This is a genomic window from Citrifermentans bremense (genome assembly GCF_014218275.1).
In the GTDB taxonomy this organism is placed as follows: Bacteria; Desulfobacterota; Desulfuromonadia; order Geobacterales; family Geobacteraceae; genus Geomonas; species Geomonas pelophila.
In genome coordinates this window covers 3030620-3145962 of record NZ_AP023213.1, presented here as the reverse complement: position 1 = coordinate 3145962, position 115343 = coordinate 3030620, and the positions used below count along the sequence as shown (strand labels likewise).

The following is a 115343-nucleotide window of genomic DNA, read 5'->3' as shown; positions in this document are numbered from 1 at the left end:
GCAGGCCAGGTTCTGCCAGTCCCTCCAGCAGGGTGCGGACTAACATGGTTTTTCCGGCCGAAAATTCTCCTACGATGCGGATCGATGCTACAGCATCCCCATAGGTCCGCGCTTCCTGCATCTTGAGACAGAACTCGGCGATGGTTCGGGAAAGTATGGGGCTAGTACTCGCTGGCATTCTTAATCCCTCGAGAGACACTGCAATTGGTTAATGATTTGCTGCCCCTCGTAAAGGCAGCGATCGGCAAAGAGACTCCAACCATTTTCAGCCAGGGAGGGGAGCCCGGGGCCGGACAGGAACCAAGAGAGCCAATCCAGAACAAGGGGTGCTACTTCCCTGATCCGCACTTGCTGCAGTTCCTCCCGCGCCTGTAAAACCCAGATCCCATGGGATAATGCCGTCTTGCAGGCTTGGTACTCTGGGCTGTTTTCTCTGAGAAGCAAGGGGATCAGCAACAGGTGGTGGTTTTTTCGTCCCCAAGATCTCACGTCGGTGTACTGGTTGTCTGCATGGACCCCAGCTACGGTTTCGTCAATTAGATGGGTCGCCTCGGGCCAAAGTTTCGCGTGGTATGCCGCGAGCCCGCCAATTGCACGCCATAGCATAGGCTGGGCGCGTAGCAGGTTGCCGCGGTGCACCGGCATGTTTTCGTCAAGGGCATCATCGAGGATCCTTGCGTAAAGATGGATGGTTGCGCAATCCCGGAGGATAGTCCAAGAGCCCTCACCCACGAGGAAGTCGCCGGCAAGGAGGATGAGCACAGCCGGTGCCGACTCAGCTAGGTCATCTAGGCGCTGTCGGGCCTTCACCTCGCTTGCAAGCCTGGGGGCGTCATCCGGCACAATCCGGTCAATCTCCTCTTTGAGTGTGATGCGCAAGCGGGAGGGCAAATCTGGCTCACTGCTCCTATTACGGATCATAAAGGCCCGCCGGTCCTCACTTGCGATCTCCAGTTCACCAGTCACGGCGATCTCCCTCTTAGCTACCAAAAAGGTTAGGCCGTCGCGTCCGAGACTGGTGACTCTCGTCGGAGGAGTTGGGAGGGGCGTGGTCCATCGCGAGGGCGGTGGCAGTCTTGATAATGAGCTGGGTTAATTCGTCCACACGCCCATCGAGCAGGGAGATCTCTTTGCGGATAGAATCTGAAATTTGCTGCATTTCGCTGGAGAGCCTCTCTAATTCTCTAGACAGCCTTACGTTTTCATCTTGGAGTGCGGCGTTCCTTGCCTCTGACCGGACCGCCGATTCGGCCACCTGCTTCAGATAACCGTCGATAACCTCCGATACCAGGAATCCGTTGAAATCAGCCCCGATCACGGTCGCGCGTACAGCCGACAGCTCTTCATCTGTTTGCATAACTCCCCCACAGCTGTCCAGGCCGTCATGCGGCCAGTATCCCAAGTACCTGACGCAGGTCGTTCGCCTCAGCGTCGAGTAGTGCCAGCTCAGCTTCCTGCCCTGCGGGGCTTTTTCCAAGTCGCGCGGTCAGCGACTCGATTTCTGCCGTCCGCTCCGAGATAGTCTGTTCCACTTCGTCCTGCCAGTACTGCTTGCAGCGTAGCAGCAGCAGTTCGAACATGGGCCGGGTTTGTTGCTCGAAAGCACGCAATAGCAGACGGATGGCCTTTTCGGTCTCCTGCTGCCTGAGCGCCTCGTGCCGGCGCGCAGCCTCCTCCTTGGCCGCTTGCGCATTCGCCTCAGCCCGCTCCTTCAGTGCGGCGATTCGCTGAGCGATCACGGCCTGCTCCCGTCGGCTTTGTTCAAGGGCTAGGCCGGAGAGTTCCCGCTCAGATTCAATGTCCATAAGGCGGTTTTGCTGCCGGATGAACTCAGCCATACGCTCTTGTATCTCATTGAGCGCAGCCTGCTGACAGGCTAGGGCCTCGGGGTCGATGTATTCTAAAGCTTGGTTTTGGGTATCGAACATTCCGCCGATCTTCTCCCCCCAGTATCCAAGCGATAGCATCTCGAGCACCCCGAATTTCTCTGCCAATGGGCGAACCTTGTTGCCATACTGCAAAGCCTTCGCAGTTTTGACACCCTTACTGACGGTTTTGGCCACCTTGCCTGCATCGACAGCAATGTTTACCACTTTGGCCCCCTTGCCGACAATGGATGCGGTCTTGGAGGCTACGGTGGTGGGGTTAACAAAAAGGAGGGCTATGTCGGCAATTTCCCCAACCGTGCGCCCGACTGTGCTTCCGATGCCGCTGCTGGTGATTTCCTCGATCACGTGGGGCAGCGGTGTCGACTGTAGTTTTAAGTACTGCTTTCGGAGCTCTTCCAGCTCCAGCTCTCGCTCGGTCGCCTGCGCCAGCGGCACTGGGAGGGAGTCGCACTTCTGCTGTTCTCTTTTCTGCATGTCCTGCAGTTCAGTGAGCGCCGTCTCCAGCCTCTTAAGCTGCGCTAGATCAAGGAAATCGGAAGCTTCCACCTGTTCAGGCACAGGGAAATGCAGGTTGAGCGCCTGCATCTCACTGGCGAGAAGGTTTATTTTTCCGTAGCTGGCTGAATGCGAGCTGAGGGCGTCGGCGGCCTCAGCCACCGCCCCCCTCGAGTGGTGCTGCGCCTGCTTCAGGAAGGCGTCCCATTGTTCCGTTGAGAAGCGTGCCTCGAGCGGTGCGCGTAGCGCCTCGAGTTTGTCACTTAGCCCCTGACGTATCCGTTCCAGAGCCAGGGATGCCTCCTGTTCGAGCCGATTCTGGTCCTGGTGCTGCTGCTCATAGAGAGAGGTCTTTAACTCGATGAGTTCACGTTTAGAAGCAAGAAGCCGTTCGTGGAGCGCCTGTATGGCCTCCTCACCCTGAACGGAGCAGCACTCCTGCTCTTCCAGATTAGAATCGAGGGCGTTGCGCACTAACGGCTCCAGTTCTGCTTTAAAACGACGCTCTCTGATAAGGCTGGCATCGTCAAGAGCACGTGCCAGGAACTCCAGCACAGCTTCCTTCCCGTGCCCGAACCTGCTTACCCCCTCGAGGCGAACCGTCTTCAGGCCGGCCCCCTGCTGGATGTGTTCCGCCCACCGTGAGAGGTCCGGCACTTGCTGACCTGCGGCCGCGGCGGCCTCAACCTCATCCCAGTGGGAGACCACTATTTTGATCCTTTTACCGTAGCTTCCTATCTCCGCAAGGGTTTCCAGGTCCTCGCTTGCTGGTCCCCTTGCAGGGATCATGTAGACCAGCACATCGGCAAGTCTGATTTGTGCCAGAGTGTAACTGCGGGCCTCCTCCGAACTTCCCCCTAGGCCAGGAAGATCTATGAGTAGTAGCCCCTGCAACCAGGGTTGTGGCAGCTTTAGTAGGGTAAAGGCCGCTCCCTCCGGTGCAGCGATAGTGTACTGTTGGAACTCCACTACGGTGAGGGGAGTGGTCTCCATTGACTGGTTCACCAACTGCATGGCCAGTTCCTCTCCGTACTCGATAAAAGTCGGTAGCGCTGTAGTCTCTTCCAGAGCGGTGGGTAGTATGTTCTCCCCAATAAGTGTGTTGATAAGGCTGCTCTTGCCTGAAGAAAAAGCCCCGACGAGACAGACCTTGAGGGCTTCTCCCGAGTGCAAGGTTCTCGCGCAAAGCGCATCCGCCGACTCCCGCAGCTTCTCCGGCACTAGTTCCATAACCTTATCGAGATCCATCAGTTCCTCCTCGTCTTATTGATCAAGAGCCGCACGCGTCTGTGCTGCGACATTCTCTAATCGACCGCAGGCCTCATGAAGCAGGCAAAGGCGGCGTGCTACCTCTTCTTCTCCTTTGCCGATACTTTCCAGCGATTGCTCGCGCTGCCCCGCTTTGGCGCGTAGAGGTTCCACAAACTGCTCCTCTACGCAGCCAATGAGCAAATCGAGTTGGTCGCTAAATACTTTTTCAACCGCAGAGGCGACATGCTTTTCTAAGAAGGCTATTCGCAGCGTTAGGTCACCGGCGGTCCGTCTTGATAGGGTCTGGTATATCTGCTCAGCGATCTGGACTTTGTCTGCCTCGACTTTTTGCTGGTACTCCTTCTCCTGCCTCTCAAGTCGCCGTAATTCCGCCTCCACCTTCTGCTGCGCCGCCTTCAGCGAGATCCGTTTCTGGGACCGCTTGAATTCTTCCTCTATCACCAATTCCAACCCCTTCTCCCTTTGGGCAAGCACTTCCTTGAGTTCTTCCCTCTCCTTCTGGTAAGCGCGGAGGTTGGAGTCATCAGCATAGGGGACATTGGCGTACTGAGCCGACCTGTACAGGCCGCCGCTGGATACCTTTTCTCTCCGGTTTCCTTGGAGTGGGGATGGCTGAGGGCCAAGGTTGCGGATGTTCCGCTCTGCCCGCTCAAGGGCTTGGCGAGCCAACTCTAACCTCGAGTGGTTCTCCCCATGTTGCATAAGATCCGCATCCAGATCGGCAATGTCTCTCTCACAGTTTTCTTTCATCGCCTGCAGTTCCATGGCCTTTTGTTGGTATTCGACCACTTTTACGAGGTCAATCTCGAAGCTGATGTCAAGGTTCGGGAGGCTGATGTTTATATTGTCCAGAGAGTTGTGGACCTCGCTGACCCTCCTAGTCATCTCATCCTGATAATTGGTCCGAAGGTCCCGCAGGGCAGACTGCAGTTCACTTTTCTGAAGTTCCCAGCGAGCATCGACTTCTTTGGTCACCCGCTCAAACTCCTCCTGGACGGATTCCGGTAGGCCGATCGCACAGGTTCCCCCCCGGGCTGAGCTACTTTCAATCTGCCTCCTTACGTACTGGGGCGTCAGGTACTGCTCCACCCGGTCCCTTAACTCCTTTAGGGGCTCAACCAGCGTCTCGCGGACCTTTCTCGCGTGGTGCATGGCCGCATTGTGGTGCTCACTTCGTGTTTCGTTCTCCGCATTTTTTAGCTCGAGGTTGAGGTTCCTGATTTCCTGCTCAAGCAGTTCCAACTCTCGCCTGTGCTCCTTCAAGTCCTGCGGAGACTCCAACAGGCGTATTTCATCCTGAACCGTGGCTAAAAGAGTGGTCTGGATGTCACCCAAAGTGGCTAACGGCCTCCGTAGGATTTCCTGCTGGGCCTCCTCGCCTGTACAAATCTCGGCGATACGCTCGGCCAATTCATCGATGCGGGATAATCGTCTTTTATCTGGGTCCGGATCACGCCCCCACAGGGCACTTACTCCCATGAGGTTTCGCCTGCTGGTCAGCACCGCTAGTTCCTCCGGAGTTGCGTCCAGTTGGGTCCTAAAGTTGTGCCGAACCACTTCCATTTTGCGGGTATCCAACTCTTCACGCGAAACATTTTTATCCTGTGCGTCTTGGGCCTCCAATACCTTGTCCCACATATTGACCACAGTAATGAACTTGTTGAAATTCCTGCGTACCGTTTCGCGCAGGAAACGCCATTCCGTTTCTGCACCGCCCAACTGGGTGGTGCTTTGCACCCAGACGGCGATGTGGGCCCGGTCGATTGCTTCCATGGTAATGTCATGGTGATGTTTCAACACCCCTTGGAGTCCGGGGGTATCCACGAGGATGAGCCCCTTGTCAAGCAGGGGGTGCCGGGTGAATGCCTCGATGCGGTCTACCTCCAGACGGGCGTCCCGGTGCTCGGTTACTAGCTCAGTTCCCCATTTCTTTAGTACCTGATCGTCGTTCCAGGGTAGGCGTAGTGGAGGCCGGTCCAACTCCTCCTTGAAATGTATGATCACGAAGGGAGTGTCCTCCTGTGGTGGGAGGGCATGGATGAAGGTGTTGATTGCGGTCGTCTGCTCCAGGGCCTCCTGGAGCAACTGCACTCCTAGGAGCGAATTGACCAAGGAAGATTTGCCGCGGGAGAATTCTCCAATGAACGCCAGCCGGACCTGGCTCGATTCGAGCCCTTTAAGGAGGTTGTCGAAGCGGCTGTAGAGTGTTTTCAGTTCCGGATTGCCGCACAGGTCGAAAAGATCCTTTGTTTGGTTGACCAAGGACGTGGCCTGCTGGATGCGCTCGTTTCTCAGTTCAAGGGTGCTGGCAAGTATCTGGTTGACAACGCGTGTAGTCATGCACGCATCCTCCTTTGGGAAATCCTATAGCTTCGGCATTCAGCTAGTGTGTCGCGCTGCCTGCCGGGTCACTGAGCTTGGACGCTCTGCACGAATTTGATTTCCACCCGACGGTTGCGGGCACTGGTCATGTCCTCCGGGTCCAGGGGGCGATCAGGACCGTAGCCTACTACGGAAATCCTCGCGCTTATGTCCTTCTTGTGGAACCCCTCGATTAGTGCCTTTCTGGCTTCCCTGGCACGCCCGGCGGAAAGGGTGTGGTTATCGTCGAAGACTGCGCAGTACAGTTTTGGATCCGTGGCGATGTGGTTCACCGGGTTGGAGTCGCTGTGCCCTTCGATCTGGATGGACAGGCTGCTGTCGCTAAGAAGGGCCTCCTCTGCAATGGAGGCCATCTTCTGGCTTAGCAATGCGCCGGCGTCTGCATCCAGACAGGCGCTGCCGCTGGCAAAAGAACTGTCCTGTAGACGCAGGGTTCCGCGGTCCGGTAATAGTTCAATCCCGTCCATATGTTCCTTGGCAAGCACGGTTTTCAGCGATTTCATTACTTTGGTGATGCCGACTTTTTTCCTCTGCTCGGCCTCGGCACGTGCTGCCACCGATATGAGCACTGCCATAATGAAAAAGAGGATCAGCACGCCGACAATGCCAGCCATGAAGTCGCCTATGGAAATCCATTCACCTTGGGTGTCGTGGCTCATGCTGATGCCGTCCTTTGCATGTTCTCGTGGATCTTCAGCAAGCTCTGCAGGGCGTCGAGCGAAACAGCCTTTATGCCGTGTGAGGCGTCAAGAAGCCCTTCCAGTTTTTGCACAATGGCCTGGTTGGTAACAGGCATGGTCGTTCTAACGCCGTCAATGGCTGCGGTTATCTGCTGCAACTGGTTCATGTCGCCCTGGTGCTCTCGGACCAGTTGGTCCAGCTTGATTGCGATTTCCCCGCCGGCTCCAAAGGTTACTGCGAGATTCTCTGACATGTCGGCGATCTCCGTACTGTAACGTGCACTGTTGCTCGTCATTTCTATAATCTGGTCCATCATACGATCATTGGACTTCTCATAACTTTTGAAGACCAAAGCCATCTGCTCGTAATGTTTTTCCATTTCGATCGTGACCTTGTTGGTTGTCTCAAGAGCATCAAAGACCTTCTTCAGTGCAAGGCCGAGTTGATCGGAAAGCAGATTGACCTGCTTCTCAATGCTGCGGCTGGATTCAGAAATTTTTTCGCCTGCAGCATCAAGTGTCTCCGTTACTTTGTCGTTAAAGCTTAAAATGGTCTTAGTCATTGAATCCTTCATTTCAACGACTGTTCCATTCAACCTTTCGGTTGAGCTATTCATGTTGATTTTCAGGTTGTCGATGGTATCGCTCATATTTTTACTAAAGGATTTGAGCACTGCGTCGATCCTGGTACTCATGGCGTTTACCGTGGTATCGACCCCCTGAATGGAAGATTTAAGACTTTCGTCCATGTCTTCCAAGACCTGACGGGTTTCCTCCTTGAATTCCGTGATCTTATCGGCAAAGATGTTTACCGAACCACCCAGCTTATCCACCTGTTTACCGAAATTCTTGATTACCTTAAGACTCTCCTCAGTATTCCTGCTGCATTCCAGCAGATCAACGAGATTCTCCCCCAGTGTTCTGAGCTCCAGCAGTGTCTCCTGGTGCGATCGCATCGCAACTTCTTCGGCTCCCTCACGAAGGTTCGTTATGGCCGTAATGATGTTGCGGTTCTGGATGCTGCTCTGCTCTTCGTTCCTTTGGGCCGCAACGACCAGGCTCTTCAGCAACTGATTCGTTATTGCCGTCTCCCGGAACTGACGTTCCCGAGCTTCCTGTTCCAACTGCATGACGGTCCGAGCGTCTTCCTTATTCCTGTTGGCGTCATCCTGCAATTCCTTCAGCACCGCCTCAGCCCGTTTCCTGTCGATCTCAAAATACCTTGGGATGAGGACCCTTAGGGCGATGTGAGTCATGATGCCCCAGGCACTGCTTTTGAACTTTAGTCCGATCTCCATGAGCATGGGCTTTAGGTTAGCAATGCTCTTTGTTATATCTGCAGCTTCGGTTCCTGCTTGGCTCAGTTGACCGAGGATCTGGCCTGCATGATTGATCGCAAGTCCGATACCTAGGAAGGTGCCAAGAAGGCCGAGGACGAGTGCAAACCCCGGAGCGTTGTCCACCACGTTGTCCCATCGAGGGACTCGCGCAGCCAGCATGAGATCATGGGCATTCCCGGTATCGATATGCTTGAAGAGCGGGGAACTTTCGATTAGGGCTGGGAAACGCTTCACCACCTGATTAGCTGCATACAGGCTGTACCCCATCCAGCCTAAAAGGATGATGAAGAACAAGAAGTCAAGAGGGCTTCTCGGCAGCAAGAATGCGAGCAGTTGTTGCAGTTCCCCGCTCATGCCGTTACCTCCGCGACTATGTATTCGTTGGTGTTATCTTTCTGTCGTTTGATCGCCCCAGGCATATATAAGTCTGCAAACTGTGTTAGGGTCATGCGGTCCGGTTCACTCAGCACCAGCTTTCGGGTTTTGCGCACCGTCTCCATATCGCGAACCATATTTTCCAAGATCGCCCCTGCGCGATCCATGCGCGCGCGCTCCGCAGCCCGCACGGCTTCCCCGCGGTCGTCGCACTCCGCCTGGTGCAGGAGACCCTCTGATGCTCCCGTTACGATCCTCAGATCCTTGTAGTAGGCAGAGTCATTTTTCTGATGTCCATTGATGGTGTCATGCTCATGACGCATCTTCTCAAGCTGTTCTGTCTGGTTAGGATCCAGTGTCTTCCCGTATTTTTTATAATTCTCAAGGGCTCCTATGCGGACTTCTAGGAGTGCGAGCTGCTTATTGTTATTCTCGATGCACCTGGACATGGCCCTCTCCTCGCCGGTCCAGATCCCGAACAAACGCTCTGAGCCCATGAGTAGTAGGCTTTTTTTGTAGCGCTGTTTCACCATGCTGTCGAACTCCTGGAGTTCCGCCTCGCTCATGTCCTGGTCCATGATGAGCTTGCTCACCAGAGCGATCAGGCGCCGGTCTCCAGGAGATACTTCAGCGATTGAATCGATCTCGCTGAGTCTTTCGGCGATATCGGCAATGAAGGCCATCGATATGTCTACCCTAAGGTATTCCGAAAAATTCGATACAAGCTCGGTGTTTGCCATTTTGAATTTTGTCGAAAGCGTAGGTAGGAACTCGTTCACTGCCGTTGCTAGTGCCATGAGCTCCTTATCGTGGGAAATGTCGATGGGAGGCTCCTGGCGGTGTTCCTCCTCCCGCGCCTTTCTGCGCTGGTACTGGCGATAGGCCTCCTCTTCTGCCTCCTCGCTCTTCTGGCGCAGGTATTCCGTCTTGGCGGCCTCCCACCCCCCTTTGCAGGCCCCCTTTATAGCGCCCCAAAGGCCACCCTCGTGGAAGCCTTCCACTCCACCCTTGATGGCGCCTTTGACCCCTTCGAAAAGTATGCCAAACCAGTTTCTACTCTTTTCGCCCAGGACATTCCTGGTCACGTTGACGATCGCAGCTCCTGCCTGCTTTACTGCCTCAAGGCCGGCCGAAAAAACACCGCGCACACCCGAGGCTACCGCCGAGATCCCGCTAGAGATTGCACTCCCGACACTAGAGATAGCACCTCCAACCGCGCTGCAAACCCTGCTTAACAGGCCCATAACCCCTCCCTAATCGATAATATGCCTGCGTGTTCCTATTTATCTGCTTCAGGCGACGTTTTACGTATCCCGTACATTTCTCGCGTCTTCTGGAGTCTCTCTTGTACATCGGTGCCGACCTCCCGCATGCCGCGGCGCACCAGGTCGAGTGCCTTTAACAGGTGCTCCCGAGTCAAAAAGCTTGAGGCCGGGGCGGCGGTGTTCACCGCCATCGGTAAAGCTAATCTTAGGCATTGCAGTATGTAGCCTCCTGATAGCCCCTCAGATCTCTCTGCCAACTCGCGGATCAAAATTTCCCGCTCATCCCGAAGGGGGATTCCCTCAACTAGGTGATAGGCCCACAACCTTTCGCGGGCGGGTGGGTCCGGGAGGTCGAATCGGATGTGGTGGGAGATACGTCGGCGGAAGGCTGCGTCATAGTTTTCAGGGAAATTGCTGGCGAATGCCAGAATGCCGTGAAAATCATCCATCTCCATCAACATCGTTGAGCGGGTAAGATTTATCTCGGCGTCTACCCCCTGGGTAACGGAAGAAAGGCGTTTGCCCAGCACCGTGTCCGCCTCATCGAAAAACAAGAGTGCCCCCTCGTGGGATGCTTGACGGAATGCCTCACGCAGGTTCTTCGCGGTGTCGCCCATGAATTTACTTTCGAGTTCCGCGAGATCCACCTTGAGAAAGGGCATGGCGAACTCGCCTGCAAGCGCCTCGGCGGCCCGGGACTTACCGGTCCCTGGCGGACCGTAGAAGTTGAGCACACACCCCTTGCCAACCGGATCGACAGATCCGAACCCCCATTGCTCATAGATCATGGAGTGGTAGCGGACTTTGGTAATTGCCTCTCGAATCTCGTTGGTAGTCGAGGCAGGAAGGATCAGGTCTTTATCTAGAAGAAATCTTGGGACTTTTGAAGTGAACTTGACGGGTGGAGGATCCGCTTTATCCCGTTCTGCGACGTGCTCAGGGGGGTACTTTCTCACCAAATTCTGGGCGTCAGGCAACAGCCCGAGATCTTCTGTTTCAGTATTCTCCAGATCTTCTGCCACCCGTTCCTGCTTTGTCATGTGTTCTCCTGTACCCAGCTTTTGTCATCCTCTTGTGGGTGCCGCTCCAACTTGGGCCCTAAAGTGACATGCTGACCGGCTTAGCCCCCTGGACGTTTTTGGGTTGGATTACAAGGGAAACCGCCTTCCTTAGCGAGAGTTCCTTGTCATCGAGGTCAGTCGCTAAGGCGTAATCGAGATCAAATCGCGCGATAGCCTGACGAAAGCGTTGGAATAACAGGTCCCGGTCGCCTAATTGCCTTTTGGTGGCTCCGAGCATCCCTCTCATCACCGCAAGATCGATGAGCGTTGAGGTAAACCAATCCACATAACCGGCATATCCCATCGCCCAGACCAGGCTAGTTCCAGTGATCGCTTCTTTGAGAAGGTCGACCTGCATCCCCGCAAGGCAAGACCCAATGATTAGCCCCTCGATGTTGGAGCAACTGGCGCATGACTTGATCGCATCGATGACAGCTGTCAGGGGGACCTTTCCGATCATTCGGGTGTTACCATGAGAGGCAATGTAGAGAAAAAGGCGATTGAACCTACTAGTGTTACTGAGGTCTTCTAGCGCGAGTCTGAAGCTTTTTCCTTCATAGAAGGTGGTGTGGTAGACCTTTACATTGTCATCGAGGCGCTCCAAGCCGTGGAAGAACGGGAAGACGGACGCTCTCCCTGGGTTCTCATCGATCTCCCACCATGGGCTTTCCAAAATCATTAGAGCAGTTTTGGCCATACTGTTCCTCCTCAAGGGGCACTTTGTTGTGCGTATCCGCCTCTCAGAGAATATTTTTCGGCCCAACCACTAGAAAATTGATGTTTTTATATGGGGACAATTGTCCACAGAGGCTATGGCCGATAGAGGTGACCCCACTTTTGAGGCGACCCGGATGTCTCTGGCGCGCATACTTTTGTTAGACTAATCTCTCACCATGTTAGGCGGCGACATCGCACTGGGCTGTCTTCGATGGGAAAAATATCGGGATCAAAGGGGCTATCTCGCTGAGGTATGTACTAGTGTGACTTTTTCTGTCGCACTGATGTGTTAGATTTTAGAGAAAAGTATAAAGGAGGTGTGCGTGGTAAAAACGAGCGACTCCCACCCGATTCAGATAGGAACAATCACCCTTCCAATTGTTGGTACGAAGATAGGAATGACATTCTGCCCTGGGAAAAAAGGGCCTGGGTTATATTCAGGGCATTGGAACCGAGATCTTGAAAAGGATTTATCGGCAATCATCGATTGGGGAGCAGTCGCACTCGTAACGTTGGTTGAAGAGCATGAGTTTGCGGAGCTTCATGTCCCAGATTTCCGGCAAACCGTCATAGATTCTGGCCTTGAGTGGTTCCACTTGCCCATAGTTGACGGCAGCATTCCAGATGACAGGTTCGACCGCGCCCTGCAAGGGTGCCGTGGCCGTATTACCGAATTACTTTGCAAAGGCAAGGGTATCGTAATCCATTGTCGAGGAGGGTTGGGGAGGACTGGGCTGTTCGCAGCCATGTTACTGAGCGATTTTGGGATGGAGCCGGAGGAGGCAATATCCCTCATAAGAGGTGCTCGTCCTGGCGCGATTGAAACGTTGGAACAGGAAAATTACATACACACCTACTTCAGAAACAATCAACGCAGAAATCTGGAGCATTTTCTAGGCTGCATGCTCGGAGGTGCAATAGGCGATGCGCTTGGGGCGCCTATCGAATTCTCTACTCTCGCCCAAATCAGAGAGAAGTACGGTAAGGGCGGCCTTCGAACTTACGATAAGGCTTATGGCAGGGCAGGTGCCATCACGGACGACACCCAGATGGCACTTTTTACCGCGGAAGGTTTGCTTCGGGCATGCTGTAAGGCAAATGAGAAGGGTATCGGTCCTACGTTTCCCTCTATGATCCACCACGCCTATCAGCGTTGGCTAATAACACAGGAGAAGCAATTTGGGGAAGTAGGGGGCAGCGGATGGCTCATTAACTGCCGTGAGCTGTTCAGTCGTCGGGCTCCAGGCACGACCTGCATTTCAGCCTTGCAGGACGGTCGAGTCCGGCTCCTTACAGATTGCACTTGGCACAACACCAGTAAAGGCTGCGGAGCTGTAATGAGGGTCGCGCCAATTGGTCTCTTCGTCCAGTCCCCTTACGTCTATCGCATGTGGAGTGCTGAACAGCGCGATAAAGAAGCTTTCGAAATAGGGCAGGCTTCCGGTTACTTGACGCATGGGCACCCAAGCGGGTATTTACCCGCGGGCTTTCTGTCAATGCTCATCGGTCGGATCATAGCGGCGGGTGTCAAGGTAGTTGTCGCCTCTGCTGAATTTAAGCGGCGGCGAGCAGGATGGCTTCCGCCGGTGGTTCAGGATTAAGAAAAACGGCCTCCACCGGGTCCCAATTCCGGATGCCCTTCGACCACCGGTCAGGGTTTTGCTGACGGGCCTTCTCGTAGAGTTCCTTTCGGCGGGTGAGAATAGCGTTCTCCCGGCCGAAGTGACGGTCGTCGGGGGTGACGAAGCGGATGCCGCTGTGCAGATGCTCGGTGTTGTACCAGCCGACAAAACCATCTACCCAAGCTTGGGCGGCGTCCAGGCTCGAAAATGGTTGGCTCGGGTAACCAGGTCTGTACTTCATGGTTCGGAACAGCGATTCCGAGTAAGGGTTGTCGTCACTGACCTGTGGCCTGCTGAACGAAGGTACCACCCCAAGTCGCTGCAGGGTTGCCAGCATGGTCGCCCCCTTCATCGGGCCGCCATTATCTGAGTGAAGGACCAGCCCTGCGGGATCAATTCCGAGCCTGTAACAGGTTTGCAAGAACAGCTTTGCACTGTAGTCATTGCACTCTTTTGAAAAAACAGTGGCAGCCACGATCTTGCGACTCCAGACATCCATGATCAGGTAGAGGTAGAAGAACTGCCCAACAATAGGGCTTTTTAGATAGGTGATATCCCAGGACCAGACCTGGCAGGGGCCGGTCGCCACATGTTCTTTGGTCTTATGTTTTGTGGCCGGGCGAGACGGTTCCCGGTGCTTTATTTCTCCCTCTTCTCGAAGCACACGGTAGAAGCTTGATTCCGACGCCACGTAGACACCTTGGTCGGCCAGTTGCGGCACGATCTGCTTCGGCGAAAGGTCCCTAAACGCCGGAGAGTTCGCGATCGCGATGATCTTCTGCCGCTCCAACGGAGCAAGCTTGTTGGCCGGACTGGAACTTGGTCCACGCCGTCGGTCTGCCCCGTCTGCTTGCAGACCCCAGCGCTGAAAGGTGCGGATGCTCATCCCGATGGCAGCAACGGCCGGTTCGAGCCTCGCTCCGGAATTGGCTGCTTCTTCAACAAGTTGCACGATCATCTGCCGCTCTTCTTGTCCGTGGGCTCGTCCTCGCCCCCCCAGATGGACTGGACTTTTTTTTTGAGGATAATGATCGCGGCCGCCTCTGCCAAAGCCTTCTCTTTGCGCTGAAGCTCTTTCTCAAGCTGGTGAATTTTGCGGGTTTCCTCGGTGTTTTTGGAGGAAGTTCGAGGCGGCTTTTGAAGCCCTGACAACATCATGCTGCGCCACTCACGCAGTTGTGCCTCATGAATGCCATTGCGGCGCAAAAAGGCGCCCAGTTGTTCTTCGGGAACGATCTCAGCTTCGAGAACGATCTTGAGCTTTTCTTCGGCTGATCTGTCTTGGGGACGCTTTGGGGGCATGTGACTCTCAGGGGCTATAGACGAGTTGTCGGTTTGATTTACAGCGCTCGCCTCTCTAAGCCAGCGCGACAGTGACTGTTGGGGAACTCCCACTTCTCGTGCTAGAGCGGTAGCCGAGATTCCATTAGGGCAGGCCATCCTGCGGACCATGTTGGCCCTGAATCCTTCAGTGTACGTCATCATAGATCCTTGCTGCCCCCAAGATGTTGAAAAAAAGCGGGCGCCGGCTGATGAATTCGAGATTTCTGATTGGCGCCGGCGAGCTCGCTGCGCTCACCGCCTAATCTGACCAGAAAACCGGAACCCAAACGGCCCCTCAGAGGCGACAACTATCCTGACACAGGGGGATAGACGGAGACGATCTGAAAACAGCCTTGGATAAATCTTGCAACACATTAATCGCAAATCCACACGCAGGTGAGACCCTTGAAGCAATTCGTAAAGCTACCCAGTTGGCTTCTGACCCTAATATTTCGGCATGTCCAGAAACGGTTGAAAAGCTTGGTGGCGGCTGGGTAGGTGAAGAAGCTCTGGCTATCTCCATATACTGTTCTCTGGTCGCAAAAGAGGACTTTGCCCGTGGGGTTCTGCTGGCAGTTAATCACAGTGGAGACAGTGATAGCACAGGTGCCATCACAGGGAACATTCTAGGGGCTCTGCTTGGATCACAGCAGCTTCCGCTCAAGTGGTTGAATCAGCTGGAACTGAGAGATGTAATAGAACGAGTGGCTACGGATCTTTTCATCGGGTTCAGCCCTCAAAGACAATGGACTGATTCGTACCCCGGGTACTAAACACCCTCATCGTGGATGATGAGGTGAAATATCTGGCTCTTTTGGGGGAGACCTTGAGTGACGGGTGCTGGGGTAATTATTGACGCATCAAATTTGGAGAGGCAATGGCAATCGTTGTAGGTGACATACACGGCAATGTTGAAAAGGTTCAAGCGTTCCTAGAGTATCGGCCCGACCAAGAGCATATCGCGTTGGGCGACTATCTGGATTCTCCTTATGAGTCACTGCAGTGTCAACTGAGGGCGCTGCAGTTGCTGCTGGAAAGCCCAACGGTACTCCTGTGGGGAAACCATGATTTGCACTATTTAGTCCCGCCGCCGTTCCGCTGTAGTGGGTTTCAGTATCGGGAAACGGTGCTACAGGAGGTCATTGAGAAAAACCATAGGCGATTCGTGGCGGCCCACGTTGCAGATGGCTGGCTCTGCACCCACGCTGGGTGCAGCACAAAACTGACTCAAGGGCAACCAGCCGAACTGATTGCCGCAAGGATCAACGAAGCAATGAACGCCTGGCTCTACCGCGGGGAAAGGCACTGCATTTTTGATATAGGGATTGCCAGGGATGGGGCAGCGGCTCTGGGCGGATGCTTCTGGTTTGACCTGAGACAGGAAAAACTCTGGCTGTGCACGGAGATTCATCAGGTTTTCGGGCACACCTCATTTGAAAAACCGGAGGTGGCTGAGAAATACGTAGCGCTGAACACGGAGAGTAACAAGGAAACAGTCTTTTTGTTCGATACCCAGACGGGCCAAGTCGTCGCACTACCGTTACCGGAACGGCGGAGACGGTGCACTAGGTGCTTAATGCTGGTTGACTATGTTAACGAAGACGGAACCTGTACAGACTGCGGACGAGATGGAAGATGATTTAGCGGATCTGACCTCCATGGCTAGCATTTAACTCCCATGGAATCTGCCTGGATCTAGCACCGAAAAGATGATGCTCTTTATGGGAAGCTCTCTATGAAAGCCCAAGCACCTGATTCATAGTTGCATCTGCGACCCGGTAGCCGGAACCTGCGTGTTAATAGACTATCCTCTCTCCCGATTCGAAAACGATGTCAGGCGGCCACAGTGCGGTTGCCTTGCCTTCCGCAATCCGGACGGTGGAATCAACAATGCTCCCGAAGTCGTAGATGGCGATGCAGCTCAATAAAAGGTTTCTCTTCTCTTCGCTACCCTTATCCCTGAGGGGCGGTCTATCTTCCCTTTAAAATACTCCGGCAGGAACTGGCTACGCCAAAGATGGCGAAGACCTTGCTGTTGTTTTTCATAAATTGGCTCTTCTCGGGCAAGGTTTTTTGTGAGTTCTTTTTGGGTTTCTGTATGACACTGCATGCACCAGTAATCGTATAGTTTTACATCAATTCGATGGGCATTGTATTATAAAGTCTACAAATTGTCATACGGGCTTAACGTGTTGAAATCGGCAGGGGAACCTCCGCTTTGGTGTGGGGGGGGGAGACAGGCCATACCGCGCAGCGGTAGCATGATGTCTGATGTAGATTCGAGGCTTTTGGGTGTTGGTTTTCGGTTTTATGTTTTTGCCTCTCATGACTCTAACTCACGAACAACGAAGTTGTGAGGGAGCATAGCTTTTTTGCCTTAGATTTTCGCCTTTCCTGCCTTTCTCTGTTTTCACCTTCTCCACCGTCTTTTTTGCCTCTCTCATCCTGTCTCTCATCACCACCTCCCTCCCTCAACCAAGACCAACTCGCCCCACCTCTATTCCCATGAACGAGATGATTAATCGATTCCTCGATAATTGCCGACATCCAACCGCTGAGAGTGATCAGCCACTCGCGGATACTCGTTCAGCAACGAGGTGTCAATTTTGTCTGCCGGCCTAGGCATCCTCAATCATCAACCAGGATGACCTGGGACCCTACCGAAAAAGGAGCAACAAGAGAAATGAAAAGCAAACTTCAAAAGCTATTCCGTGAGGTCATCATCGGTATCATCAAAAACCACCTGATCCCTCTCTGCGATCCCGTCCATCTGGCCATGCTATGGCACTGGTTACAGGCCTGGTTTCAGACCTGGATGTAGCCCGCCTCCCGATCCGGCCGAAGGACTCACAGACCCGGGGAGCCACAGGAGCAACGCCCCCGGGATCAACGAGGGGAGACAAGAAGAGAGGAATCGGAGAACGGAAAAAGGGAAAGGACACAGGAAGAGGGAGCGCGGAAAAATTTCGGCCGCGGCCGTATGGTTCGTAGGGGGTCCGACAGGACCACCGGAGAACCATAGCTCTGAGGTTTTGGGGCGCGAGCGGAAGGGCGAACGCTACCGAGCCGTAGGCCGGCCCGCAGGCCGAGCGGAGGTGAGATGAGTGTGGAGCTCGAGGAGGACGGATCCGGAGCGCCGGGAGCGCGACGGGGAGGGAAAGGAAAGGAGGAGGTACGGAAGCGCCGGGGGGGATGGACGGCAGGAACGGCCACCGAGGAGGAAGAGGAGGAAGAGGAGGAAGAGGAGGAAGAGGAGGGACAGCGAGCTCGCAGTGAGCTGGGGGAAGCAGGGAAGGATGCGTGGATCTGTGGGAGGCTGGTGAAGGAGACCTGGTGCACCAGGTGAGGCTCAAAGAGCAGAACCAGAGGGCGAGGCCTTGGGCGGTGGTGCGACCAAGGCAGAGGACCTAGCCGGTGAGACGTCGGCAGCACCCGTGCGGCGGTCCCGGCGGAGATCACACCGGCGGAGACTGGGAGAAGCGAACCGACGACCGCTGAGGCGGCCGGAGCAGTGCCTTACGGCCGGATTTCGAGGCCAAGCCAGCACCTGGACCTCCCGAGCGCAAAAAAAGTCTGCGGCGCCTTCTAGTGCCTTACGAACACACCACAGGACAAGCCATGGCCGGTTCCTTGCGAACACAGAAAAGCGAGTGGGTGTAAGTCGGGAGAAGCGGGGGCTGGCACCTTACGATCGTACCCGTGGCGAGGCCAGCGGTGGCCAGCGGTGCCGGTGGCTACGTGAGGATCCGCGACATGCTCCGTGTGATGGCTGTGCTTTCGAAAAGGTCGGTGGACGTCGCGTCAACCGGCTCGTCGCCGAGTAATGTCCTGGTCTCGCTCTTTTTTGTAAAGCTGAATCAGCCACTCAACATTGCCGCCTCTGCTTCCAAAATGTTAGCCTCTGCCGGGTAAGCAAGGTAGTCGCTTATTCGCTCTTGGAGACTGAGCGCCCCCGCTGCGACAGCCTGCAAAAGATTTTTCCGCACACTCACCATCGGCGTGAACTTGCCGTGGAAATCACACCACACTCCATAGTCAGGCCTGCACCAACACTCTTTTTCAGTCGGGTACTTTTCAACGATCTCGGTATGCAGTCGCACCATCTCACTGCTTGGCTTCACCATCATTACCTCCGTTCGTCCTAGTTGCCGGGTTGTATCATGTTGGCCAGGGGTAAAGCCAGCATTCCTTCCTTCGAAAAGACCTGTGGGGGGTGGAGGATGCTCGGGAAGGAGGGTGGTGGCTGGCGGTCGAGAGAGGTGGCCCTGCGCGGGCAAGGCAAAATAGTGGGGTACAGGAGCCAGCCCGCCTATTTCAAATGCCTCAAAGGAAACCCCTTCGAATAGGGTACAAAGCTCAGATGATATAAATGCCTTAGTAGTCCTTGAAAAGCGCTTGGGGTACAAAGCTCAAACACCTTGGGGTACAAAGCTGAAATGCTGTAGGGTACAAAGCTCGAAAGAAGGGCACGATGCCTTTTGGTTAAAGACTTACCCCCTAAAAGAGACCGGAGTGGCCCAGCGTCTGGTTTTTGTGACGGTTGAGGGAATGAGCTAGGGGCATCAGAGAGAACTTCACATTCGTACACATTCGTTCACATCTGTACACATTCGTTCACATCCGTTCACATCTCCCCCCCCAATGACGCATTTGAACGCATTTGAACGCATTTGAGCGCATTTGAGCGCATTTGAGCGCATTTGAGCGCTTTCGCATACGCTGTCCAAAGGGAACATTTGCGCAAGTATTTATGCGCAAAAACTTTGGTCCTGATCCGGCACCGCAAAGGGCAGATTTGCTCTAGTGGTAGATTAAAGCCGTGGGTACCCTTCAAAAACAAAAGCCAAATCTGCTCTGGTGGTTAAGTGGTGAAAGCACCTTACTCCCGCGCCTGTCACTCCCCAAAAGCCAAATCCGCTCTAGTGGTAGATTAAAGCCGTGGGAACCCTCCGAAACCAAAAGGCAGATTAGCTCGGTTGTTTAAGTCTGCAGATACAAAAGGGTAGAAAAGCTCAGTAGGTAACGCCCCCTCTCCCATAGCCTGATCTTGCGTACGGTTGTGAACACTTGTGTAGACCGTTCACAAGTGGCCCTGCGCGGCCTCAGCCAAATAAACCGCCAAAGTGGGTGCGGTTGCAAGGGCAAGGGCTCTCGCGTTTACGCCTGCCCTACCTCCGTTGCCGGCTGAAAAAGCGTCCTGCAAGAAGGGGCCGAAGTGTACCGTGATATTAAAAACAAGCGGCAGCGTGAAGACCAGGCACTTCTACCAGCTATCAAAAAAGCCTTTCATGACAGCGACAAGACGTACGGTGCAGTACGAGTAGTCAAAGAGCTGCAAAAGCAACAACAGTACGTCGGAAAGAACCGCGTCTGGCGCCTGATGCGTGAAAATGATCTGCGAGTGAAGACTAAGCGGCGATTCAAAGTCACCACCAACTCAGATCACAAACGGCCTGTCGCGCCAAACCTTTTACAGCGGAACTTCTCTGCTCCAGCCCCTAATCAGGTTTGGACTGGTGACATCACGTATATCGAGACTGCTCAGGGCTGGTTGTACCTGGCAGTCGTGCTGGATCTCTTCTCCCGCCGGATCGTTGGCTGGAGCATGAGCGACCGAATGACAGACGACCTGGTTGTAACGGCTTTTGCCAATGCAGCGGTGAAGCGTCGGCCAGGAGCTGGCTTCATCTTCCACAGCGATCGCGGTTCGCAGTACTGCAGTAAGCGCTTCGGTGCCACGATTAGCAAAGCTGGCGGCATGCAAAGCATGAGCGGCACCGGATGCTGCTACGACAATGCTGTGACGGAGACATTCTTCTCGACGCTGAAGAGAGAGTTGGTTTACCACTGCTCCTTCAAAACCCGGCAGGAGGCGCAAAGTCGGATCTTTTGCTACATCGAAGGTTTTTACAATCGCAAGAGGCTACACTCTGCCATCGGCTATTGCTCCCCGGAAGAGTTCGAGCAGCAGGAGTTGAAGATGGCAGCATAAGGGTTTCTAACGTGTCCTCTATTGCGAAGATAGGCCAGACCTTCCATACGGCATCGAGACTCACCCCAAAGTAAGGATCTGACACCCGCGGATTACATGAACCGCTACACCGGAAACTCTATTTATGAAAGGGTTACTTGACGTGGAAGCTTACGCTCTTAGGGTGCAGTCTGTAGGAACTCTTTTAGACGACAAAAGCTCTTTTTGTTCGGCTTTGTCCTCCCCGTAAGCCATGCTTGGAGCTGCTCATAGTGGATGCCGACTTTGGCCCCTAGTTCCTTGTAGCTTAAGCCGCTGATTAGCTTATAGTAGGCCAGTTTGCCAAGGATATCGTCCTGGCAGCCAAAGGGGACGTAGCCGAGGAAGTCGATGATCTTCGGCATAAACCGCAACTCAGGCTGAACACCCCTCTCCCAGTTATATATGCTATCTTTTTGGACCCCAATCTTGTTTGCCGCCTCGCGCTGGAGGAGGCCAAGATCCATTCGCCTTTTTCTGATGTGTTCCCCTATTGTGTGCGGATTTTCAGGATAGCCAGCACGGAGTATACTTGTTCGCGGTACCGACAATTCCAGGGCAGGGAAAGGTTGGTATGAAAAGGTTGCCACACCCATGACGGTGCGGATACTTATTTTTCATGTCAGTTCCTCCTTGCAAAACTCTAAAAGAGATGTGCCTGAGGCGCGCTGACGGGGGTGGTGGCCAGAACTGTGACTTTGATATTCCCTCCCATCGACTCATCCATGATGATACTGCAAATCACGTTTGAGTCTTCCGGGATGGTTTCATGTATTACTCTGGCTGCGTCATCAAAATCATCCATCGTCATCATGTCGGAACCTCGGACACAGGCAAGGAATCCGGATTCAGCGCTACTTTTGAATCCTTGGGCCGACAAGCGGTCAAAAGCCCTCATGGCGGCGATCTGCGCCATTTTGACCGGAGCTACGCCTACACCCATGCATCCTAGCGTACCGGCCGTGAGTATGCTTTTGACATCGGCAAAATCGATGCAGATAAGCGAGGGGATTAGAATGATCTCCACGATGGTAGCAACCATGTGCCGCGTCGCGTACCAATCCCAGCCGCTCAGGTCGACCGCTATGTTTTCAGCCAGCTGTGGGAATGGGGGGAGCGCGAGGCGAGTAACGGGCCAGAGTGAAGAGAGCATTTTCATGTCCTGCAGCGGTGCACCGTAGGGGCTTACGCCGACTGTGAGCAAATTGGATTCTCGCGCTGCGGCACCGAGTGCCTCGAAAATAGGTCTGCAGGCGGGGTCGTCGAAGGCGCTGAGCAGAAACAACAGATGGCTGGTTCGCACCTGGGTCAACAGATCACCCAGATCCGTCCCTTTTCCGCTAGGATCGAAAATAACCTGATGGCAGGAGGTGTGCGGGGCGCCCTGGGAAATAATGGCGATAGAGGGCGCTACCGCTTTGCCTATGCCAACCACCAGGATTTTGCAGCATTCCTCACTGTCGAAGTCAAAAGGTACGGTGACCCTGCCCACCGGCTGAATAAGTATCCGTCCCATCACCCCGGGCATGATTACCGTAGACAGCAACCCGGTCCCCAGCACCTGCATAAACTCTCGACGTTTCATAATCCCTTCCTCCTGCCTTGATTAAAGCAGAAGGAAACGACACTCCTTGTCGCTAAGAGTCACGGGTACTTTACGGCCATCGCTTTGATTGTGCGGGCCAGCTCAGCTCGCAGCGTCTTGGGCCTGAGCACTTCTACCTGATCCCCGAAACCTAGAAGCCACCAGCGCAGTTGCGAGGTGTCATGCACCGTCGCGCTCACCTCGACTTCGTGGTCTGGGAGCTTTCGGATACTCTGATCTTCGGCGAGCGGGGTCTCCTCAAGGTGGTGGGCCGCATTTGCGGAGAAGCGGGCGACCACTTTTAGCTTTTCGTTCCCCTCAGGATAATCGAACTCCTTTTGTTCCTTCACATACACGGCAAGGTTGAAACCCTCTATCGGCCTAACCGGTTGGTCAAGCAGGGTTGCTGTCTCGATCCGATGCAGGGCCAGTTGCTTTACCTCATCATAATCCCAAAGCGTACAGACGAGGTAAGGGGTCTTGTTGACATAGACAAGTCCGAGCGGGTTCACCGTACAGTCGGTGAGAGGCGGGCCGCTACGCCGCTTGTAGTTCGCGCAAAAGCGGCGGTCGTAAAAGAGCGCCTCATGCACAGTTTCAAGGACATCCAGACTCACGACTGGCGGAATGAGAGGCTGTCCCCTCGATATGACCTGGACCTTATCCAGCCACGCCCGGTGCTTCACGGAGCCTTCCTTACGGAGGACTTTTCCGGCTTCCGTGAAATGGCGCTCGGCGGCGGCAAGACATGCTTGAGGGATAAGCGGTTGCATGAACTCTTGCATCAGTCGGAAGGCGAGAGCGGTGTGCAAATCTATGCCTGGAAGTAGCCTTACGGCGTTGTTCGCCCAACACCAACCCCTTGGCTTTTTTAAGTCGCCATCTATGGGGAAGTGTGCGCTTAATTTTTCCAAGTCACGTTGGATGGTTCTGAGCACCCGTGGATCGACACCTTGCTCGCCAAGCGCGCCCTGGATATCTACGGACGTCATTCTGCGCGGGTACGGTTTGAGCAGTGACAGTATCAGGAAATAGCGGACGAAAGTATCCATTGGACACCCCCCTTGCAGACAGTATCGGCTATGACGTAGCACTCTTTAACTATCTCTAAACAGTTGCGACGGTTGAGCCTCTTCTCATAACACATTTAAGCGACACAAACTGACGCTAGTCGGCAATATCGGCAATATCGGCAATACCGGCAATACCGGCAATACCGGCAATACCGGCAATACCGGCAATACCGGCAATACCGGCAATACCGGCAATACCGGCAATACCGGCAATACCGGCAATACCGGCGCAGGCAAAAGACTTTGTCCCTGTCTGAACTCGATCACCAAGCTCTCTTGTGTCTTTGGAGAAAGTTAGGACCCGAATGAGAAGTCTTGGTAAGGAATGGGGTGGGCATAAGGGTGGACAACATTCAGATATCCACCTTTAAGAATTTCTGCTGCTTTGCCGGCGATCTAAGGGGAGAGTGGTCTTCGAATGGTAATAATCTGGAACTGCTGACCTAATCCTCATTTTAATCTACTGACGTCTTACAAAATAGTCGTACCATCTCAAGAATTCTGTCTTGCTCTTTTGCGCTTAAGCTAAGAAATAAACGCACTAGCTCAGCTACCTTGGGGTGTTGTAAAAGCTCTTCGCTTTTACTCTCGTCGCTGACTCCAAGTAAGAAGTCTGTCGACGCACCTAACGCTTGAGCTAACTTTACAACAGCATCTGCGCTAGGCTTGCGTTCTCCAGCAAAAAAAAGAGTCATCGCTGATCTGGCGAGATCAGCCCTATCCGCCAATTCTGAAGACGTAAGACCTTTCCCCTCCATAAGCAGTTTAACCCGGTCCACAAAGACCTTGGCATCAACGACCTGTGAGCGCCGAGGTTTTTTCTTTTGTCCCTGATTCATACTTCACGGATATAGCAGGTGTAGGTGGATCCTTCCATCAAAAAAACTGCAGATCTCATTTTTATAGTTGAAATTTTAAATTATCAACTGTAGAATTTATATTTGTAAACTAAGCTGAAGCCACTGTATTGGAGGTAACTATGGAGAATGAGGTGCTTGCGTTGACTTATTGGGTGCAGGAGAACCTGTATGTGACGACAGAGTCATTCTCGAAGCGGATGGCGCTAAGGTGGTTCCGGCTTTTCCTCAGCAACCGGGAAGAGTTCTACCGGTTGGCACTCTATGGTTTCGTTTTGAGAAAGCAGCGGGATCTGGGCGCTGACCTGTTCCCAGAGGACGAATTTCACGATTTCTGTGAGGACTTCTTGCATAAACTGTCGCTTGCTCAACGTGGATTGGGGGAATTATATCCGGCTCCGATGTTTGCTAAATCTGAAAAAACAGAACAACCCCGGGCACTGCGTCGGAGGTTGCAGCTGTAACGAAGTACCAATATGCAGCGAGTGCAAGCAGAATCAGAGGCCGCGACACAAGGGAGGAGCTACATGGAGGGGCATGGCGGAAAATACTCGGTATCAACTAGCATCGACAGCATGGACCCGAAGTGGGACGCTGCAAGGCGTTACATGACTAGTAGCGGGTATTGGAGTCTGCATCTTTATTTATCTGAGAAAAGAATCACTGTGTGTAAGCAAGAACATATTCTGGTTTGGGAGAGATGGCATCGGAAGGAGGTTCCCAGGGGGTGGGTGATCCACCACATCAACGAGAATCCTAGCGATAATGACCCGTTGAATCTGATAGCGCTCCCGAAACGTCTGCATCGCGAACTGCACGTCCAGTTGAAACATCTTAAATCGCAGTGTTGCGGGTTCGACTATGCAATTCGCAGGCGGGACGTGACTAACGAATTTCTTTTACGTTCAACGCGGTTGGACGACCTCCGTCGTCAATGGCGCCTCGAGGAGAATTGATGAAAGGAGGATATGTGAAGGGGATAGAACCTTTAGATATCAGGTCGATTCGACAATCTCTGGATCTGACCATGAGCCAGATGGGGTATTTTATCGCGATTTATTCAAACGGTTTAGGCTGTGCTCCAATACCTTGCACGCGTATAAACGAGTGGGAGAGCGGAGTCCGGTCGATCCCAGATCATGTTTTTACATCTTCAGCAAAGCTGCTGGTCGATACATGGTCGGATGATCGGCACAGGGCGCCTGAGGATACAAAAGGAGAAGTCGATGCATATTACGGTAGCCTGCTGTCTCCGACACTTGGAGAGATATTCAGGCTCGAGATGCAGGTGCGGCGGCTCGATCATCTCGATCCTCAAGAAATCGCCCATCGGCTTGCAAACGTACGAAAGGCACAGCTTGAGCAGATAGAAAAACAGCTCAAGATAAAAACTGCTTATGTCTTTGCTTCGGAGCCTGGCCCTGACTGACGGCGCTGGCTAGTGGCACAGGGTAAAGCACCTATAAGGAGGCGAATGAGATGGCAGAGAGTGATAATGGAGTGCTACAAAACTTGATTGCCGGCAGAGTCTGGAAGACGCCGCCGACCTCAGAACAACCGAAGATAAACTTAGGCCGGTGGTCAGTACAAGAGACAGAAACAGGAGAACGATTCTTCGTAGGATACAACATCGACGATCGAGAAGGTCGGGTGAGTACCCCTATCAAAAGTTTCGACCCGATCACCTCGGACGGGATAACGAGGTCTGGTCGAGTTTATCATCTGGTTGGGCCTCCAGGATATGACGAGGATGGTGCCTGGGTATGGGCTTGTGTCTGTTCCGTCAGGGGCCTTACAGGTAAAGACGTATCAGATGAGTACTTAGCCCCCATAGCAGGATGTACAATGGAAGAAGATAAAGGCTGTGGTAGCCTCCATCGTAGCCCCACAAATGACCGTTAAACCATGGAGAATAGATGAAACTGATATTTTGTCCTTACTGCCGGGATGTCGTAAAACTGAGGCTTGATGGTTATCGCACTTGCTGCTGTGGCCGGTCTGGGGGGATGTACGTTGACCAGCTGAATGCAGTTATACGCGGTGATTCAATCCCCCTAGGATTCAGGAATGATGAATTTTTTTCAGCATTGAGGAATCGACCTGAAGAGGGACTTGGTAAAGAGTTTTCGGCTTTTGTTATTCCGGTAAAGTGCCCGACTGTTGAGGTGGCTCGCGAACCGGCAGTGGATACCACTGATAACCCATAAAATGAATCCTGGCGGTCTTCACGGAGTCAAGGCAGCGCATCATATCTCTGCGGTTACCTTTTGGCCTTAGAGACAAAGTGATATGTGATGGGACTCGAAAGTCCATTATGTGGCAGCCGTCTTGGTAGGTGGCAGCGGAGGGGCAATTGAAAGCAAGAGTTTATCTAAGTAGACGTAATCTTCTCACGCTGTTATCCAAGCTAGATCGTAAACTTGCTGGGCACAAAACAGAATGCACGTTGATCAAGAAAGACTATTCTCACCCGATGTACCCTCAGACCATGAAGTCTATTGAGGTCGTTGCGGTCGAGGATGAAGAGTATTACAGCATAAGGCCCCCAGGCGTAGTACATGGCGCAGACACGCCAAATCGTAGACTCGCATTAGCCATCCTGAAGCTTCATGGGCGGGAATACCTTAATCAACAAGAACTAGCAGTGGTCGAGGGGTTCCTTTCCAAGTATGGCCTTAAATGAAGTGAGGGCGGATGGGCAAATAGTACTAGATAGAGAAAAGCCCTGGCGATGAGCCGGGGCTTCGTTGCTAGGTGCGACCGTATCCTGACAACTTACCGGCGATCAAGAGATTCGCCCATGAAGTGCAAAAGCTCCTATTCAAGTGGCTTAATCGTCGTGGTAAACGTGGATGTCTCAATTGGGGGAGTTCTCTTGGATGTTGGCACGACAGATTTTCACACAAGATGCAGCTAAATTCAGCCCCCTTTTATGGGTAGCAGCCTCTGGGTAACCACCGCTCTGGCGGCTTTTCCTTCGTAAATCGCTTCGGTGCACCACGGTAACAGACGTTATTGCCTTCACCCGCTTCTTTTTTCACGGCGACGACGGCAGAGAACGCTCGTTGTGAAATTTCAGTCTATTGCGACAGTATTTGTCGCATAAGCGTGGTACTAGTTTTCCCATATGAAGATTCTTTCGAAAGATCACACAGAAGGAAAGAGCAACCTCATGGTGCCCAAGGGATACCGGTGCCCGCTATGCCCGGACCACCAGGACGATGAGGATGAGTTTGTCTGGAGCAAGCTACTGCAGGTTCCGATCTGCCATGCGTGTTCCTATGACATTGTTAACGGCTTTGAGGGGTGGAGAGATGCCCCTACACCTGAGCAATATAACCACGCAGACACCATTGACCGGATTCTCCAACTGACTGGATTCACCTTTCAGCAGGCGAAGTTCAAGTTCATGCTGCGACAACTCGAAGAGTGGTCGGGGGCAGTGCCTCAGGACATGACGGGGGTTGACCCCCGCAAGAAGACCGACTTGGAGCTGAAGGAATGGAATGCCATTTTGGACTTCCAGATGGCCCTGTTGCGGCAAAATACCTCACCGGCAGGAAACTGCCATGGGGTTCTGGACTGGCTAGACGTCACCATGGCTATGGCTGCTGTATTAAAGGACTGGGGCGCGCCTGATGGGCAGGAATGGCTGAAGGGCGCTTGGGAGAAAATCGTCGCTGCGGGCCAGGCCGATTATGGCGACGAACTGGAATACACCGCGGTAGCACTGAGACTGATAGCGATGTTTGACTTTTACCGCGAGTTCTGCGATTTTTTCGCCGACGGATATGGGATCCCCAGCGAGGAGAACGTAGCGCGGGCTTTGAAGGTCGAAAAGCAGAATGTCATGCTGCTTATCGGGATACACGGCAGCTACGACGAATTTTTTCGGAATCGTTTTTGGGAGCAGCTCTTTTTTGACGGAGCAGTTTCCTACCTTTGCGAGGAGAGTTTCTCGGGAGAAGTACAGACCACTCTTCTGAGGGGAGGCAGTTCAGCCAAGTGGCTTTTTGCCACTCTCTTAAGCAGCGTCGAGGCTCCAACCCCTGTATGGTGGCGGGAAGACTCTTTCGATCCCGCAGATGAAACCCGATTTGGTGATGACTGTTATGCCGAGCAAGTCTGCTGGTACCGGAGACTTTACAGCAGATGGCAGTCGGTATGCAAAGAGTATCACGATTCTAGCCACGCGACCGCCGAAACTGTCGAGGCCGCCGGTGAACAGTCGCTTCGTTCCGAGGTGCGGCGAGATGATGACACGAAAACAGGGGAGGCGCAGTGAGCGTACCGGTAGTGAAAGAGACTTGTCCCCAGGTGGGTGTCTTCTTCGTGGTGCAGGGCCGGGTCATCCTCGACACGGTTTCAGTGGCGCAGGGAGAACCCTATGGGGAAGCCATCGAACACGGCGGTCACCATGATTTCCACGAACAACTCACACCATCCACACCCAACGAGCGGATCTTCAAAGTCAGGCCTTACGACTATTTCCCGCGCGGCCGTGTGGTCTATTTCCCGGTGCCCAACACGTTCCGGCTTTATGCCGACCGGTGCCTTGGCCCTGACACCCTGCGACAGGTAGCAGAGCTATTCCATCTGGCTGGCCAAAACGTCGAACACGCATTCGACGAACACTATCAATGTGCACGTTGCAACCGCAATTATCTGCTGTAGTGCGACCGTCAATATATGAATGTGAGCAGCAGCGCATGCCACAAGACAACTTCAACAGGATAGACGCCATCGTCTCCTTGTCAGGAGCCGATATGGGCGAGGTGATGGAACAGGTGCTGGATGCCCTCTGGGACAGGGACCCCGAGGTGAGGCGCGCTGCCGTTTCCGTTCTTGCGTGCTCGTTCGATGACGCGCACGGCCACCTGCTGCTCTCGATGCTCGACGATGAGGATTTGGACCTAGTCAGGACCGCCGCCTACTTTCTTCTAAACGTCGAGGACGAAGACCTGCGTCTGAAGGCAATCAGGCTGCTCAGGTGGAGAAGGGAAGGCCTGCTGGTGCCGGTTTTCCTCAAGGCGCTCCGGAACGAATTGGCTTTTATCGGGAGAGAGGCGGCAGGAGCTCTGGTTGACCTGCAGGACCCGCAGGTAATCCTGCCGTTGCTAGAGCTGTTGGCCGAGCCGGAACCGGGGTGCAACGCCTTGGAAAACGCCGAACTGGTGTTGTCAAGTCTCCAGGCACCACTGTTGGTAGAAGCTTTGAACTCTCTGCTTGGTGACACGGTGGCGGGGGGGCGAGCTGCCCGCATTCTCGGTAAGCGGTCCGACCTTCAGTCGCGCGATGCGCTTCTTGATACACTCAATAATGGCGGCGGACAGGCCCGGATTCACGCAATGAGGGGGATCTCCATCAACCGGGACCACAGGGCGCTTAAACCGTTGTTCAGTTTCCTGCAGGGTGAAGATCCTTCGCTGCGGGCCGGAGCTATTTTTGCTGCAGAAAGCATCCTCCATTGTGGCACATTCCGTTTCAGAGGGGGGCGTCTGGGGACAGAAGAGGTTAGTGCGTTGATGCAAACGGCTCATGATGAGGACCTGCACGTAAGATCCTCCGCGTTAGCTGTTCTCGGACTCCTTCACGCAGGCGAGGCTGTTCCGATCCTTCTTAAGGCACTAACAGATCCTTCCTCGTATGTTGTGGTAGTTGCGGCCCAGGCTCTCGCCGGCATGGGGTGCATCAAAGCAGTCGTACCGCTGCTCAACCTGCTGGACTCGCACCACGGACAGATGACGGTATCCTTTATTCAATGCTTGGGTAATCTAGGTGATGCAGCTGCGGAAGAAAAGCTTCGGCTGTATCTGGATGACGAAGATTGGGATGTGCGGGTGGAGGCAGCGCGGTCGCTTTATAGGCTGGGAGCCGTGGATGTCTGGAACCGATTGGTGCAGGCTCTGGGCGAAGCGGAGCAAGACCAGTTTTATACCAGGGTGGAGGTAGCCGAGACGATCGCCGACTCCAACGATCCCCGTGCTGTAGAGGTACTTCTGGATACGCTCAAAATGCTGACATTGGAACACCCCTCCGATAACAGACTGCTGGTTTCTCTTATCTCCCTCCTGGGCAAAATGGGAGATCCCCGTGCCTTGGAACCGATAGGTAAATGGTGGAATTACCATTACGATGAAAGTGACGATTGGGATCGCGTGACGCTCAGCGGCCTGAAGCGGACTATAGTAAAGGCACTTCAGCGCCTAAAGAGAGCGTCTTGCAAAAAATAGCTGCATCTCCAACCAACGATAGTGCAAAAATTACCGGGCGTGCGGGGCTCCTGCTGCGACCCCATTCCATCCAGCTTCCATTTCAATCGTCCCGTCTTCCCCAAAGAAGAACCATAGTGACTGCCGCCTTATGGAGCCAAACCTTTTCTGCTGCTCTTCAGTGGTCACGACGTCTTTCCCCTTACAGAAAAAGAGCGCCAGGTCGTGCCGGTCGGGAAACCTTGTATAGGGCAGTCCGTTGTGTAGGCACGGGATGAAGGCCTGGGCATCGGCGTATTCGGGTTTAAGCTGCAGCCCCAGGCTGCCCTCCCATTTTTTCTGCGCGATGGCCTGGTGCACATTAGACGGCCCGGGGGCAACGAGACTGGCGGTATCAGCTCCAAAAAACATGAGGTAGCGCAGGTGATTGTAGTGTGCCTGCCGGAAAACGAAAGCATCAATCGTGGAGAGAATGGTTGAAATTTCCTCGATGCGGTCGTGAAGCGCCACGTGGACATAAATACAGACCGCCTTGAAACCGCGTATCTCGTCGTCGCCTAAAAATCCCTCAATTTTGCGGGAGGGGCGACACCCATCGATGTCGAAGGTTTTCATCTGCTTACGGACTTGCGCCGATACTGCCTTCAGGAATTTATTGTCCATGTGAGGCTCCCTGTTGTCCATTTTCCAGTCCACTACGGTAATACTTGATCCTGCATTCCAAGTCAATATGCCCACAGGTAAGCACAGCCAACTCCAGGGGCGCTGAATGCAAGATCCGTTACGAAACAACGATACCGCGGCTAAGCGACAGATAGTGACGTGTAATGCTGGTATCTTGAAAAAAAGGCGACGCGCTGAAGCGCTGGATAGTCCGTGACAAGATGACTATGAGTATGATAGGAAACTTCCCATGTGATTATTCCAGTAAAGGGGTGGAGGGAATATGACTGACCACAACCAGGACTTCCGTATGTTCGATGTCTACCTGGGTGTCCTGCGCAGAAAAGAGGACTTCTTTACCTATTTTCTGGCATCTTGCCTCGATTACTGTTACCGCACCCATCGCCCCGTGTTTCGCGACATCCTCACCATGACCTTCGGGGTAGAGGGGGTGACAGACGATTTCTGCCTCCTGTCTCCAAAGGAAGCCTCCCCTTATTTCGCGGCCGAACTGCGCCTGCACGAGCAGTACGCCGACTCGCCCATCATGCGCGAGTTCCCGCTTCCCGCTAAGGAGGGGCGCACCTACTACCTGGACCTGGCGTTCTTGGTCCAGACTTCTGCCGGTTCCCTGCCATTGTTTGTCGGCATCGAGGGGAAGGTCTTCGATACCAGCGTAAAGCCGGGGCAGATGGCGCGCTACTGGAACTCGCTCAACACGATAATCCGCCAGCCACAGTCCCCGGCTAGGAGGTTTCTCCTCCTTTCCACCCTGGGCGTCGGGAGCCTTGCAGAGGCTGAGGTTGTGGAGACCCGAAAGAGCTTTCCCGACACCGGCCTCATCGTGTGGGAAGAATTCGCTCCTCATTTTGAAAAGATCCAGGACGACTACTTCCAGCGCGCCTGGCGCGACGCCTACCATCAGCTGCAGCAAAATGCCGAATCGGACCGGTGCCAAGAAATGAAGGAGCCTGTGCCGATGTACGGTCTGGCCAAGTATCTGAACGACGAGGAGCATTTCGACGTGCTCAGCCGCCTGAGCTGTGATGCCAGCGACCCGGAGGCGGTGCGGAATAGGAGAGGGGAGGAGGTGGACCTTTTCCTGTCCAGGTTTAGTGAACAGGAACTGGAGGATCTGTGCGACTGGTTCATTGCGCTCTTTGGGCGTGCCAAGAACATGACGCCGCGGCTGTCTGGAGACGATGGCCTCGACCTCAAGCCTCTGCTTCGCGCCAAGCTCGAGGCAGAAGAGAGTGAAGACCGGTGTGGCGCGCTGGCAGAGGAGCTGTTCCAGATCGCCGAGCGTGACGGACTTCCGGGCTTCATCACCGGGCAGCTCTCCCAGGTTGCGGCGCTGGCCCGGCAGCATCAGCATGCGTCGTTGAGGGGAAAGGTCATCGAGCGATTCGTGGCATCTGCCAAGGAGGGAACGCGTAGTTTTTACCGGCGTCTACTCTCCGCCCCCCAGTTGCTCGACGTCGTTAAGCTGAAGAGCGATGCCACTTCCGAGCTCAACGATTTGGGGCTCAGGGTGCGACTGAAGGAAAAGGTCGGGGAGAAGCCACTGGATATCTCAGTGGCTACGCTGTGCAAGGACAGAATCATTCTACGCATGTTGAAGTAAAGGTCCAAGGAGACCCAAGATGTCCACGCCTCTCAACATCGACGCGACACTACACTTTTTCCTCTTCCCTGACAGGACCTCCGCCCGCGCGGCACGGCGAGCAGTTGCTGAGCGCGGCGGCGCTGCGGGGCTCGTCGTGGGCACTTGGCAGGAGCTCCTGGAGCGCGCCCGAGAGGCGTACTTGCTGCCGGAACCAAGATCGTCATGGCAGGATGCGCTGGAACGCGCCGCAGGCGAGCTCTCCAGCTCATTCTGGAGCGAGAGCCTCGCAGTGGCTCCTGACGAGACGATAGCGACCGTCGCCTCGACCCTTGCCTTTCTCCTGGAGGGTGCGGGCCCCTCCGGCCGACTCACCATTCCTGCTGATGGCATCCTTCCATCCCGTGCTCACCGGCACCTTCGCGATCTCGGTCGGCTCCACGAACGGATGGGCTTCCTACTCCCACCCCACCTTGAGGTCATCTCCTCGATTCTAGGGGGAGGGCCGGAACAGACGATCCGTTCCTTACGGGTCTACCGTGATCCGGTGCGCCTGAAACTCAACCCTTGGCAGGAGGCGCTCCTCGGGAAGCTCTCACGTGATTGTTCTGCGGACGGAGGGCGCTTTGCTGCGCTCCATACCGCTCTGACGGCTTGCGTTCCTGCCGCCAAACCGGAAACTTCACTCGGTGCTCTTCAGCGCAACATTTTCGGAGCAGGTGCGGCAACCGTGTCGCTCGATCCTTCTGTGCAGTGCCTGGCAGTGAGGGATTTTCTGGAGGAGGTTGAGGTGGCGGTGGGGATGGCCCAGCAGGCGCTGTCCGGTGACCCCGCACTTGAACCGTCCGACCTCGGTTTCCTGGTCCCGGACGAGCGGTGCTATCTTGACGCTCTTGATCTCCTGTGTCGCCGCGCGGGACTGCCGCTGTCCGGCCTTCCCGTGGAGAAGCCGGTGCGCGACTTGGGGAAGGAGGCGGTATTCTCGTTTCTTGCTACCCGCCGACAACCGCCCCCCGCGCTGGCCCTGGCCGCGCTTCTTTCTTCTCCGCTCATGCCCTGGAGCCGGGAGACCGGTAACGATCTCGCTCAGGAGGCAGTGGGCGAGGGTGCACCTGATCTGCGGGCGCCTCAGGGCATGGCGGAAAAAGGGAAGCGGATGCTGCGCCTTCTGGCCAAGCGTATCGATGATGCGGCCGCTTTGGCCAAAGCGCTGCTGCGATTCGCTGCGCTCCTGCGTGGTGTTGAGGGGATGGAAGTGCATGTGGCGCGCGCCCTAGCGACGATAAAACGGTGCCGGGCGGAGCTCACGGAGGAAGGGGCGGTGCCTTGGGGGGACCTCATGCGGATCGCCGCGCCGGAAACGGTGACTGGTCCCGCGGCCGGGGTCCTGGTGCGGGAGGGAGCAGCGGTCTTTCTTGACTACGAACTCCCATGGCGCCAAGTGCGACACCTCTTCGTGCTCGGTTTCGTTGACGGCCGCTATCCGCGGGAGCCCTCGGTGTCGTCCGTCTTTTCCGACGCAGATCTCGAAGCTCTTGCGGCAGCTGGCTACGCCGTCGAGCCCCCCAGCGCAGGGGCAATGCGGCGCCGTTCCGAACTGCGTGAGCAGATCGGGTGCGCGTCGCAGCGACTCAACCTGTTCATGCCCCGCCGTGATCCCTTTGGGAAACCGCTGCGCCCCTCCCAGACCCTCACCTACCTCGCCAAGGTCTTCGGAGCGGACGAGCCCGACGAACTGGTACTGGAACTGGACCGGGAAGAGGAACGAATGAAGGTGGCTTCTCTGCCGACCGCCCCGCCGTCTAATCCGCTGCCTCAGCGCGAACTGAAAAAGGACGACCTCTTCCTCAAGCGGGATCTCTTGGCAATCCATTGTTACGAGGACGGCTCGCCTAAGCCGCAATCCCCTAGCAGTCTCGACACCCTCATGGTCTCGCCCTTGGCATGGCTCCTTAGCCGAGCCGGCCTACAGCCGCGGGAGTGGAGCCCGGAGTCGCTGGATGTCGCTTCCAAGGGAACCCTCGCCCACCACGTCTTCGAACACCTCTTCAGGCCCGGCCAGCCGCTTCCGAGCCCCGCGGAGGTGAAAGCGCGGGTGCCCATCCTGCTCGACCAGGCGATCGAACGGAAGAAGCCGCTTCTCTTGGAGCCGGAGTGGCACGTGGAACGTCGTCATCTCGCAAAGGAGGTCGAGGTGGCGGCACTGCACTGGAGAGGGCTGTTAGAGCAGATCGGGGCGGAGGTCCTGGGGAATGAAGTCTGGCTCAAGGGGGTGCTCGACACCCTGCCCATCCACGGCAGTGCCGATCTGTTGCTAAGGCTCCCGGGAGGGCAACTCTACGTAGTCGATTACAAGAAGGCCGGGAGCGGACAGCGGCGCGAGCGCATGAAAAAGGGGTACGACAGTCAGGCATCCCTGTATCGTCTCATGATCCAGACCGGCGGCAGCAAGTCTGCTGAGGGTGCCCTCAAGGAGGCGCTGGAGCAAGCTGGCGAGATTGGGGTGGTGTACTACCTGATGAATGATCAGACCGCCCTTGCCGACAGCAGTGGCTGGATCGACGGGAAAGTGGCGGGAATGGAGGAGCTGGGCTCCGGAATCTCCGTTAACGCCATAGAGCTGATCAGGGAGAGGATCGCCGAACTGCGCCTGGGGAAGGTGACTCTAAATCACGAGGGCGATCCGGACTGGTTCAAGTCCAACGCCGGCATCACCATGTACGCCGTGGACGACACTCCGCTCATACCACTATTCATGAAGGACGACCCCGGCGACGAAGGTGAGGATACCAACGACCAAGTCCGGCAAAGGGGGAACAACTGATGGCCATACCGCCGCTTACTATCATCCCGGCGGGAGCCGGATCGGGGAAGACCTATACGCTACAGAAAACCTTGGCGGAGTGGGTGGGCAAGGGATGGGTAGAACCGGATCGCATTGTGGCAGTAACGTTTACTGAAGCCGCAGCCGGGGAGCTGAAGGACCGCATTCGCGAGGAACTGGTCTCGCGGGGGCGGCTTGATGACGCTCTCAAGCTAGAGCGCTCCTATATCTCCACCATCCATGGCTTCGGTCTTAGGGTGCTCAGTGAATTCGCCTTCGATGCCGGGCTCTCTCCGGCGCCGCGTCTCTTGAATGAGGACGAGGAGGCGGTTCTGATACGCACGGCTCTTGCGGCAGCCGACCGAGCGGAGGATGTGCTGGGGAACCTTGCCGCCTACGGCTACCGTTACAACTTCAACACCGGTACCGGTGCTGAGGATCAGTTCAAAGAGCGGGTGCTGCAACTGATAGCGAAGCTTCGCTCCATAGGGCGTTTGGAGGAGGATCCCCGGATCACGCCGCATGCGCTGAAGATGGTCGAGAGGGTATACGGGCAGACGGCGCAGGCCAAGCCTCTCAAGGAGGCGCTGCAACGGGCGGTGACGGCCCTCCTGCAAGCCTTTCCCAAGAGCCTCGTTCCTCTTTTTACCGGGAACAAGACAGCTGAAAAGGAGTTTCGGGAGGACTTCCTGGCTCTGGCCCGCGCCTCCAATCCCGAGAACCTGGATCAGGACTGGCAAACTTGGCAGCGTCTGCGGCAGCTCAGACTCTCCAAACGGGGTGCCCAAACCCCGAGCGGCTACGATGCGTTGGCGGAGGCGGTGATGGCGGCCGCCGAGGCGCTTCCCACTCACCCGGGCCCCCGGGAACAGGCGATGAAGCACGTCGAGGGGCTGCTGGAAGTGAGCCAGGAATGCCTGAATCGCTATGCCGCGGGGAAGAGGGTGAAGGGACTCGTGGACTACAGCGATATGCTGGCGATCAGCCAGCGCCTCCTCGCCCAGCGGCCGGACGTCCTCGAGGAGCTGAAAACGCGGGTGGACTGCTTGGTCATCGACGAATTCCAGGACACGAACCCCCTGCAGTTCGCCTTGGTGTGGGCACTTTTCTCAAGCGGTGTCCCTGCGGTGATTGTCGGCGACCTCAAGCAGGCAATCATGGGCTTTCAAAATGCGGATCCGCGTCTTCTGGAAAACCTGGCAGCACGTAATGACACAAAGCCTTTGACCGGTAACTGGCGCTCAACTCCGAAGGTCATGAAGTGGGTGAACCAGGTGGGGAAGGGGCTGTTCGGCGATGCCTATACCGAGCTCGCGCCCATGGCGGATTATCCGAGCCACCAGACGGCGTTGGAGGTGATGGACTTCGAGGAGGGACCGTACCGGGGCAGCACGCGGATACCCGCTCAGTACATGGCGCTCAGAATCCGCGATCTTTTAGCGGATGATAAGCAGAAGATCTACGACAAGCGCCTCAAGAAGGAGAGGAGGATCCGCGGCGGAGATGTAGCGGTTCTCTGTCCCATCAAGGAGCGGCTTGAGCGGTACGCCGAGGCCCTACGGCAATTGGGCATCAAGACACGCATGGACGAGGACGGTTGGTTTGATTCCCGCCCCGTGCAGATCGCCTTTCATGCCCTCAGCTACCTTGCCGACCCTTCGGATCGTCATGCAGCCCTTTATCTGGCGGTGACAGAGTTGGGGGTGCATGATCTCCAGAGCGCCGTAGCGGAGCTCTTAGACGGCCGGAAACTCGACGACCCGGTGCTGGCGAGACTGGATGCACTGGTCCCATCTTCCGTCGAGGCCACGGTGACAGAACTGGTGGCCTCGGCGCTGGAGGCACTGGACCTCTATGGTGTCTGCAGCAGTTGGCCCGATGCCGCCTCGGCGCGCGCCAACCTGCTCCGGCTGCAGGGTGAAGCTGCGGAATTCCAGGGCGCGAACGTCGAAGCCCTGGTCAGCGGCAGATACTATGGCAGCGGTTTGAAAACTTTTCTTGCCTGGCTGCGTGGCAAGGTGGAGCGGGATAACAAGCAGCCGGCACCACGGGTACTGGACGAGGACGCCGTTGTGCTCACCACCTGGCACAGCTCCAAAGGAAGAGAATGGCCGGTTGTCGCTGTCTGCGCCACCGACACGGAGGTTTATTCGCGTTTTCCCGAAATGTCCGTTGTGTACGATGATTTTGACAACTTGGCTGCAGTTCTCGATAAAGCGCGTATGGAGATTAGCCCCGCTTTTGTGGCTCCTGAGACGCAGGAGCGCTTTGCCGAGCCGCTGATGCCGGAACTTCGAGAATCCGCAGTTCGCCTTATTTATGTCGCCATCACGAGGGCGCGCGAGAAGGTGATCTTGGAGTGCCGCCGGTACCAGGAGCCTGAAAAGTGCTCGTACTGGACGATTCTCCAGCAAGCGGGACGGGTCGAGATTGACGGTAACAAGATGATCGTGCTTGGAGAGAAGTTCGACTGTCGCGTGGTGCAGTGTGGAAAGCATGCCCCCGAGGGTTTTGAAGACGAGACATCTCAGGGGGCAAAGGAACTTCCATCCTTCGGCAGGCGGGCGATCCGGCCGGGCGCGGTGTACTGTAAGCTGACACCGGAAGTCGTTACACCCTCCTCGCAGCATGGAGCAGAAGCGGGGAGGATAATCACCATAGCTTATGGGGAACCGCTCCGTGTGGATCTGGAGATCAAGGGATTTGACCGCGGGACCTTCCTGCACCGGTGTTTTGAAGCCTCCGTGGATACTCCTGATCGCCTGCAACTTGTGGCGGATTCTCTTGGGGTAATGCTAAGCGAGGCGGGAAGAGTTGCTATCGGTGTGGGGATAGAAGCCTTCCGCACCTGGCTCAAAGATTCCTTGGTGGCGGAAAGGGGCCATGTGGAAGTGCCGATCCTGGCCCAGAATAAGGAGGGCAGCGTGGTGGCCGGTTCCATCGACCTGCTGGTAGAGACCCCTGCCGGTCTGTGGATAGTGGATCATAAGAGTGACCAATCGGAGGAATTTGACCGTCTTTTTGCTTTTTATCGGCCACAACTGGAGGTTTATCGTGAAGCAGTGTACTCCCTGTGGCCAGATAAGAAGGTTTTAGGTCTTGTCATCAACTGGGTGAGCCATGGGAAGGTAAGCATGTCCGAGTTGTAGGGGGCTAAAAGCCTGCGTATCGCTAAATGTGGGACGAGGATGGACGGCTTCGGGTCGCTTATCACCAACGACAAGGCCGTCGGTGGCCTTCCACCTCCGCAGTGTCCGCAACTCGATCCCCCAGAGGTGGCCGGTGTGGACCGGCTTCGAATTTTAACCCAGTATCGGCGTCCAACGGTGCCCCCCCAGAAAATATTGAGGAGTGTTACTGATTGCAGGTTGGGTCTCAAGATGCCGATGGTGGGTTGAAATTGGAGTGCGGCCGGGCAAGGTCGCGTAATCTAGCGGGTGAGAATCCCGCCCCAGAAGGTTGGCCAACCAGGGTAGCAAGTCCTTGGAAGCATGATGGTAACATCATGCTTTAAGCGTAGGACAGCAAGCAGGCAGGCCGTAAGCCGAAAGGGTGAAGGGAATGAGCCTCGAAAATGAAGCAATGGGAGGGGCGACACTGTTCCAATAGTGGAAGCCAACTCAGGCATCGCCAATAGATAAGCCTTTCCAGAGCTTATGTACCTGTCATGGGTAAACATGAGCTCTAAGATCCCAGGAAAAGGCCCAGTAGCAGTTCAAGACTTTATTTCCCGATGACACTCCTATTCTTCCTCCAACAAGTATCTGAATTCATCCCCGTTGTCCCTGCACATATCTTCGTGGCCTTGTCCGTTATGATGCCGCAGTAGAGCCCGCGGCGGTCGAACGTTGATGTGTTGGTTCGGGACTTCACTCCCACGGATTAAATAAACTCTCCGTGCATCGTCCCATGTCTTTGACGTTCCGCGTCACAACAACCAGCCCCCAATTGATAGCCGTAGCGGCGATTAAGGAGTCCATTACCGGAAGCGTTTCGCCTCTGCTCGCTGAAGATCCCAAAAGTCTACCCCACGCCATGGCTGCATCCCTATCCACATCCAAGATCCTTCCCTTAAATCGCTCTGTCAGGTCGTCTTCGAGCCACCTCTGAAGAGTTTCCTTGCGCTCACCATCCGGTAACTTGCTGATACCCTTTTGGATCTCTCCTATGGTCAATACGCTTAAAAACAGGTTCTCTTCGTCACAGCCATCCAGCCAAACCACTACCTTTGCGTCTGGCTCTTTTTTGACCAATTCTGAAACCAGGCAGGTATCCAGCAGATACTTCACATTCACAGATCCACCTCCCGAGGCAGATCGGTGCTGCGCGTGAGATCGAGTTCGACATTATAAAGTGGAGACTGAGCAAAAAAGGCGGATAGAGATGTTTTAGGCTTCCCAACCATCTTCCGGTACTCCTCGATGGAGATGACCACCGCTGCCGGTTCACCGCGAAGAGTGATGGTCTGAGGGCCTACGGATCGGGCCGAGTTCACCACCTGGCTCAGACGGTTCTTTGCATCCTGGAGTTGCCAGGATCCGACGTGTGGGGAATGTTTTTTATTATTTTTCATAGGGTTCTCCTCAATCTAGCCAGTCTAGCTAGATGCTATCATGTTTTCGTTCAAATCCAAACAAAAACTGTTGGCAAACGCTTCTGGTGCATCGGTCAGTGTGTTGCATCCTCCGTGGCCAGGTCCACGGACGCTTGAGCCAAGTGCATAACCAGAATAAAAATTTTTCTTTTCCTGGAATCGCACGGGTGAGATCCCGTAGTTCGACTCTTGGTTCATACCAATGTTAAACGCATACTTGACACTGGTTGTATATATTATTTGTTTGATTTAACATTAAAGAGGATGTTCCCCAATTGACGTCCAACACCTTTGAGAGTATGTTTTTGTAGTTTCTAATTTGTTTATGCTATTTTACCCCTCTGTTGTGTGCCCGCAAATAAATAAAGTCAACGCTTATGGCAATAATGATCCCCGACGAGATAGAGGAGTTTACCACCTGCGGGGAGGAGGCATTCTACCGCTTCCTCCGCTTAGCAGCAAAGCCCGACGAACGTTTCTGTGTCTGGTACTCACCTGATATCTTCGGCCGAGAACCGGACTTCGTGCTGTTCTGCCCGGAGGTTGGGCTCATCGTATTTGAGGTGGACGAGGGACAGGACGTCTACAACTTATTGACAAGAATAAGAGAGGAGACAAATGATGCCTAAGTATGGACGCGGGTTGAATCGAGAACTTGTTGCAATGGTCAATGCAGGGCGTATTAGGGAGCCTTTTGGAGTCAGAGAGGTGCGCCAGTTGATAGAGATTAAAGGTTGGACCCCATCCCCCACAGAAAACTACATTAACTGCTGTCTAGCCGACGGCGCGAGCGAGAGCCATAGCAGTAATTACAAGAAGTATTTCGAGTCAGTAGCAGATGGAAGATACCGGCTGCGCCAGGAGTTTCGAAACGGGGATTGGCTATGATTTCAATGGAAGAGTTGAAGCCTATTGCAGCAGCTCATAATGGGAAAATACTTGAGACACTGCATCAAGGAAAGCGGTTTCAGGTGGATGTCACAGCTAAAGGTCTCCAATATACCCCAGAAAGCACAGGGACGCCTCGCCTTCACCGGTGGCTCTATGTTGAAAGGGTTTTAAACAGGTTCAATGACACAAACTCTTTCTCTCCCAGCGATTATCATGATATCTCGGCCAATGCTACCTACCTTCTTGCCTTGATCAAAGCACACAGGGCATGAGGAAAACAGAGCAAGTCTGCGACGGAGCAGTAATGAAAGTAGGTAATTGAGGATCTATTCGTTTTTTTTTCTCTTTCCTCAGACGTTTCGGTCAAGCCACGCCTCCAGCGGACCATCTAGCCGTAGACCTGGGTAGTGTGCTTTCAGCCACTCCGCCGAAATGTCGAAGATCAAAAGGATTCGCACCGGTTGGTGATCGAGCGACCGCGCCAGCAGAAACCGTTTCGTCCTCTCGATGGTCTGAAGCTTATAGACCTTGTCCCGTACTCCCTCCGGGTAATTGGCATGGTAGAAGTGGAGGTTGAAGGTCCTGGTGCCGCAGCCCAAAGCCTCAGTTTCTCCACCCTGATGGGGGAGTAATGACGGATATCCCCGAATTCACTGCCTAAAAATTCGTAGGCATACCAGCGTTCCGGTTCGATCATGAATCTCATACCTTCCCCTTAAGGGCCGCGACAGCGGCGTCAAATGCCTTGCAGACCTCGGCGACCTGGATCATCAAAGCCGCTTCGTCGACAGGTTCCTGCAGATGGGAGTGTTCCTTAACCCATGCCTCGATCCTTTCTGTCCGCTCCAGTCGCTGTGCCGGATCACTGACCTTCCGCTCAATAAAGCTCCTCCAATCCGCTTCTCGCTTTTCATCACCGTTGCAGCGCGGGCAGGAAAGCACCCGGTTGGAAATATGGTTGGTCCCACCGCATTGAACCGGGACCAGGTGGTCCATATGTCCTTCGCGCGCCATTCGGGCCAACTCACCCCCGCAGTAAGCGCAGCGTGAGGAAAAATAGGTCCAGATCGCCGCCTTCTCAGGATAGGTGAGTTCCCGGTCCACGATCGCGCGAAGCGACCTCTTGATTGTGTTCTTGGCCATCGCCGGAGTGATCTTGGCCATTATGCCTCCTAGAGATGGGGTCAGTTTAATGGCACAAGGCCTTTGCTTGAAGGGTGCGCCCCAGGCCGATGATCGGGCCCGAAGCAATTGGCTATCGACCTCGGCGTAAACACCAGGCCACCTCAAGTACAGGAGTTCATTTCATACCAATCTCCCCCTCAGATACAGCACATATATTAAAAAACTGACGCAGGACAAGTTGAAAGTGGCACCTAAATGCCAATCCCTCTTGTAGCATCTGACAGCTAAAAGCAAGTGAAGCACAATGATTGAACAATAGACAATATCGGATCTCAGCACTTTGTCTTTCTCCTTCGTATAGCGTGACTGCGAACTCACCTTGACAATTAGGCTATGTTTATAATAAAAACATTAAAAACGCAATGAGACAAACATTTTTGTCCTGGTACACCGAACTGTTGAGCGGTTTGACTGTTGATCTGCTTTCGATGAAGGTCTGGTAGTTTCCTTGTCTTCGCGACATCTTTCGTCGCTTTGGTGGATATAATGCCAGAAGGGCACCCTCCTGAATAGTACCTCCCCCAACTTATTCCTCGAGGACTTGGGCCACTACGACCCATGGGAAATGGCCTGTGTCTTTTGATCTGGACCTCAACGAAATGTTTCTCCGATATTGGCCAAGAGACGTGGTGAAAGGAGGCGGTCGTGCCTAACGGCGGCAGTGATAATTGCGGTAATTGCGTCTGGAACAAGACCGAAGGAGATCGGACCCGACCCTGTAGTTGTGAACTGCGGGGGGCTCGGGTTACCAACCCCTTCTGGACCTACTGTGACAACTTCGAGGAAGATCGACTCGGCACAGGTAAGTACCGACCATTCGTCCGCGGTCCTATTTACTCGTCCGGCATATTTCAAGGATGGTACACTCGCATACCCTGGCTTGGTAACAATGAGCCGCAGACTCACACCTCTGGCATCTGCCGTGTTACCGGTGTTAAGTTTTCCAAGGGGATAACACTTGCCATTCAGGAGACTGGAGAGGTCCTCGGCTTCGCGAGCAATGATATCTATTGCCATTGGCTGGAGGCGCGTTTGGGTGCCAGTGGTGACTCTCAGCCTGTCATCAGGCAGAGCAGCGGTGACAAGGCGCTGCACGGCGCCTATTCCGATTTGTTCCACCAGGGGTACCTTTGCTGCGACTACATGCACCTTGGTATGGACAAGCATTTCGACTTCGACCTTCCCAGTGCGGCCAACGACGGTGACTTCTGGAAATTAAGGGATAAGATCCGCGGCGCAATCATTTGCGGTGCTATAGGAGACGCAATGGGGCGTCAGGTCGAGTCGCAGGATCCTAATGGTCGTCTGCCAGTTTCCTGGTATGCCCCATGGCGCGGTTGGACGTCAGGACCAACTGGCACCATCACGGATGACACTCAGCTAACTTGGTGGCTTGCCGACTCCCTTCTTGCAAAAGGGGGGCTCGATCCCGATGATTTGGCGCGGCGGTTCACTGCAGAGCGAATCCGGGGCATAGGTCAGGCCACGCGCGAATTTGTCAGGAACTACAAAGACAAGCGACTCCCTTGGTACCAAAGCGGTATCCAGTCCTCAGGCAACGGTGCGTCGATGCGCGCTGCGCCGGTGGGGATATTCTTCAGAAATGATTTCGACGAACTGAAATTGGCTGCTGGCATGCAAGCGATGGTGACGCATAGCGACTCGATGGCTATTGCCAGCAGCATTGTCATGGCTTACGCAACGGCCAAACTGCTCAGGATGGACCTGCACCAGATCGATGATTTGGGGACCATGACACTCTTCTGCAGAGACTTGGCTGAATCGATAGCGGGTATCGAAGACGGGAGCGGATACGAAACCCGGAATGGCGGGAAGCCTGCCACATTGGCCCAGCGGATAGGACAGGAAATACCCAATTATTTGGAAGTGAAAGCAACGCCGGCTGAAGTCCAGAAGGCTTTCTGGAGTGGTGCCTACGTACTAGAGAGTCTGCCCTTTGCCCTCTATTGTTTCCTGTACTCACCCGGCCACTTCGACCGCGTTTTGAGCCATGCTGTCAACGAGAGTAGGGACGCCGATACCGTGGCCGCCATGGCCGGCACCCTATGCGGGGCGCTCAATGGGCTTACCTGTAACGCGGACCGAAGGTACTGGCTTAAACGAAAGTGCTACTGTGACCAAGACCTATGGCCTGCGACGCCACTTGACGATAGCAAAGACTATTTGGAGGAGCTGGAATTCAGAGAGGAATTGCTGTGTTTAGCAGACAGACTTGCTGTCAGAGCATGGTCCGAGGGGGAACCATCCTGAATGTGGGGTCCACCAGCGGCCGTCAAATTGTCAAAGACTTGCGATGTTCGAGAAATAGAAGATGGCATTCTAATAATTTTTAGGAGGCGAGATGTCTTTTGAGTTCAGGGAAAATCTGAGACGGTTCAACAGGAAGGAGCGCTTCTATGTGGTTCAGGAAGCCACGCGTGGCGGTTTCGAGCTCGATGATACCTTCAGGCAGAGGCTAGAAGCAAAATTAAGAATAGCCATTCCTGCCCAGTCCGTTTTCATGGCTATGGATTATCATTTTGACTGGATTTACGCTAGCTTGTTCCTCTGTGGGCACGATCGCGACATCGAACGCGATGTGTTTAAGCGAGACAGGGATTTGATAAAGGCCTCGCAGGAGGACGTTGACCTGCTTATTGCAGCTCCTGACGCTTCCAACTCTGCATTGACAAATTTGATCATGATAGAGGCAAAGGGCGATACCTCGTGGACAAACGCGCAAGCTGAATCGAAGGCCGCTCGTTTGCAGAGTATGTTTAAACCGGGAACTTTTGAACACATTTTGAGGCCTTACTACCTTATCTGGTCGCCAAACCCTTCCAAGAATCTACGGTTCGACTGTTTCCCTCAGTGGGCGTTGCATGGTGGAGAGGTCCCGCACCTCAAACTCACGATGAGTGAAGAACTGAGGAAGGTCACGTGCTGTAATCAAGATGGGAAAAACCTGCTTGATGGCGACTACTGGAAGGTTGATAACGCAGGACGGTAGCCCATGATTTCAGTCCCTAGGGGGTACCAATGCCCACTCTGTCCAGACCACAAGGACGATGAGGACGAATACGTATGGAGCGACCTGCTTCAGGCCCCGGTCTGTGGGGCGTGTGTCTACGACATAGTTAACGGCTTTGAGGGGGGGAACGACGCTCCCGCGACTGACCAGTATAACCACGCAGAGACCATTGCTCGGATCCTACAGTTGACTGGGCTCACTTTCCAGTAGGCGAAGTTCAAATTCCTGCGGCGACACGTGGAAGAGTGGTCTGGAAAGGTGTCGGAAGAAATGAAAAAGGCCGCCCCCCATCAGAAGAGTGACCAGGAATTGAAGGAGTGGAATGCTGCATTGGACCGTGAGATGGTCCAACTGCGACTGTTACGACGATCAGCATACCCAGCAGGAAACTTTACCACGCTTCTTGTCTGGCAGGAGGTCGTCCTGGAGATGGGTGCGGCATTCAAGGAGTGGGACGCACCTGATGCGCAGGAATGGCTGAAAGGCGCTTGGGAAAAAGTCGCTGCCGCAGGTCAGGCAACTTATCAGGATGACCTAGAATACACAGAAGTGGTACTGAGGTTGATTGCCCTGTTTGACTTCTACAGGGAGTTCAGCGATTTATTCGCTGATGGCTGTGGGATCCCCAAGGAAGAGACCGTGGCACATGCTTTGAAACTGGAGAAGCAGAATGTGATGTTGCTGATTGGGAAGCACGGCGCCTACGACGCCTTTTTCCGTGAGGGGTTTGCCGAGGACCCTTTTTCGACGGCGCCATTTCGTACCTATGCGAGAGTCATTTTTCAGAAGAGGTACAAGGGATTCTCTTGAGAGGATGTAGCCCAGCTGAATGGATTTTCGCCACCTATTGGATGGACGGCGACCTTTAAATGGAAATAGATGATGGAAAGGAAACAGGAGGGCGAAAGGGAAAAAGCTTACCTTCAGTCTCCAGCAACCCGCGAGCGGCGCCGCGGCCGGGAAGGGTGCCGCCGCGGACCACTGGGTGGCTGAGCGTCCGGGGCCATCCCCCTGTCTCCCTGCCAAAGTGAACCCATCGGCGATGGAGTTCCCCGACGGTTCGCTGTCACCGTCGGCAAGCCGGTCATCACCGGCAGGCAACTGCCGTTGGCCGGAGCGCCTACCTACGACCAACTGGGTACCGCATTGCACGCGTTCCTTGCGGCTGACCTCGCGGCGCGGCAGGCCCGCCCGGAAGGGTCTCTCTGCTGGAGGGGATCCTGAAGAGGCACGGAGTGTGGGGCGTCCTCAGCGCGGAAGGTTTCCTCGACAACTGCGACGGCTTTTACCGGTTCCTGGACGGGATGAAGCCGGGTCGGCTGCTGACCGAGTGGCCGGTGCAGATGTGGCTGGGGTCCCAGCTGATGGTTGGAACGGCCGACCTGCTGTTCGAGACCGCCAAGGGATGGGTTGTCATCGACCACAAGAGTTTCCCCGGGCCGCCGTCTCTGTGGGGCAAAGAAGCCGAAGCCTATGCGGGACAGCTCAAGGCGTATGCCGACTCCTTAAAGCTTGCGACTGGCAACCTGTTGCCGGAACCTATCTTAACTTCGTGCTGGCAGGCGGCGTGATGGAGGTAGTGGTGGAATAGCTTGCCGGGCGTCACTGCCGTCGCACCATAATCCTCCATTTAATACGGAGAGTGCCGATACGCCAGTAATGGGCAGGGAGTCGAATCGAGACAGTAAAGGGGTGGATATGCCGGTATCGTCCATTTATTGGCGGCCAGATTCACTGGATGGGGATTCAATTGATTTCGAGCCGGGAACGGTGCTGTTCGAACGATTCCGTCTGGAGCGCCATCTCGGAACCGGCGGGTTTGGCTGTGTGTGGGAGGTTCACGACAAGTGGCTGAACAAGCAGGTGGCCTTGAAACTGAGTCACCACGACCTTGTCAAAGAGACTCTCGTCTTGCGTAACCTCCCGAAGGACAAGTTCATTTCCATCTTCGACTATGCGATAACCCCTGATAAGGCCTTGTCGGCTTACTCCATGGAAATGCTCGCCAAGCCATGGATGACTCTGGACAAGTATTATTTTGAACATGTCTCCAAGAAGAGAAACAACTCAGGACACGTTATTCCGTCGGTCCGTACGGCCGTGTCCATTGCCGTAGACATCTTGCAAAACCTGATCGTCCTTCACGGTAAAAAATACGCCAAAAATTACAGCTGGTGTCACGGGGATATCAAGCCGAATAATATCTATGTGCACATCGGTGAAATGAAAAAGGTTCAAAAAATCAGGTGGGGGGCGCCGACTCCTGCGTTCATAAAAATTGGCGATCTGGGCCTTGCCTGCGAAAAAGGGGCTTTACTCGAAGCCGGTACCTATGGATTCATGGCGCCCGAGCAGGACGGCAGCCGTTGCGTAGGTCCCAATACCGACGTGTATGCCGTAGGCCAGACACTGATGTTTCTGTTAACCGGAGAGTCGTTGACCAGCAACGATATCTCACACGTCTCGAGGTTGAGGGCGAAGCTGACTCGGCACGTGCCGAGCACTTTCCTAGTCAACAAACTGGCTCCCATACTGAGAAAGATGACCTTGAAAACACCTTCCCAGCGCCTGTCCGCTGAGGCCTCGATTGAAAAGCTGAAACAAGTGGTGGTCACGGAGGAGGATTGGTGTATCCTCTCCAAGTTTGCCGGGGAACTCGGAGGGGGGGGCAAGCTGGATGACGCTGCCGACGCTCTTTATCCCGATTTCAGCCGTCTCAATGGCTGGAAAAAGAAGACGACCCAGCGTCTGGATGAAATCAAGGAGTTAGTGCGCTCCGCATACAAACGAAACATTCTGCGACGGCAGGGACATTCCTATTTCCTCTATTGAACCCGGATTGAAGACTGTCCCTGAGGCACGCACCGAAACCGCAAAAATGCATCCATTAGGCGGAGCCGTGATTTCCTTTTGGATAAGGCGGCAATTTCCCCGTCAGCGCTTCCCGCCTGAACCAGACCCTGACTTCTCGTCCTCCACCAGCGGTAGGGTAATCTGCTTTATCGGTTTATACCCCCTGCTTCTAGGCGACTGTCCGTGGGCAACTGCATGTTGAGGAGGTAAGCGTGGCGTTTAGGTCGATCAGGGAGCTTAGGGGCCAGGCGAAGAGCCCGCTGGAAATGATAAAGCAGGTTTTCAAAAGGCCGGACCTTGCAGGCCTGACGGGAATAACCATCGTATCGGCCTACACGGATCCTTGGCTTTTGGGGCGTCTGGTCCGCGAGATAAAGAAATTGCCCGGTATCGGGTTCACATTGAGAGTCCTGTTGGATGAATCTGCCAGCGGCTACCACCGTGACGACGAGGTGACAGAAGCATTAGACGAGCTGGCACAAAGTCTGACCGCTGGTCGAAAATTCAACCGACAAAGCGGTATTCACCTCGTAAACTTAGGACGCCTCCTGCATTCCAAGGTCATCGCCCTGCACGAGCCGGACACGAACCACGTTGCCCTAGGCTCACTCAATTTCACCACTCGGGGCTTTTTCATCAATGAGGAGATAGTGGCACACCTTGAGCGGCGCAGGGATGCCGATGAAGCTCTGAATTATGTGCAGGCGCTCTTCGCAGGGCAACAGTGCCGACAGGTACCCTTCAACCGAACCTCCCGGCCAGCAGGCGGGGCATCGGCCCGGGAATGGCTGCTGCAGGGCCGGATGTTTTTTGACGACAAGGCTACTAAGCCTTTCAATTTTCGGCTAGGCCTGCCGGAACAGCTCCTGAGGCAACCCAATTTCATCGTGCCAGGGGCAGAAATGCAGATGCCGGATAACATATCCATCCTTAATCTGCTCCAGCTGCCAAGAGCCAAGGAGGTGGCTAAATGGAAACGCTTCTGCATTGCCACCTGCTATGGGTACTGGTGCCCGGCGCAGTTTATCGACGTAGTCCGTGAAAACATCGATGCAGTCAACGCCTCCCGCCGCGACATGGTGGTGGAGCAAGTTCTTACCAAGGCCGACGAGCTCAGATTCAGATTTCTGACGACGTTCGAGGTGATCGAGGACAATATCCGGGAGTTCAACCGAGAACACCAGACCAGGTACCGGTGGGACCGGAAGGCCGCCAGCAACCGTCTTGACAACTGGATCCCCAGGGTGATCAACAAGCTTAAGGATAAGAAAAACCTCCAAAGGCTCCTGGCCGGGGTTGATGATGCGGTGGTGCCGGATCTTTGGACCGGCGATGAAATCGCACTCAGGGAGTTCGAGGAGTCCTTCTGCTCCCACCTTGTCTTGGAAGTCTCAAAATCCAAAATAACCAACATGGTAGCGCTTTGGTTGAGTGACTGGTACGCCTTTTCTGAAGGACTGGATCTGTCCGAGGATTGGGACGAGGCGAGAAACGACGAGGACGCTTGGCATGCTTGGCTGCAGACCTGTCTGAATGACCCTTTTCAAGGTTTACCGGCCGACGGCAAGGTCCGGAGGCGCAAGGGAGGGGGCGCAAACTAGCGGTGAACCCGCCGCGGTGTTGAGAGTGTCTTACGATTTGCAATGAGAGGAGCTATTATGAACCAATGTTCGCAACCCCACCAGCACGACGGTTGTAGGGTAGCAAACCGATCACCATTTTTGGTCACATGCCAGCCGACACATTCGGCATTCCAGTGTTCAACGGCGGTAAACAGCCCGCACCAGCCCTCTTCCGAGGTGAATACCTTGGTGCCGTCGGTAACCCCACATGACATTGGGAGCCGTCGTGATGATCTTGCCATCGTGTTTCTTGGGCTGTCCCTGGACTGGCGCTCCAACGTTTAATTTCCGATGCAGCGGAAGTATCGCTACGCTCTCCTTCCGCTGCACCGGCACGATTACCATTCTTTTCCATTGACGACCTCCTTGAATACGTAAATTTACCTCATTTTCGTGTCCAAGAAAACCGGGGCCGCCATAGTACTTTACTATACATAATTAGTGTTATGTATAGTAATAGCTCCCGTTAGAAAGCTACGAGTGCTGCCACTCTTTGAGGGCAGATCTGTGCGAGCCATAGCCGCTTTGCTTCGCTTGCTCAGGGGAGAACGTGGCGTCCTTTTCTATTCCCTATTTGACGTCCTAGATTTTTGCGTGTATATTTGGCGCGTTTTAATTTTAATGAGGTAATGGGGGCGAGGTGGGCGAACAACTGTTCTTGGAGCGGTTCATCTGGTTTGACAACGAGGCCAGACGCGATCGTTACCCCAACGCATTCAAGCTTGCAGCCCAATTCGAAATTAGCACCAAGACTGCCCAACGCTCAATCGATTATTTCCGTGACCGTCTGCAGGCCCCACTTGAATACCTGCTTTCCCACAAGGGGTACCGATACACCGACTCCAGTTTCCAACTGCCGGTGACCCGCATCTCGGAAGCGGAGCTCCTAGCCCTGCTCATTTCCCGCAAATTGATAACAGAGGCATCGGCCGGCTCTTTAGCTGAGGACCTCGAGAAAGTCTCTCGCCGTCTCGGATCACTCCTGGCCGCCAACCTTCCGGGGCGTGCCAAGCCAGAGGATGCCTTTTCCTTCCGCTGGAAGGGGATTAGCCCCACAGATCCGCTCACCTTCAAGGTAGTAACCTCCGCCATTCTGCAGGGAAAGCTCCTCTCGTTCTGCTACTATTCCCCGACCGCCAGCAACTGCACAATGCGCACCGTAGAGCCGCACCACATGGTGAACTATATGGGGAACTGGCACCTCATTGCATTCTGCCGTTTGCGCAGCGACTGGCGGGACTTCGTGCTGGGGCGGATGACGTTCCCGCGGGTTGAGGAGGATTTATTCAAGTTCCGTGCAAACGAGGAGTGGCGGCCTTTTCTTTCTAATACCTTCGGCATCTTCCAGAACCGAAAGAGTTTTGACGTGGTACTTCGATTCACCCCGGACCGTGCCCGATGGGTCAGGGGTGAACTATGGCACGAGGGGCAGAAAGAGGTGATTGAGGCAGATGGTTCGTTGCTGCTAACCATATCCGCCTCGCATGAAGCGGAAATAGTTATGGAAATACTGAAACACGGCTCGCAAGTTGTGGTTGTCGAGCCAGAGTGGCTTCGCCAAAAGGTTGCGCTGGAAATAGAACAGATGTCATCCCGCTATCTCCACCATTAATGCAAATATGGGACGCTAGATGGGGGGGTGCCTCGTGTACGCTGTGAGCGCCGAATGCAAATCGTGGCCGAAACACCACAGATAAATGCAATGATCGGTTGAGGTGCCTAAGGATGAATGTTTTTGACTGTCAGAACCTTTTGACTGTCAGAGCCAGGATCATTGTGAATCCGTTGCCGAGTTCCTGAATTTGACATACTTTCAACTCAGCGATCCCAGTCGTTTTGGTACTCCAGGAAATTGCGGCAATGAGTTCAAGAAGGCGGCCGTAATTTGACCCCGAATGGAGAGCGATAACGGAGAAAAATATTAGGATGTGAGGCTGGTGAGTGAAGGCTTCTTTCCACACCCGTCATACTGCCCAGTGCTGGCACTCAGGTGAGTACAAATTTATGCCCATATTGATACCTGATGATGTCGAACAGTTCACCACTACCGGGGAGGAGGCTTTCTACCGTTTCCTGAAGGTAGCCGCCAAACCCGACGACCGGTTCATAGTCTGGTACTCCCCGGACATCGGCGACTCAGAACCGGACTTCATCCTCTACTCCCCGGACATAGGTCTAATCGTTTTCGAGGTCAAGGACTGGTGCATTGACCAGATCTGCGAGGCGAATCCGAAGACGTTCAAGATCAGGTCTGGGTTCAAGGAAGAATCTCGTACCAATCCCCACGAGCAGGCCCGGGCCTACGTCCGTAACCTGCTCGACTGCATCCGCAACGACGGCAGACTGGTGAACCGAGACGGATTCGCACAGGGAAAGCCGAAAATTCCCATTTCCCACGGCGTTGTTTTCACCAACATCGACTCCTTTGCCTACAGGGAGCGTTTTCCCAACGACGGCATCATTCCCATTTCCAAAATCTTCTTCTGGGACGATCTTGACCACAACCTGTGCGATCCGACCGGTAAAGCCTTTCACGATGCCATCCGTGAGCGCTTCGAGCCGGTATTCCCCTGCCACATCTCGTCTCACGAACTGAACCACCTGCGTCAGCTGCTGTACCCGACAATAAGGATCAATACGATTGATCGTGGTATGCAGGATGAATTAAAGAATCATGACCACAACGTTAGGTTGCTGGACTTGCACCAAGAGGCGGTCGCCAGGAGGTTCAACGGAGGCCATCGACTGGTTTCCGGACCGTCAGGTTGCGGCAAGACCCTGGTGCTTGTGCACCAGGCTGTGTATCTCAAGAAGTACAATCCGGCGGTGAAGCGCATCCTGCTCCTATGCTACAACGTGACTCTGGTGAACTATCTGCGCCGTCTGCTGGCGGCGCAGGGGGCGCCACTCGGACCGGACGGTGTGGAAGTGCTGCACTTCTATGAATTGTGCGAGCGCCTCACTGGTGAGAAGGTCCAGCACGAAAAACAGGACATGGACTATTACGACATCGTAATGGAGGACGCGCTCTCCAAGGACCTGCCGGATGCCATGATGTACGACGCCATCCTGGTTGACGAAGGGCAGGACTTCTCGGACCGGATGCTGCAGGTGGTTATGAAATGCATGAACCGGAAGACCGACTACCTCACGGTCGCCCTGGACGAGGGACAGGACCTGTACGGTCAGAAGCGGAACTGGAAAAGTGTTGGCATCAACGTCAAAGGGCGCGTTCGTCAGCTAAACATCATCTACCGCAACACCAAAGAGATCACCGGCTTCGCCAACCGTTTTCGCTTCGGCGCTTCGTCGCAGGGAGGCGGGGAGGGAGAGCACCCGCAGCACGCCCTGTTTCCCGACACGCGCATCTCCAGTGGTCCGTGTCCGACCGTAAAACAATTCGCCAGCATCGAGAAGGTCATAGATCACGTTGCCAAGGAGATCAGAACCCTCTTGGATGCCGGCAGTTTCCATCTATCCGAAATCGCGGTCATGTACACGATGAAGCGGACGGAACCGGTCGACTCCCCCAGCGTCCCGGACCAGATCGCAGCAGCGCTTGACAGTCGCGGCATCCTCAACAAGTGGCTCTCGGAGGATTACCGCGCCAAGCGCTCTCACGACATCACCTCAAGCAGCGTGACAATTACCACGATTCACAGCGCCAAGGGCCTGGATTTCGCCTGCGTATTCATAGTCGGGCTCGACGCCCTGGAACCGGGCGAGCGTTGGACGCAGGAGCAGATCGATAGTCTAGCCTATGTCGGGGTCACTCGTGCTCGTTACCAATTAGAGATAACCTTTGTCAGAAAGACGAACCTGATGGAGCGCCTTATTGCAGAGGCGAAGTCATGTTAGTCCTAGCGAAAAAAAGCGGCGCCAGATAATAAAACGAGGGAGCCTCAGTTGAGCAAGGCAACGCAAACTAAAGAAGAACAGATTCAGGAGCTGATCCAATGGTATCAGAACTCTCTTACTCTCAAGGTGGGCGAGGCCTGCCAGGATGGTTGCCTGGAGCTTATCTTCCCACGTCTGGAGCGCGCCGCGATGAACCAGGCAAATGGCGGTGACGCCACGGTGTCTCGTTACGCCATCTGGGCGAATACCTTGCGTGATTGCATCATCGCATGTATCCGCGATCTGGGAGGTGATGCCGAAAACCGAGAGGTAATCAAAAAGCTGGTTCTGGTCGCCAACGCTCTCTCCGCCTTTTCAGACATTCAGGCTCTTTATGACCCGATGAAGATCGGCTCCCTGCCACCGCGCAAGGCATAAGCGCCACCTCAACCACGCTGGTAAGTGGTGCCACCTTGGGCAGACTCTGTAGTAAGGGTGAGTAATATGAAGAAGGAAAAAATTCTCGAAGTGGTTGGTGATGGCGGCGGGATAAGCCTGTATGGTTGGAAAACTCGCCAGGGGAAGTGGCGCTTTCAGCTCAGCACCGATGAGAGCACCATCAAATCGATGCTCTCGCAGGAGGATGCTGCAGGGGTGCAGCACACCTCATCCTCTCCCGCGGTAAGTGGCTGGCAAGGCGCTCTGCGGCTGCTTTCACGCTATCCCTGGCGGCAATTGTACCCCCTGTACGTGCATCCCGGGTTTGCCGATGTGGTCTGGAATGAGGTGGAAGCCGATAATGAGGTGTCATGGAACCGTGAGGATTGGTTGGGACTTTGCCTGAAAAGGAATGATGATCGCTCCCACACCGTCTGCTTCTCGCACGGGAAGGAATCCGGACCATGGGGAACAAAGATTTCGGCGATGGCCAAGGTTGCCGCAGGCATAGGCTTTCATGTCGTCAGCATCGATTACTGTAACGAGTTCGATCCGATGGAACGGGTTAAACGCCACCTTTGTGAATTCAAGCCCAGTAACGGTTTGAATGTATTGGTTGGTTCAAGTATGGGCGGTTATGTGGCGACCGTCTCATCTAGCCATTACAAGGTAGACGGTCTCTTCCTCATGGCGCCGGCTTTTTGGATTCCCGGGTACCCGGAACAATTTCCCTCCCCACATGCCAGGAGGACCTCCATTGTCCATGGTCTTCACGATGAAATCGTCCCCTGTCGCAATTCGGTGGAATTTGCCCTGAAGCATCAGGCCGAATTGCACCTTCTGGAGGACGACCATCAGTTGAGCAAGAGCATCCCTATTATCTGCGAGCTTTTCAGAGCTTTTCTGGAATCCCTCCATTGAAAGAGGAAGGTTGTTACGCAGCGCTGCAACAAAAGTCAATTTTCAGGTGCGGAAGGTTCTCAAGAGGCCAAAAACAAAAAATTATAGATTGGATAAGGTGGACGCCGATATACAGGTATCTCTGGATCATTCGTGGGATGCCGTCTTGCTAAAAGGTCATTGTCGGCCAGAACAAGGGAAGCCTCGAGACGCATCATCTGATATAGCGAGGTTCACTTCCGAGGTAGAGTGAGACCTGTTAACATGGGTATGTGTTTGATAAAAAATAATATACTGTGGGGGGAATGTCATGGAAGTAGGCTGCTCTGTAGTTTTGCCTAATACACCTGAACTCGGTATAGGAAAGGTAGTTAAGCAATCTCGACAATATATAACAGTTTATTTCTCTGATGTTGACGAAAACCGTGAGTTTCTTGCAAGCAAGAATGCTTTAGTCAGGTCGGAGCAGATTTCAAAACCTTCGGGGAAGGTGGGTAAGAGGCTGCTCTCTGAGGATGTGCACGGTAGCAAAACAAATCTGGGTGAAAGGGTGGAGCGCGACCAGGAAAATGCCGTCTTTGTGTCCGAGGCTGCAATGGAAGCAGCCCAACAATTCAAGTCGTATTCCGAAGCGCCGACAATTCTTGGGTCGTCTGAAAGTGCTAAGGAACGAGAGTTGGAAGCCAGGAGGCGACATACTGATTTGATGGCCATACGAAATGTCCCTTTTCATGTTATGGCTGAAATTAAGGCCGAAACTCTGCAAAATGAAAAAAAAGAGACTTTCAGTCAGCTGCTTTACGCTCACGAGGACACTCGTACTAACAACCCGCTGGTGCGCCACGGGAAACGTATCAACGTCATGTCATGGACTCATCCTGCCATCCAGATCGCTATGACAGGGGACCTAAGAGAAACGGTCGATATTAAAGCTCATGGCTACACCCTTCGTTCTGTGACACCAGTAGCACGTGCGAAATTTTCTGAGGTTCTTCCCGCCTTAACCGGTTTGTATGAACCAGGCGGAATGGTCGGGACCAGGAAGGCCGAGACACAAGTTACAGGCCTTAAAGCCGTAAAACTGCAAATGACTAGGAATCAGGTTGAAGCATTTTTGAGCAAAATGAATGGTATGATGCTGGTGACTGGTGCACCTGGGAGCGGCAAGACAACCGTTGCGATGCAGCGTATTCGATTTCTTTATGATCAACAGGATGAACGTCTCAGCACTGGTCAAAATGTTAGATACGCAGATAATTTAACCAAGATTTTTTTAGCGAATGAAAATTTGGTTGCATACTCAAAGGATTTACTCGAAAAAGGCCTACAGATACCTTCTTCAATCGTCGAGCCTGTTGATGGTTTCATAAGCGGCTACCTTAATGACGTGTGGAGTTACAAGCATGGCGCCGCCCCTCGGCGAAAAAAGCTATTCTACTTGGAAGAACGCGCCCGCATGGCTTTCTACGGGTTGTGTTCCGATCGGGTTTTGAGGGAATTATGGCAATCGTATGAAGGTCAGATAGCCACAAGACTTGCTGAGGCAGAGGGAGCTCGATGGCTGGATACACCGGAGGCCGCGCAAACGTCTGCCATCGCTGAGCGGCTGGCCCAATCTCTTAGGGCACAGGGTACGAGGACACCAGGGAAAGACCCTTTAGGGTCACGATATTCTATGGATGCCTTATATAGGGAGGTACGAAAAGAATACGAAGAAGCTCGTGTTGCCATGCAAGGCATCGGTGTGCTGAGTACTTTTGATTCGGAGTTTCATAAGTGGCTTTTTTGGGTTTACGACCCTCTCGACTGCTTATTTGCATATTTTGGCGAGCAGGTGTACGACGGGAAGGTGAGAATCAAGAAAGGCATGGCTGCCAAAATAGATGAAGAGAGAGTTGTTGAAGGAATCCGAGAAGACTGGGAAAATCGATCGTTTGGAAGAGAAGAAATCCCCTGGCTCGCATTCCTTTTGCGCTTTGCACTTCCATCCGAAACAGACCAACGCGCAAGGTTCAGAGAGATGCCGAATCCTCTAGCTGTAACCGGCCTGTTGGATGGCATGCGCTGGACGCACGTCATGGTTGACGAGGCTCAGGACCTGTGTGTTGCCCAAGCTGCTCTCCTAGGGTCCTTAGTGCACCCGGATGGAGCCTTTACCGTTTCGGCCGACTTCCATCAGATTGTTTCCCCTGTGTGGGGCATGGAAACACCAGAAGCGTTCAAGGTCGGGATTTCACTACGGGACAAGGGGGTTTATCAGTCCTTTCCATTTGCAAAGAACATGAGGCAGAGCAGACAGGTTGGCCTGTTTTTGCAATCGTTCTATCAGAGTGTCTTTGGAGAAATCGCCCCGTTCGAGGTCAATGATCAAGTGGAGGGCTCCAAACCACTCCTTATTTTGAGCAAGTTCAGTGACTTTGCTGTAAGAATCCATCAGCGTTTGAACGTGTTGCGCAGAAGTTCGTCAATTCGATCCATTGCGCTCCTGCAGGTCAACGAAGACGAAACGGCAATGGAACAGATTCGTGCAAGTTTGGAATCGCGCGGCGTCGTTTTGGCACCGTTATGGGCAGCATCAGATCCCTCAGGGCGTTTGATTACAACAAGTGTTGAGCGTATCAAAGGGTTGGAATACGATGCATGCTTTGTAATAGGTCTTGACGACGATGAAAATCGAAACCTAAATTTTGCAAAAAATAGAGCCTATGTGGCTCTTTCCAGACCAGCACTGCAGTTGGTAATGTTTTGTGAGGAGCTTCCAAGGGCACTGCAGAAAGTGAACCCGGGATTGATGGACATAATTAGAAATCAATGATTTAGGAGATACGCATGGCGGACTCGTTATTCCCAGCCGTTGAGAAATATATCGAGAATGAGGGATTGCTCAACAAGATGAAAGGATATCAGGCTCAATTGTACCGCATAATGGGGCAAGGGAGCACTAGAGCCAAAGGACTGGATCTTCCTCCGGCAAGCATAGAGAGAAGAATTGAGCTGGTTTCCTTCAAACCCCTTCAGGACGCCTCTGCCCCCAAGGCTATCATTGCGGAAATCGACCAAATCCGTAGAGAGCTTGAACGTGAGCTTTCTTTTCTCAAAAAGACCGATGAGCAAAAAAAGCTAGCCAACCAGGTTCTTAGAGGGTTAGGAGTGAGCCAAAGCGGTATAAAGGACAACCGTTTTTATGTGGGTCGGTTAATCCTAAGCTGTGAAAATAGTGGTAGAGCGTGGACGTGGTCCTTGACGCCTCACTATCCCATCATCGAGAATATTCCTCCTGACCTGAATTACATCCAGAAGGCATATTTCAGGGCCGAGGAATTGTTTAAAGAGATTCTTCTTGCTCCTGACATCTTCGAGGAAAAACTCAATTTGTCGTGGCTTATTGCGCGGCATTTCTCAACCGGCGAGAAGGTACTGATAATTGATGTAGCTAGGATGTTCAAGGTTGCCGGGCAATCAGAAAAGTTCTGGAGCACACCTAAAAAAGCCACTTTCGTGGATTTAGTTGATGCTGCATTTATCGCCAATCTCATTAATTGGATGAAGCAATCGGGGGAGCGCTCGTTCTCATTTTCGCAGGCGACACTGCATCAAGCTCACGGGAAACACGCAAAGGCCTTTTACCTTCCCGTGAATACGGAAGGTACCCAGACCAGACCGGTCATCTACATCGACAAGAAATAATCTTTCCATCGAGGAGACAATTATGGCAGTCGAAATCAGCAGAGCAAACGCCAGACAGATTCGTGCAAAATTGATGAGTGCACCGGTCGCTCCTGGCTCGTATGCTCCCTTCATCAATGCCGGTACGGAAAAGATACTTTCCGTACTAGAGCAGAATTACTTCTGCGAAGATCTTGCTGAAGGAGTGTCGTGTTTTAAGTACCTCGAAGGGGATTACGGTAGCGGAAAAACACAGTTTATCCAAAGTCTGGCCGAAAGGGCTGATCACAACCAACTAGTATCCGCTATAGTGAACATTGGAGTGGAGTGTCCGTTTAATTCCCCACTTGCCATTTTCAAATCCATCATGGCTTCCTTCGTCCCACCTAGAAAACACTACCTCGAAAATCTTGATGACAAAGGCATTGAAGTCCTTCTCAGAGCATGGGTCGTCGGCAGGCTTTGCGAACTTGGCTGGAACGTCGGAGAGGAAGTGCCTGATATGGCACGCCGCCAAGTGGAGCAAAACTTCACCAGAACTTGGCACGGGCCGCCGGATCAGCAGATGGCTTATGCTCTGATGGCCTTGGGTAAAAGGACCCTTGACTGGGAGTGCGGTGCGGATGAATCTTCGACGGATCGAGACTTGAGATCCTGGGTTCGCGGAGAAAACGTCCGATCAAAAGCGCTTAAGGAAATTTATGGATTACACGAGCCTGCTCGTGACGAAACGGCCTTCAGACGACTCAAGACTGTCGTAAAGTTTTTGCGGACCCGACTCGGCTTCAAGGGGTTTTTCATCGCCTTTGACGAAGGGACGAGGACCTCAGTCTTCCGGCGCGGAAGCGTGAAACAAAAACAGGCCATTGAAAACATGCTCAGCATGATCAATGAGAACGCCGAAGGAGAATTCGGCGGCGTCATGTTCATGTATGCAGCAACACCTGACTTTAGGAGCGACGTAATCCAAAATTATCAGGCCCTCAACGATAGGATCGGGTCCGTAGCATTTGTTCCAGGGCGGCCGATGACCCCCTTAATCGAACTGCAAGGGCTAAACTCAGACGCGATGATCCGCGAAATCGGCATAAAACTGTATGGAGTTTTTGCCAAGGCAGATGGAATTGAGTTGGATGACGAAGTACAGTTAAACAATATCGATGTGCTGGTGGAGGCGCTAAAAAACCTGAAATATTATGAAAAAGTGCCTCCACGTGATTTCGTCTACAATTACTGTCGCCTTTTGGACCATCAAAAACTTGGCGAGGCATCCCTAAGCCCTCAAGATGCAGAGCAGTTCGTTAAATCCCATGAAATTCCGGAAACGGAGGATGAGGAATGAGCTTGTCTCAAGGCACTCTCGTCGACCACCTGGATTTTGGCCCGGGAAAAGTCGTCCAATCGTTGGGGCAGAAGGTGATTGTTGATTTTTTTGGGGACGAGATAGACTGCGATATCAGCGAACTCATCGTTTTGGGCAACCAAGGGCCGAAAGTTCAACTGGTCGGTCTTGCGGGGGATCGTAACAGGATTTCCTTTCGCCGGGCATTCGAGGCCGTAAACCTCGGGGTTGTTCCTCCCGACAATTCTTCTCTGATTGAGATGAGTATTGGTGGGGAGGCAATAGAGAGGGAAGTGCACGACTCTCTCGTTTGCGCGCAAAAGGATGGGGCATGCAGGGTGGTTTTCGGCGACTATGGAACCGGGAAATCCCATTATCTCCACATTGTCAGTACCGTTGCACGTCGCAGCGGTTGGGTGGTCTCCTATTTGGAGTTCGATCCAAAGGCGGTCGATCCGGCGAAACCTCATCTCGTGTATCGGGAGATTATGTCTAAGTTGCAAATTCCCAAGCGAGACGATGGTACCGGCGCCGATGGCTTTTTCGGTTTGATCGGAGAAATCAGAAAGAATTGGGACAAAGTGCGGGACTTGCCGCTCTTCAAAAGGTCGCCCTGGTTTAAATATGGCTTGGAAACGCTTCGCTTTTTCCCCCACAACGATCATCCAGATTATATCAGTGGGTGCAACTGGCTGGCTGGGCAAAACGTGCCTGTTACTGGACCGGGAAGTATTCGAGAACTCGCTCGTGGAACAACAAACATTAATCCCAAGCTTCTTCCGAACATGCCAAAGGTGCGCGATACTGCCGAAATTTATGTATTCCATCTTGCCGTAGTAAATCAGATCGCCCAGGCGCTCGGATACCAAGGGTTACTGATCGTTCTCGACGAGGCTGAGCATGTCCGTGGCTACAGTGTAAGGCGCAAGGAGAGGGCTAACAACTTCTTCGATATGTTGGCTCGCGCAGCCCATCCCCCGTTGGAAGATAAGAGTGAAATTCCTATTTTGAACGATCACGGATTCGAGCTCCCTCGATACTGGGAGAGTGGTCCCCATTTTGCCCTCTATATTGGCCTCACGGAGGCGGATACCTTCGCGCATTCATTTCTCTCCTTGAGGGATGCATGCGCCTTCCTCCACAATGAGAGGGACATGGTATTACTTCATCCGCCCACCCCAGAGGATTACCAGATGTGGTGCTATTCACTCTACGAAAGGATGCATCGTCACTATCCCACCCAGATGGCTTTGCTGGAGGCGAAGGAAAACATCCGCAAGATTTCAGAAGTGTTGAGGCAAGAATTCGAAAGCCACCGGGAAAATGCCGTGATGCGAACTTGGGTGAAACTTGCATGTTTGATTCCAGCGGTGCTTTTTGCGGACAGAACAAGAACCGTGGAAGATGTTGTGGCTATTGTGACAAAGGCCGTAAACGAGCTCCTCGGCGGATTTTTGCCTTGGGAATAAAATGCAGGGGACCTGAATGGAGGCAAAATCGATTCAGCAGATGATGCCGGATGCCTGGCCAGTCTTTTTCCACCATCGTAAATTACGTCCGCTACAAGAAAAAGCTATCCCGGCTCTGGTGAGAGGAGAGTCTGTCTTACTTTCCGGGCCTACGGCATCAGGAAAAACTGAAGCGGTAGTCGCACCGCTCTTTCAAAGACACCTCTCTTTTCACAGGACGTCACTAGCTGTCGTCTATGTCGCTCCCACCAGGGCGCTTGTTAATGATCTGTACTACAGGTTGGAGGCGTACCTCGGGGCGAGATCCGGAGGAGCCGTCCGTCGATATACAGGCGATCATCATGAACTTGCTTCTGTAGACGGTATATTTCTTCTTCTTACGACTCCCGAGGCTCTTGACTCGCTGCAACTCGTCTCGCCAGAAAAATTCCAAAAGATTCGTGCAGTTGTTATCGATGAAATTCACCTTTTGCACGGAAATCCGCGCGGGCAGCAGTTGCGGCATGTAATCAACAGGATTGAACACAACATTCTGGCCCCGACCCATCCGAAAGATTGTTTTCAACGTATCGGAATGACGGCCACAATCAACGATGTGGATGGTGTTTGTCAACGATGGCTGGGAGTAGGGGCGAAAAGGATCGGAACGTGTGAACAGCGTGAAATCGAGCTGACATTGTTGGATCTCGATCAACCAGAAAAAAGCGTGAAAGCGCACAAGTCCGCCATATTGATTGCAGAGTGGCTGGACTCGAGCAAGCTCAAAAAGGTGATTGTATTCGGTAATAGCAGAAACAGCACACAAGCGCTAGCGGCAGCACTCCACAAGCAACTCGCCGGGACCAGATGGCCAGTCCATTGGCATACGGGAATCCTATCGAAAAGCGAGCGAGAGCGAATAGAAGCGTCGATGAAGTCGGACCGGTTTGGAGTTTGTATTGCCACCTCGACTCTTGAAGTAGGAATAGATATTGGCGACATCGATGCAGTTGTCCTTTGTGATCCACCATTTTCCGTCGGGTCATTTCTGCAGCGTATCGGCCGTGGCAATAGAAAGACGGACAAGTGCAAGGTGGTCGCTCTTTTCCAAGACAAGCAGGAAAAGCTTTTGTTGCAGGCCTTGTATCAATGCGGAATAGACGGTGTCATGGATGACGTGCATGAGTTTGACCGGCCTTCCGTCCGTTTCCAGCAGGTTCTGAGCTTTGCTTGGCGAGGCGTTTCACGGGACAAAAAACCTCTTCTTCGCAGGAGCTTGGCCTCTGCGACATGTGAGGAGGATCATGCCGAAGTTGTCGAAGACATGCTTGACACTGGAGTATTACTTGAGATAGCAGGTGCGCTGATCCCCTCTGACCAGTTCATTGATCTGGGCGAAAAAAGGCTTATTCATTCGGTAATTACTGGAAGAGGATGCGTGCAGATAGCAGATGGTATTACTGGCGAAGCCCTAATTTCTCCAGGCCATACCCCAAACTCTTCCGGTAGCTTATTTGTCGGAGGCGGCTTCAGGAAACTTGTGGAGAGTTCTACTGGCGAAATGAGCTTAGAAAAAACTGATAGAGGCCCGCTCCTACAACTTCCTTCAGTCCGAGGCAAGCGGTGGTTGAGCAGGGTGGTCGTATGGGCAATAGCTGGAATTTCTGGAGCGGATCCGCGTATATGGAAGTACTCCAAACATGAAATCATGACCTGGGGGGGAGAATACAATCGCCTTCTGATCTTACTTTTGAGACGATATGCAGGTAATCGCAATGACAAACTCAAAGCAAACGAATATTCGATTATTTCACTTTTTGATATTTCTGAGATTACGCCTCTTCAATTTCTAGAGTGGACTTTGGACTTGGAGTCCAAGCAAAACGCTCCTCTTCACGAGGTTTTGCCTTTTTGCGAAAAGAGTCAATTTTTTCAATATTTAAGTCCAGAACTTCAACGAAAAGAAGCTTTTAACTCCATACCATTCAATGGATTCAAGAATTGGCTTAATGACTGTGAATCCTATCTTAGTGAAGAATAAGTATTGCTAATTTCTTTTATGGATACCGAACTCTCCGATCTGAGACGCTGGGTTGGAGGTCGGCTACCACAATCCGCTTTACAACAGCGCCACCGGCCTGAGTCTCTTGATGAAGGATCCAACAGTGGCAGTTGCCGTGTTTTGGCGCTGAATTACTTACTTGAGGTATGTATGAGTTCAAGTTTTTCATGGCTGGATTATTCAGAAGCTGAGCGCCGTAAGGCTTTAGAAGTTGCCGACTCCTTTAAAAACCGTGACACGCGTGATGAGCTTGGTATCGGAACAGTGCGGGATGCCTTTGCCAATCTTCTGTTCCCCGGTACTACCACGATCCAGACCCGGGCCAAGTATTTTCTCCTTATCCCTTGGGTTTACCTGGGATTGGAGCAACGGTTCCGCAGGCGCCCCCCCGCATCAAGGGAAGATGTGGCCAAGGCTGCTCGCAGGGAAGAAATAGCACTTATCGATATTCTTAAAAACTCTGATGACCCCGATGGCACTATCGGTGTTGAGGCACGCGAAAACCTTAAACGCCTCCCCAGTAACGTGTACTGGTACGGAATGGGGGCTTGGGGAATAAGAAAAGTTGACGTCTCCCAGGACCAGTACCACAAGTTTTTGGTCAAATATGGTTCCCCTGCTCCTTTGCGGCGAGGTGCTGATGACGTCGACGACTTAGGCGCGGCATACAACTGGCACCCTGAGCTACTCTCCCTGAAGCCCTCGAGCTATCCTCAGAAATTGTCTTTTGTGCTCTCTGACGACGAGTCCGAATTTCTAAAAGATCGGATCAAAGGAATAAAGGGGCGCAATGCGAGTTTGCTGGCTGTTCTCGCCGACTCGGAAGAGGCCTGGGAACCTTTACAATTTGCCTGGGAGCACGAGTCGGCAGTAAATGGCACTCTCCCTCCGGAGGTGAAACGTGCCCTCTCCCATGCCCGCAACTTTTCTGAAGTTATGTACGGTGCTTCTTTACTCTACAACCTGATGCTCGCCAGGCGGTTCTTTAAAACTTTCTCGGCACTGGAAGATAAAATCGATTTTTATGAAGCCGAGGTAGCCAAATGGGGAGGCATGATAACTGCGCGCAAGGATGCTTATGTCACCTGGGATCGACAACAGTTCTGGCAGATAGTCTCTGGCCAGAACCCAGCGATTCCCAACCGTACAAGGTCTTTCATAGATGCGTGGCTGGATCTTGCCCTCACCGGTAAGGATCCTGGGGTTACCGCAACAAGTGAGAATGCCCAAGCCCTGGTTTTGAACCGGGAGCGCAGCCACAAGCCGACCGGCATGGCGCGCCTTGTCAACGAAAATGCCTTGAGGCAGTGGAGCGGAGCTGCCGGTGCTTCACAACTCGACTTCCGTTGGGGAGTTTCCCAGCGACTGCTGACAGATATCCTGTCTCCCGGTCAGGTTCAGGGCAGTCCGGCACCCTCGGAGGTTAAAAATGCTTGAGCCACATAGTCGGCGCCTTTTCCTTGAGTCCCTGTGCCCGCCCGATGGCTATGCACTTGATTATGCAGTGGGGACGACCTTCTCACTCGACCTTCTTGCCCTATTATCTGTTCCCTTGGCATTTACCTTCTCCGACTGGGAGGACAGTGAAGGGCAAACCACAGAAAACAATCTGGCCCTGCTGGAATCGATTAAACGCCATGCCAATAGGATTTGCATTTTTTGCCAGGCCGGCCAGATCTCCGTGCCCAAAAAAGATCAGCGGCTATTTGCCTATCTCGAGCAGTCGGTGTTTGAGGTAACCGCTAAAAAGAAGTTCGGGGTATTTCATCCTAAGACTTGGTTGTTGCGCTTTACCTCAAAGCTTGACCCTACCATTCGGTACCGGTTTATCTGCCTTAGCCGCAACCTCACCTATGACCGCTCATGGGACACCGTCCTCGTAATGGACGGTGCTTTACAAGACCGCAGAAATGCCTATTCTAAAAATCACCCTCTGGGCGATTTCTTCAAGGCATTGCCCGGTTTAGCGTCACTGACAGGGCGCTCTGTCCCCGCAGCTGTTCAATCGAAAATAGATACTTTAGAGGAAGAGGTGCGCAAAGTTGCCTTCGATTTTCCTACCGCCCTGGACGACAGAAATAACCCAGTAGCTTTTGAGGAATATCAGTTTTGGCCTCTGGGCTTGAATGCGCGCCCTGACTGGCCATTTGATGGGGGGGACAATGAACTGGTTCGCCGTCGCATGCTGATCATTTCGCCATTTCTGAGTGACGGGGTGCTGCGGCGCATAACCAGAAAAAGGAATAACTGCATACTTTTAAGCCGGTCGGATGAAGCAGTACAGATCCCGAAGGAGGTCTGCAGCCAATTTGAGTCGCTTTATACCTTGGCACCGGATGCCTTGCCCCAGGATCTGGACACTGACCAAGAAGGAAAAGATGCGCTTTCCGGTCTCCATGCCAAGCTTTTCCTGATGGATGATGGATATAAGGCCCGGTTGTGGACCGGATCTGCTAACGCTACAAATGCGGCTTTCCCGGATCCTGCAAAAAGGGAGGATAGGGAAAAGGGGAATGTAGAATTCATGGTGGAATTAACTGGGCCTCGCAGAGTGTTCGGCATTGAGCAACTCATGAGTAAAAAGGCAGGGACTACTTCATTCTCAGACTTGCTGGAACCTTTCACTCCTCCCGATCACCCCCCGGAGGTGGACAGGGACCTGAAAAGTATTGAGAATGACCTGGACACCGCCCGGCGTTTATTCGCATGTCGTGTTTTGCGCGCTGTCGTTTCCGCTGGGCCAGTTGATGGTAGCTATTCGACCCGGTTAGTTGCCAGTACACCTTTGACTGCTTTGAACGGTATTAACGCGATCTGCTGGCCGGTTACTTTCCCAGAGCATCTTGCGACTGGCTGTTCGATGCAAGCCGGAGAGTTGGCCGTGTTCGGTGGGATGACTTTGGACGCCATTACAGCGTTTTTTGCCTTCGAATTGGTACTGGAAAGAGCAGGCAAAAAGGCGAAAACCCGGTTCGTCGTCAAGGCTGACCTAGAAGGTGTTCCAGAAACCCGGTTCTCATCCCTGCTCCGTTCCCTTCTTAATAACAAAAACAAGGTGCTTCAAATGCTTCTCATGCTGTTGGCGGACCAGGATGCACCCGCTTCTCAGGGAGGAATCCACCCCGGACAGCTTGATGTAGATGGTGCATCAAGTGGTGCGGCGGCCATTCCCCTGCTTGAGTCATTACTTGGGGCGCTCGACCGGGATCCGGCGAAGTTGGGCCGGATTAATGACTTGGTTGCCGATCTTATGGCGACCGATGAGGGGGCTGAATTGCTTCCCGATGGTTTCAACGACATCTGGCCGGCCATCTGGGCCGCTCGGGGAGAATTGCAATGAGTGCTGCCGCTGGTGTACGCCCTGATGTTCACAAAATTTTGTCCCAACTGAAGCCGTTTCAGCGGGATACTGTTGAGTACGTGTTCCAGAGGATGTATCTCGATAGCGACTCTACCAACCGGTTTCTGGTTGCAGATGAGGTCGGCCTTGGAAAAACAATGGTCGCCAAAGGTCTCCTCGCTAAAGCCATTGACCACCTTTGGAGCACGGTTGAGCGGATTGATGTAGTGTATATCTGCTCCAACGCGGATATCGCGCGACAGAACATTACACGACTCAACCTGACCGGAAGCAGTGACGCGGGATTCGCTTCCCGTATAACACTGCTACCGATGTACCTTGATGCGTTGCAGGAGCGCAAACTCAATTTTATTTCCTTTACTCCAGGGACCTCCTTCGATATGCGATCGAGCATGGGGGTGGCGGAGGAGCGCCGGTTGTTGTACTGGATGCTGCATGAGGCCTGGGAGTTTGGGGAAAGGATCGGACCTAAAAACGTCCTGCAGGGGTATGTCTCTAATGCGGAGGGATGGAGAAGTGGTTTACAGATAAAACCGTACTTTGATGCCGGGGTGTGTGCGGGGTTTATAGCTGCAATTACCGAGTATGATGCCGAGGGGGTCTGCGACGGAAGAGTTCCTCTTCGTCAGAGGTTCGAGGCTCTGTGCGAGTTTCTGTTTAGGGCAGACCGCCGGATCACTACGGAAGTGGCAGTCGAGCGCAACCGTGTCATCGGGATCTTGCGCAGAATCCTCGCGAAGGCCTGCCTACGGTTCCTGGAGCCGGATATTGTTATCATGGATGAGTTTCAGCGGTTTAAGAACCTCCTCTCGGGAGAGGACGAAGCAGGACAACTCGCTCAGGAACTTTTTAATTACTCGGATCAGCACTCGGAAGTCCGCACGCTGCTGCTATCGGCGACCCCCTACAAGATGTACACCCAATATGGAGATCAGGAGGATGACCATTACCAGGACTTTCTCGATACCATCCGGTTCCTGGAGAAGAAGGAACCCTTGGAGATCCAGGGAATCCTGAAGGAGTTCCGTCAGGAATTGTTCCGCTGCCATGATGGGGAGTTCGGGAAACTGGTGGACATCAAGTCGCGGCTGGAAAGGAGGCTGCGCAGGGTGATTTCGCGAAAGGAACGTATCGCCGGCTCTGTCACCAACGACGACATGCTGACGGATAAGTCTGAGAAGAGATTACCGGTGTTGACCTCCAAGGATGTGCAACACTATCTCGTACTTCAGAAAATTGCACGGCACCTTGAGCACGGGGAAATGATTGAGTACTGGAAATCTTCACCCTACTTGCTCAATTTCATGGATGGTTACAAGTTCAAGGAACGGTTACATGCCGCTGTTGATTCCGGGACAACGCAGGAACTTGCAGCAATCATCGGCAGTGCGCCTGACGTAGTTCTCCCTTGGAAGCAAGTCGCACGTTATGGGGAAATCCCCCCTGCAAACCCGCGCTTACAGCAACTTTTGGACGACATAATTGACAGCGGGGCATGGCAACTTCTTTGGATGCCGCCTTCATTGCCGTATTATGCACCGTCGACGGGCCCCTATGCCGACCTTGGCGAGGCGCAACTCACAAAACGCCTGGTGTTTTCATCGTGGAATGTGGTGCCGAAGATGATTGCCGCCATGGTTAGTTATGAGGCGGAGCGGCGCATGTTCGGCCTCTTTGAAACTAATCCCGAGTATTCACCGGACTGGCGCAAAAAACAGGGCACGCTGCTCAAGTTTGCTGCCAACGAGAGGCTAACGGGAATGCCGGTTCTGGGAGTTCTCTATCCTTGTTTCACTCTTGCGCAGCTTTGTGATCCCTTAGATATCTATGCTGAGAGTCTACGTCTGTCAAATGGTATGCCATCACTTGACGCTGTGAAGACATGTGTTGAGGCAAAAATTGAGACGCTTCTAGGTAATCTGGCAGCCCAAGAAAATATGTCCGCTGCGGTAGACGAAAATTGGTATTGGGCTGCTCCCATCCTGCTCGATTTTCAGCATGATAAGAAGGTTGCGGATTGCTGGTTCAACCAGGAGGACCTTGATGAACTGTGGAGCGGGGAGGAGACCGACGAAGCAGAGTACGAGGATGAGGATAAGGGAAAGGGTAAGGAAAGTAACTGGTCCCTACATGTAAAAAGGGCTAAAGAGCTTCAGGCGGGAGCCGTTGTGCTGGGGCGTAAGCCGCATGACTTGACCCAGGTTCTGACACTTATGGCTCTTGGAGGGCCGGCTATCATCGCTTTGCGTGCTTTATGCCGCCTAACTGGATCTTTTCACGCAGGTATCGATCATCGGAATGGAGCCGCTAAGGTCGCCTGGGGCTTCAGGAGTTTCTTCAACCGTCCCGAGGTAACCTGCCTGTTGCGTGGTCTGGATCGGGACCCAGTGTACTGGCGCAGAATACTTGAATATTCGGCAGAGGGTGGGCTGCAGTCCGTGTTGGACGAATACGTCCACGTCTTGCAGGAACATCTTGGCCTAATGGACCATGACGAAACTGAAACGGTCTATGCCGTAGCCACGGCAGTAGTTGAGTCTCTGCAGTTAATCACTGCCCGAATTGATGTCGATAAGCTGGAACCCTTAGTGCGAAAGAAGGAATCTATGCGCGGGCACTTCGCCTTAAGGTTCGGCACGCAGGATTCAGAGGATACCGGTAAGGAGCCAACACGTGAAGATCGAGTCCGGCAAGCCTTCAACTCGCCTTTCTGGCCCTTCGTTCTATCTTCAACGTCGGTAGGTCAGGAAGGACTTGATTTCCACCCCTATTGCCACGCCATAGTGCACTGGAATTTGCCCAGTAATCCGGTCGATATGGAACAGCGAGAAGGAAGGGTTCATCGCTACAAGGGGCACGCCGTTCGTAAGAACCTGGCACAGACGTATTCTCATACGGTAGCCACTCGTACTATTTCGGATCCATGGAAAGCCATGTTTGCCGAGGCCGTAAGGGACCACAGCTCGGCAAGTCGCGGGATGTCGCCGTACTGGAATTTCCCGGTTGAAGGCGGCGCTCGAGTAGAGCGTTATGTGCCTGCCTTACCCTTCAGCCGGGATCACATCAAACTGGCTGCATTACGGAAATCATTGGCGATCTACCGGATGGTTTTCGGACAATCACGGCAGGAGGATCTCGTTGAATACCTGCTGAAGCATTTGTCAGAGGCTGAGGTGGCACCGGTCTCGGAGCTTTTGCAGATAGATCTTTCTGCCCCTATTAGCTAAACGTGTGTGCGAAGGCCAGGATATAGATGGCGTTTCAGAGAAGAATGATCACTGAGGGGCATGCCCCATTTCACCCACCTGTGTTAGCGCTGAAAATAATGGTGAGAGGAGAAGTTACTAAGCAGTAGTTTGTACAATAAATAAATGCAATTCTCCTGGTTATCGGTTAATAATAGCCTCCTACCGTTTGGGGGGCTTCAGCCAAAATTAATAACGAAGCCCTATTCGAAGAGCGCATCAACTAAAAGTAGAGAGATCAACAACTGTTAGGGCTCCGGTAACAAGATAGCAAAAGACAAATCTGATTCACGTCAAAGGAATAGTAGATGCAAAAACGATTGGCTCCAGGGGCGAGGATTACACTTCGGGATGAAGATTGGATTGTCCGCCGTGTCGATTTAAGCGATGACGGTGGTCATGCGTTGACCTGCGATGGTCTGTCTGAACTGGTTCGAGGCACCACGGCGACCTTTCTTGAGCGATTGGAAGATGATATCCAGCTCCACGACCCAGCCAGTACCGAGTTGTATCAGGACAGCAGCCCCTTTTTTACCCAGGCACATCTTTACCTCGAGAGCCAGCGTCTGCGTACTATCGCTAATGATCAACAGATTCACCGCGCCGAACAGGCGGCGATGCGAAAAGCTGCCTATCAGAGGGTGCCGACCGAAAAGGGGCTGGCACAGGTCCGAACCCGCATTCTTATCGCTGATGGGGTAGGCCTCGGAAAAACGTTGGAAGCCGCGATGCTGGCCACCGAACTGGATATCCGTGGTCGCGGTCGGCGCATCTTGGTAGTAACGCAAAAGAGCATGCTGACCCAATTCCAGAAAGAGTGGTGGTCGCGCTTCACCATACCGCTAGTCCGTCTGGATTCGGCTGGCATTCAGCGCATCCGCAACAACATTCCTGCCGGGCACAACCCCTTCAACTACTACGACAAGACCATCATCTCGATGGACACCCTGAAGGGGAACAACGAGTACCGAAATTACCTCGACAAGTCCCGCTGGGACATCATCGTCATTGACGAGTGCCACAACGTGGCTGTACGCAAGGGGGATGCAGGTTCATCTCTCCGGGCACGACTGGCCAAGAACCTGGCGACCAAGTCTGACACCCTGATCCTGCTCTCGGCTACGCCCCATGATGGGTCGGCCAACAGTTTTGCTTCCTTGATTTGGTTGCTCGACCCCACTGCGATCTCCGATCCCGAGGATTACACTCGTGCGGACCTGGATCGTAAGGACCTGTTCGTACGTCGATTCAAGAAGGACATCAAGGGACAGGCAGAAGGCCAGTTTCCGGAAGCGGTGACCCGTCGGCTCTCGGCAAAAGCCACTCCTGAAGAAGAGGCCGCCTATCGCGCTGTGTTGGAAATACCCTTTACTCAGAAAGGGGAGCATTGTGCCGGAAAACCCTCAGAACTCCAACGTGTTGGTCTCCAGAAGGCGCTCTTCTCAAGCCCTGCCGCAGCGGATTCTTATGCCCGCAACCGCATCGACAAGTTGCGCAAAGGCTTTTCCATCACTACAGACGAAGAGTTGGAAATCGCAGCCCTGCTATCTTTGCGCCAAGACCTGCAACAGATTACCCGGGAACGCTTTAGCAAATATCAACGACTGCTGCAGACTCTTAAGGATGCCGATACCGCCTGGACCGGCCTCAACAGCCGCGACCGATTGGTGATCTTTTCCGAGCGCATCGAGACCCTAAAATGGCTGTTTGAGCACCTTCCGGTGGATCTGAAATTGCCAGAGACAGCCTTTACTATTCTCGACGGCAGCCTCTCGGATATCGACCAGCAGGCGATTGTTGAACGCTTTGGTCAGGAGCACGACCCCCTGCGTGTGTTGCTTTGCTCGGACGTGGCTTCCGAAGGTCTGAACCTCCACTACCAGTGTCACCGTTTGATCCACTTTGACCTGCCTTGGTCGCCCATGGTCTTCCAGCAGCGCAACGGCCGGGTGGATCGTTTCGGTCAGGAGCACCAGCCACGCATCGACTACCTGCTCACCGAGTCGGCCGTGGAACGCATTAAGGGTGATATGCGTGTCATCGAGGTTCTGGTCAGCAAGGATGAGCAGATCAGCAAAAACATTGGTGACCCTGCCTCCATTCTGCGCCGCCACAGTGTAGAAGAAGAGGAGAAGGTGGTAGCAGAGGCCCTGGCTGAAGGCATGAGCGCTGAGCAGTTCGAACATCAGTGCATTGACGAGGCCAAGCCGGAGGACGATGAAGATGACTGGGAAGCTGCACTTTTTGGTAAGCCAGAAGAACAGGTTAGTCCAGTGGCAAAATCCGAGACGGCTACAGTAGAGTCCCACCGGCTGTTCCCCGATTTCTACAGTTTCGCTCAGCAGGCCATAGAGACCATTCCTGAGGCACGGGGTTATCAGAAAGATGACCGGGCCCTTATGCTACGTTTCACTCCGCCACCCGATCTGCAACGCCGTCTGCGTCGGCAGCTACCTGCAGAAGTCTTGCGTGAAACCGATGAATATGTGCTCTCAGCTCATTCTGGTCTAGTCGAGGAATCGATCCAGCGCGCCCGTGAAGAAGATCAACAAGGTGCGGCATGGCCAGATATCCAATACCTCTGGCCGCAGCATCCGATCAGCCAGTGGCTCATCGACCGGGTCATTGGCAGTGTTGGCCGGCGACGGGCACCGGTGATGATCAGTCCTCACCTGGCTAAGGGGGAACAGGCTTTCCTGATGCTCGGCCTAATTCCTAACCGCAAGGGGCAACCGTTGATCTCGGAATGGAAGGCGGTGGTCCGTAAGGGTAATGAGAATTTCGGTCTCGAAGATTTCGACGTCTTTTGCCGTCGTGCCGGTCTACAGATACGAAAACTGCCCAATGCGAATAAAATGGTTGACCTTGTAGCCTTACAGCGTTCCCTTGGCGATGCCGTGTCGACCATGCAACGGTTCGTTGAGGAGCAGGTGCGCAATTTTAGGGGAGTGCGCCAGCAGGAGGTGAAAGACAAGCTGGCCCAGCTCGACGAGTTACGTGGTGCCCAGGAGCGTCAGTTGGAGCTTCGGTTGGAAAATTTGCTGACCACAGTTCGGGAGTCACGTAAGGCTCGCCGGATCAAAGATATCGAAGATGTCTTTGAGGAATATGGCCAGTGGATCAAGGACAGTCTGGAAATAGAGCCGGTGCCCTTCGTGCAGGTGCTGGTCGCAGTGTTGGGACAGGAGTAGGCCATGGCCAGTCAAGATAGCAACGAAAAGTTCGATGTTTTCGCCGGTATCGTCAATGAAAACGAGTTCTACAGCCACCACTTCCTGGCCCATGTGTTCCAGTCCCGTATTAAGGATTGGCTGGACAGCCGTGGGGAGGAGCAAACCCCAGCGCAGCAGCTGAGTAGCTGCGCTGCTGGCTTCTTCCGCCAGCGTGTTGATTATCCTGCCGGGGGGACCTTCACAGAGCAACTGCAATGGCATCGTGATCTGCATCAGCCGTTACTTAAGGCGCTGGGATTTACTATCGACCCTATTGAGTACGAATGGCGCGACGACGAGCCGATTCCTCTCTGGTGTCGGGTAGGGCGCAACCAGATCGTGCCTGACCTGGTGGTGGTCCCGGTGTTCAATCCGGACCAATGGACAGACCAGGAGGATCGGGCAGTCGACATCTTGGATGTGACCCTCGCACCGCAGCATTTCCGTATTGCCGAGCTGCCGGTAGCCTACGCAAGCAAGAAGGCCAAGGGACTAAAGAGCTGGGCTGATCTGCTCTCCGACAGCATCTTCGCCGCTGCTCAGCCGCCGCGTTTTGTATTTATGATCGGCCAGCAAGAGTGGTTGTTGATAGACCGCTTCAAGTGGCCGGCGAATCGCTTCTTGCGGTTTAATCTCGACGAGATCCTCGGTCAGAAACAACCAGGCACCCTCAACGCCTGCTACTCGCTGCTGCACCGACAGGCGCTGTGCCCGGACGAGGGGGAGGGGCTGCTCGATACCCTGGATGCCGAGTCCCACAAGCACGATGCCGGGGTCAGTGAAAACCTTAAGTATGCCCTGCGCGAGGCTATCGAACAGCTCGGCAACGAGGCCGCGCGTCAGCTCATTGAACAACACGGCTTCAGCTACAGCGGTACGGTCAAGCCGCTGGACGCCGGTCAGCTCAGCACCGAGTGTGTGCGTCTGGTCTACCGGCTGATCTTCATGTTCTACATCGAGGCTCGTCCGGAGCTCGGCTATGTGCCGATCAACAAAAGTGATGTTTACGCCCAGGGGTACAGCCTTGAGTCTTTGCGTGACCTCACTCTGGTCGATTTGCACACCACCGAGGCACAAAATGGCGGCTTTTTTGATAAATCCCTGAGGAAGCTCTTCACTCTGGTTGCTCAGGGTACGACCAACGACCACGGTGAGTTACATGCCACTGTCAACGCCTTCGAACTGGCCCCTCTCGACAGCAAGCTGTTTGACCCAACCAGTACACCGCTGCTGAACAGGGTCGTCTTTCCCAACTATCTCTGGCAGTCGGTTCTGCGTGGCCTCTCTTTCGCCAAAGACCCCAAGACCAAGCGCACTCGCCGGGTCAGCTACCAGGCGCTCTCCATTAACCAGCTGGGTGCCGTCTACGAGTCACTGCTTTCATACCGGGGGTTTTTTGCCGCTGAGGATCTGTACGAGGTCATGCCTGCTCCCAAGAAGGAGAAGGCGGCAACCGAGGACGATGAAGATGCTGACGGGGAAGAGGAAACTCAGGAGGAGTTCGGCGGGACTACCGACTTGCTGGCCAACGGTTGGTTTGTCACCAAGAATGAGATCGGTGATTACCAGAACAACGAGAAGGTTACCTTCACCAACAGTGAAGGACGCCAGCAGCTGCGCGTCTACCCCAAGGGGACCTTTATCTATCGCCTGGCCGGACGCGATCGGCAGAAAAGCGCCAGCTATTACACCCCGCAAGTCCTCACCCAGAGTCTGGTCAAGTACGCGCTTAAAGAACTGTTGGTCGACAAGTCAGCCGACGACATTTTGAAACTTCGGGTTCTCGAGCCAGCCATGGGCAGCGCCGCCTTCTTGAACGAAGCCGTCAACCAGCTCGCCGAGGCCTACCTCACCCGCAAGCAGGAAGAGCTCAAGCGGCGCATCCCTCACGACCAGTATGCCCAGGAACTACAAAAGGTGCGCATGCGGATCGCGGACGCCAATGTATTCGGCGTTGACCTCAACCCCATTGCCACCGAACTTGCCGAGGTCAGTCTCTGGCTGAATGCCATTTACGGTGAAACCGACGCCCAGGGCCGCCCCAAACCGGCCTATGTCCCCTGGTTCGGTTATCAGCTGTTCAACGGGAATAGTCTGGTTGGTGCACGCTCTCAGGTATTCGCCCCGGCGCAGTTGCAGGAAAGAAACAAGGTCAAGGCTCCTGATGCCGTCCCTCGGCGCGTCACACCTGGAGAACCACGACAGCCGAACGAGATCTATCACTTCCTGCTGCCCGACGAGGGAATGTGCGACTACAGCAACAAAGCGGTGAAGGAATACTATGAGGCCGAACTGCAGCAGCTTAAAAGCTGGAAAAAGGACTTCATCAAGCCCCTGAACGAGACAGAGCGCAAACGCCTGCATCAGCTAAGCAGTAAAATAGATGCTCTCTGGAAACAGCACAGCACGCAATTGGCGAAGGACCGCGATACAACCGAGGATCTGCTGCCGGTATGGCCTGACCAGACAGAAGGTGCGGTCACCAGCCGTTCAGCAAAAGAAGAAACCCGCAAGGCCGGGATGCTCAACGAAGATGGTGACATCGCCACACCTTATCGACGCCTCAAACTGGTGATGGACTACTGGTGTGCACTCTGGTTCTGGCCGTTGGATCAGGTCAGCAGCCTGCCCAGCCGTGCCCAGTGGTTGATGGAGATCGGAGCTATTCTCGAAGGCAATATTCTTGAGGTCGAGCAACAAAGGGAAATGGATTTTTCCTCAACACCGGCCCGTGTTGAAAAACAATTCCTGATACCAGAAAAGCAGGGGTCCTTGTTCGGTGCTCTGCCAGGTGAGCAGATGGCGCTGTCGGTCGAAAATCCGCAGAAGACCCTGCACGACCGCTACGGTGAGCTGCGTATTAAGCGGTTGCGTGAACACTTTCCTCGCATCAGGGCGGTGGAGGCATTGGCCAGCCGCCATAAGTATTTTCACTGGGAACTCGCCTTCGCCGACATTTTCTACAAGTACGGCGGCTTCGACCTGATCCTCGGAAATCCGCCCTGGCTTAAGGTGGAGTGGGAGGAGAAAGGTATTCTTGGCGAAGCGGATCCCAAGATCGCAATTCGCAAAATGAGTGCCTCTGACCTGGCGAAAAGCCGTAACGCCCTGTTCGAACGTCGTCCCGAAATGCTCGCGCCTTGGTTGGCGGAGTTCTGCGAGCAGGGGGGGATTCAGACCTTTCTCAATGCCATTCAGAACTACCCGCTTCTCAAGGGAGTGCAGACCAATCTCTACAAGTGCTTTGTGCCTCAGGCTTGGATGCTGTCCAACGCAAGTGGGGTTACAGGCCTGATTCATGAAGAAAGCGTTTATGATGATCCTGCAGCATACTTGCTAAGAAGCAAGTTATATAAAAGGCTGAGATATCACTTTCAATTCTTGAATGAGGTAAAGCTGTTTAGTGATGTTGATTCACACAAGAGGTATAGTTTAAATGTGTATGGCGCAATTAAGTCAGATTTGTGTTTTGATTCGATCTCTTTCCTTGTTCATCCAAAGACCATTGACGACTGTTACTCGTGCTTAACAGATGAACTGGTGGCGGTTAGGGATGAAAATGGGAAATGGAACTTAAAGGGAGCAAAAGGACGAATCATCAATGTAGATCGACATAAATTAAGAAGTTTTGGAGAAATTTTTGGCGACACGACTTCTACCTTAGACTCCTATCGTTTGCCATCAGTCTATTGGGATTCCTTTAGCACTACTCTGGGAAAATTTATTAGTCAACCAGGGCATGTGGATACCCTTGAAGGTAAATTTCAAATTTTTGAAATGTATCATGAAACTAATGCTGGAAAAAAGAATATTATAAAGTCACATATTTCTACGCCCCATGAAGCCAGTGACGTGATCTTTTCTGGTAGCCATATTGGAATAGCGAATCCATATTATCAGACTTCTAGATCAACTGGTGGATCAAAGATGGCATTTGACGTTATTGATCTGTGTGATATTTCAGATGATTATCTTCCAAGAACTAAGTTCAATAGAATAAAAGTTGCTGATGATCCATTTGTAGGGCTTGTGGAATGGGATGAAAGCAATTGTACAGATCATCCAAGATTTATAACTAAGTACCAAATCAGTTCTTCTATGGAGAGAGGATTTATAGGGGCGTTAATTCCAGAAAAATTTAGTCATTTGCAGACACTTGTTTCTTTAGTTTTTAAAGAAAAAGAAGCGCTGTTGGCCTTTACTTGTTGTAGTGTCAGTTTGCCATATCATTTTTTTTCGAAAGCTTGCGGTCTGCCAACTTTTAGGAGCTTGTCAAAAAGCTTGCGGTGGCCTAATAAACTACCAGCAGGCACGATCGTCCGTTTGTTGGCATTGAATTGTCTTGCTAAGTATTTTAAGAATCTTTGGCAAGATAACTGGAGAGAAAGTTTCAAACGACAACGATGGTCTAGCGACTCACCACTTCTAAACTCCGATTTCTTTTCCAACCTAACTGCAGAATGGCAACGCCACTGTGCTTTGCGCAGCGATTACGCCCGCCGCCAGGCGCTGGTTGAGATCGACGTGCTAGTGTCTCAAGTGCTTGGCCTGACCTTGGAAGAGCTTCTGACTATCTACCGCGTGCAGTTCCCGGTGATGCGCCAGTATGAGGCAGACACTTGGTATGACCAGACAGGCCGGATTGTCTTTACCCCGAGCAAGGGGATGGGCTTGCCGCGCAAAGCGCAGAAAAATGATCTTAAGGCAGGTATTTCTTACGGCATTGAGTCTCCTATTCGCTCCGAGCAGGGTATCGCCCTCGGCTGGGAAGACATCCGTGACCTTCCCGCCGGATGCATTGTGCGTAAGACTTTCCCTGATGACACCCTACCTGATGGCCCGGTGCAACGCACCATCGAATACCATGCCCCCTTCGTACGTACAGACCGCGAAGATGACTATCGTCGCGCTTGGGACTTTTTCAAAACGGAGGGAAAGTAAGCCATGCTGCCGTCACTGGTCGTCGAAGAAGTCCGTCGTGGTGTTGCCGAGACTCTGCGTGCTCAGTTTGAGCCCTCCACCGAGCTGTTCAAGGATGCCGTCCGTCGCCTGATCGAAACACCACCGTGGGTCCAAGGGCCTTACGTGCAGCTCGGCTTGCCCTTTGTTGAAGGATCGAGTGGCAAAAATTACTTCGCTGATTTCCAGACCGAATTCCCCGCCCACCGCCACCAGGAGCTGGCGTGGCAACTGTGCGGTAAGCTGGGGCGTTCTACCCTGGTCGCCACCGGAACCGGTTCAGGTAAGACAGAATGTTTTCTTTATCCAGTGCTCGACCATGTCGCCAAGGCACGTAAGGCGGGCGTCAAAGGAATCAAGGCGATCATCATCTATCCGATGAACGCACTGGCCGATGACCAGGCTGGACGCATTGCCGAGTTAGTGCATAAGACCCCGGCTTTTGCTGGAATCCGTGCCGGCCTGTTCGTTGGATCCGGTAAGGGCAAATGGAAACCGGGCAAAAATGGGCAGCAGCCGGAGCAGGACTTTGAAGTCATGGGGCCGGACCACGTCATCACCGACAAAGATGTCCAGCGCCATAACCCGCCCGATATCCTTCTCACCAACTACAAGATGCTGGATTTCCTGATGATCCGTCCCGGCGACCAGGGAGTATGGAAGTACAACAGCCCAGACACCCTGCGTTACCTGGTGGTGGACGAGTTGCACACCTTCGATGGGGCGCAGGGCACCGATCTGGCCATGCTGATCCGCCGCCTTCGCCGCCGACTCGGCTGTGAGGATGGTGGACTGGTTTGTGTCGGGACCTCTGCGACTCTAGGGGATGCAGGCGACACCCTGCCGTTGCGCGAATATGCTGGGCAGGTGTTTGCCGCCCAATTCGATGCTGACGCCGTGGTGACTGAAAGTCGTAAGGGTTTCGATGACTTCATCGGCGACGCGGTAATCGAACACCTGCTGGCCGATGATCAGACGGTGTTGGATGCGATCGCCCGGCAGAATTTTACCTCCCCTCAAGAAGCGGTCAGGACTTATCTGCCAGCCTTTTTCCCACATTCAGAAACATTGGCGACGTTGGTAGACGGCACAGACACGGTAGCAGGGCGCATCCGTCTGGGTGAAGAACTGAAAAAGCACCTGCTGTTCCAGACCCTGTTGCGCACTGCCGCCCAATCGGCAGTTACGGTTGAGGCGATCACCGACCGTATGCAACGGACACTCAGCGCCAAGCTGCGTGAACATGCTCCGGACATACTTTCCGCGCTCCTGACCCTAGTAGCCTGGGCTCGTGCACCGCATAGCGGCCAGAAGATTGAAGAAGGTACCAAGGTAGGTAACCTGAACTCCTTAGTGAGTTTGCGGCTGCAGATCTGGTTGCAGGAGCTGCGTCGTATTGTCTCGACAGTCAGTGCTGATGCTTCGGATATCGAGCTGGCTTCGGAAGCTTCGGTTTTAAGCCAGCAGGAACGCCTGCGCCTGCCGATCGTTCAGTGCCGTCAGTGCCGTACAACCGGGTGGCTGACCCTGAAAGCGCCGCAGGAGAGCCGGGTTCAGTCATCGCTGGAAAAGATTTATGCCGGTTTCTTCAGCCGTAATCCCGATACCTTCCTGGCCCGGCTGTATCCACGACTGGGGAATGGCCATCGCCTGATGGCCCAGGTGCAGGAAAAATACCTGTGCTGCAAATGCGGTCATCTGGCAAGCCAACCGGTCCAACAATGCTCTCATTGCCAGAGTGAAAACCTGCTGCCGGTGCACTTGCTCAACCAGACTCGAACAAAAAACATTTCCCACGCAGGCGAAGGCAAGACGGAAAGACATGAAATTGTCGTGCACGATGATGTTTGCCCAGTCTGCGGTGAGCAGGGTGAGCAGCTGATTATCGGTGCCCAAACAACCAGTATTGCCGCACATGCCGTAGAGCGCTTGTGGTCGGCACCTTTGAACCAGCACAAGAAGCTGATTCTGTTTTCCGATTCGGTGCAGGATGCCGCGCACCGGGCTGGTTATATCGAGTCGAAGACCGAAAGTCACTTGATGCGAGCCGGAATTGCCCGTGGACTGGCGATCCAGCCAGCCACGCAGCCCTGGAGCCTGGCTCTGGATACACTTGGTCGTTGCTACCTGGATGAGGCCAGCCCGCTATACCAGGCGCCTGAAGGTTTCGTGGCGCAGTTCATCGCTCCGACCATGGAGTGGTTGCGTGACTGGAAAGAACTGACAGCCAGCGGTCGCTTGCCCGAAGGTTCAGACTTACCGCAGCTGATTTCACAGCGTATGCAGTGGCGGGCCATCGAAGAACTGACCCATCGCTCCGATATCGGCAGAACCTTGAGCAAGATGGGGGTGGCGGTTCTGTTCCCTGATGTCGGGGGAGTAGGTCAATTATGCGAGGGACTGACTTCCCAGCTCCAATCACTGAACGGTGGTCTGGAAAGGATCAATGAAGGAAAGGTGTTTCACTGGGCCCTGGGCACGGTGTTGATCTTGATCCGGGCGGGTGCCGTATTCCACATGGGGCTAGAACGGGTGGCGGAGACCGGTGATTTCAGTGCCTTCGAATTTGCCCCGCAACGGAAAAAATGGATTCTGCATCGTGGTAAAGGACGCCCCCCACGTTTCGTGGCCCGAGAGGTTGGGAGACATCGCTTCCTAGATCTGCAGGAGCGCGATGGCAATCAGCTATTAAGCTGGGCGCGACTGGCGCTTGGTTTGGAGATCTATTCACCGGGGATACTGACGCTGGCCTGCGAAGAACTGCTGGGTGTTCTGGAAAAAGCTGGGATAGGGCACTATGTCCGCATGGAGGGTAGGTTCGGTACTGATAGCGTCTTTGGGCTCAACCCGGAGTGCTTGATGTTGTGCCAGGATCTGCAGCGACTGGTGACGCCATCGGGATCTCAATCGCTCTGGGTACCAAAGGAGTTTGTTGAGGCCGTGGTCGGATTGCCCGCCTGGAATAGTCCCGCTGAGTGTTTGCAGGTTGATGCCGCTGGCGGGGCAAGCTGGTGGCGGGAGCGGCTGTTGGGTGGGGAGGTGCACCGCGTCATCGCCCATGAGCACACCGGGCTGCTTGAACGTGATGAGCGGGTAGAGCTGCAGAATCGTTTCATGGCCAAACCCGAAGAGTCTGAGCCTTGGTTCGAGAACCTGCTCTCCGCCACGCCGACCCTTGAGATGGGGATCAATATTGGTGCGCTGTCCAGTGTTATGCTCGGCGGTGTGCCACCCAACCAAGCAAGCTTTATCCAGCGTATTGGTCGGGCCGGTCGTCTTGATGGCAACGCGGCCGTGTTTACCATCGCCGATGCCTCGCCCGATGGTCATGACCAGTATTTTTTCAGCAACCCCCTTGAGATGCTGCAGGGAGCGGTGGAAGCCCCGGCTATTTATCTTGGCGCGGCGGAGGTGTTGCGGCGGCAGATTTATGCCTTTTTCTTCGATCATTGGGTTGCGGAAGAGTCGCCCACTATGCCGGATAAGCTGAGTGAAGCGCTGGACCAGGTCGCGGTGGGGGAAAGCGAACCCCGGCAATTCCCATTCAACTATCTGGATTTTGTTAATCGCAAGGAGCCAGAATTATTCGACGCCTTCTGTCGCATGTTGGGCGAAAACCTCACGGAGGTTACGCGGGAGAAGCTGGAGAGCTTCGTCGCGGGCAACGAACAGCAGAAAAACCTGCGCACCCGCTTTTTGGCTTTTTTCGAGGAGATGCTGGCTGAACGCGAGTCCTGGAAAGCGCGTCGGAAGAGACTGAATGCCGAGCTAGGCCGGTTGCGCAAACAACCGCAGGATGAGCAGGTCCAGAAAGAGATCGAGATTCTCGAAAAGGAGCGGGCCGCGCTTGGACAGCGGATCCAGCAGTTGAATAGCGAACATCTGCTTGAGGCGATGACCAATGCCGGGCTGCTACCCAATTACGCGTTTCCGGAAGAAGGGGTATCGCTGACGACCATTATCCACGGCACCCGGTCTGCGGGTGGCGAGGAATACTCGATGCCACTGCATCGTTACAGTCGGCCTGCCCATGCCGCTTTGGCTGAGTTTGCCCCTCGAAACACCTTCTTTGCCCACAAAAGCAAAGTGGAGGTTGATCAGATCGATATGAGCGTGGAGCCATCGGTCGCCTACCGTTTTTGCGCCCGCTGCAACCATCTGGCACCGCTCAGTGACCCGATGGCCCATGCGGCGGCATGTCCCAAGTGTAACGACGCCCTATGGGAGGAGCAGAGTCAGTCACGTCCCATGCTGCGTTTGCGGCGGGCGGTTGCCAACATAGACCGTGCGGATAAAACGCGCATTACTGAGCAGGACGAGGCGCGCAGTCCACGCTTCTACATGCGGCGGCTGTTGATGAATTTCGACCCAGAGGATGTCCGCACTGCCTGGGCCCTCGAATCCGACGTAGCTCTTTACGGTTTTGAATATCTTTCCAAGGCACAGTTTCATGATTTAAATCTAGGCCAACCTGCTGCAAGCAATGGGCAAGGAATCTATATTGCGGGGGACGACAGCCCCAAGACTGGTTTTTCCTTATGCTCCGGTTGCGGGAAGGTTCAGCCGGCTGCCCGGCCGAATGACAATGGTGAACGTACCCAGGTGCATACCCCAGATTGTCGTTACCGTAATGCGACGGATACGGAGCACCTGCTTGATGAGCTATTTCTGTTCCGTGAGTTCGAGTCGGAGTGTCTGCGTATCCTAGTCCCGAAAGGGTTCGGCTCGGGAGATCAGACGACCTATTCCTTCATGTCTGCCCTGCAGCTTGGGTTGCGAAAGCGATTTGGAGGAAAGGTCGACCATCTGCGTTTTGAGGTCATGCACGAGGCCGGCAATGAAGATGCAGCAGGCAAGACCTACATCCTGATTTACGATTCCGTGCCTGGGGGGACCGGTTACCTGCAGCAGATGCTATCGGGAGAGGCGGATACCTTGATTGAGGTGCTAACTGCCGCCTACAAAATCATTCGTGACTGCAGCTGCCAGACCCGGCCGGACCTGGATGGCTGCTATCAGTGCGTTTTCCATTACCGGCAAGGTCGTCATCGTCGCAACATTTCGCGTATGACCGCATTGGAGATGCTCCAGGAGCTGGTCGAAGGAAACTTCACCCGTAAAAAGGTCGCCGGTTTGTCGGAAATTTATATCAACCCGGATTTCGGTTCAGAGCTGGAGCGGCGCTTTCTGCCGGCTTTAAAAGCGCTGGGAGGCCAGCTTAACCCCAATAATGAACGCTTCCCGGCGGTGCAGATCAGTCAGGACATCAAGGCCGGAAAAACAGCCTATCTGCTGATGGTTGGGAAAAATCGATACTGGGTCGATACCCAAGTGCCGGTGGAAGATCTGGTCACCGGTCAAGAGCTATGCCGACCCGATTTCGTGATATCAGCAACGAAAACGGCCAGCCCTATGCGGCCGATTGCCGTTTTCGTGGATGGCTGGGAGTGGCACGGTAAAATCATGTCCGATGATGCCCGTAAGCGCTCGTCCCTGATGCTTCAGGGGAAATACCGGGTTTGGTCAGCGACCTACGAAGACATCGAGGCGGCGCTCAAGCATAAAGGGGGAACCGATCTTGACAGTCCGCTGAGTTTTTTGATGACCAGCTCAGGTCAGGCGATTCCACAGGACAGGCTCCCAAATATCCCTGCCGGAACCTTGCCTTTCAACGCCATAGCTTGGCTGCTATGGCTCCTGGGGCAAACGGATCCTGAGGATTACGATCCTCTGGCAAGCATTGGGCCTGTCGGTCAGCACCTGCTGTGTCGCTCCGTGCGGCGGTCTGCTGAAGTATCAACAGATATCGAAGCACGTTGTACGAAGGTTATGACAGTGCTGCCAGCCTGGTTAGTTGACCCTTCACACCAGGTCCACTTGCAGAGTCCCGGTCGCGAGGGGGCCATGGGGAAGGCACCATTACAATGGGTCGGTAAAGCAGAGCCTAAGTACCTGACAGGAGCAAGCAATAGTTCTTTTCCTCTAGCTGGCGGACTGGTGATCGATGACTCTATAGTAGATACGAATGCCAAGGCTGCCCGTTCTGCATGGCGACAGTGGTTGCGAGTCTCCAATCTGCTGCAGGGAACGCCAGGGGTTGCCATGTTGACAGACAGTATGTTGGCCGCTGGTCACGCATTGTCAGTGCCTGCCCCAACGAGTGAAGAGGCTACCTCGGTCGATGCGACCTGGAGCCGTCTGCTTGATGGTGGTGAATTCGTTGAGCGGTTGAAAAACGGATTTGCCCAGCTTGCCGGACTTGATGTACCACCTCCCATAATTGGAGTAGAGATCGAGGAGGGCGATGATTACCGGATTGCTGAAGCCGTATGGGAATCTGCCAAGGTGGTCTTGCTTACGGTTGCTCAAGCAGATTGCACCGAAAGTTGGCAGACTGCCGGTTATGCAGTGATTGAGGAAAACGAAACCTGGTGGAAGATTGTAGCAGAAACGATCAAGGAGCGCGTATCGTGACAGAAGACATAAAAATCATTGTCAGTAATGATGTCATTAAGGGCATGACCCGACTCCCCAATTCAGTACAGACCAAGGCGCTGGAGTTCATGCTGAAGTTCCAGACGGATCCTCGTAGTCCAGGCATCAATTATGAGAGAATCAATGCCGCCCGTGACAAGAATTTGCGGTCTGTCCGTATTGACCAGGCGTACCGCGGGATCATCTTTCAGGCTCCTAGAGATAATGTTTTTATCTGGTTGCATGTCGACAAGCATGATGATGCTTATGCTTGGGCGGAAAAACATAAAATGAGCATCAACCCTGTCAATGGGGCCCTGACGTTGACCAACCTGACGTTTGTTGAGGAAACGGTGAAAAGGTCTGTTGCACCCGCACCGACTCAGCCGAACCCACTCTTTGAAGATTTGTCGGACCGTGATCTCATGGCTCTAGGGGTCCCGGAGGAAATGCTGCCGGCGGTACGGACATTACGTTCGGAAGGCGATCTTGACGCCTTGCAACCGGAGCTGCCTGTCGAAGCCTACGAGGGACTCTTTCTGGTCCTGGCTGGAGATACGGTTTCCTCTATTCTGGCTTCAAGAGAGACCCGTGTTGATCGGGATATTGATACCGAAGACTACGCTGCGGCAGCAGAACGCGACGAGAGCCGGTCACGCTTCTATGTAGTTGAGGGCGAGAACGATCTGCAGGAAATCCTCTCCGCGCCGCTTGAGCAATGGCGGGTGTTCCTGCATCCCACGCAACGCCGCCTTGCTACGCGAAATTTTAACGGACCAAGTCGAATACTAGGAGGAGCCGGTACCGGAAAGACGGTGCTGGCGATGCACAGAGCGAAACATCTGGCGGGAACGTTGGTCGGCACAGAGAAGAAACTTTTATTCACGACCTTCACCACGAACCTCGCTCTCGACATCGAAGACGGTCTGAAGTCGATATGTACCGATGAGCAATTGCGTCATATCGAAATCATCAATCTGGATGCACTTGTTTATCGTCTGCTTAAAGCAAAACGTTACGAACACGAGATTGCCTTTGATTTTGAGGCCAAGTGCCAGCCGCTGTGGGAGGCCGTGATGGTGGATTTTGATCCATCACTGGGGGTGAGTAGCAACTACGTCCGTGAAGAGTTTGAACAGGTTGTTCTGGCTCAGGGGTTAACGACTCGGGACGCCTATCGAGAAGCACCGCGTAAAGGGCGCGGATCTATACTGTCTCGCCAAAAACGCGATGCACTTTGGGAGATCTTCGAAAACTACCGTCTCCAGCTGAGTACGAAGGGGCTTAAGGAACCAGACGACGCCTATCGCGATGCGTGCACACTGTTGTCCGATGAAGAGAGTGCCCCTTATGCACATGCAGTCATCGACGAAACCCAGGATTTTGGCCCACAGGCCTTACGGCTGATACGAGCACTGGTTCAACCGGGGGCGAACGATCTGTTGTTCGTTGGTGATGGGCACCAACGTATCTATGCAAAGAACCGTGCGACCATGAGTAGTTGCGGGATCGATATTAGGGGCCGCGCCCGAAAACTTTACCTGAATTATCGTACGACTGAGGAAATTCGGCTCGAAGCCATTTCGCTCCTCGAAGGCGTTGAGGTTGATGATCTCGATGGAGGCTGTGACGAAATCGTTCGGTACAAGTCTCTCCTTCACGGGCCCAAGCCCGACCGTATCCAAGGGGCTTCCATGGAATCGATACATGAGGGGGTGGAAGAGTTCATTCGAGAAGCTCTGAAGGATAACCAGGACACTAAAATAGGCGTTATGGCTAACACAACCCGACTGCGTGACCAACTAGCAACCCATATCCGCGAAGCAGGTTATAAAGTGGCGACGGTGAACCACCGGGAGCGGCTCAGCAGGAAGGATGCGCAAATATTCGCAATGACGTTGCACCGGGCCAAGGGGCTCGAGTTTGACGCGGTGGTGATTGCCGTTAATAAAGAAATGAACCAGGATATGCGGAAGCTTGTGTATGTCGGGATGACACGGGCTAAGAGGATGGCTAGGCTTTACCTGTGATATGAATCTTTTTGCAGCGGTTCGCATTGATTTGCTCATATCTATCAGAGACGCTGTAATGAAGGAGTTGGAATGTTTCCTTTCCATTCACAAGAAGTGGTGTGGAGGATGGAGATGGGAGGCATGGCAGCAATCTGGTGCATCCTCTGGATGCGTGCCAGCAAGATCTATTAATTTTCGGCTTGCTGCCCTTTGCTGTCAAGGATGGACTGCAAAGGAGACTGCCCGAAATTGGGGAAGCCTTCACTGCTGCTACTGTTGTATTGGTGGAGCCAATGCTGGAACTGCGTGTTGATCTGTTCAAATGAACTGGAAATGTCCTGCAGGTTGGGTGTATTGAAAAAATCGGTGCGCACCCTTCTGACGAAGTGGTCGATATACCCAAGATGTCTTCCAGGAGTACACCTTTCCCGACGATGCTCGAAGTTTATTTCAGCCTTCAGCTTGTCCATCGACTTGCCCTTCAACCCGTCCTTCAGTTTATCTGCTATTCTGTCTATTAGGCTATTTAGTAATCTGTCATATCTAGGGTTAAGATCCGTATTTATTTCTTGAATTGGTGCTCCAAGTTCTGCAAAAGTCGGCAGAGTTTCCAGAAGGAAGTCGTAATCCTCTTTGGCTCTGTCGGTGGTCTGAAGGGTGGCAATGGCATATGAACTACAAGTATCAATCACCATGTTACAAAAATATTTCTGACCACAATAAACTCCTACGAAATGAACATCATGGACAACTCTTGCCCCTGGGGTAGTTGACCTGCTTTTGTACATCCTCACCCTAGGATTGATTGTGGCTATTCTCTCGACAACTTTTTGAACCGAGGCGCGATCTCCAATGATCTCGGCGTATCGCGGGTCCTCGCGCTTTTTCCAGATTTCCTCAAGCCGCTCTAGTCTAGCCTTTTTAGATGTGAGCCCTTCCTTTCGGAGTATGCGTTGTATCGATGATGGGCTAATTTTCACGCCATTTAGGCGCATCGTATAAGAAATCATTTTCGAGGAGGCTCCCTCATTTCTCAAAGCTACTGCAACTACCTTGTCGTAGGCTGGTCCTGCGATCCTGGCGTTTTGTGAATGTCTTTGATCCGCTAAGCCTGCCACTCCATTCTCCTGAAAACGCACTAGTTTTTCCCGAAACCTTCGCCTGTTGACTCCGTGTTTTTGGCAGACCTTTGCGATGTTCCCCGTCATCGAATACTCCTGAAAAGCTGCAATCCATGCCTCTTGTTTCACATCCTTAGAAGGCGCCACGCTGGTCTCTCCCTGCTCACGTTCTCTAATCTTCACAACCTTACCACAAAATGGGACAATATGTGACGTAAAAACCGTTGCTACGTGAAGCAATTATGGGCAGGAGGTAGAAATCTCCTGCGCGCTACCAGATCCGTTCGCGCATCCACGTGTGGAGGGCAAAAATGAGTGATGAACATATAGGGGATAGTGAGCGCTCCGATTTTCAGCTTTTGACGACGGAAGAGTTCTGCAAGCGCTTTGGGATTGGGAGGACCAAGCTTTTTGAGATGAAAAAAGCCGGCACCCTCGTTAGAGGGCGGCACTACATGCAGTTTGGTAGAAAAGTTCTGTTCCCGTGGGGACCTGAGTTCCTGCAGAGATTGCTGTCGGACTGCATGGTCGTGGCGTCCCCCGCGCCCCGCTTTGCTGATCAAGATGAAGGGAATAATAGGGCAAAAACGGCATGTGGGAAAAGACAGTCCAAAATCAACGCCGATTATTGTCTTGGTGGGTGAAATAAGGTATCGTGCCATTCTGCGGACTCTAACAGAAAGGAGGATGGTGCTATGGAGTCGTGAAAAATGAAAAATAAGATGGAAAACAAGAGGAATGACGGCTGTGTCTGCAGGAAGCGTGGATCGGCCAAGCTGTACCTGGATTTCTATTACAACAAAAGGAGAGTCGTTAAAACGACGGGGTTTGACGATACCCCCGAAAACAGGGAGCAGGCCCAGAAGATACTGGATGGCATAATCCAGAAAATAGCCGAAGGAAAGTTCGTTTTCGCCAAGGCTTTCCCTGGCGCATCTGAACGGGAAAAGGCCTACCATGCAAAATTCGAGGGATGGACTTATCGCCCTGAACCATCAGACATCACGTTTGAGACATATGTTGGGGAATGGAAAGATACAGTCTGGACATCTTTCAGGTCCGAGACCAAAAAGGACGATTACGAGCAAGCCCTGGATGACTGGCTGGTGCCATACTTCGGTGATAAGACATTTGAAGACCTAACCGGCACTGAACTGCAAATTTTTATCGGCCAGCTGCGTTGGCGTAGTGGGAAAAATAAAGGCAAGCCTCTTTCAGGTTCGAGGGTCCGGAACATCCTAATTCCGCTTCGGGCTATCTGGCGCAGTGCCCGTAGTAAGTATCGTTGGCATCATCTGGAGGACCCGTTCGAGTTCGTTAAGGACGAAAAAGCGGTCCCCCGTAAAAAGGCCAAAAAACCTCTGGTTTTTAGGTTTCACGAGTGGCAAAACGTACTCGTGCACATGGATTCCTTCTACCGGCCGATGGCTGAAATTATGGTGATGACTGGCATGATCGGGAGCGAAATGGCTGGTCTGCGTCGGCAGGATATCGGCGACCAGAGCATCACGGTCATCAATTCGGTGGTCCCACGACGTAAAAAGAAGGAGAAGCTTGAGAAGGAAGAGCTGAAGAATGATTATCGGACTGGCCGTTGCATTCCAATCACGTCCGCGCTCCGTAGCCGACTCGATGATGTGCTGGCGAGGCACGATGGAGACTACGTCTTCACCATGAAAGATGGGTCCAGGTTTTGCCAGAACCGGTTCCGGCAAGGTGCTTGGGAGACCGCGTTTCGAAGGGCCAGCATGCCACAGAGGCACCCGTATACCACTCGTCATACATTTGCTGCATGGTCTCTTACCTTACGCATGGACCCGGGGCGCCTGGTCAAGCTCATGGGGCACAACACGAAAAAAATGATTTATGAGGTGTATGGTGATTACGTCGAGGGGCTCGAGGATGATCTGATGTCCATCTTGTCGTACTTCGGGAAGGATTTCGTGGCGCAAAAAAGGAGAGAGCTGTTCGCCCTCTCCCTTCTCGATGGTGAAAGTTATGGTGAAAGTCAGCACGTTGGTTTGCGTAACCAGTCGTAACTGCTAGGTTTTTATGGCGGAAGCACATGGGAATCGAACCCACCTGGGAAGTTTCTCACCCCCCACACCGGTTTTGAAGACCGGGCCGCCCACCAGCGACGGTGGTGCTTCCTCATTTGCCTAAGAGTTTTTAAATCATCTCCATTTGCATGTCAATATATAAATGTCCGCCTCTGTCAATAGTCCGCTGCTAAAACTTCGGCGCTCTCAGATCTTCTCCCGTCGCCAAAGTACTGCGTGATCTCGCCACAGTAGCAGCGACTCGACAGGGCACCCGGCCTTGACAAACAAAGCCAATTTCTGTATAGCTTTGCAAGCCGAAAACCAAGCATAGAGGGGGATAAATGATACTGCTAGCCAACATTCTCTTGGCCCTTGCAAAGATAGTAGAGCTGGCAAGCGGTGTTCTCACCATCTATAAATACATTCTGCTCGCCAGCGTCATCATCTCCTGGATCAACGCGGACCCCTACAACCCCATTGTCAACTTCATCTACCGCGTCACGGAGCCGGCCCTGCAACGGATCCGCCGCTACATGCCCAACACCGGGATGCTCGACCTGTCACCGCTGGTGCTCTTCGTCCTCATCTACCTGGCGCAGATCGTGGTCTTCGACACGGCTTACACCTACCTCATGCTCTTCAGCAACCAACTCAAGGGACAGGCGCTATGAAAATATCGCCCATGGACATCCAGCAGCAGCAGTTCAAGGGAAAGATGCTGGGGGGGCTCGACCCGGAGGACGTGGATGCTTTCCTGCAGTCGGTCGCAGGCGAAATGGAGGAGCTCATCAGGGAGAACAACGACCTGAAGGAGCGCCTGAACCGCAACGCCCAGGCGATGGCCGACATGGAGGCGCGCGAGGTGCAGCTGCGCGAGACCATGCTGGCGGCCCAGCGCATCACCGAGGAGATGAAGGCGAACGCCCAGAAGGAGGCGCACCTGATCGTTTCGGAGGCGGAACTGAAGGGGGAGCGGATCGTGGCGGACGCGGAAAACAGGCTGCTGCAGCTGAACAACCAGATCCAGGAGCTCAGAAGGGAAAAGGTGCAGTTCGAAAGCGGCTTCAAGTCACTTTTGGACAACTACTACAAGCTCCTCACCCTGGATAAATGAGCGAGGATCTGAAGGTCACCGCGACGCCGGAGGGGCTTCTCTTCACGGTGCACGTGCAACCCAGGGCCTCGCGCAGCGAGATCTGCGGCGCCAAGGAAGGGGAACTGAGGCTCAGGCTCACCTCGCCGCCGGTCGAGGACGCCGCCAACAAGCAGTGCGTCGAGCTGATCGCCAAGACCCTCGGGGTGGCGAAGTCGAAGGTGAGCATCAAGTCGGGGGCCAAGTCCAGGCACAAGGTGGTAAAGGTGGAAGGGGTCGACACCGATGCGCTCCTCTCACTACTTAAGATAAAGTAAGGAGCAGCGATGAAGGCAAGAGACATTATGGTGACGGACGTACCGTCGATCTCGGTCAGGACGACGGTGGCCGAGGCGGTCCGGATCATGAAAAGCAACTTCGGAGACGAGAGCTTCATGAACGCCGCGCCCGGGCTGATCGTGCTGAACGACCGCGGGGGGCTGGCTGGCATCCTCACACCGCTCAGCATCATCACGGCGCTTATGGACGGCGCCTCCGACGACAAATCCGATCCCGCCTTCTTCGCCTCCCTGTGCGACAGGATCAAGGGCCTCCCCATCTCGGACATCATGGAGCACCAGCCGATCTCGGTGACCCAGGACGCCCGGGTGAGCGACGTGGCGCACCTCTTCCTCACACACCGCTTCCAGAGGGTTCCGGTTGTGGACGGCAAAAAGGTGGTGGGAATCATCTACCGCTCGCGCCTGCTCTTCGCCATGACCGGGAGCCTCGAGTCGGATGCCCCTTGACAAAGAGGAATGCAGATACTTATATTAGGTCTGCCGGTTGCCGTCTTACGGTAGCGTTTAGTTAAAGAGGAGGTAGTAAAAGCGATGCCACTTTACGAGTATCACTGCAAAAGCTGCGATAACACCTTTGAGTTGCGCCAGAAGTTCTCCGACGCGCCCGCTTCCGAGTGCCCCACTTGCGGCGGCCCGGTGGAAAAGCTCATCTCCCAGTCCGGGTTCTCCCTCAAGGGGGGAGGGTGGTACGGCGACGGCTACGGCGGTTCCAAAGCCGCCCCGGCCTGTCCCTCCGGCGGGAGCTGCGCCGGCTGCCCTTCGGCTTCCTAAAAAACCTGAAACGCCCCCGTTCCACGGGGGTTTTTTTTGTCCCTAATCCCTCCAAACTGCTTTACAAATTCCTCGCGGTTACTTATTATCTCCCTTTTAAAAAACTGTCTCAGGCGCCAGTCTCGATTCGCTGTGCGCCTCATATTATTAATGGAACAAAGGGGTGGGAATAATGGCAAAAATCATCGACGGCAAGGCCATCGCGGCGAAGATCCGTGCGGAAATCAGCGCGGAAGCAGCTCAACTCAAAGAAAAGGGGATCGTTCCGGGTCTTGCCGTGGTGCTGGTCGGAGAGGATCCCGCGAGCAAGGTCTACGTTTCGATGAAAGAGAAGGCGTGCGCCGACGTGGGGATCTTCTCGGACGAGTACAAGCTTCCCGCCGACACCGGCGAGGCGGAGCTTCTGGCGCTGATCGACAAACTGAACCACGACCCTAAGATCCACGGCATACTGGTGCAGCTCCCGCTTCCCAAGCAGATCAACACCGAGCGCATCCTGGAGGCGATCTCGCCGGAGAAGGACGCCGACGGCTTCCATCCCTACAACGTGGGTCGCCTGGTGATCGGCAAGCCGCTCTTCCAGCCCTGCACCCCCTACGGCGTGATGGTGATGCTGAAGGAGGCGGGGGTCGAGCTTTCCGGCAAGGAGGTGGTCGTGGTGGGCCGCTCAAACATCGTCGGAAAGCCCGTCGCCTTCATGTGCCTGCAGCAAAACGCCACCGTGACCCTGTGCCATTCCAAGACCCGCGATCTCGCGGCAAAGGTGTCCCAGGCCGACGTGGTCATCGCCGCGGTCGGGGTGCCGGAGATGATCAAGGGCGCCTGGATCAAGGAAGGGGCCGTCGTGATCGACGTCGGCGTGAACCGGGTGGGTGAGAAGAAGCTCGTGGGGGACGTGGAATACGCCGCGGCCAGCGAGCGTGCCTCGGCCATCACCCCGGTCCCCGGCGGCGTCGGCCCCATGACCATCACTATGCTGCTGCAGAACACGCTTGAGTCTGCCAAGAGGGGGCTCTAGCAGTATCCTCCCCCCACCGGAACCAGGTGGGGGGAGCGTTCCTTTCCGAGCAATTTAGTCAAAGGAGTAGGCCATGCGCGTTAAGAAGGCTGTTTTCCCCGTTGCCGGTCTCGGCACCAGGTTTTTGCCCGCGACCAAATCGACTCCTAAGGAGATGCTGCCCCTCATCGACAAGCCGCTGGTCCAGTACGTCGTGGAGGAGGCGGTCGCTTCCGGGATCGAGCAGATCCTCTTCGTCACCGGGCGCGGCAAGAGGGCGATCGAGGACCACTTCGACATCTCCTTCGAGCTGGAATCGCTTCTCTACGATAAGGGGAAGGACCACGAACTGCAGCAGGTGCGCCAGATCGCGGAGATGGCGAACATCTTCTTCGTGCGCCAGAAGGAGGCGCTGGGGCTTGGCCACGCCATCCTCTGCGCCAAGGAGTTCATCGGCGACGAGCCTTTTGCAGTCCTTCTTGGCGACGACATAATCGACGCGCAACAGCCCTGCCTGTCCCAGCTCCTGGAGACCTACGAGAGCTACCGCTCGCCGGTGCTGGCCCTGGAGAAGGTCCCCATCGAAACCATCTCCTCCTACGGCTGCGTGCGCGCGAACCAACTTTCCAACCGCGCCTACGAGGTGCTCGACCTTGTGGAGAAGCCGCCGGTCGCCGAGGCACCGTCGGATCTCGCCATCATCGGCCGCTACATCCTCACCCCCGGTATCTTCCCGATTCTGGAGAACCAGGAGCCGGGGAAGGGGGGGGAGATCCAGTTGACCGACGCCATCAAGACGCTCTCGCGCGAGGAGCCGATCTACGGCTGCCGTTTCGACGGCAAGCGTCACGACTGCGGCGACAAGCTGGGCTTTTTGAAGGCGACTGTGGATATGGCGCTGAAAAGGGACGAGTTCAACGGGGAGTTCGTGGCATTTTTGAGGAAGAGGCTTGGCTGCTAGCGGAGCCTGCCGCCGCCGTTGCCATAGTGGAAGAAGGCGATCAGCTTGAAGGTTTCGCCGCTGTACCCCTTGGGGAAGGAGCCGATGGGGCCGAGCGCGTTCAGGGTCCTGAACACCTCGTCGTCGAGGATCTTGCTCCCTGAGCTCTCCAGGAGGTCGACCTTCATGATCTCACCTTTCCTGTTGAAGGTGATCCTGACCGGGGTGGTTCCCTCGATGCCGCGCAAAAGCGCCGCCTGCGGGTAGTGCCAGACGCCGTAGACAGCTGTCTCCAGGCGGCGCAGGAACGAGCCAAACTGGATGTCCTCGGTGTTGAGGAAGCGGGTCTCTCCCTCCTCGACCTCGCTTCGGTACTTCTCCCGGTAGCTCTCCTCCAGGCGCGCGAGACGGCTGGCGCTGGGGAAGAGTCGGGAGCGGTCCAACTGCTGCGCGCGCGGCTTCAGTATCCCCTCGCCGCGGGGAACCGGCGCCTTTGCCGTATCCTCAGGCTGTGGCGGCGCGGGAGCTGCGGAGTGCGGCTGAGCCTGGCGCGGTTGTTGCAAGCTGGGGAGAGTCGGCACCAGGCGCTCGAAGGCACCTCTACCTTTGGGGGCCATTTCCTTCGCCACCCGCTGCGGGGTCTCCGAATACCGCTTGATCTCCGGCTTTGGTGCCTCTTTTTTCTGCAGTTTCGGCTGGGGTTTCAACTCCGGGAGGTCGGTAAGGTCAACGAAAGTTGGCTCTGGAGCGGTTTTGGGTTGTCCTTGGGGCAGTGACGTGATAATTAAAAAGGCACCTGCGTGGAGCAGTGCTGAAAAAAGCAGCAAATAGAGGAAATTTTTCTCGACGTATCTATCTGACATGTAGCTCCACCCAAGACCGGGTGTTTATTTTTTATGCAGCCGGCGGCTGGTCCGTCCCTTGCGGGGAGCGCCCTGCAGGCTTTGTGATGGTAGAAGATAGCCCGGTAAAATGCAAGGGGAATCGGGGCTGCAGTTCCTGCCTGTGCTCCGTAAGGTGGTTGAACCCTTGAGCATTTTCCCGCGCGCTTGACCTGGATCAAATTTTTTATTGAGCACGTGTTGTAGCCTTAAGGCATCAAAATAGAACCCGAGGTGTCCATGCTGGTAGTTGTCTGTGTGAAGCAAGTCCCCGATACAACGCAGGTACAGATCGACCCCGTCACCAACACCCTGATCCGCGAGGGTGTTCCCTTCATCGTCAATCCCTACGATACCCATGCAGTGGAAGAAGGTCTGCGCTTCAAGGACCGCTTCGGCTTCAAGGTTGTGGCCATCTCGATGGGCCCGCCGAACGCCGAGGCGACCCTGCGAAAGGCGCTGGCCCTTGGCGTTGACCGCGCCGTGCTCCTCTCCGACCGGGTCTTCGGCGGCGCCGACACGCTCGCGACCAGCAACGTCCTGGCGGCCGCCATCAAGAAGCTCGGCGAGGAGGAAGAGGTCGGCGTGGTCATCTGCGGCAAGCAGACCATCGACGGCGACACCGCCCAGGTTGGCCCCGGCATCGCCACGAGGCTCAACCTGGCCCAGCTCACCCTGGTGGACCGGGTCGACGAGCTGGAACCCGCCGCGAAGAAGATCAAGGTCTCCCGTAAGCTCGAGGGAAGGCACGAGCATGTCGAGGCGCCGCTTCCGGTGCTCCTCACCGTTGTGCGCGAGCTGAACCGCCCGCGCTACCCAACCGTCGCCATGCGCCTGGACTCGGCGGACGCCAAGGTGGAGCTCTGGGACAACTCGGTGCTCGGCCTCGACGTCAACACCATCGGCCTCAAGGGTTCGCCCACCTGGGTGAGCCGGATCTTCTCTCCGGAGCGCGCCAAGGGGGAGATGCTGGGTGACGGCGCCCGCGACCCGGAAGGCGCGGCGCAGCTTCTTGTCGACAAGATGCTGGAGAAGGACCTCCTCGCGCTATAGCTTGATAACCGCGGCCGGGTCCCCCAGGGCCCCGCGCCGTGGAACAAATACCTAAACAGGAACTGTTCATGACTGAAGCTGTGAAGAAACCGAAGAAGCCGCGCGGCAAAGCGGCAGTGCTGGAAGGGCGCTGCATCGCCTGCGGCGCCCGCTGCCAGAGCGCCTGCCCGGTCGACGCCATCCAGATGAACGAGGCGGGCGAGCCGGTCATAGACGCCTCCAAGTGCATCGGCTGCGTCAAGTGTGTCAAGGTCTGCCCGGCGCAGGCCATAGAGATGGCCTTCACCCCGGAGGAGAAGCGGATCCTGGACGAGCTGGCCGCGGCCGCCGCCGGAGCCCCCGCCGAGGAGGAGCTAGACCCGGAGGAGGCCGCTCTCAGGGAGAAGCTCGCCGCCTACCGCGGCGTCTGGGTCTTCGTGGAGCAGACCGAAGGGGAGGCCGCCAAGGTCTCCTGGGAGCTCCTGGGGAAGGGTAAGGAGCTCGCCGCCGCCCGCAACTGCCCGCTTTCCGCGGTGGTCATGGGGGACCAGGTGGAGCACCTGTGCAAGCAGGCGATGGGGTACGGGGCCGAGACGGTCTACCTCATGGACGCGCCGGTCCTGCGCCACTACCGCACCGAGGCGTACCAGAAGAGCCTCTGCGCGCTGGTCGAGAAGTACAAGCCGGAGGTGATCCTGATGGGCGCCACCGGCCTTGGGCGCGATCTCGCTGGCGTGGTCGCCACGGTACTCGCCACGGGGCTCACCGCGGACTGCACCGGCCTCTCCATTGACAAGGGGAACCTGATGCAGACCCGCCCCGCTTTCGGCGGCAACATCATGGCCACCATCGTCTGCGACAAGTTCCGCCCCCAGATGTCCACGGTAAGGCCGCACGTGATGCCGATGCCGGAGTTCGACGCGAGCCTCAAGGGTGAGATCGTCCGCGAGCCGGTCCCGGTCGCCGAGGACGAAGTCCAGGTGAAGGTGCTCGACATACTCATGGACAAAGGTGGCTCCAAGGTGGACATCGCCGGCGCCGAGTTCATCATCTCCGGCGGGAGGGGGATGATGGCCAAGGAGAACTTCGCCCTGCTGCAGGAGCTCGCCGACGTATTGGGCGGGGTGGTCGGCGCCTCCAGAAGCGCGGTAGACGCCGGCTGGATGCCCCAGGACCGCCAGGTCGGGCAGACCGGAAAGACGGTGCGCCCGAAGGTCTACATCGCCTGCGGCATCTCCGGCGCCATCCAGCACCTGGTGGGGATGCAGGATTCCGACGTGGTGATCGCCATCAACCGCGACCCGGAGGCCCCGATCTTCGAGGTGGCTAGCTACGGGATCGTCGGCGACCTGTTCCAGGTGATACCTGCGCTGACCGCGAAGCTTAAGGCGCTGAAAACTGCAAGGTCAGGGGCCTGATCAGGCCTGATCCATCATACTTTCCGCGGCTGAAAGCCGCATTTTCAAAGAGGAAACATCCATGATGCCGCAAACCGCACTCTTCACGACGCTACTGGTCGCCTCGCTCGCCTTTTTCTGCTGGAGCGTGTACCGCCGCTTTTCGCTGGTCTGCTTCGGGCAGCCCGAGGAAAGGCTCGACCAACCGGGGCGCCGCCTGCAGGAGATGCTTTTGTACGCCTTCGGCCAGCTGCGCGTGGTGAAAAAGCCGTTCGGCCTGAACCACTTTGTCATCTTCTGGTCCTTCCTGATCCTTGCCATCGCCAACGGCGAGTTCCTTTTGAACGGGGTGTTCCCGAACGCTTCCCTCGCTGCGCTGCCGCAGGGGCTGCACCATGCACTGCTCTTTCTCTTCGACCTGGTCTCGCTCTTGACCCTAGTGGCGATCGCGCTTTCCTTCGGCAGGCGCCTGATCGTCAAGCCGCCGTACCTCGACTCCCTCTACGTCAAGGGGAGAAGCCCCGAGGCCTTCGTCATCCTTTCCTTCATCGCGCTTCTCATGCTGGCCTACTTCGGGATGCACGGCGCGCAGATCGCGCAGGGGAAGGAGGCGGCTGCTGCCGCCATGCCGGTATCGAGCTTCGTGGCCTCGCTCCTTTTCCCCTACCCGGGGCTTTTGGGGACGGTCGAGGCGGTGTCGTGGTGGGTGCACGCCCTGGTGCTTCTGGCCTTCATCTGCTTCCTTCCGCATTCAAAGCACATGCACATCTTGACCGCCATCCCCAACTGCTACCTGGGTAGCCTCGACTGGCCGGCCACCCAGCCGCGCGAGAAGTTCGAGAAGGGGGCCCAGTACGGCGCCGGGAGCGTGGAGCGCTTTACCTGGAAGGACCTCTTCGACTCCTTTTCCTGCACCGAGTGCGGCCGCTGCCAGGCCGCCTGCCCGGCCGCCAACACCGGGAAAGCCTTGAACCCGCGCCAGATCGTGCACGCCATCAAGACCAACCTCCTTGAGAACAGCCACGCGCTCAGGGAGGGGAGGAAGGGGACGCTCCCGCTGATCGGCAACGAAGGGGAGGGGACCAACACCGAGGAGGCGATCTGGGACTGCACCACCTGCGGCGCCTGCATGGAGGTCTGCCCGGTCCTGATCGAGCAGATGCCCAAGATCATCAAGATGAGAAGGCACCTGGTGCAGGACGAGTCCCGCTTCCCCGAGGAGCTTTTGAACCTTTTCGAGAACATGGAGCAGCGCTCCAACCCCTGGGGGATCGCCCCCAGCGAGCGGAGCAAGTGGGTCTCCACGCTCGACGTGAAGCCCTTTGTCGCGGGCGAGACCGAGTACCTGCTCTACGTCGGCTGCGCCGGCTCCTTCGACTCCCGCGCGAAGCAGGTGACCGTGGCCCTTGCCAGCGTCTTGAACGCGGCCGGTGTTTCCTACGGCATCCTCGGGAAAGAGGAGAAGTGCTGCGGCGATTCGCTGAGAAGGCTCGGCAACGAGTACGTCTTCGAGAAGATGGCCCTGGAGAACGTGGAGCTCTTCCGCGAGAAGGGGGTCACCAAGGTGATCACCCTCTGCCCGCACTGCCTGACCACGCTGAAAAACGACTACCGCCAGTACGGCCTGGAGCTTGAGGTGCTGCACCAGTCCCAGCTGATCGCGGAGCTGATCGCCTCCGGGCGCATCAAGCTGGACGGCTCGGAAAAGAGCCTAGGCAAGATCACCTACCACGACCCCTGCTACCTCGGGCGCCACAACGGCGTGTTCGACGCGCCGCGCGGCGTGATCCAGGCGGCGACCGGAAGCGCGCCGCAGGAGATGGAGCGCCACGGCAGGAACTCTTTTTGCTGCGGCGCAGGCGGCGGGCGCATGTGGATGGAGGAGTTCACCGGCGAGAGGGTTAACCACAACCGCGTGGCCGAGGCGCTTGAAGGCTCCCCCGACACCATCTGCGTCGCCTGCCCCTACTGCATGACCATGATCGAGGACGGCCTGAAGGACAAGGGCGCGGCCCAGGTGCGGGTGAAGGACGTGGTCGAAGTGGTGGCCGAGGGGCTTCTGCACCGCAAAGCCTAGACTGCACATAATACATGCATCGATCTCCCGCCTGCACCTTGCCTGAAAAATAGGCTGCCGGCGGGAGATCTGCTTTTTCGACAGGCACAGGAAAGGATCATCCGATCGAAGCGACCCCCAAAACGGCACGGCTTTTCCTGCTGCTGATATTTTTTCCCCTCCTCCTTCCCCCCATGGCCTCCAGCGCCGAGCGCGGCGTCACCGTGGCCGCCGTAGGCGACGTCATGATGGGGAGCGACTTCCCCGCGCCGAGACTCCCAAGAGACGGCGGGCGCTCGCTTTTCGCCGCCGCCGCACCCATTTTCAGGCGCGCCGACATCGCCATGGCGAACCTCGAAGGCCCCCTTTGCGAGGGGGGAACCCCCCTTAAGGAGCCAATTTCAGGCAGGCGCTATATCTTCCGCACCCCTCCGGCTTTCGCGCAGACCCTGGGCGACGCCGGGATCTCCATGGTCTCGCTCGCCAACAACCACGCCCGCGACTTCGGCAGGGAAGGGCTCGCCTCCACGAGGCAGGCGCTGGCCCGGGCCGGGGTCCTCTACTCGAGCAAGAAGGGGGAGGTCGCCGAGTTCCTCGTGCGCGGCGTCCGGGTCGGCATCATCTCCCTCTCCTTCGGTCCACCACCCCGCTCGATTACCTTCCCGGCGCAGGCCCTGCGGGAGATCGCCCGGGAAGCCGGGAACTACGACATCCTGATCCTATCGATCCATGCCGGAGCGGAGGGGCGCGACGCGCTGCACGTGGCCCCGGGGATGGAGCGCTATCTGGAAGAGCCGCGCGGAGACCTCCTTAGCTTCGCGCACCAGGCGGTGGAGGCGGGGGCGGACCTGGTGGTGGCCCATGGCCCCCACGTGCCGCGGGCGCTCGAAGTTTACCACGGCCGGCTGATCGCCTACAGCCTGGGGAACTTCGCCACCTATGGCGGGGTGAGCGTTGTAGGCGAAAGCGGCTACGCGCCGCTGCTCACGGTACGCCTGGATAAAGATGGCTCCTTCCTGGAGGGGACGCTCGACTCCTTCCGGCAAAGCTATCTAGCTGCACCCGCTCCCGATCCCAAGCGGCGCGCGCTTTCCCTGATGCGCAGGCTCTCCGCCGAGGACTTCCCGGACTCCCCGTTGAGCTTCGGCAGCCGGGGGGAGCTCAAAACACTTAACAAGTGAACTTCTGAGGGAATCTGAGCATGAACAGTTTCCTCATTGCCAATTTTTGAAGGAGACGACATGTTCCTGATCGTACAGAACGACCCGCGTTGCCCGGCCGGAAGCTGCAGCCGGCTTCTCGCCGACAAGGGGCACCCCTTCAGCACCATCGCCCCCTATGACGGCGCGGCGCTCCCCGACCCCGCCAGCGCCTCAGGCATAATCGTGCTGGGAGGGGAGATGGGGGTGCACGATACGGTCGAGCATCCCTACCTCGCTCGGGTCATCTCATTCCTGAGGCAGGCACTTCAGGCCGGCACGCCGCTCCTGGGAATCTGCCTAGGGGGACAGCTTCTGTCCTACGCGGCGGGGGGGGAGGTCATCTCCCGCTCCCCGTATGGCGAGCAGGGCGTGTGCCAGGTTGAGCTCACCGGCGAGGGGGCCAGGGACCCCCTGTTCCGCGGCCTCCCCGACCCCTTCCTCACCTTCCAGCTGCACAACGACAGCTTCACCCTCCCCCCCGGCGCCACGCTCCTCGCCTCCTCGCACGCCTGCCCGTACCAGGCCTTCAGGCTGGGGCAGGCGACCTACGGCGTGCAGTTCCACCCGGAGGTCGATCCCTCCATAGTCGCCGCCTGGGACCTCCTCTCCACCCCCAAGACGGACCACCTGAGCTCATTCCTCGCCGCCGAAGCCGCTTTCAACAAGGTTTCGCAACAGCTGATCGGAAATTTCATCTCCCTCGCCGCAACCCCCCGCCTTTCTTGAAATAAAAAAACATTATTGTAAAGTTTTAACGTTTTGTGCTCCGGGGGGCGCGCCCTTGACGCCCTCCACGCCTGGCAAAGAGCTCGATCCCAGCTGGGTGCACGACGTGGGGGATACGTGGACGCTAACTGGTCAGCAAAAAGCTGCCTGAAGGCGAAGCTGATGGCGCCGCTGGTCGCCTGCAACGCGCTGTTGCTGCTGGTGCTCCTGACGGGGTTCGCCTGCTATCAGCTACGCTTCCCGGCGCCTCTGTGGCAGGGTGCGCCGCAGGGCTCGTCCCGCTCGCTCCTGCTCTTTCTCTGCGGCGGTGCGGCGCTCGCCTCGCTGGGGCTGGGCGTTTTGGCTCAACTCCTATCCTTGCGCATAAAAAGGCTCATCTCGGATCCCATCCACCGGCTCACCAGGAAAATGGAAATCGTCTCCCACAGCAAGGACTACCAGGTTCGGGTGGAAAGCGGCAGCAACGACGAGCTGGGGCTTCTCTTCAATTGCTTCAACGAGATGCTGGAGGAGATCTCGATCCGCGACGAGCGTCTCGCGCTCCACTCGGAGGAACTGAAGCTGGAGGTGGCCGAGCGAACCGCCGAGCTCTCCAGCGTAAACCGTCAGCTGGAGGAGAGCCTTGAAGGGGTGCGGCGCGCCATGCAGTCGGCCCAATCCGCCAACCGCGCCAAGTCCGACTTCCTGGCGCAGATGAGCCACGAGATCAGGACCCCGATGTACGGCGTGCTGGGGATGACCGAGCTCCTCCTGAACACCGACCTCTCCAAGGAACAGGCGCGTTTCGTGGAGTCCGTACGCCGCTCGGGCGAGGCGCTTTTGGGGATCATCAACAACATCCTCGACTTCTCCAAGATCGAGGCCGGGCGCATGGAGCTGGAGCTGATCCCATTCGACCTGCACCAGCTGACGGCGGATGCCGTGGCACTCTTCGCCGAGGACGCTGCTAAGAAGGGTATAGAGGTTAGCTGTCGCATCGACCCAGGGCTCCCCGAGATGTTTCAGGGGGATCCCGGACGCCTGCGCCAGGTGATGGTGAACCTTCTGGGAAACGCGGTGAAGTTCACCCCAGAGGGCGCCGTCACCCTCTCGGTGTCGCTGGAGCGGTCACCTGCCCTGGTGCGGGTGACCGTTGAGGATACCGGCATCGGCATCTCCGCCGAGGCGCAGCAGCGTATATTCGACCACTTCGCCCAGGGGGACGAGTCGATGACCCGCAAGTACGGCGGCACCGGCTTGGGGCTCGCCATCGCCAAGCAGCTCACCGAGCTCATGGGCGGGGCGATGGAGCTCTCCAGCGAGCCGGGAAAAGGCTCCCGCTTCAGCTTCACGGTCGCCTTGGAGCCACACCAGAAGGCGCCGCGCCCCGAGCGCACTTACGGCGCGCTGCGCTGCAAGCGCGCTCTCGTCACCTCCGACGACCCTGAGCTGCAGGAGACACTCATGGAGCTCCTGGGAGGGCTGGGGATGGACCTCGACTGCGCAGGCGACGGACCAGGCGCGCTCTGCAAGCTGGTGGCGGCCCCCTTCGACCTGGTCCTCATGGACCACTGTGTGGCAGGAACCGACGGCCTGGCGCTCGCCGCCACCATCCGCAGCGTTCCCGTTGGGCACTCCGTGCGGCTCGTGCTTTTGGCCGAGAAGCCGGAAACGGTGCAGGCAGAGCGGGTGCGCGAGATCGAGGTGGCGCTTTACCCGAAGGGGAAACTCACCCAGGAAGGGTTATACGCCGGGCTCGTGTCGGCGCTCGGGATGGAAGAGGAGCAGGGGGCAGGGGAGCAAACGCCGTCCTTGAGCCGGCTGCGCCAGGTGCTTCTGGTCGAGGACAACGTGGTGAACCAGGAGGTGGGGAAAGGGATGCTGGAGAGCCTGGGTTGCCGCGTGAAGGTGGCTGAGAACGGGCTCGCGGCTTTGGAGGAGGTGCAGCGGGGGGAATTCGATCTGGTCTTCATGGATTGCCAGATGCCGGTTTTGGACGGCCTGGAGGCGACACGGCGCATCCGGGAGTGGGAACAGGGTTCCTCCTCCCGCGTCCCCATCATCGCCCTCACCGCCTACGCCATGAAAGGCGACCGCGAGGCGTGCATAGCAGCAGGCGCCGACGATTACCTCTCCAAGCCCTTCAGCCGGGAGCAGCTCTCCAAGTTGATCGACAGGCGGCTTGGGTGCGCCGGGCAAAGCGCGGGTGATGCGCCGCAGACCGGGATAGCTCCCGAATCGATCTGCCCGGGAAGGGCCGGTGGCGCCCTCGAGATGATACGCACCCTGCCGGGAAATCGGGGCGTGGAGATACTGCGCAAGGTGGTGGACCTCTACCTCGCGAGCACGCCGACGCTTTTGCAGACCATGCACGAGGCCGAGTCGGGCGGCGATGCAGAGAAGCTGAAGGCAGCCGCGCACAGCTTCAAGTCGAGCAGCGCGAACCTCGGGGCCGTCCGGCTCGCCGGGGTCTGCCTGGAACTGGAGAGCCTGGGGCGCGCCGGCTCCACCAAGGGGGCGGGGGAGCTGCTCGTGCAGGTCGAGGAGGAATACCGGCTGGTCAGGGACGCCCTTTTGGGAGGACCGCTATGCTGACGAGGAAAGCCAAACGCAGCACCCCGCTGGTCATGGTCGTGGACGACGACCAGGCGGTGCGTCTTCTCGCCCGGGAAACCCTGGAGAATTCGGGGTTCACGGTGCGCGACGTGGAAAACGGGGAGCTGGCGCTGGAGGAATTCGATGCGCACGCGCCAGACATCGTGCTCCTGGACGTGATGATGCCCGGCATCGACGGCTTCTTCGTCTGCAGCGCCATCCGGCGCACCGCCTCGGGGCGGGATACACCGGTCCTGATGATGACCGGTCTGGACGACCTGGAGTCGATCGACTGCGCCTACGAGGCGGGAGCCACAGATTTCATCACCAAGCCTATCAACTGGCACGTGCTGGGTTACCGGGTGAGCTACATGCTCAGGGCAAGCAGCGCACTCGAACAGTTGAGGGAGAGCAAGGCCGGCCTTGCCCACGCCCAGAGCCTCGCCCACATCGGGAGCTGGGAGTGGGACCTGGCCACCGGGGAGATCCGCTGCTCCGAGGAGATCTACAGCATCTGCTGCATCGACCGCTGCCTGCACCGGGGAAACCCCATCCTTGACCCGGTGCACCCCCAGGACCTGGCCTTCGTAAAGGGGGCCATCGAGGAGGCCATAGAGAAACGGGCGCCTCTTTCCTTCGATTACCGCATCCTCCTGGGGGGGGGAGAGCGGACCCTGCACGCGGAGCTGGTGACGGTGCTGGACGAGCAGGGCGAGCCGATCTGCCTCACCGGGACCATTCAGGACATCACGGAGAGAAAGCACGCCGAGGAGCAGATCAGGCTCCTGGCTTACTACGACGCGCTGACCGGCCTGCCCAACCGCCGCTTCTTCCTGCAGCAGCTGGAGCAGGCGCTTGTCTTCGCCAACCGGCATGACCGGATGCTGGCCGTCCTCTTCCTCGATCTGGACCGCTTCAAGCTGGTGAACGACACGCTGGGGCACGGGGTGGGGGACCGCCTGCTGCAGGACGTGGCCGACCGGCTGCTGCGCTGCGTCCGCAGGGGGGACTGCCTGGCCCGCGCCGACGAGGAGTGCCCGCCGTCCCTGGTCTCGCGACTTGGGGGGGACGAGTTCACCATCATGCTCTCCGACATCGAACACTTCCAGGACGTGGCCAAGATCGCCCGGCGCATCCTGGAGGCGGTCTCGGTCCCCTATGCGCTGGAGGGGCAGGAGGTCTTCGTCTCCACCAGCATCGGCATCAGCCTCTACCCCTTCGACGCCACCACGGCGAGCGACCTGATCCGCAACGCCGACGGCGCCATGTACCAGGCCAAGGAGCAGGGCAGAAACGGCTACCAGATCTACGACGAGTCCATGAACGCCAAGGCTCTGGAGCGCATCATCCTGGAGAGCCAGCTGCACAAGGCGCTCAAGGAGGAGGAATTCGCCGTCTACTACCAGCCGCAGGTCTCCACCCTGAGCGGATGCGTGGTGGGGATCGAGGCACTGGTACGGTGGAACTCCAAGGAACTCGGACTGGTAGAGCCGGGACGCTTCCTGCCGCTGGCCGAGGAAATAGGGCTCGTGATCCAGATCGACCAGTTGGTGATGCGCGAGGCATGCCGGCAGCACAAGCTCTGGCTGGATTCGGGGCTTCCGCCGGTGACGCTCGCCATCAACATCTCGGGGCAGCAGTTCATGAAGAACGAGCTCCTGGAGACGGTGACGGCGGTTTTGAAGGAAAGCGGGCTCGACCCCGGGCTATTGGAGCTGGAACTCACCGAAGGGGTGCTCATGGCGCACACCGAGAGGACCGTGAAGACGCTGCAGGCACTCAAAGGGATGGGGGTGAGACTCGCCATCGACGACTTCGGGACCGGCTTCTCCTCGCTCTCCTATCTAAAGCGCTTCCCGCTGGACGTCTTGAAGATCGACCGCACCTTCATAAACGACATCACCACCGACCCCGACGACGCCGCCATCACCGTCGCCACCATCGAGATGGCGCACACGCTGAAGCTTAAGGTGATCGCGGAGGGGGTCGAGTCTAAACCCCAACTAGATTTCCTCAGCAAAAACGGCTGCGACATGTATCAGGGTTACCTCTTCAGCAAGCCGGTTCCCCCAAGTGAGCTTCCCCGTCTCTTGAACTCCCGGCGCTAGCCCCTTCCCCTCTCCCCTGCTTAAAAATTAGCCATAACTGCCGCTTTAAAGACGGCGGCGCGTTCTCAGGTCGACACCGACGGTGAATCGATCTCGTAATTCCAATATCTTAGCCGCGGGACGCGCGGGTGGCACAGCCTGTGCTCTCCACCTCTCAAACGGCACAGCGAGGTGCCCTAGAAAGCTTTCCCGCCCGTAGGCAATGGCGCAGGTCGTGGTGGAAGGCGCCAACAATACCGGGAAAGGGGGAACTGATTTCAAGGCTGGATCAAGCCGCGTTTTCGACGTGGAAAATGAGCCAGGGCATTGAAGCCTTCACGGGCCTGAAAACAGGGAGTGGATGCTGACCGGCAGCCGGGCCGGATGGGCCGGCCGGGTGCGAATGTCTCTAGGAGTTAACAGAACATCACCGCCGTCGTAAAAGGAGGCAAGCGATGAAGCTTATCGAAGCAATCATCAAGCCGTTCAAGCTGGATGAAGTGAAGGATGCCCTGAACGAGATCGGCATCGAAGGGATCACGGTGAGCGAGGTAAAGGGTTACGGCCGTCAAAAGGGCCATACGGAGCTATACCGAGGCGCGGAGTACGTGGTGGATTTCATCCCCAAAGTGAAGCTGGAGATCGCGGTCGCCGACGAAATGGTGGCCAAGGCTGTGGCGACCATCGAGGATGTCGCCAAGACCGGAAGGATCGGCGACGGCAAGATCTTCATACTTCCTTTGGAGGAAGCGGTCCGGATCAGGACCGGAGAGAAGGGCGGCGACGCCATTTAGGCCCTCACCGACAACCATACCTATCAATGGAGAGTGTTATGATACGTGACGATAAGAAGGCAAAGGACGCAGCTTGCAAGGCGGATCTCCCCATCGCTTCCAGCTGCCTCACCGTCAAATTCACCAAGCTCATGCTGCTGACCTCGCTGCTGCTCCTCCCTATAGCGGCCGGCGCCGAGGAGAAGGCTGCTGAGCCGGCCGTGACCGCAGCTGCCGCCAGCGCAGCCGCTCCCGCCGCCCCTGCCGTGGCCGCGACTCCCGCGGCCGCCCCAGCAGCCCCTGCCGTTGCGGCCGCCGCCCCGAAGAACGTCGACCCGGTGCTGAACACCGGCGATACCGCCTGGATGCTCATCTCCGCGGCACTGGTTCTCTTCATGATCCCGGGCCTCGCGCTTTTCTACGGCGGCATGGTCCGCTCCAAGAACGTCCTCTCCACGATGATGCATTCGCTCGTGGCAATGGGGATCGTCGGGGTGCAGTGGGCCCTCATCGGCTACTCCCTCTCCTTTGGGCCCGACCTGGGGCATGGCCTCGTCGGCGACTTCTCCAAGGCGCTCTTGAACGGCCTGATCAGCTTCAAGGACGGCGCCCCCGTCTATACCCTGTTCCAGAACGTCGCCACCGAGCCCGGCGCCATCCCCGAGTACGTCTTCGCCATGTTCCAGGGGATGTTCGCCATGATCACCGTGGCCCTCATCTCGGGCGCCCTGGCGGAAAGGATAAAGTTCTCCGCTTACTGCCTCTTCGTGCTCCTTTGGACCACACTGGTGTATGACCCGCTGGCCCATTGGGTCTGGATGGTCGACGGATGGCTCTTCAAGCTGGGCGCGCTCGACTTCGCAGGTGGGACCGTGGTGCACCTCTCCTCGGGTATCTCGTCCCTGGTGGTGCTCTACTTCCTAGGCAGGCGCCACGGCTTCCCTACCGAGCGTATGGCTCCGCACAGCCTGCCGCTGACCCTTCTGGGCGTGGGGGTGCTCTGGTTCGGCTGGTTCGGCTTCAACGCCGGCTCCGCCGTGGTCGGCGTCAACTGCTCGGATGCCGCTGGGGGGCTAGCCGGCCTCGCCTTCATGACCACCACCATCGCTCCTGCCGCTGCTGGTCTTACCTGGATGATCGCCGAGTGGATCCACGCCGGGAAGCCTTCGGCCCTGGGCTTTGGCTCGGGCGTGGTCGCCGGGCTCGTGGTGATCACCCCCGCCGCCGGCTTCGTGCAGCCGGGCGCGGCCCTCTTGATGGGGGTTGCGGGCGGCCTGGTCTGCTACGGCGGGGTACTCCTCAAGGCCAAGCTCAAGTATGACGATTCTCTCGACGCCTTCGGCGTGCATGGCATCGGCGGCACCACCGGTGCCATCCTGACCGGCGTCTTCGCCACCGTCGGCGCCACAGGCCTTGCCTCCGGCAACCTGAAGCAGTTCGTGACCCAGCTTGTCGCCGTCGGCGCCGCCGCCCTCTACGCGGTAGCCGTCACCTTCGTCATCTCCTTCGTCCTGGACAAGACCATCGGCTTCAGGGTGGAAAAGGAAGACGAGATCATGGGGCTCGACCAGACGCAGCACTCCGAGAGCGCCTACAACTAGGACTCGGTTCGCGAGGGCAGTAAAGGCGGGGGGATCTTCAGATCCCCCCGTTTTTTTCGGCAAAAAAATCGCTATCTTTTTGAAATGCCGTTTTTTCCTGATACTGTTTTCCAGCCGGAAAATCTCTTTGGGGGAGGGGTATATGGACTCGCGGGACATGGCACTCAGAAAGGAAGGTGACGCAAGGGGATACTACGAGCGCTGCGGCGCCGAGGCCGGGATCGCCGGATTCACCACGATCTTCAGGATGTTCACCGAGGACGAGACGAGGCACGCCGATGCCCTGCGCGCTCTTTTGAACGGTGCGCGGGTGGAGCTGCCGGTCTCAAAGACCCTGGCCGGGGCGAGGACGATACTGCGACGGCTCGCCGTGCAGCAAGGCTCCCTCAGCTTCACCGGGGATCTCGCGTCCTACCAAAGCGCCATGCAGTTCGAGGCGGTCAGCGCGCGCGCCTGCGGGAAGCTGGCCCAGGAGGCCCCGAGCGGCTGGGAGCGTGAGCTCTTTTTACGGATAGCGGCCGACGACGAGATCCACTTCACCCTGCTGGAGGAGATGCGTGAGCTTTTGCAGGTAAACGGCGAGGAACCCGGAGGCATGAGCGATGCCGGTTGAGCTCGATTTGAGGCAGGTGCTTGAGACGGCGGCGGCAGCAGCGCGCGAGGCGGGCCTTTTGCAGAAGGAGAGGCTTGGGAGCGAGCATACCCTGAGCTACAAGGGGGAGGTGGACCTCGTGACCGAGGTGGACCGTGCTTGCGAGGATCTCATCGTGCGGCGGATCCGGGAGGTGTTCCCGGACCACAGCTTCCTCGCCGAAGAAAACCAGTACCCGGAAGGGGACCCGGCGCTGCGCTGGGTCGTCGATCCCCTTGACGGCACCACCAATTACGCCCACGGCTTCCCCTGGTTCTGCGTCTCCATCGCCTTTGAGCGGGGGGGAGAGATCCTGGCGGGGGTGGTCTACCACTGCATGATGGACGAGCTTTTCAGTGCGGTGAAGGGGGAGGGGGCCTTTTTGAACGGGCGCAGGATGAAGGTTTCGCAGCGTGCGCCGCTTCGAAAGTCGCTGATCGCCACAGGCTTTCCCTACGACGTGGCCCGCGACAACGAGAACAACTTCGACAATTTCATAGAACTGCAGCTTGCCGCCCGCGGGGTGCGCCGTGCTGGTGCCGCCGCGCTCGATCTCGCCTGCGTTGCGGCCGGCAGGCTGGACGGCTTCTGGGAGCTGAAGCTGAAACCATGGGATGTTGCGGCAGGGACTCTGCTGGTGCAGGAGGCGGGGGGAAGGGTGACCAACCACGCGGGAGAGCCCTACTCGGTCTACGACCATCGCATCCTAGCCTCCAACGGCGCGATCCACGACGAGATGCTGCGGATATTGGAGCGGTGCGCTGCGCGATAGCGGCATGGCGGCAACGCTTTTACCAAGGCGTCCTCAGGGGCGCCTTTTTTGATTCTTCCAGCAATGAAGAATCCCCTCACCCTGGCCCTCTCCCAAAGGGAGAGGGGAATTTGAGCGGAGAGGGCGGCTGATGCATACCCTCTCCCTCTGGGAGAGGGTGCCCGAAGGGCGGGTGAGGGAATTTGCGCGAGTAGAGAGGGTGAGGTGAGCGAGGGTTCGCCCCAGGATGGCGCCCCGCGTCAAAGTTGTTTCATTACACGTGACATTGTTTTATAATCCAACTTCCTTTTGTTCATCCCAGTCACCGGAGGAAGCCGATGCTCAACCTGCGCAAGAAGATCCTGGTCGCCATCGACGGTTCGCCCCTTTCCGACAAGGCGGCGGAAGAGGCGGTGCGCATGGCCGCCGGGAACCCCAGCCAGTTCAAGAGCAAGGTCTACGGCCTTTTGGTCCTCCCCAACGCCCCGCGCAACACCTTCACCGACTTCGTCCCGGCGCGCCCCATAACGGAGCAGGCCCAGTGGGCGGAGCTCAAGGAGCGGATCTTCTACGTCGTGGAAAAAAACGCCGCCGAGCTCGACGTCCCCCTGGAGACCGCGGTGGTCTACGGCGACCCTGCCGACGAGCTGCTCCGCTTCGCCCAGAAGGAGGAGATCGACGTGATCGTGATCGGTTCGACGGGAAAGGGGTTTTTGAAGCGGAAGCTTCTGGGGAGCGTATCCCACAAGGTGGTCAAGGACGCGAAGTGCTCGGTCTACGTGGTCAGGGGATAGCCTTCTGGGTCTCCCGCCGCAGGTAGGCCAGGATCTCTTTCAGGCTTTCTACGATGATCTGCTCACCCTTGGGGAACTCGTGGGGCGACAGCTCTAGGGTTAGTATGTCGTTGTAGGCTGTGTTTCTCAGGTGGTTCAAAAAGCGGGTTAGCGGCAGGATGCCGTGGCCGGGCAAAAGGTGTTGACGTCCGTGGCCGTAGTCGGAGAAGTGGATGTTCCTGATGCGCCCGGAGTTGTAGCAGAGGTAGAAGTCGTTGATGAAGTTGGCCCGCCCGCTACCCATGTGGGTGCAGTCGAAGGTGAGGTAGAGGTTCTTCTCGTGGAGAAACTCGATCATCTTCTGCGTGTCGGAGAGTATGTAGCCGTTGATCCGGTACTTGCCGGTCCAGGGCATGTTCTCCAAAGTCAGAGCCACCTCCCCCCCCATCTCCTTCTGAAAATCCTGCATCCGGTACAGCCAGCGCCAGTAGGCGAACTCCAGCCCGATCCATGAGGGTGGGTGGAAGTTGACCAGGCCGATGCCGCAGTCCGCGGCGATCTCCACGCAGCGCTTGAGCGCGTCGACCGGTCCCCCCCAGCCGTCCAGCGCCATGAAGGGGGCGTGTATGGAGAGGATCGGGATCTCCTGGGAGAGTTCCTTGATCAGGCGGCGCGAGCTCACTTTCTGGAACTCCTGGTTTATCACCAGCTCCACGCCGTCGAAACCTGCTTCGGCCGCCATGGCGAACGCCTTGGGGAGCGGGAAGGTGAAGAGCGTTCCTGCCGAAATGGAGATTCGCATAGGTCCGCCTATCCCTGTCCCACCATGCGCTGGTAGGCCATCTTCTGCAGGTCGAGCACCGCGACGAAGGCATTCCTGATCCTCTCGTCCTGCTCCTGGGTGAACTCCTCGGGGTTCGCGTGAGACCCTGTCTCATCACCGCGGGTCTCGCTCATGATCCGCAGCTGCATCAGGCACTGCAGGGCCTCAAGCACCCTCTGGGCCAGCTCCACGCTGAACGCGCCGCGGTAGAGGAGCTCCCTCACCCGGTGCAGCGTCCCCCCCCCCTGCACCCCAAGGTGCACGGCCAAAACCCGCACCGCGCCCACCAGCGGCGAGAGCCCCAGCCCTTCCACGTCGATCTCTCCCTTGTGCTCTCCGCTTTTCTCAAGCCTCCAGCGTCCGAAGTGCCCGAGTGCCAGCGGGAGGTGGATCGCCTTGCGCGCGAGCTGGAAGAACGCCTCCGTGCTTCTCTGCTCCTTGAGCGCCGACGCCGCGGCGCTTAACGCCTCGTCCGCCAGGGGCTCGTAGCCGGTGACGAAGCCGAGGTCCGCCATCGCCTCCAGGCGCCACTGTCCGTCGGGCATGGCCGTGTTCCCTCCCTTCATCGGGGGGGCGAAGGCGGGGAGCGGGTTTTCCAGCTCCTCGCGCAGGTCCCTCTTCCGGGTCGTGTTCCCCCCTTTCAGAAGGGCCCGCCATTCTGCCAGCGAACCGTGCCATAGCGCCTCCTCCCCGGGTACCATCCCCGCCTCCTTGAGGGCCCCGGCGAGCTGCCGGGTGAATAGGAAGAACCTTTCGGAATCGAGCTGGTGCAAAAGGAGATAGCGGTTTTTGCCGTAGAGGGTCTGCTCCTCCCGCCCCCGGTCCCCCGTCACCAGCAGAGCGTACACAGGCGCGCTCCCCTGACCGAGGGAAAGCATCCGCTCCTCGGCCAGAAGTGCCGCCCGTGCCACCAGGAGGTCGTGCCAGGCGTTGGCTGCGCCGGTGAGGGCGAGAACCGAGCCGCGCCTGCTGAAGTGGGCGGCGAGGAGTTCGCCGTGGCGCGCCGTGAGCCCCTTCAGCTCGGCCGGGGCAACAGTCTCCCCAAGCGCCCGCCGCAGGGCCTCGAGCCCCGTGTCCAGCTGCGACTCGTACTCCAGCTCCGCCTCCAGCGCCTCGGCCATCCCCTCCAGGAACGACTGCGCCTCATCGGCGGAGCTGCGCCCCCACTTGCGGGTGAGCCGCGTTTTCAGCCCCTCCACCAGCCGCGCGCTCTCGCGCCACTTGAGGATGTCGTCTCCCTTGGTTCCCAAGAGCATCGCCATGTACGGCTCCCACTAAAAAAGACGTTGTCAGTCGAGGTGCCCGTGCACCTCTTTTTCCAGGAAGCGCCCCATCTCCTCCGGGGGGGCGGGGGTCAGAAGCGAAACCGCTATCATCACCGCTATCACAAGGGGGGCGCCCAGAAGCGCCGACGAGGTGACCGGGAAGAGAAGCGCCAGCTCAGGGAACACGCCGCCGCAAAGGGGCGCGAGAGCGGTGCAGACGATGCCGGTGAGCATCCCCGCGATGGCCCCGTAGCGGTTGGCGCGCCCCCACCAGATCCCCAAAAGGAAGAGAGGGAAGATTGTGTTGCCGGCGAGCGCGAAGGCGACCGCGGTGATCTCGGCGATCAGCCCCGGCGGGTCGAGCGCCAGAAGGAGCACGATGGCGGCAAGCACCAGGGTCCCTCCCTTGGCCACCTGCATGCGCGCCGATTCGCTGGCGCGGGGGTTGACCATGGAATAGTAGATGTCGTGGGAGATCGAGGCCGCGCCGGTCATGAGCAACCCCGCCACCGTGAAGAAGGCGGCAGAGAGCGCGCCGGCGGCAAGGACCCCCACGAGCCAGCCGGGAAGCCCTCCCTGGAGTGCGGTCTTCAGGACGATCACGTCGGCCGCGGCGCGTGCCGAGGCGGGGTCGGGGATGAGGCCGTTTTTAGCCTCCAAAAGCCTCCCGAAGACCGAGAAGGCTGGGGCGGACCAGTAGATCAGGGCGATGAAGAAGAGCCCCCAGACCACGCTCCAGCGTGCGTCGCGCACGTTGGGGACCGTATAGAAGCGCGACAGCACGTGGGGAAGGCCGGCGGTGCCGACCATGAGGGTGAAGCAGAGAGCGCACCACTGAAACAGGGAGCCGCTGGCGAAGGGGAGGGTGAAGTCGATGTTGAACTGGCGCGACAGGTCGGTGAGCGCGCGGCCGTAGCCGAACTGGGGCAGGAGCCAGAAGTAGCCGAGCTTCCGGGCAAGCCACATGAGCGGCACGATGAAGGAAACGCTGATTACCAGGTACTGCAGCTGCTGGTTCCTGGGAACCCCGAGCATCCCGGAGATGACCAGGTAGGAGACCACGGCCAGCGCCCCGAAGGTCACCCCCTGCTGGTACTCGATGCCGAACATGAAGGAGAAGATGAGCCCGATCCCCTTGAACTGGGCCACGCAGTAGATGATGGAGATGGCGATGGAGATGGCGGCGGCGATGGCCCGGGCGGCTTGGGAGCCGTAGCGCTCCCCCACGAACTCGGGGGCGGTGAACTTGCCGAAGCGTCGGATCTGGCTCGCCAGGAGCACGAGGAGCAGCACGTAGCCCCCGGTCCAGCCGATCACGTAGGCAAGTCCCTGGTACCCCTGCAGGTAGATGATCCCGGCAAGCCCCATTAGGCTTGCGGCGCTCATCCAGTTGCTGGCGATGGCGGCCCCCCCCCCGATCCTCCCGGTGTAGCGGCCGCCGAAGCCGTACTCCTGGCTCTCGCGCGACTTCTGCCTGAGCCCGACTACGATGAAGGAAGCCAGCACCAAAAGGACCACGAATATGGACCAGGAGGAATCATTCATAGCTTTTGTCCCGCCTGCGGCTGTGATATTCGGTGATGCGGTCCACGTACAGGTTGAAGAGGACGCAAAGGACGATGAACCAAAGCGGCAGGAACTGCCCCGTGAACCAGAAATGCAGCGGGAGGTTGAAAAGGGTGAGGCGGGTCAGAAGGCTCCCCGCGCCGCTTCCCTGGCAGAGGTAGACCAAAAGCTGAAAACCGAAGGTGCAGACCCCCCAGCCGAAGAGGATGGCGAGGATGATGAGCACCTCATCCCGCATGTGCCCTTTTTTGGGGCGCAACAGGTTGACCTGGTAGCTTTTTTCCGGCTGGCTCATGGCGCCTCCGTCCCTTTTTCGCGAGGATCTAGACTATGGAAAAATTGGTGTGAATTATCTTCTGCAGGTCCTCGATCAAAAGGAGCGCCTGCCTGATCCGCTCCCTTTCGTCGGCCGGCAGCGAGTAGGGGTTCAGGTAGTAGGCGTCGTCCTGGATCCCCTTGATCACCTTGACCTGGAGCAGGATGCGGTGCTTGGTGAGGATCCGGTACGCCTCGACGAGCCCGTGCGCAGTCTCCGCGGAGAAGCTGTGCTCGCGCTCCAAAAGTTCGATGCGGCGCACCGTGGAGGTGGCGGGGATCGCCTGGTTGATGGCGAGGATCCTCACGTTCATCACCAGAGGCGCCCAGGCCAAAAGCTTCAGGTTGAAGCACCCCTTGTGCTCGCCGCTTCCCTCGGTCCAGAAGCGCTTCAAAAAGCCGAGCGCGAGCCGCATCTCGGTCGCGGCCTTGGCCATCCCCCAAAGCGCCATGAAGTAGTCCTGCAAAAGGGAGCGGATCCGCGTAACCAGTACGCCGGCAAGCTCCGCGTCGCCGGCCACGAAGCGGGCGTCGGAAAGGACGATCAGGTCCATCAGGTTCTTGCCGTAGTCCTCGGTCTCGTAGCGCACGATCCCCAGGAGCCGGCGCTGCCACTGCGACAGCGATCCGCGCCAGTTGTCGTTGCAGGGCATGATGCCCCCGGTGCATTTCTTGAACCCTATCTCGGCCAGCCGCTCAACCAGGATCTCTGAATACTGCCTGAACCAGGCGTCGGCCTCCTCGCCGCCGTCGTCGCCGTAGACGATCAGGTAGTCCTGGTCGGTGATGAGGGTCTGCTCTTCGCGCCCGTCGCTTCCCATGCTGATCAGGGCGAAGGGGACCGGCGGGGGGGAGCTCATCTCCTCCAGCACCAGTTGCAGGGCGCGGCCGGCCAAAGCGTCGCGGTACCGGGTGCAGTTCTCGTGCAGGGCGGTGACCGAATAGAAAGAGAGGAAGCGCTCCATCTCGATCCGGTTCAACTTCTCGTGAATCCGGAATAATGCGCCGTAGTCGCGTTCCGCGCGCACCCGTTCCAGCAGCTGGTCCTCCTCTCCGGAGGAGCTGCGCAACCCGGTCAGCTCGTCCTCGATCTCGAACTTCAGCCCCTGTAGGAAGCGGCGCATCTCGTCCCGGTCCAGAAGCGGCAGGTAGGCGTGCACCTCCCCCAAAAGCTCCTCTAGGAGTTCCGCGTCGCTTGGCTCTGG

Annotated in this window: 90 protein-coding genes, 1 tRNA gene and 1 pseudogene (2 of these 92 running past the window's edge); 62 read left to right on the top strand and 30 right to left on the bottom strand. The window is 55.8% G+C overall.

The window, feature by feature from the left end; all coding sequences use genetic code 11:
- The 10 genes from GEOBRER4_RS13755 to GEOBRER4_RS13710 all read right to left on the bottom strand — a co-directional run.
- Positions 1-178 carry the beginning of a hypothetical protein gene (locus tag GEOBRER4_RS13755; protein ID WP_185242786.1) on the bottom strand. Its footprint begins 1304 nt before the window's first position, so only the first 178 of its 1482 coding nucleotides appear in the window; it begins with the start codon at positions 176-178; its stop codon lies beyond the left edge, outside the window.
- Positions 179-180: 2 nt separating this feature from the next.
- Positions 181-966: a hypothetical protein gene (locus tag GEOBRER4_RS13750; RefSeq protein WP_185242785.1), complete on the bottom strand. Its 786-nt coding sequence runs from the start codon at positions 964-966 to the stop codon at positions 181-183.
- 13 nt (positions 967-979) lie between these two features.
- Positions 980-1357: a CCDC90 family protein gene (locus tag GEOBRER4_RS13745; protein ID WP_185242784.1), complete on the bottom strand. Its 378-nt coding sequence runs from the start codon at positions 1355-1357 to the stop codon at positions 980-982.
- 25 nt (positions 1358-1382) lie between these two features.
- Positions 1383-3632: a dynamin family protein gene (locus GEOBRER4_RS13740; protein WP_185242783.1), complete on the bottom strand. Its 2250-nt coding sequence runs from the start codon at positions 3630-3632 to the stop codon at positions 1383-1385.
- Between the two features lie 15 nt (positions 3633-3647).
- Complete coding sequence (locus GEOBRER4_RS13735) at positions 3648-5996, bottom strand: dynamin family protein (RefSeq protein ID WP_185242782.1); 2349 nt, start codon at positions 5994-5996, stop codon at positions 3648-3650.
- A gap of 68 nt (positions 5997-6064) precedes the next feature.
- Entirely contained in the window at positions 6065-6697 is a 633-nt protein-coding gene (locus GEOBRER4_RS13730; RefSeq protein WP_185242781.1) for an OmpA/MotB family protein, read from the bottom strand.
- Positions 6694-8412 carry a hypothetical protein gene (locus tag GEOBRER4_RS13725; RefSeq protein ID WP_185242780.1) on the bottom strand — a complete coding sequence of 573 codons (1719 nt, stop codon included), beginning with the start codon at positions 8410-8412 and terminating at the stop codon, positions 6694-6696. Before GEOBRER4_RS13725 ends, GEOBRER4_RS13730 begins: the two co-directional genes overlap by 4 nt.
- Positions 8409-9677 carry a hypothetical protein gene (locus GEOBRER4_RS13720; protein WP_185242779.1) on the bottom strand — a complete coding sequence of 423 codons (1269 nt, stop codon included), beginning with the start codon at positions 9675-9677 and terminating at the stop codon, positions 8409-8411. Before GEOBRER4_RS13720 ends, GEOBRER4_RS13725 begins: the two co-directional genes overlap by 4 nt.
- 35 nt (positions 9678-9712) lie before the next feature.
- On the bottom strand, positions 9713-10738 hold the full coding sequence (locus GEOBRER4_RS13715) for an ATP-binding protein (protein ID WP_185242778.1): 1026 nt from the start codon (positions 10736-10738) through the stop codon (positions 9713-9715).
- A 58-nt stretch (positions 10739-10796) separates the two neighbouring features.
- Positions 10797-11456: a hypothetical protein gene (locus GEOBRER4_RS13710; RefSeq protein WP_185242777.1), complete on the bottom strand. Its 660-nt coding sequence runs from the start codon at positions 11454-11456 to the stop codon at positions 10797-10799.
- Positions 11457-11799: 343 nt separating this feature from the next.
- On the opposite strand from GEOBRER4_RS13710, the gene GEOBRER4_RS13705 reads away from it, so the two are divergent.
- The gene (locus GEOBRER4_RS13705) at positions 11800-13077 is read left to right on the top strand and encodes an ADP-ribosylglycohydrolase family protein (RefSeq protein ID WP_185242776.1); all 1278 of its coding nucleotides are present in this window, start codon (positions 11800-11802) and stop codon (positions 13075-13077) included.
- On the opposite strand, the gene GEOBRER4_RS13700 is transcribed toward GEOBRER4_RS13705, so the two are convergent.
- A protein-coding gene (locus GEOBRER4_RS13700) for an IS3 family transposase (RefSeq protein ID WP_185245335.1) occupies positions 13031-14580 on the bottom strand; the annotation gives its coding sequence in 2 pieces (ribosomal slippage) (positions 13031-14109 and positions 14109-14580; 1551 coding nt in all). The two genes, GEOBRER4_RS13705 and GEOBRER4_RS13700, sit on opposite strands and share 47 nt — an antisense overlap.
- 167 nt (positions 14581-14747) lie before the next feature.
- On the opposite strand from GEOBRER4_RS13700, the gene GEOBRER4_RS13695 reads away from it, so the two are divergent.
- The 4 genes from GEOBRER4_RS13695 to GEOBRER4_RS13680 all read left to right on the top strand — a co-directional run bounded on the left by GEOBRER4_RS13695 (position 14748) and on the right by GEOBRER4_RS13680 (position 17767).
- Entirely contained in the window at positions 14748-15194 is a 447-nt protein-coding gene (locus GEOBRER4_RS13695) for an ADP-ribosylglycohydrolase family protein (RefSeq protein ID WP_185245334.1), read from the top strand.
- Positions 15195-15298: 104 nt separating this feature from the next.
- Entirely contained in the window at positions 15299-16060 is a 762-nt protein-coding gene (locus GEOBRER4_RS13690; RefSeq protein ID WP_185242775.1) for a metallophosphoesterase, read from the top strand.
- Between the two features lie 1044 nt (positions 16061-17104).
- Complete coding sequence (locus GEOBRER4_RS13685) at positions 17105-17242, top strand: hypothetical protein (RefSeq protein WP_185242774.1); 138 nt, start codon at positions 17105-17107, stop codon at positions 17240-17242.
- Between the two features lie 279 nt (positions 17243-17521).
- A complete protein-coding gene (locus GEOBRER4_RS13680) occupies positions 17522-17767 on the top strand; it encodes a hypothetical protein (protein ID WP_185242773.1) in 246 nt (81 codons plus the stop codon).
- Between the two features lie 511 nt (positions 17768-18278).
- Here GEOBRER4_RS13680 and GEOBRER4_RS13675 read toward each other — a convergent pair.
- Complete coding sequence (locus tag GEOBRER4_RS13675) at positions 18279-18545, bottom strand: hypothetical protein (RefSeq protein WP_185242772.1); 267 nt, start codon at positions 18543-18545, stop codon at positions 18279-18281.
- Between the two features lie 1091 nt (positions 18546-19636).
- On the opposite strand from GEOBRER4_RS13675, the gene GEOBRER4_RS13670 reads away from it, so the two are divergent.
- Complete coding sequence (locus GEOBRER4_RS13670; protein ID WP_185242771.1) at positions 19637-20413, top strand: IS3 family transposase; 777 nt, start codon at positions 19637-19639, stop codon at positions 20411-20413.
- A gap of 158 nt (positions 20414-20571) precedes the next feature.
- On the opposite strand, the gene GEOBRER4_RS13665 is transcribed toward GEOBRER4_RS13670, so the two are convergent.
- From GEOBRER4_RS13665 to GEOBRER4_RS20400, 5 genes are all read right to left on the bottom strand, one after another.
- On the bottom strand, positions 20572-21027 hold the full coding sequence (locus GEOBRER4_RS13665; protein WP_264177085.1) for a helix-turn-helix transcriptional regulator: 456 nt from the start codon (positions 21025-21027) through the stop codon (positions 20572-20574).
- 47 nt (positions 21028-21074) lie between these two features.
- Positions 21075-22016, bottom strand: a complete 942-nt coding sequence (locus GEOBRER4_RS13660) for an FtsZ/tubulin family protein (RefSeq protein WP_185242769.1) — start codon at positions 22014-22016, stop codon at positions 21075-21077.
- 59 nt (positions 22017-22075) lie between these two features.
- Positions 22076-23068 (bottom strand): helix-turn-helix transcriptional regulator, encoded by a 993-nt coding sequence (locus GEOBRER4_RS13655; RefSeq protein WP_185242768.1) that lies wholly within the window; start codon positions 23066-23068, stop codon positions 22076-22078.
- 84 nt (positions 23069-23152) lie between these two features.
- Positions 23153-23356: a hypothetical protein gene (locus tag GEOBRER4_RS20120; protein ID WP_226377789.1), complete on the bottom strand. Its 204-nt coding sequence runs from the start codon at positions 23354-23356 to the stop codon at positions 23153-23155.
- A 188-nt stretch (positions 23357-23544) separates the two neighbouring features.
- Positions 23545-23928: a helix-turn-helix domain-containing protein gene (locus GEOBRER4_RS20400; protein WP_185242767.1), complete on the bottom strand. Its 384-nt coding sequence runs from the start codon at positions 23926-23928 to the stop codon at positions 23545-23547.
- A gap of 140 nt (positions 23929-24068) precedes the next feature.
- On the opposite strand from GEOBRER4_RS20400, the gene GEOBRER4_RS13640 reads away from it, so the two are divergent.
- From GEOBRER4_RS13640 to GEOBRER4_RS13605, 8 genes are all read left to right on the top strand, one after another.
- Positions 24069-24410, top strand: a complete 342-nt coding sequence (locus GEOBRER4_RS13640) for a hypothetical protein (RefSeq protein WP_185242766.1) — start codon at positions 24069-24071, stop codon at positions 24408-24410.
- Positions 24411-24422: 12 nt separating this feature from the next.
- On the top strand, positions 24423-24902 hold the full coding sequence (locus GEOBRER4_RS20395; RefSeq protein ID WP_404813843.1) for an HNH endonuclease signature motif containing protein: 480 nt from the start codon (positions 24423-24425) through the stop codon (positions 24900-24902).
- The gene (locus GEOBRER4_RS13630) at positions 24902-25375 is read left to right on the top strand and encodes a hypothetical protein (protein WP_185242764.1); all 474 of its coding nucleotides are present in this window, start codon (positions 24902-24904) and stop codon (positions 25373-25375) included. Before GEOBRER4_RS20395 ends, GEOBRER4_RS13630 begins: the two co-directional genes overlap by 1 nt.
- Positions 25376-25862: 487 nt before the next feature.
- On the top strand, positions 25863-26153 hold the full coding sequence (locus GEOBRER4_RS13625) for a hypothetical protein (RefSeq protein ID WP_185242763.1): 291 nt from the start codon (positions 25863-25865) through the stop codon (positions 26151-26153).
- 239 nt (positions 26154-26392) lie between these two features.
- Positions 26393-26629 (top strand): hypothetical protein, encoded by a 237-nt coding sequence (locus GEOBRER4_RS13620; RefSeq protein WP_185242762.1) that lies wholly within the window; start codon positions 26393-26395, stop codon positions 26627-26629.
- A 444-nt stretch (positions 26630-27073) separates the two neighbouring features.
- Complete coding sequence (locus GEOBRER4_RS13615) at positions 27074-28231, top strand: hypothetical protein (RefSeq protein ID WP_185242761.1); 1158 nt, start codon at positions 27074-27076, stop codon at positions 28229-28231.
- Positions 28228-28620: a hypothetical protein gene (locus GEOBRER4_RS13610; protein ID WP_185242760.1), complete on the top strand. Its 393-nt coding sequence runs from the start codon at positions 28228-28230 to the stop codon at positions 28618-28620. Before GEOBRER4_RS13615 ends, GEOBRER4_RS13610 begins: the two co-directional genes overlap by 4 nt.
- A gap of 35 nt (positions 28621-28655) precedes the next feature.
- Positions 28656-30179, top strand: coding sequence for a HEAT repeat domain-containing protein (locus GEOBRER4_RS13605; protein ID WP_185242759.1), 1524 nt, complete (start codon positions 28656-28658; stop codon positions 30177-30179).
- A 30-nt stretch (positions 30180-30209) separates the two neighbouring features.
- On the opposite strand, the gene GEOBRER4_RS13600 is transcribed toward GEOBRER4_RS13605, so the two are convergent.
- Positions 30210-30821 carry a hypothetical protein gene (locus GEOBRER4_RS13600; protein WP_185242758.1) on the bottom strand — a complete coding sequence of 204 codons (612 nt, stop codon included), beginning with the start codon at positions 30819-30821 and terminating at the stop codon, positions 30210-30212.
- Between the two features lie 283 nt (positions 30822-31104).
- On the opposite strand from GEOBRER4_RS13600, the gene GEOBRER4_RS13595 reads away from it, so the two are divergent.
- From GEOBRER4_RS13595 to GEOBRER4_RS13585, 3 genes are all read left to right on the top strand, one after another.
- Entirely contained in the window at positions 31105-32445 is a 1341-nt protein-coding gene (locus tag GEOBRER4_RS13595; protein ID WP_185242757.1) for a hypothetical protein, read from the top strand.
- A gap of 136 nt (positions 32446-32581) precedes the next feature.
- Positions 32582-35248 (top strand): PD-(D/E)XK nuclease family protein, encoded by a 2667-nt coding sequence (locus GEOBRER4_RS13590; protein WP_185242756.1) that lies wholly within the window; start codon positions 32582-32584, stop codon positions 35246-35248.
- Entirely contained in the window at positions 35248-38397 is a 3150-nt protein-coding gene (locus GEOBRER4_RS13585; RefSeq protein WP_185242755.1) for a UvrD-helicase domain-containing protein, read from the top strand. Before GEOBRER4_RS13590 ends, GEOBRER4_RS13585 begins: the two co-directional genes overlap by 1 nt.
- A gap of 720 nt (positions 38398-39117) precedes the next feature.
- Here GEOBRER4_RS13585 and GEOBRER4_RS13580 read toward each other — a convergent pair.
- Positions 39118-39543, bottom strand: coding sequence for a type II toxin-antitoxin system VapC family toxin (locus tag GEOBRER4_RS13580; protein WP_226377788.1), 426 nt, complete (start codon positions 39541-39543; stop codon positions 39118-39120).
- Positions 39540-39821 (bottom strand): type II toxin-antitoxin system Phd/YefM family antitoxin, encoded by a 282-nt coding sequence (locus tag GEOBRER4_RS13575; protein WP_185242754.1) that lies wholly within the window; start codon positions 39819-39821, stop codon positions 39540-39542. The genes GEOBRER4_RS13580 and GEOBRER4_RS13575 overlap by 4 nt, the downstream gene beginning before the upstream one ends.
- Before the next feature lie 398 nt (positions 39822-40219).
- Here GEOBRER4_RS13575 and GEOBRER4_RS13570 point away from each other — a divergent pair, with 398 nt between their 5' ends.
- Positions 40220-40471 (top strand): hypothetical protein, encoded by a 252-nt coding sequence (locus GEOBRER4_RS13570; protein ID WP_185242753.1) that lies wholly within the window; start codon positions 40220-40222, stop codon positions 40469-40471.
- A 255-nt stretch (positions 40472-40726) separates the two neighbouring features.
- The gene (locus GEOBRER4_RS13565) at positions 40727-41005 is read left to right on the top strand and encodes a hypothetical protein (RefSeq protein WP_185242752.1); all 279 of its coding nucleotides are present in this window, start codon (positions 40727-40729) and stop codon (positions 41003-41005) included.
- A gap of 430 nt (positions 41006-41435) precedes the next feature.
- Here GEOBRER4_RS13565 and GEOBRER4_RS13560 read toward each other — a convergent pair whose 3' ends face one another.
- Positions 41436-41897, bottom strand: a complete 462-nt coding sequence (locus tag GEOBRER4_RS13560) for an HNH endonuclease (RefSeq protein ID WP_185242751.1) — start codon at positions 41895-41897, stop codon at positions 41436-41438.
- 666 nt (positions 41898-42563) lie between these two features.
- Here GEOBRER4_RS13560 and GEOBRER4_RS13555 point away from each other — a divergent pair.
- The 6 genes from GEOBRER4_RS13555 (at position 42564) to GEOBRER4_RS13530 (ending at position 49403) form a co-directional block, all read left to right on the top strand.
- Positions 42564-44189: an ADP-ribosylglycohydrolase family protein gene (locus GEOBRER4_RS13555; RefSeq protein WP_185242750.1), complete on the top strand. Its 1626-nt coding sequence runs from the start codon at positions 42564-42566 to the stop codon at positions 44187-44189.
- A 91-nt stretch (positions 44190-44280) separates the two neighbouring features.
- Positions 44281-44928, top strand: coding sequence for a hypothetical protein (locus GEOBRER4_RS13550; RefSeq protein WP_185242749.1), 648 nt, complete (start codon positions 44281-44283; stop codon positions 44926-44928).
- A gap of 291 nt (positions 44929-45219) precedes the next feature.
- On the top strand, positions 45220-45759 hold the full coding sequence (locus GEOBRER4_RS13545) for a hypothetical protein (protein ID WP_185242748.1): 540 nt from the start codon (positions 45220-45222) through the stop codon (positions 45757-45759).
- A gap of 425 nt (positions 45760-46184) precedes the next feature.
- Positions 46185-46520, top strand: a complete 336-nt coding sequence (locus GEOBRER4_RS13540) for a hypothetical protein (protein WP_185242747.1) — start codon at positions 46185-46187, stop codon at positions 46518-46520.
- 127 nt (positions 46521-46647) lie between these two features.
- Positions 46648-47781 carry a serine/threonine protein kinase gene (locus GEOBRER4_RS13535; RefSeq protein WP_185242746.1) on the top strand — a complete coding sequence of 378 codons (1134 nt, stop codon included), beginning with the start codon at positions 46648-46650 and terminating at the stop codon, positions 47779-47781.
- A gap of 233 nt (positions 47782-48014) precedes the next feature.
- Positions 48015-49403 carry a phospholipase D-like domain-containing protein gene (locus tag GEOBRER4_RS13530; RefSeq protein WP_185242745.1) on the top strand — a complete coding sequence of 463 codons (1389 nt, stop codon included), beginning with the start codon at positions 48015-48017 and terminating at the stop codon, positions 49401-49403.
- A gap of 89 nt (positions 49404-49492) precedes the next feature.
- On the opposite strand, the pseudogene GEOBRER4_RS13525 reads toward GEOBRER4_RS13530, so the two are convergent.
- A pseudogene (locus GEOBRER4_RS13525) lies at positions 49493-49691 on the bottom strand (IS3 family transposase); the annotation flags it as partial.
- Positions 49692-50064: 373 nt separating this feature from the next.
- Between GEOBRER4_RS13525 and GEOBRER4_RS13520 the strand changes: the two are divergent.
- The 16 genes from GEOBRER4_RS13520 (at position 50065) to GEOBRER4_RS13445 (ending at position 86398) form a co-directional block, all read left to right on the top strand.
- On the top strand, positions 50065-51036 hold the full coding sequence (locus GEOBRER4_RS13520; RefSeq protein ID WP_185242744.1) for a helix-turn-helix transcriptional regulator: 972 nt from the start codon (positions 50065-50067) through the stop codon (positions 51034-51036).
- A 392-nt stretch (positions 51037-51428) separates the two neighbouring features.
- Positions 51429-53282, top strand: a complete 1854-nt coding sequence (locus GEOBRER4_RS13515; protein ID WP_185242743.1) for a DEAD/DEAH box helicase — start codon at positions 51429-51431, stop codon at positions 53280-53282.
- A 48-nt stretch (positions 53283-53330) separates the two neighbouring features.
- Positions 53331-53699, top strand: coding sequence for a hypothetical protein (locus GEOBRER4_RS13510; RefSeq protein ID WP_185242742.1), 369 nt, complete (start codon positions 53331-53333; stop codon positions 53697-53699).
- Between the two features lie 66 nt (positions 53700-53765).
- Positions 53766-54620 (top strand): YqiA/YcfP family alpha/beta fold hydrolase, encoded by an 855-nt coding sequence (locus GEOBRER4_RS13505; RefSeq protein ID WP_226377787.1) that lies wholly within the window; start codon positions 53766-53768, stop codon positions 54618-54620.
- A 289-nt stretch (positions 54621-54909) separates the two neighbouring features.
- On the top strand, positions 54910-57414 hold the full coding sequence (locus GEOBRER4_RS13500) for a helicase domain-containing protein (RefSeq protein ID WP_185242741.1): 2505 nt from the start codon (positions 54910-54912) through the stop codon (positions 57412-57414).
- 14 nt (positions 57415-57428) lie between these two features.
- On the top strand, positions 57429-58286 hold the full coding sequence (locus GEOBRER4_RS13495) for a hypothetical protein (RefSeq protein ID WP_185242740.1): 858 nt from the start codon (positions 57429-57431) through the stop codon (positions 58284-58286).
- Positions 58287-58308: 22 nt separating this feature from the next.
- Positions 58309-59607, top strand: a complete 1299-nt coding sequence (locus GEOBRER4_RS13490) for a BREX system ATP-binding domain-containing protein (protein WP_185242739.1) — start codon at positions 58309-58311, stop codon at positions 59605-59607.
- Positions 59604-61076, top strand: coding sequence for a BREX system ATP-binding domain-containing protein (locus GEOBRER4_RS13485; protein WP_185242738.1), 1473 nt, complete (start codon positions 59604-59606; stop codon positions 61074-61076). The genes GEOBRER4_RS13490 and GEOBRER4_RS13485 overlap by 4 nt, the downstream gene beginning before the upstream one ends.
- 16 nt (positions 61077-61092) lie before the next feature.
- On the top strand, positions 61093-63096 hold the full coding sequence (locus GEOBRER4_RS13480) for a DEAD/DEAH box helicase (protein WP_185242737.1): 2004 nt from the start codon (positions 61093-61095) through the stop codon (positions 63094-63096).
- A 171-nt stretch (positions 63097-63267) separates the two neighbouring features.
- Positions 63268-64554, top strand: coding sequence for a DUF6361 family protein (locus tag GEOBRER4_RS13475; RefSeq protein ID WP_185242736.1), 1287 nt, complete (start codon positions 63268-63270; stop codon positions 64552-64554).
- Positions 64547-66457 (top strand): phospholipase D family protein, encoded by a 1911-nt coding sequence (locus GEOBRER4_RS13470; protein WP_185242735.1) that lies wholly within the window; start codon positions 64547-64549, stop codon positions 66455-66457. The genes GEOBRER4_RS13475 and GEOBRER4_RS13470 overlap by 8 nt, the downstream gene beginning before the upstream one ends.
- Complete coding sequence (locus GEOBRER4_RS13465; RefSeq protein WP_185242734.1) at positions 66454-69705, top strand: helicase-related protein; 3252 nt, start codon at positions 66454-66456, stop codon at positions 69703-69705. Before GEOBRER4_RS13470 ends, GEOBRER4_RS13465 begins: the two co-directional genes overlap by 4 nt.
- Positions 69706-70031: 326 nt before the next feature.
- On the top strand, positions 70032-72914 hold the full coding sequence (locus GEOBRER4_RS13460) for a DEAD/DEAH box helicase (protein WP_185242733.1): 2883 nt from the start codon (positions 70032-70034) through the stop codon (positions 72912-72914).
- A gap of 3 nt (positions 72915-72917) precedes the next feature.
- Positions 72918-77876, top strand: coding sequence for a class I SAM-dependent DNA methyltransferase (locus GEOBRER4_RS13455; RefSeq protein ID WP_185242732.1), 4959 nt, complete (start codon positions 72918-72920; stop codon positions 77874-77876).
- A gap of 3 nt (positions 77877-77879) precedes the next feature.
- The gene (locus tag GEOBRER4_RS13450) at positions 77880-84368 is read left to right on the top strand and encodes a DEAD/DEAH box helicase (protein WP_185242731.1); all 6489 of its coding nucleotides are present in this window, start codon (positions 77880-77882) and stop codon (positions 84366-84368) included.
- On the top strand, positions 84365-86398 hold the full coding sequence (locus tag GEOBRER4_RS13445; RefSeq protein WP_185242730.1) for a UvrD-helicase domain-containing protein: 2034 nt from the start codon (positions 84365-84367) through the stop codon (positions 86396-86398). Before GEOBRER4_RS13450 ends, GEOBRER4_RS13445 begins: the two co-directional genes overlap by 4 nt.
- Positions 86399-86568: 170 nt before the next feature.
- Here GEOBRER4_RS13445 and GEOBRER4_RS13440 read toward each other — a convergent pair whose 3' ends face one another.
- Positions 86569-87684: a helix-turn-helix domain containing protein gene (locus GEOBRER4_RS13440; RefSeq protein ID WP_185242729.1), complete on the bottom strand. Its 1116-nt coding sequence runs from the start codon at positions 87682-87684 to the stop codon at positions 86569-86571.
- Between the two features lie 128 nt (positions 87685-87812).
- Here GEOBRER4_RS13440 and GEOBRER4_RS13435 point away from each other — a divergent pair, with 128 nt between their 5' ends.
- Positions 87813-88145, top strand: coding sequence for a MerR family transcriptional regulator (locus GEOBRER4_RS13435; RefSeq protein WP_185242728.1), 333 nt, complete (start codon positions 87813-87815; stop codon positions 88143-88145).
- 66 nt (positions 88146-88211) lie between these two features.
- The gene (locus GEOBRER4_RS13430) at positions 88212-89540 is read left to right on the top strand and encodes an Arm DNA-binding domain-containing protein (protein WP_185242727.1); all 1329 of its coding nucleotides are present in this window, start codon (positions 88212-88214) and stop codon (positions 89538-89540) included.
- A gap of 14 nt (positions 89541-89554) precedes the next feature.
- On the opposite strand, the gene GEOBRER4_RS13425 is transcribed toward GEOBRER4_RS13430, so the two are convergent.
- Positions 89555-89652, bottom strand: a tRNA-Sec gene (locus tag GEOBRER4_RS13425).
- Positions 89653-89884: 232 nt separating this feature from the next.
- Between GEOBRER4_RS13425 and GEOBRER4_RS13420 the strand changes: the two genes are divergently transcribed.
- The 7 genes from GEOBRER4_RS13420 (at position 89885) to galU (ending at position 93706) form a co-directional block, all read left to right on the top strand.
- On the top strand, positions 89885-90214 hold the full coding sequence (locus GEOBRER4_RS13420) for a YggT family protein (RefSeq protein ID WP_085812117.1): 330 nt from the start codon (positions 89885-89887) through the stop codon (positions 90212-90214).
- On the top strand, positions 90211-90657 hold the full coding sequence (locus GEOBRER4_RS13415; protein ID WP_185242726.1) for a DivIVA domain-containing protein: 447 nt from the start codon (positions 90211-90213) through the stop codon (positions 90655-90657). The genes GEOBRER4_RS13420 and GEOBRER4_RS13415 overlap by 4 nt, the downstream gene beginning before the upstream one ends.
- On the top strand, positions 90654-90953 hold the full coding sequence (locus GEOBRER4_RS13410; protein WP_185242725.1) for a DUF167 domain-containing protein: 300 nt from the start codon (positions 90654-90656) through the stop codon (positions 90951-90953). The genes GEOBRER4_RS13415 and GEOBRER4_RS13410 overlap by 4 nt, the downstream gene beginning before the upstream one ends.
- A gap of 9 nt (positions 90954-90962) precedes the next feature.
- The gene (locus GEOBRER4_RS13405; protein WP_185242724.1) at positions 90963-91424 is read left to right on the top strand and encodes a CBS domain-containing protein; all 462 of its coding nucleotides are present in this window, start codon (positions 90963-90965) and stop codon (positions 91422-91424) included.
- 84 nt (positions 91425-91508) lie between these two features.
- Positions 91509-91748 carry an FmdB family zinc ribbon protein gene (locus GEOBRER4_RS13400; protein ID WP_185242723.1) on the top strand — a complete coding sequence of 80 codons (240 nt, stop codon included), beginning with the start codon at positions 91509-91511 and terminating at the stop codon, positions 91746-91748.
- 172 nt (positions 91749-91920) lie between these two features.
- A complete protein-coding gene (gene folD / locus GEOBRER4_RS13395; protein WP_085812123.1) occupies positions 91921-92766 on the top strand; it encodes a bifunctional methylenetetrahydrofolate dehydrogenase/methenyltetrahydrofolate cyclohydrolase FolD in 846 nt (281 codons plus the stop codon).
- A 73-nt stretch (positions 92767-92839) separates the two neighbouring features.
- A complete protein-coding gene (gene galU / locus GEOBRER4_RS13390) occupies positions 92840-93706 on the top strand; it encodes a UTP--glucose-1-phosphate uridylyltransferase GalU (RefSeq protein WP_185242722.1) in 867 nt (288 codons plus the stop codon).
- Here the strand turns inward: galU and GEOBRER4_RS13385 are convergent.
- A complete protein-coding gene (locus GEOBRER4_RS13385; RefSeq protein WP_318842559.1) occupies positions 93703-94314 on the bottom strand; it encodes a TonB family protein in 612 nt (203 codons plus the stop codon). The two genes, galU and GEOBRER4_RS13385, sit on opposite strands and share 4 nt — an antisense overlap.
- A gap of 492 nt (positions 94315-94806) precedes the next feature.
- Between GEOBRER4_RS13385 and GEOBRER4_RS13380 the strand changes: the two genes are divergently transcribed.
- The 12 genes from GEOBRER4_RS13380 (at position 94807) to GEOBRER4_RS13325 (ending at position 110190) form a co-directional block, all read left to right on the top strand.
- On the top strand, positions 94807-95619 hold the full coding sequence (locus GEOBRER4_RS13380) for an electron transfer flavoprotein subunit beta/FixA family protein (RefSeq protein WP_185242720.1): 813 nt from the start codon (positions 94807-94809) through the stop codon (positions 95617-95619).
- A 68-nt stretch (positions 95620-95687) separates the two neighbouring features.
- Positions 95688-97016, top strand: a complete 1329-nt coding sequence (locus GEOBRER4_RS13375; protein WP_085812126.1) for an electron transfer flavoprotein subunit alpha — start codon at positions 95688-95690, stop codon at positions 97014-97016.
- A 61-nt stretch (positions 97017-97077) separates the two neighbouring features.
- Positions 97078-99072 carry a heterodisulfide reductase-related iron-sulfur binding cluster gene (locus GEOBRER4_RS13370; protein WP_185242719.1) on the top strand — a complete coding sequence of 665 codons (1995 nt, stop codon included), beginning with the start codon at positions 97078-97080 and terminating at the stop codon, positions 99070-99072.
- Between the two features lie 173 nt (positions 99073-99245).
- Positions 99246-100232 carry a CapA family protein gene (locus GEOBRER4_RS13365; RefSeq protein WP_185242718.1) on the top strand — a complete coding sequence of 329 codons (987 nt, stop codon included), beginning with the start codon at positions 99246-99248 and terminating at the stop codon, positions 100230-100232.
- Positions 100233-100292: 60 nt separating this feature from the next.
- Complete coding sequence (locus GEOBRER4_RS13360; protein WP_185242717.1) at positions 100293-100979, top strand: type 1 glutamine amidotransferase; 687 nt, start codon at positions 100293-100295, stop codon at positions 100977-100979.
- A gap of 117 nt (positions 100980-101096) precedes the next feature.
- Positions 101097-103553 (top strand): response regulator, encoded by a 2457-nt coding sequence (locus tag GEOBRER4_RS13355; protein WP_185242716.1) that lies wholly within the window; start codon positions 101097-101099, stop codon positions 103551-103553.
- Entirely contained in the window at positions 103547-105661 is a 2115-nt protein-coding gene (locus GEOBRER4_RS13350; protein ID WP_185242715.1) for a putative bifunctional diguanylate cyclase/phosphodiesterase, read from the top strand. Before GEOBRER4_RS13355 ends, GEOBRER4_RS13350 begins: the two co-directional genes overlap by 7 nt.
- A gap of 434 nt (positions 105662-106095) precedes the next feature.
- Positions 106096-106434 carry a P-II family nitrogen regulator gene (locus tag GEOBRER4_RS13345; RefSeq protein WP_085812131.1) on the top strand — a complete coding sequence of 113 codons (339 nt, stop codon included), beginning with the start codon at positions 106096-106098 and terminating at the stop codon, positions 106432-106434.
- A gap of 38 nt (positions 106435-106472) precedes the next feature.
- Entirely contained in the window at positions 106473-108014 is a 1542-nt protein-coding gene (locus GEOBRER4_RS13340; protein ID WP_185242714.1) for an ammonium transporter, read from the top strand.
- Positions 108015-108156: 142 nt separating this feature from the next.
- Positions 108157-108627 carry a ferritin family protein gene (locus GEOBRER4_RS13335; RefSeq protein WP_085812133.1) on the top strand — a complete coding sequence of 157 codons (471 nt, stop codon included), beginning with the start codon at positions 108157-108159 and terminating at the stop codon, positions 108625-108627.
- Positions 108617-109417 (top strand): inositol monophosphatase family protein, encoded by an 801-nt coding sequence (locus GEOBRER4_RS13330; RefSeq protein ID WP_185242713.1) that lies wholly within the window; start codon positions 108617-108619, stop codon positions 109415-109417. Before GEOBRER4_RS13335 ends, GEOBRER4_RS13330 begins: the two co-directional genes overlap by 11 nt.
- A 317-nt stretch (positions 109418-109734) precedes the next feature.
- Positions 109735-110190: a universal stress protein gene (locus GEOBRER4_RS13325; protein WP_085812135.1), complete on the top strand. Its 456-nt coding sequence runs from the start codon at positions 109735-109737 to the stop codon at positions 110188-110190.
- Here GEOBRER4_RS13325 and GEOBRER4_RS13320 read toward each other — a convergent pair.
- The 5 genes in view from GEOBRER4_RS13320 to GEOBRER4_RS13300 are tightly spaced (at most 28 nt apart) and all read right to left on the bottom strand, a layout consistent with a single transcriptional unit that may run on beyond the window.
- Positions 110180-110971, bottom strand: coding sequence for a sugar phosphate isomerase/epimerase family protein (locus tag GEOBRER4_RS13320; RefSeq protein ID WP_185242712.1), 792 nt, complete (start codon positions 110969-110971; stop codon positions 110180-110182). The two genes, GEOBRER4_RS13325 and GEOBRER4_RS13320, sit on opposite strands and share 11 nt — an antisense overlap.
- A gap of 8 nt (positions 110972-110979) precedes the next feature.
- A complete protein-coding gene (locus GEOBRER4_RS13315) occupies positions 110980-112254 on the bottom strand; it encodes a putative nucleotidyltransferase substrate binding domain-containing protein (RefSeq protein ID WP_185242711.1) in 1275 nt (424 codons plus the stop codon).
- Positions 112255-112281: 27 nt separating this feature from the next.
- The gene (locus GEOBRER4_RS13310; protein WP_185242710.1) at positions 112282-113802 is read right to left on the bottom strand and encodes a VC_2705 family sodium/solute symporter; all 1521 of its coding nucleotides are present in this window, start codon (positions 113800-113802) and stop codon (positions 112282-112284) included.
- A complete protein-coding gene (locus GEOBRER4_RS13305; RefSeq protein WP_185242709.1) occupies positions 113795-114118 on the bottom strand; it encodes a DUF4212 domain-containing protein in 324 nt (107 codons plus the stop codon). The genes GEOBRER4_RS13310 and GEOBRER4_RS13305 overlap by 8 nt, the downstream gene beginning before the upstream one ends.
- 28 nt (positions 114119-114146) lie before the next feature.
- Positions 114147-115343 carry the 3' portion of a DUF294 nucleotidyltransferase-like domain-containing protein gene (locus GEOBRER4_RS13300; protein ID WP_185242708.1) on the bottom strand. Its footprint extends 21 nt past the window's final position, so 1197 of the gene's 1218 nt are visible here — the last part of the coding sequence; the start codon falls outside the window, past its right edge — the gene reads right to left on this strand; it ends in the stop codon at positions 114147-114149.

Excerpts from the sequence above, each read along its gene's own strand:
- GEOBRER4_RS13565 (WP_185242752.1), top strand. The coding sequence starts at position 40,727 with ATGATTTCAATGGAAGAGTTGAAGCCTATTGCAGCAGCTCATAATGGG.
- GEOBRER4_RS13325 (WP_085812135.1), top strand. The coding sequence starts at position 109,735 with ATGCTCAACCTGCGCAAGAAGATCCTGGTCGCCATCGACGGTTCGCCC.
- GEOBRER4_RS13655 (WP_185242768.1), bottom strand. The coding sequence starts at position 23,068 with ATGGATACTTTCGTCCGCTATTTCCTGATACTGTCACTGCTCAAACCG.
- GEOBRER4_RS13330 (WP_185242713.1), top strand. The coding sequence starts at position 108,617 with ATGCCGGTTGAGCTCGATTTGAGGCAGGTGCTTGAGACGGCGGCGGCA.
- GEOBRER4_RS13740 (WP_185242783.1), bottom strand. The coding sequence starts at position 3,632 with ATGGATCTCGATAAGGTTATGGAACTAGTGCCGGAGAAGCTGCGGGAG.
- GEOBRER4_RS13675 (WP_185242772.1), bottom strand. The coding sequence starts at position 18,545 with ATGGTGAAGCCAAGCAGTGAGATGGTGCGACTGCATACCGAGATCGTT.
- GEOBRER4_RS13310 (WP_185242710.1), bottom strand. The coding sequence starts at position 113,802 with ATGAATGATTCCTCCTGGTCCATATTCGTGGTCCTTTTGGTGCTGGCT.
- GEOBRER4_RS13500 (WP_185242741.1), top strand. The coding sequence starts at position 54,910 with ATGGAAGTAGGCTGCTCTGTAGTTTTGCCTAATACACCTGAACTCGGT.
- GEOBRER4_RS13685 (WP_185242774.1), top strand. The coding sequence starts at position 17,105 with ATGAAAAGCAAACTTCAAAAGCTATTCCGTGAGGTCATCATCGGTATC.
- GEOBRER4_RS13455 (WP_185242732.1), top strand. The coding sequence starts at position 72,918 with ATGGCCAGTCAAGATAGCAACGAAAAGTTCGATGTTTTCGCCGGTATC.
- GEOBRER4_RS13485 (WP_185242738.1), top strand. The coding sequence starts at position 59,604 with ATGAGCTTGTCTCAAGGCACTCTCGTCGACCACCTGGATTTTGGCCCG.
- GEOBRER4_RS13570 (WP_185242753.1), top strand. The coding sequence starts at position 40,220 with ATGGCAATAATGATCCCCGACGAGATAGAGGAGTTTACCACCTGCGGG.
- GEOBRER4_RS13360 (WP_185242717.1), top strand. The coding sequence starts at position 100,293 with ATGTTCCTGATCGTACAGAACGACCCGCGTTGCCCGGCCGGAAGCTGC.
- GEOBRER4_RS13365 (WP_185242718.1), top strand. The coding sequence starts at position 99,246 with ATGGCCTCCAGCGCCGAGCGCGGCGTCACCGTGGCCGCCGTAGGCGAC.
- GEOBRER4_RS13315 (WP_185242711.1), bottom strand. The coding sequence starts at position 112,254 with ATGGCGATGCTCTTGGGAACCAAGGGAGACGACATCCTCAAGTGGCGC.
- GEOBRER4_RS13515 (WP_185242743.1), top strand. The coding sequence starts at position 51,429 with ATGCCCATATTGATACCTGATGATGTCGAACAGTTCACCACTACCGGG.
- GEOBRER4_RS13605 (WP_185242759.1), top strand. The coding sequence starts at position 28,656 with ATGCCACAAGACAACTTCAACAGGATAGACGCCATCGTCTCCTTGTCA.
- GEOBRER4_RS13745 (WP_185242784.1), bottom strand. The coding sequence starts at position 1,357 with ATGCAAACAGATGAAGAGCTGTCGGCTGTACGCGCGACCGTGATCGGG.
- GEOBRER4_RS13435 (WP_185242728.1), top strand. The coding sequence starts at position 87,813 with ATGAGTGATGAACATATAGGGGATAGTGAGCGCTCCGATTTTCAGCTT.
- GEOBRER4_RS13505 (WP_226377787.1), top strand. The coding sequence starts at position 53,766 with ATGAAGAAGGAAAAAATTCTCGAAGTGGTTGGTGATGGCGGCGGGATA.
- GEOBRER4_RS13335 (WP_085812133.1), top strand. The coding sequence starts at position 108,157 with ATGGACTCGCGGGACATGGCACTCAGAAAGGAAGGTGACGCAAGGGGA.
- GEOBRER4_RS13615 (WP_185242761.1), top strand. The coding sequence starts at position 27,074 with ATGAAGATTCTTTCGAAAGATCACACAGAAGGAAAGAGCAACCTCATG.
- GEOBRER4_RS13680 (WP_185242773.1), top strand. The coding sequence starts at position 17,522 with ATGAGTGTGGAGCTCGAGGAGGACGGATCCGGAGCGCCGGGAGCGCGA.
- GEOBRER4_RS13415 (WP_185242726.1), top strand. The coding sequence starts at position 90,211 with ATGAAAATATCGCCCATGGACATCCAGCAGCAGCAGTTCAAGGGAAAG.
- GEOBRER4_RS13460 (WP_185242733.1), top strand. The coding sequence starts at position 70,032 with ATGCAAAAACGATTGGCTCCAGGGGCGAGGATTACACTTCGGGATGAA.
- GEOBRER4_RS13725 (WP_185242780.1), bottom strand. The coding sequence starts at position 8,412 with ATGAGCGGGGAACTGCAACAACTGCTCGCATTCTTGCTGCCGAGAAGC.
- GEOBRER4_RS13340 (WP_185242714.1), top strand. The coding sequence starts at position 106,473 with ATGATACGTGACGATAAGAAGGCAAAGGACGCAGCTTGCAAGGCGGAT.
- GEOBRER4_RS13640 (WP_185242766.1), top strand. The coding sequence starts at position 24,069 with ATGGAGAATGAGGTGCTTGCGTTGACTTATTGGGTGCAGGAGAACCTG.
- GEOBRER4_RS13690 (WP_185242775.1), top strand. The coding sequence starts at position 15,299 with ATGGCAATCGTTGTAGGTGACATACACGGCAATGTTGAAAAGGTTCAA.
- GEOBRER4_RS13320 (WP_185242712.1), bottom strand. The coding sequence starts at position 110,971 with ATGCGAATCTCCATTTCGGCAGGAACGCTCTTCACCTTCCCGCTCCCC.
- GEOBRER4_RS13410 (WP_185242725.1), top strand. The coding sequence starts at position 90,654 with ATGAGCGAGGATCTGAAGGTCACCGCGACGCCGGAGGGGCTTCTCTTC.
- GEOBRER4_RS13595 (WP_185242757.1), top strand. The coding sequence starts at position 31,105 with ATGACTGACCACAACCAGGACTTCCGTATGTTCGATGTCTACCTGGGT.
- GEOBRER4_RS13450 (WP_185242731.1), top strand. The coding sequence starts at position 77,880 with ATGCTGCCGTCACTGGTCGTCGAAGAAGTCCGTCGTGGTGTTGCCGAG.
- galU (WP_185242722.1), top strand. The coding sequence starts at position 92,840 with ATGCGCGTTAAGAAGGCTGTTTTCCCCGTTGCCGGTCTCGGCACCAGG.
- folD (WP_085812123.1), top strand. The coding sequence starts at position 91,921 with ATGGCAAAAATCATCGACGGCAAGGCCATCGCGGCGAAGATCCGTGCG.
- GEOBRER4_RS13370 (WP_185242719.1), top strand. The coding sequence starts at position 97,078 with ATGATGCCGCAAACCGCACTCTTCACGACGCTACTGGTCGCCTCGCTC.
- GEOBRER4_RS13475 (WP_185242736.1), top strand. The coding sequence starts at position 63,268 with ATGAGTTCAAGTTTTTCATGGCTGGATTATTCAGAAGCTGAGCGCCGT.
- GEOBRER4_RS13465 (WP_185242734.1), top strand. The coding sequence starts at position 66,454 with ATGAGTGCTGCCGCTGGTGTACGCCCTGATGTTCACAAAATTTTGTCC.
- GEOBRER4_RS13350 (WP_185242715.1), top strand. The coding sequence starts at position 103,547 with ATGCTGACGAGGAAAGCCAAACGCAGCACCCCGCTGGTCATGGTCGTG.
- GEOBRER4_RS13585 (WP_185242755.1), top strand. The coding sequence starts at position 35,248 with ATGGCCATACCGCCGCTTACTATCATCCCGGCGGGAGCCGGATCGGGG.
- GEOBRER4_RS13660 (WP_185242769.1), bottom strand. The coding sequence starts at position 22,016 with ATGAAACGTCGAGAGTTTATGCAGGTGCTGGGGACCGGGTTGCTGTCT.
- GEOBRER4_RS13375 (WP_085812126.1), top strand. The coding sequence starts at position 95,688 with ATGACTGAAGCTGTGAAGAAACCGAAGAAGCCGCGCGGCAAAGCGGCA.
- GEOBRER4_RS13625 (WP_185242763.1), top strand. The coding sequence starts at position 25,863 with ATGAAACTGATATTTTGTCCTTACTGCCGGGATGTCGTAAAACTGAGG.
- GEOBRER4_RS13575 (WP_185242754.1), bottom strand. The coding sequence starts at position 39,821 with ATGAAAAATAATAAAAAACATTCCCCACACGTCGGATCCTGGCAACTC.
- GEOBRER4_RS13665 (WP_264177085.1), bottom strand. The coding sequence starts at position 21,027 with ATGGGTGTGGCAACCTTTTCATACCAACCTTTCCCTGCCCTGGAATTG.
- GEOBRER4_RS13345 (WP_085812131.1), top strand. The coding sequence starts at position 106,096 with ATGAAGCTTATCGAAGCAATCATCAAGCCGTTCAAGCTGGATGAAGTG.
- GEOBRER4_RS13715 (WP_185242778.1), bottom strand. The coding sequence starts at position 10,738 with ATGACAAAGCAGGAACGGGTGGCAGAAGATCTGGAGAATACTGAAACA.
- GEOBRER4_RS13380 (WP_185242720.1), top strand. The coding sequence starts at position 94,807 with ATGCTGGTAGTTGTCTGTGTGAAGCAAGTCCCCGATACAACGCAGGTA.
- GEOBRER4_RS13560 (WP_185242751.1), bottom strand. The coding sequence starts at position 41,897 with ATGGCCAAGATCACTCCGGCGATGGCCAAGAACACAATCAAGAGGTCG.
- GEOBRER4_RS13630 (WP_185242764.1), top strand. The coding sequence starts at position 24,902 with ATGAAAGGAGGATATGTGAAGGGGATAGAACCTTTAGATATCAGGTCG.
- GEOBRER4_RS13535 (WP_185242746.1), top strand. The coding sequence starts at position 46,648 with ATGCCGGTATCGTCCATTTATTGGCGGCCAGATTCACTGGATGGGGAT.
- GEOBRER4_RS13730 (WP_185242781.1), bottom strand. The coding sequence starts at position 6,697 with ATGAGCCACGACACCCAAGGTGAATGGATTTCCATAGGCGACTTCATG.
- GEOBRER4_RS13550 (WP_185242749.1), top strand. The coding sequence starts at position 44,281 with ATGTCTTTTGAGTTCAGGGAAAATCTGAGACGGTTCAACAGGAAGGAG.
- GEOBRER4_RS20400 (WP_185242767.1), bottom strand. The coding sequence starts at position 23,928 with ATGAATCAGGGACAAAAGAAAAAACCTCGGCGCTCACAGGTCGTTGAT.
- GEOBRER4_RS13420 (WP_085812117.1), top strand. The coding sequence starts at position 89,885 with ATGATACTGCTAGCCAACATTCTCTTGGCCCTTGCAAAGATAGTAGAG.
- GEOBRER4_RS13490 (WP_185242739.1), top strand. The coding sequence starts at position 58,309 with ATGGCAGTCGAAATCAGCAGAGCAAACGCCAGACAGATTCGTGCAAAA.
- GEOBRER4_RS13545 (WP_185242748.1), top strand. The coding sequence starts at position 45,220 with ATGAAAAAGGCCGCCCCCCATCAGAAGAGTGACCAGGAATTGAAGGAG.
- GEOBRER4_RS13735 (WP_185242782.1), bottom strand. The coding sequence starts at position 5,996 with ATGACTACACGCGTTGTCAACCAGATACTTGCCAGCACCCTTGAACTG.
- GEOBRER4_RS13720 (WP_185242779.1), bottom strand. The coding sequence starts at position 9,677 with ATGGGCCTGTTAAGCAGGGTTTGCAGCGCGGTTGGAGGTGCTATCTCT.
- GEOBRER4_RS13470 (WP_185242735.1), top strand. The coding sequence starts at position 64,547 with ATGCTTGAGCCACATAGTCGGCGCCTTTTCCTTGAGTCCCTGTGCCCG.
- GEOBRER4_RS13600 (WP_185242758.1), bottom strand. The coding sequence starts at position 30,821 with ATGGACAATAAATTCCTGAAGGCAGTATCGGCGCAAGTCCGTAAGCAG.
- GEOBRER4_RS13305 (WP_185242709.1), bottom strand. The coding sequence starts at position 114,118 with ATGAGCCAGCCGGAAAAAAGCTACCAGGTCAACCTGTTGCGCCCCAAA.
- GEOBRER4_RS13430 (WP_185242727.1), top strand. The coding sequence starts at position 88,212 with ATGAAAAATAAGATGGAAAACAAGAGGAATGACGGCTGTGTCTGCAGG.
- GEOBRER4_RS20395 (WP_404813843.1), top strand. The coding sequence starts at position 24,423 with ATGCAGCGAGTGCAAGCAGAATCAGAGGCCGCGACACAAGGGAGGAGC.
- GEOBRER4_RS13710 (WP_185242777.1), bottom strand. The coding sequence starts at position 11,456 with ATGGCCAAAACTGCTCTAATGATTTTGGAAAGCCCATGGTGGGAGATC.
- GEOBRER4_RS13405 (WP_185242724.1), top strand. The coding sequence starts at position 90,963 with ATGAAGGCAAGAGACATTATGGTGACGGACGTACCGTCGATCTCGGTC.
- GEOBRER4_RS13480 (WP_185242737.1), top strand. The coding sequence starts at position 61,093 with ATGGAGGCAAAATCGATTCAGCAGATGATGCCGGATGCCTGGCCAGTC.
- GEOBRER4_RS13400 (WP_185242723.1), top strand. The coding sequence starts at position 91,509 with ATGCCACTTTACGAGTATCACTGCAAAAGCTGCGATAACACCTTTGAG.
- GEOBRER4_RS13495 (WP_185242740.1), top strand. The coding sequence starts at position 57,429 with ATGGCGGACTCGTTATTCCCAGCCGTTGAGAAATATATCGAGAATGAG.